Consider the following 112,521-nt stretch of genomic DNA (forward strand, 5'->3'; position numbering starts at 1 on the left):
TAGCGCAGGGTCAGCTGATAGCGCTGCGCCATCATCTGCCAGGGCACCAGATTGGCGTGGTGCTCGGCGGTGGAAAGCACAATCTCATCGCCGGGGCTCAGCGCGCTGCACAGGCTGTTGGCCAGCAGGTTCAGCGCCTCGGTGGCGCCGCGGCAGAAGACGATCTCGCGCGGACTGGCGGCGTTTACGAAAGCCGCGGCCTGCCCGCGCACCCGCTCGATCATCGCCGTCGCACGGCGCGCCAGCCGATGGCTGGATCTGTGGGTGTTGGCGTTGCTGTGCAGATAGAAATCGGCGATCGCGTCTATCACCGGCTGTGGCTTTTGCGTGGTGGCGGCGTTGTCCAGATAGACGAGCCGCCGGTTCTCCGCCTGGGCAAATAGCGGAAACTGCCGTTTGAAAGCGTCTGCGGAAAAACTCATAGGGAAAACAGTGTCTCGGCGTTGCGGCGGGTTTGCGCGGCCACCTGCTCCACGGAGATACCGCGCAGGTCCGCCAGCGCCGCGGCAATTTGCGGCAGATAGGCGGGGCTGTTGCGCGCGCCCTGCCGGCCGCAAATGGGCATATCCGGCGCATCCGACTCCAGTAACAGCGACTCCAGCGGCACGGCGGCGAAGGCGCGTCGCGTCTTCGCCGCGCGCTCGTAGGTGATGGTGCCGCCGGCGCCCAGAGAGAAGCCGAGCCCGATATACTCCCGCGCTATCTCCTCGCTGCCACTGAAGGCGTGGATCACTCCGCCGCGCGGGGGCCGGTACGCCTTCAGCAGACGCAGCATATCGCCGTGGCAGCGGCAGGCGTGCACGATCAGCGGCAATTCCAGCTCACAGGCCAATTCCAGTTGCGCGCGGAAACAGGGCTCCTGCTCTTCCAGCGGGGTGACTATGGCCCCGTCCAGGCCGCACTCGCCGATGGCCACGCAGGGCCCGGCCTGCAGCTGCTCGGCGATATCCCGCTGCAACTGCGCCGGCTCCGTTTCCGATTCGGCCACCCACCAGGGGTGGAGCCCCACCGCCGCGTGCCAGGCGGGCTCTTTTTCCACCAGCGCAAACAGCGCGGGCCAGCGCGCCTTGCAGACGCCGGGAATGATCATGCCTTCCACCCCGGCCTCGCGGCACTGCCGCCAGACCTGCTCGCGGTCGGCATCGAAGGCATCGAAATCGAAATGGCAGTGGCTGTCAAAAAATCGCACTTGTGTATCCCCGCATTTGCCCGCATCTTATCACGATCACACCCTCCCTCCGTTTTGCCGGTCCCGAGGTACCAGTGTTAGAAACCCTGATTCCTTTGATATTGTTTACCTTCTCCACCAGCATCACCCCCGGCCCCAACAACCTGATGATAATGTCGTCCGGTCTGAACTACGGGGTGCAGCGCTCGATCCCACACCTGCTGGGTATCTGCCTCGGCTTTCCGGCAATGATAGTCGCCATAGGCCTGGGGCTCGGCACACTGTTCAGCCGTTTTCCGCTGTTGCACGAAGTGATCCGCTGGGCGGGTATCGCCTATCTGCTCTACCTGGCGTGGATCATCGCCCGCACGCGCGAGATGGGCAGCGCCGATAACAGCCGGCCGTTTACCTTCCTGCAGGCGGTCGCCTTCCAGTGGGTGAATCCCAAGGGCTGGATCATGGCCGTGGGTGCCCTGGCCGCCTTCACCGGCCCCAGCGGCGAAATGTGGAGCGACATAGCGCGTATCGCGCTGACATTTATCGCCGTCGGCGGCCCCTGCATCCTCATCTGGCTGATGTTCGGCGTGGGCCTGAAACGCCTGCTGACCGAGCCCAGACACCTGCGCCGCTTCAATATCACCATGGGTGTGCTGCTGGCCGCGAGCGTGTTGCCGATGCTGCTCGAGCGCGGTGCCGCCGGATAGCGTCCGCGGCAATTGTCCCGCAATGGGCGGGGCGCTTCGGCGGCATGGATTTCGACGAGTTTGCCCTTTTCTCCCCCTTGAATTCTTTTCCGCATTTCCCATATCAGAAATCGTGAGCGGCCCGATCGGGCGCTCACAGCGGACGCCGGTGCGCGGCGCCGCAAGTGTCAATTCATTGTTGTTACCTTGCTTATTGAAGAAGGAGGCAATCGTGAACGCACTCTCCCTCACGCCACTGCTGCGCAATTCCGTCGGCTTCGACCGCTTCAGCGAACTGTTTGAATCGGTACTCAACAGCGACGAAAGCACGGGCGGCTACCCCCCGTACAATATCGAAAAACACGGCGAGGACGACTACCTCATCACCATGGCCGTGGCCGGTTTCCAACAGGAAAACCTCAGCGTCACCGTGCAGAACGACCAGCTCACCATCAAGGGTCGCCTGGAGGAAAAGGCGCGCGACGGCGTGGAGTACCTGCACCGCGGTATCGCCACCCGCACCTTCGAGCGCAGCTTCCGCCTCGCAGACCATATGCGGGTAACCGGTGCGAATATCCGCGACGGCCTGCTCAGTATTCGCCTGGTGCGCGAAATCCCCGAGGAGGCCAAGCCGCGCCGCATCCCGATCAGAACTGCCGCCGACGACACAGTGCAGACCGTCAAGGCGCTGGAATCGGAGGGAGGCGTGAAAGCGGGCTGAAGCACCATGTAGGCCTTCCGTGACCCGCTCTTTTCACACTGGCATGTCAACTGCAGAAATCATTGTTGGAGGTCATTGTGGATATCAAAAAAATTGCCCCCTGGAACTGGTTCAAGGACGAGGAGAATTCGCACAGCGGCAACCTGCCCGTGAGCCGCGGGGAGTCGCAGTCCCAATTTCCGCAGGCGCCGCTGGCGCAGCTGCACGAGGAACTGGACCGCTTTTTCGACCGGGTACTGCGCACCTTGGGTACCGACACACCGCTGGCCGGCCGCAGCCCGCTGTTGAGACCGGAGGTCGATATTTCAGCGACGGATGCCGCCTACAGCATCACCGTCGAGGCGCCGGGTGTCGACGAAGACAACCTCCATCTGGAGCTCGTGGACAACACCCTCACCATTCGCGGTGAGAAGAAATTGCAGTCGGAGAGCCGGGATGCGGATTTCTATCGTATAGAGCGCCGCTACGGCGCCTTCCAGCGCGTCTTGTCTCTGCCGGAGGATGCCGACCGGGACAAGATAGACGCCCGCTTCAGAAACGGCGTGCTGACTATCACCCTGCCGCGCAGGGCGCTGCCAAAGTCCCGCGGCAGGGTGATCGATATCCGCAAGGTCGCCTGATCCACAGATGGAAAGCAATGAATCACAGAGGAGTATTCCGGAGGTCAATATGGAAATCTGCCGCGCTATTTCCTTTTTGTTCTGCCTGTTGTCCGCACCGGCCGTGGCGATGCCGGCACCGGAAATCCAGTACAGCGGCGAGCTGCGCTATGTGTCCGGCGGCGTCGGTATAGACGAGCGGCGCGCCCTGGAACGCATCGCCCGGGGATTCGATATCAAAGTGGTGCTGAGTACGGATTCCGGCCACCTGCTCGGCGGCGGGCAGATCAAGGTCAGGGATTCCCACGGCAACCTGGTGTTGAACACCGTCAGCGACGGCCCGGTATTCCTGCTCGACGTGCCGGCGGGCAGCTACACCATTGAGGCCGCCGTCGGCGACCGGGTCCAGGGTATGCGTTTCGAGGCCAATGGCGGCGCCGAACCGCAACCGGCCTACCTGACCTGGAATATCGACGACTCCTATCGTCACTTTACCGCTCTGAACCCCGAAGCCAGCGCGGCTTTCTAAGCCGCACCGGCATTTACTTTGCCACCCTCCGGCGCCCCCCACCGGAGGGTTTTTTTATGCTTTCGGTCGATCATCTCCCCGCATTTCGCCCACTCAGAGCGGCGGTTGGCCGCCGCGGGCAAGCTCCAGCTCGACGCGGAAACTTTTCACCATCTGCCGCATAAACAGGCGCGGGAAGAACCGGTACAGGTAGGCGCCGAACAGGGTCCTGTCGCGCGGAAACAGGCGCTCTTGGCCCCGCTCCAGCGCGGTGACGATTCTACCGGCCATCCAGTCGGCACTGCGCACCCGGCCGATAGTGCTCTGTTTATGCGCCGCGCGGCCGCCGTCTCCCGCCAATGCATTGGCCTCGATATTGGTGGCGACGAAACTCGGGTAGACCATCAACACCCGGATGCCCTCATCGCGCACCTCCTCGCGGAAGGTCTCGAAATACTGGTGCAGCGCGCTCTTGGCCGCACAGTAGCCGGCGCGCCCCAGCACCGGCATCCAGCCGGCCATGGAGCTGATATTGACCACGCAGCCGGAGGCGGCGCGCAGTGGCGCCAGCAGTCCCTGAGTCAGCTCCACCGGCGCGTGGTAGTCCACCGCCATCACTCGGCGGATCACGGCGCTGCTGGTCTGCGTGGACAAGCTGCGGTGTGTGATGCCGGCGTTGTTCACCAGCAGATCCACACGCGGGTAGCGCCGCCGCAGCTGCCCGGCCAGCGCCGCGACCTCCTGTTCGCAGGACAGGTCGGCGGCGAAGGCCTCGGCCTCAATGCCGAGCCCGCGCAGCCGCCGGACCCGTTCGTCCAGGGCCCGCGCGGAAATATCCACCAGGGCGAAACGCCCCGGGCGCGCGGCAGCCAACGCCTCGACTATGGCCCAACCGAGGCCACCGGCGGCGCCGGTGACCACGTATACCTTGTCCCCACCGTTCACGCCGTGCTCTCCGCGGCTTCCGCTTCCGGTTCGATACCGAGGGCTTCGCGCGCGAAGTAGTCAAAAGCTTCGGCGGAAGTCTTCTCCGGCACGAATCCCAGCTCTTCCTTAAGGCGGCGGTTCAGCAGCACCGGCCGGTATTGCAGAAACATCACCTGCCTGGGATGCCTGTCGCTCAGGCGCAGCGCGTAGCCGATCCCCAGCAGCAGCTTGACCAGCCACACCGGCGGCCTGCGCAACGGCTTACCCAGCCGGCGCGCTATCTGCTCCGGCGTGAGGGCGCCGTCGCCGGCCAGATTGTAGATGCCGCTGGCATTGCGCTGCAGGCCGAACTGGATGGCGCGCACCACGTCCCGGTCCCAGATAAACACAAAGGGCGAATTGTGACCGCCCGGATCCAGTATCGCCCTGCCGGAAAACAGTCCGGCAATCTTGTTACTGGTGGTGGCGCCGACTACGGAACAGGGTCGGAAGATCAGCTGTTGCAGGCGCGGGTACTGCTTGCGATAGGCGGCCAGCATCTCCTCCACCAGGCGCTTGTTGTCGGAATAGCCAAACTCCCGGTTGCCGCGCAGCGGGTGGTGTTCCTCCAGCCACTCGGGATTGTCGGCGTGGTAGCCGTAGGCGGCGCCGCTGCTGGTGACGGTGATATGTTCGACCCCCGCGTAGATACAGGCCTTGAGCACGTTCTCGGTGCCCAGGACATCGATGCGGTATTCCGCCTCGCGGTCGCGACTCGCGGCGACCACCGAGGCGAGGTGCACCAGGTGCGTGATGGATTCGGCGCGCAGCAGTTCTCCCAGGGCCGGGTCACAGATATCCATCGCAAATATCGGAAAGGCCGCCGGCCGCGGGCGGATATCCACCCCCACTACAGGCATTTCCCTCGCCAGCAGTTCCCCCAGCTGGTGCCCGACGTATCCGGCCGCGCCGGTAATCAATACCCGTTTCTTTGTCATCGCTATCGTCTTGCTATTGTCAGGACTGCTGACTTCGCGGCAGAGCGCCTCGCAGCCCCCATTTTTGCTCGCGAAAATTCCAGTAACCGGCCAGGCCGAGGCCTGCCACCAGATGCCAGACACCCCAGAAGCCCGCCACGACGAGCATTTCCCCGGCGGACGGATAAAAGGTAAACAGAATGGCCAGCGCCAGGCCGGAATTCTGAATCCCCACTTCCATGGTGACCGCGCGGCGCTCCGCCAGCGGCAGGCGCATCAGACGGCCGCTGCAATGGCCGATCGCAAACGCCAGTGCATTGTGTGCGACGACCAGCAGCAGAACGGCACCGGCGACCTGCAGCGCCGTGTGCCAGTGTTTGCTCAGGGAGACAGCCACAAACAGCAGGAACACCAGCAGCGATCCGCTGCGGAAGAAGGGCTCGCTGCGCCGGGCGAATTCCGCAAAACGCGCCCCCACCGTCATGCCCGCGACCATCGGCAGCGCCAGCACCAGCACTACCAGCAGAACCATGTTTTCCGCCGGCAGTGCTATCGCCTGCAACAGTTCCCGCGTATAGGGGTTCAGGCCGCCGTAGAGGGCAAAGTTGAACGGTGTCATCACCACCGCGATAAGGCTCGACACCGCGGTCATACTGACCGAAGTGGCCACACTGGCCCGGCCTATCCAGGTCATCACATTGGAGAAGGTGCCGCCGGGGCAGCAGGAGACGAGAATCATGCCCAGCGCCAGGCCCGCATCGATCTGCAGCCACCAGGTCACCAGGCCGGTTGCGGCGGGCAGCAACAGAAACTGGGCCACCAGCCCCGTGACCGGCGCCAGCGGTCGACGCAGCACTGCGGCGAAGTCCGCCGGGCGCAGCCCCAGGGACACGCCGAACATCATCAGCGCCAGAATCGCGTTCAGCGCCAGCAGCGCCGCCGGCGACATCTGGAAACTGTGTGCCACCGACTCCGGCAGGTTGCTTTCCACTAGGCTGCTCCCGCGCTTTGGGTCAAAGCGGCAGTATCCCGCGGTGCCAGATCACGCCGCAAGTCCGCAGTGTGACCGCGCAGTGCCTTCAGGTAGGTGTCCTTGTGCACATAGTAGGCCATGCGCTCGAGCTGCAGATAGCGCATACCGCCGTCCGCGCGCCGCGCCGCGCGCTCGCGCTTGATGGCCTGGAAACGGCGCGCGGACTCGGCGCCCAGGGAGAGCTGGCGGATATACAACGCCACCAGCTCCGCCTGCTTGTTGCGCCCCTCCCAGCCGAGACCGGCGGCCTCGACCATCCCCATCAGGAAGAGGTTGTCGTACTCCGGGTGGAAAACGTTCAGGTACAGGCGCGGCGCATAGCCGACCCAGTTCAGGTGCCCGGTGTCGATAAACGGATAGTGCAGCTTGTAGCCGGTGGCGAGCAGCAGCATATCGTAATCGCCGCTGCGGCCGTCCTTGAAAGTCACGGTGTTGCCGTCGATGGCCGCGATATCCCCCCGCGGCCGGATATCACCGTGGCCGATATGGTGCAGTATCAGCGAGTTGATCACCGGGTGGGATTCGAACATCCTGTAGTCCGGCTCCGGCAGGCCGTACTGGCTGGGGCGGCCGAGTATAAACCGGCTCAGCGCCGCACTGACGCGCTGCTGGATAAAGCGTGGCAGTTTGATCCGGCCACCCACGGCGTCGGTGGGCCTGCCGCCGATAAACTTGGGCAGGAAATAGTAGCCGCGGCGCAGGCTGATATCGACGCTCGCGGCCCTGTGCACCGCATCCACGGCGATATCCGCCCCGCTGTTGCCGCAGCCCACCAGCAGTACCCGCTTGCCATCGAAGATGGCCGGGTCCCGGTAGTCCGCGGAGTGCAGCAGCTCGCCGGCGAATTCGCCCGGCAGCTGCGGCAGATTCGGGTGGTGCAGCGTGCCGTTCGCAATCAGCAGACCGCCGAAGGTGCGCGTCTGTTCCCGCCCCGCCCCCTCCCCGCTGACGACGCGGGTGGTAATGCGCCAGTCGCCGCCATCGCGCTCACAGCGCACCACCTCGGTATTGAACTCGTAGCGCTCGTACAGACCGAACTGTTTCGCGTAGGCGCGGAAGTAATCGCGCAGTTCGCTGTGATGCGGAAACTGCGCCACATGGTCCGGCATCGGAAACTCCGCGAACTCGGTCATTTTCTTTGACGAGATCAGATGTGCCGACTCGTACATGGTGCTGGTCGGGCTGTCGATGTCCCAGAGACCGCCCACATCACTGTGGATCTCGAAGCCGACACAGGGGATGCCGTATTTGCACAGGTTGCGCACTGTACACAGGCCCATCGGACCCGCACCGATTACCGCATAGGGTTTCATTGTTATTCTCCCGCCGGCTGCTTCGCCGCGCTCTGTCCCTTTGAAAGCAATATACCGTGACAAGAACACAGCGGATCGTCATAATCGGGCGCTCATTGGTTAATTGCGGACAGAGATAGTGAAACCCGCAGACTGTAGAAGCGTCACCCTCAGTTACACACGAGCTATTGCGGCAGCCCTGAACAGCCTGGGGCTCTCCATGCCGGAGAGCGCCGCGCGTATATTGTCCGGGATAGACGACAAGCAGCGAGTCCCGATGGGCGTGCAGGAACAGCTGTGGCTGGCGCTGGCGGAGGCCCATCCCGATCCGCTGCTGGGGGTGAAGCTGGGCCGCGCCATGCACAGCAGCCAGATGGGACTGGTCGGCTATCTGCTGATGACCCAGAAGACCATCGGCGCCGCCATAGAACAGCTGCTGATCTACCACCCGCTGGTGGGCGAAGGCGGCCAGTTCGAACTGCGCCGCGGCGCCCACCACGTCGACCTCTGCTACCAACCCAACTACCTGCGCTGCGCCCAGTTGCGCGTGGAGACGGTCCTGTCCGCCTGCCTGGCGCAGGCGCGCGCGATGAGCAGCCAGCCCTTCCGCGCCCAGAGTCTGCTACTCGCCTACCCGACCCCCTCACTGGCGCTACAGCAGCAATATCAGCAGCTGCTGCAGACTCCGGTGCAATTCAACGCGCCGGTCTCCGCCATCCGCTTCCGCCCCCAGGACCTGGAAATACCGCTGGTGGCGGCCGACCGGCAGGTGATGGCGCGCCTGAAACCGGAGGCGGACGCCCTGCTGCGCGCCCTGTCCAACAAAAGCCTGCAGCTCCAGGTCACCCACCTGCTTCAGCACGAGCCGCAGCTGACCCGCGAACAGGTGGCCAGCCGCCTGTGTGTCAGCCCCCGCCACCTGGGGCGCAAACTGAGGGAGGAGAACGCCAGCTTCCGTGCGATCCAGGACGAGGTGCGCAGCCAGTACGCGCGCCGCTGGCTGCGCGACGGGGACATGAACAACGCGGAGATAGCCGCCGCCCTCGGCTACTGCGACGAGAGCGCCTTCGGCAAAGCCTTCCGGCGCTGGACCGGAGCATCGCCCAAGGCGTACAAGAAAGGGGAATGTTGAGCGGCGGGCGAAAACCGCCCCGACCGGAAAGCGGCGACGGTACCCTCAACCGACAGGTGCAGCCTCGCGCAGGAATCGGCGCAGGGCCGGCAGCAGCGGCGCCAGGGATTTGTATTTCGCCTCCTCCGGCGACAGGCGCTCGAGCGCGCGGCGCAGGGCACCGACGGCGCCCGGCAGCGGCAGCAGATCCCGCAGCGGGTTGATCATCACCCGAATGGTAAAGGCGACCGCGCCGGTTTGCGGCAGGCGCCGCAGCGACTGGCGCTCGACGCGCAGATAGAGGCTGTCGTCCACAGCCGCGGACGCGCCGCGCTGCATCAGCTCGGCGGAATTGACCACCGTCCAGTTGCTGCGCCACACCGGATAGTCCGGCAGCAGGTGGTCGAAGAAACGCGCCACCCGCGATGAAAGCTTGTCGCGGAAACCGGGCACCGGGCCGTGAATCGCATCCAGCGGGCGGCCGATCTTTTCCTCCAGGCGCCAGTAGCTGGGTGCCGCCAGCGACGCGGCCGTGAGTTCGTAGCCGTGCGCCCCCGGTTGCAGCAGGCACAGGTCGTCGGCCACCCACAGGCTCGCATGCCACAGGGGTTCGCCAGCGTCCGCCAGCGGCCAGCACAGGGAGGCGCCAGGGACCCGCCAGTGCAGGCGGCTGGCGTCGGCAAAATAGGCCCGGTGGTGTCGGCGCAGGTGCCGCAACAGCAGATGATGCAGCTCCCGCTGCGCCTCAACGGAGCGCGGCAGTTGCGCGAAAACCCGGTCGCCGAGCTGGCGGCGTGCGCGCAATTTGTTGTGAAAGTAGTTTGGCAGCCTGGCGCAGGGCTGAATCCAGCAATGGGGCTCCAGGCGCTGCAGGCCCATATGCACCATCTCCGCCGATTGCAGAAATGGCAGGATCATCGCGCCGCCCTCCTGTGCGTAGCGGCGCCCGGAGTCCGGGATAGTGGCGGCCATCTGGGATATTCTCACAGGCGCGGCCGGGGCCGCGCCCGCAGGAGGCGTCTTAGCGCGCCGCGGTCTGCTCGGCCGTGGCCGCGCGCAGTGCGGCCAGATCCTCCAGCCAGACGATGTCCTGCACCGCGACCTGGCGGCCGGTCGCGTTGGACAGCGCCGCGCTCAGCTGCTGCAGATCGTCGCCCTCGGCGGCCAGGCTGTCGATTGGCAGCTGCAGCCAGACCTGGCCCTGCTGGTCGATCACCTTCAGCGCCTTGTCGCTGTCGATACCGCTCACATGGCGATCGATCGCGGAGGAGCCGCCCGGCGGCAGGTAAATGGTGCCGTTGGTGAAGTCGACGGCAAAGGCCACTATACCAGGCAGTATGCCGAACAGCAGGGCGGCCCCATCGAGGATCACGACAACCGGATCCACCCGGCCGCCGGCCTGCCCCTTGCGCTCCGGATACAGGAAATAGCCACAGGCGCTCAGATTCATCGCCATCACCAACAGGCAACTGGCGGCGACGCCGCGTTTAACGCTTCTTTTCATAATCGATCTCTTCCAAAGGCTCGAACCGGCGGGATGGCCCCACAGCAGGTCGGTTAGCTTACCGAATCCACCAGCGCGCCGGAAGTGGCGCCAGTTGTCGCAACTGTGGCACGGGTCGCAAAGCCGGAATCCCCGCCCGAGCGCTTTCCCGGCGGACTCGGGCGCCACAGGTCAAAAGTTAACCAATGCTGCGCCAATCGCCGCGGAGACTTCCCACAAGCCCACCCCCACTGCCTAAACTTTGATCAGCACCAGTTGCGAGTTGTAAGGGAGATGTACGCAATTTCTGAAGGTGCGCGGTTTCGCACTTGTGATCGGGCCGGGCAGTGAGCAGTCGCCAGGGGTCGGACACCGGAAATTTCAGGGAGCAGTAGTCGCAGCAGGTGCCGCCAGGGAACGGCTAAAGCACGGTATCGGAATCGATACCGTGCTTTTTTATTGTCTGCCGGTTTCCCCGGGCCCGGACTGAAATCTTATTCCATCCGCTGTATCCTGCCCGCCATCGAGTGAGAGGCTGACGGTCGGAGCTTGCGTTGCGCGCACCGGCATACGCAACCACCCCCGCTCGGCGCCAACCACTGCCAACGCCCGCCGGCCGCTGAAAATCGTTTTGCAACAGCCGGCTAAAACTGAATAAACAACTGGAGTCCACTCATGTATATCACCAGCGCCTTTGACAGCGGCAATATCGAAGTCGTCAACGCCGACAGCCGCCCGGTGGAACTGGCGATCCGCCAGGACAACAATTCCGATTTCTACCAGTGGTTCCACTTCCGCCTGGAGGGCGAAGTGGGCGAGAGCTACCCCCTGCGCATCGTCAACGCCGGCAAGGCCGCCTATCCCGAAGGCTGGGAGAACTACCGCGTCTGCGCCTCCTACGACCGCCAGAACTGGTTCCGTATCGGCGCCGAGTACGACGGCAAGACCCTGGACTTCACCGTGGAACTGGATCAGCCCAGCATCTACCTGGCCTACTTCGCGCCCTTCTCCTGGGAGCGCCACCTGGATCTGCTGGCCTGGGCACAGAGCAACGACCGCGTACAGCTCGAATCCCTCGGCAAAACCCTCGACGGCCGCGATATGACCCTGTTGACCGTGGGCGATGCCGAGGCCGCCAAGCACCGGGTGTGGATGATCGCGCGCCAGCACCCGGGGGAAACCATGGCGGAGTGGTTTGTGGAGGGATTTCTGGAAGCCCTGCTCGACGACGCCAATCCGGCGGCCCAGAGTCTGCTCGCCGACACCGTCTTCTACATAGTGCCGAACATGAACCCGGACGGCAGCGTGCGCGGCCACCTGCGCACCAACGCCGCCGGCGCCAACCTGAACCGCGAGTGGCTGAACCCGAGCATGGAGAAGAGCCCGGAGGTCTACCTGGTGCGGGAGAAGATGCTGGCGGTTGGCGGCGATATCTTCCTCGATATCCACGGCGATGAGGCCCTGCCCTACAACTTTGTCGCCGCCTGCGAAGGTATTCCCGGCTACGACGAGCGCCACGCCAAGCTGGAGGAGACCTTCAAACGCGCCTTCGCGGCGGTCAGCCCGGACTTCCAGACCGAGCGCGGCTACGACCTGGACAAGCCCGGCGAGGCCAATATGACCATCGGCACCAACTGGTGCGGCCACCAGTTCCGCACCCTGGCGCTGACCCTGGAGATGCCGTTCAAGGACAACGACAATCTGCCGGATCCTATCGAGGGCTGGTCCCCGGCGCGCTGCCAGCAACTGGCGCGGGATATCCTCTTCCCGATTCGCGAGACGCTGAAACTCCTCTGACAATATCGCCCGCGTGTGCGGCCCGTGACCGCGATCAACAGAGGCAATTTCCCTGCCCGGATCGCGGTCGCGAAGCTCCCCCGAGAAGCGATGCAACAACAAAAATTACTGCGGCAGACGTAATATTCAGCACAGAATGCTTCGGCGGCTGTCGCGCTTTTTGTTAATTTAACGTTTCAGAATAAGAGCCACAGGAAGAATCTATGCGTATTCCCTCTCTCTGGCGCCGCCTGGGTCTGGCGGTTGCCGTCAGCGGCGCCCTGACCGCGTGCGGTGAAAAAAACGCCACCCCCGAACAGGAAAATGCCGCCGGGCCTGCGGCCCAAACCGAACAGCAGGCACAGCAACAGGACAGCGCGACGCCCGCCAAACCGCAATTGAGCGAAACGGAACAGGCCCAGGTGGACGCCATGGCCGCGGACCTGCACAAGCATGTAAAAGTGCTGGCCTCCGATGAATTCGAAGGCCGCGCGCCCGCCACCAAGGGCGAGGAGCTGACCGTCAATTACCTGGCGGAGCAGTTCAAGGCCGCCGGCCTGGAGCCGGGCGCACTGGACGCCGACGGCAAGCCCAGCTGGTTCCAGCAGGTGCCGGTGGTGGAAATGCAGATAGAGACCACACCGCTGGAAATCAAAGGCGAGAACTTCGACAAGAGGCTGCAGCCGCTCACCGACATGGTGGCCTTCACCCAGCGCCAGACGGAATCCGCCGCACTGGAAGACAGCGAGCTGGTATTCGTCGGCTACGGCATAGTCGCGCCGGAAAACGACTGGAACGACTACGCGGGCCTGGACATGGCGGGCAAGACCGCAGTGATCCTGGTCAACGACCCCGGCTACGCCACTCAGGACAAGGCGCTGTTTAACGGCAACGCCATGACCTACTACGGCCGCTGGAGCTACAAGTTCGAGGAAGCCGCCCGCCAGGGCGCGGCCGGCGCCATCATCATTCACGAAACCGGCGCCGCCGGCTATCCGTGGGAGGTGGTCAGCGGCAGCTGGTCCGGCGCCCAGATCAGCCTGGCCGCAGAAGACAAGAACGCAGACCGCGTCGCGGTGGAAGCCTGGATCACCAACGATGCGGCGCGCGAGGTGTTCGAGGCCGCCGGTCTGGACCTGGCGAAAGAAATGCAGGCGGCCAAGACCCGCGGCTTCAAGCCCAAGTCCCTGGGCCTGACCGCCAGCGTCGAGCTGAAAAACACGCTGCGCAGCTCCAATTCCCGCAACGTGGTGGCCAAGCTGCCCGGCAGGAAGTACCCGGACGAGGCGATCATCTACACCGCGCACTGGGATCACCTCGGGGTCAACCCGAACGCCGAGGGCGAGGACCAGATCTTCAATGGCGCCGTGGACAATGCCACCGGTACCGCCGGCCTGCTGGCCATCGCGCGCCAGGCTGCGCAGATGCCGCAACGCCCGGACCGCTCACTGGTGTTCGTCGCGGTGACCGCGGAGGAATCCGGACTGCTCGGCTCCAAGTACTACGCGGAAAACCCGGTAGTGCCGCTGGAGAAGACCGTCGCCGGCATCAACTTCGACGCCATGGGCGTGCTCGGCCCGATGCGCGATGTGATCGTGGTCGGCTACGGCAACAGCGAGCTGGAAAAACTGCTGGAGAAGGCGGCCGAGAAACAGGGCCGCTACCTGGCACCGGAGGATCACCCGGAGCGCGGCTACTTCTACCGCTCGGACCACTTCAGCCTGGCGAAGAAGGGCGTGCCGATGCTGTACTTCGACTCCGGCAGCGACAGCTTTGAACACGGGCGCGAGTGGGCCAAGAAGAAGGGCGAGGAATACAACGCCCACGTCTACCACAAGCCCGCCGACGAGTACGATCCCGAGTGGAACCTGAAAGGCGCGGCCATGGACCTGTTGCTGGGCCTGCAGCTGGGTCTGGAACTGGCCAACAGCCGCGACTGGCCGAACTGGTATCAGGGCAATGAATTCCGCGCGATCCGCGACGCCAGCGCCGAAGCCCGGAAGTAGACGCAATGGTAGGGGCGAACCCGGTGTTCGCCCGAGCGGGCCAACGGCCCGCTTTGCCGGGCCGCCGCTCGGCGCTCCCAAACCACTACGGTGAAGGCAGGCTTACCGCCTTCCCCGCATTTCCTTTCACAGGGCCACCAGGGTTTCGAAACCGCCCCAGAACATCCGCTTGCCGTCGAACGGCAGCTTTTGGGGATCCATCATGTCCGCGAGGCGCGGATCCTTCATGACCTTCTCATTGATTGCATCCCGCTTCTCACGGGACTCGTAGACAATCCACGCAAAGACCACGATTTCCCCCTCCTCGAGCTTTACGCTCTGTGGAAAGGAAGTCACCTCCCCCGCTTTGACATCATCGGCGACACATTCGATATATTCCAGCGCACCGTGCTCCTTCCACACCTCACCGGCCCGCTGCGCCATCTTGCGGTAGGCCTCCAGATTTTTCTTCGGTAGCGGCAGTACAAAGCCGTCCACATAACGCGCCATCGTCAATCTCCTCTTCGGTGTTCGGGGATTCGTCAGGATTGCATCGCTTTGAACTCGGCGGCGGCCTCCTGCACGTCCTCGGGGAAGTCGTCGAACTCCTGCACCTGGCGCAGCTCGATAATCTCGTTGTCCGATGCCGGGCAGCGCTTGGCCCACTCGATCGCCTCCTCCTTGGACGCGACGTCGATCATCCAAAATCCGCCCAGCACCTCGTTGGTTTCCACACAAGCGCCGTCGGTCACCGTCGCTCTGCCGCCGGAAAAGGACACCCGCGCGCCGGCGGACAGCGGATGCAGCCCCTCCAGGCTGACCAGCACGCCGGCCTCCTGCAGCTCCGCGTTGTACTTCATCATCGCCTCTACCGCCTTGGCGTCCGGCATGGCACCGGGGTCAGCCTTCTCGTAGCCCTTGGGAATCATCAACATCATAAAGCGCATATCGGCACCCCTTTTCACAAATGAACTATTTCGGCGCTTGAATTCAGCCGCGACCGGCCGCCTTACCTACTGGTCGGCAGACACCGGGTCCTTTCGACAGCTTTGAGACAATTTTTTTTATAGCCCGCCCGAGCGTCGATTGCGCAACAAAAAAGCCCCGCCGTTACCGGCGGGGCTTTCAGTCACTATGTATGGGGACGGGAGAGAAATCAGGCGCTGACGGCGGCCTCTATCTTCTTCAATTCCTCGTCGCGCAGTTCGCGGCGCAGTATCTTGCCGACATTGGTCTTCGGCAGATCGTCGCGGAACTCGATCTGCTTCGGCACCTTGTAGGCGGTCATATTCTCGCGACAGAAGGCGATGACCTCCTCCTCGGTCAGGGACGCATCCGCCTTTACGACGAAGAGTTTCACCGATTCGCCGCTCTTGTCGTCGGGCACACCGATAGCCGCGGCTTCGGCCACCTTGTCGTGCGCGCTGACCACATCCTCGATTTCATTCGGATATACGTTGAAGCCGGAGACGATGATCATGTCTTTCTTGCGGTCGACGATCTTGATATAGCCGTCGTCCTGAATCACGGCCATATCCCCGGTGCGCAGCCAGCCCTCGCTGTCCAGGGTTTCCGCGGTGGCCTCGGGGCGCTGCCAGTAGCCCTTCATCACCTGCGGGCCGCGCACGCAGAGCTCGCCCGGGGAGTTGTTCGGCAGGTCGTTGCCGTTTTCGTCGATAACCTTCACCTCGGTTCCCGGTACCGGTACGCCGACGGTACCCAGTTGCACCGCGTCGGCCGGGTTGAAGGACACCACCGGAGAGGTCTCGGTCATGCCGTAGCCCTCGGTGATCACGCAGCCGGTCATCTCCTCCCAGCGCTTGGCGGTGTCGCGGGTCAGGGCCATACCACCGGAGGCGGTGGTGTGCAGCTTGCTGAAATCCAGCTCGGCAAATTCCGGGTTGCGCATCAGGCCGTTGAACAGGGTGTTCAGGCCGCAGAAACCGGTGAAACGCACGCCTTTCAGGGTTTTCACGAAGGCCGGGATATCGCGCGGATTCGGTATCAGCAGCGAGTGGTTGCCGGTGGCAAAGAGGCACATGCAGTGAATGGTGAAGGCGTAGATATGGTACAGCGGCAGCGGCGCCACATAGAGCTCCTCGCCCTCCTTCATGGAATCGCCCAGCGCCTCGCGCACCTGCTCCATATTGGCGACCAGGTTGCGGTTGGTCAGCATCGCCCCCTTGGCGACGCCGGTGGTGCCGCCGGTGTACTGCAGCACCGCGATATCTTCCGGCGCGCGCTGCACGTCCCGGTGGGGCTGCTTGGCGCCCAGGGCCATGGCGTCGCGGAAATTCACCTGGTTGGCGAAGGAGAACTCCGGCACCATCTTCTTGATGTATTTGGCGACACTGTTGATCAGGGTGCGCTTCAGCGGGCTGTGCAGATCGGCGATCTCAGTCACTATCACCTTCTTGACGCCGGTTTCGGGCACGACCGAGGAGGCGGTGTCGGCGATATTCGCCAGCACCACCAGCGCCTTGGCGCCGGAATCGTTCAGCTGGTGCTTGAGTTCGCGCTGGGTGTACAGCGGGTTGGTGTTCACCACCACCAGGCCGGCGCGCAGGGCGCCGAATACGACCACCGGGTATTGCAGGACATTGGGCAGCTGTACCGCGATACGGTCGCCGGGCTCCAGATCGGTGTGGTTCTGCAGGTAGGACGCGAATCTGGCGCTGAGCCTATCGATATCGCCGATGGAGAGCGTCTGTCCGAGGCAGGTAAAGGCCGGCCGGTCACTGAATTTGGTCCAGGCGCTTGTGAATACGTCGAGAATGCTGCGATCGATGTCCAACTGTCTTCTCCCAGTCCTAATTGTTGTTGTCGCTTGTCCACATCTTCCGTTCTTATAGACGAATTCCGCCATGAGCAGGGGATTGCGGACATTTATTTATTGTTTGTAGTCTTTTCTGCCGGCTGGAAAGGACGGGATGACTCCCTCTTTCCGTCTTATTCAGTGTTCCGCAGGAAAAAGGTCCGCCAGAGAGGCGGCCATGTCCCTGTCGCCGGAGTAACGAACCTCACCCAGTAAAAAAGCGTGGCGCGCACTTAAACGCCCGTCCAATATAGCACTCAATGTGCCATTTGCCATTTCCAAAATGAGCGTCGGGTTTTCCGCCTGCCCGAAGTGGGAGGCAACCCGCGCCGCGCCGGACCCGCCACCCCCGGATTCCGCGGAAAAAGCCAGGAAAAAATCACTGGCGTCCGGTAGCCGGAACTGTACCCGAGCCAATGGGTACGAACAAGCGAGGCGCCCGAGGCGCTCCAGTATCTGTTCCGGCAGCTGCATGAAAATCTCTCGTTATTGAACCCGCGCCGCAACGGGAAACCCGCACTCGGGATTGCCGCTGCTGGCGCACCATAAAAAAACCGCCGGCAAAAGCGGCGGTTTTTTTGGCGGAACAGACATCAGAAAGCGAAGTGTTCCGCGTCCAGCTCCATCAGGTTGTCCGCGCCGCTCTGCATGGCCGCGGCGTGGCTGGCAGTGCGCGGCAGAATGCGGTCGTAGTAGAAGCGCGCGGTGGCCAGCTTGGCGCGGTAGAATTCCGCATCGGCGGCGCCACCGGCCAGCTTGTCATTGGCGACCTTCGCGGCGCGCGCCCACAGATAGGCCTGCACCACATAACCGGAGAACATCAGGTAGTCGACGGAGGCCGCACCGACTTCGTCCGGGTTCTCCATCGCCTTGGCGCCGACGTGCATGGTCAGGTCGCCCCACTGCTTGTTCAGCTCCTGCAGTTTGGTGACGAACGGCGCCAGCGCCTCGTTGTCTATCTCGGCCTGGCAGAACTTGTGCACGATTTTGGTGAACTTGCGCAGCAGCTCGCCCTGGCTCATCAGCACCTTGCGGCCCAGCAGGTCCAGCGCCTGTACGCCGGTGGTGCCCTCGTAGATGGTGGAGATGCGCGCGTCGCGCACATTCTGCTCCATGCCCCACTCGGCGATATAGCCGTGGCCACCGAAGCATTGCAGCCCCAGGTTGGCGGCCTCGTAACCGGTCTCGGTCAGGAACGCCTTGGCGATCGGCGTCAGGAATGCCAGCAGCTCGTCGGCCTCCTTTCTCTCCTCTTCGCTGCCCTTGTGGGTGCGGTCCACCTGCTGCGCACACAGCAGTATCAGCATACGCGCGCCCTCGGCGAAAGCCTTCTGGGTCAGCAGCATGCGGCGCACGTCCGGGTGCACGATAATCGGGTCCGCCGGGCCTTCCGGATTCTTGGGGCCGGACAGGGAGCGCATCTGCAGGCGATCCTTGGCGTAGGCCAGGGACTTCTGGAAGCCCGCCTCCGCATGGGCCAGGCCCTGCAGCGCGGTGCCCAGGCGCGCGGTGTTCATAAAGGTGAACATGCAGTTCAGCCCCTTGTTCGGCGGGCCGATCAGGAAGCCCTTGGCGCCGTCGAAATTCAGCACCGCGGTGGCGTTGCCGTGGATACCCATCTTGTGTTCCAGGGAGCCGCAGGTCACACCGTTGCGCTCACCGACACTGCCGTCTTCACTGGGCAGGAACTTGGGTACGATAAACAGGGAGATGCCCTTGGTGCCGGCGGGGGCATCGGGTAGGCGCGCGAGCACGATATGCACGATATTCTCGGCCATGTCGTGCTCACCGGCAGAGATAAAGATCTTGGTGCCGGTGATGGCGTAGGAGCCGTCTTCGTTGGGCTCGGCCTTGGTGCGCAGTATGCCGAGGTCGGTGCCGCAGTGCGGTTCCGTCAGGCACATGGTGCCGGTCCAGGTGCCCTCCACCAGCTTGGTCAGGTAGACCGCTTTCTGCTCTTCGGTGCCGTGCGCCTCCAGGGTGTTCATGGCGCCGTGGGACAGCCCCGGGTACATGCCCCAGGACCAGTTGGCGGTACCCACCATCTCGCTCAGAATGGTGCCCAGCGAGGGCGGCAGACCCTGACCGCCGTACTCGGGGTCATGGGCCAGCGAGGGCCAGCCCGCCTCCACAAACTGCTGGTAGGCTTCCTTGAAGCCCTCCGGCGTGGTGACCTCGCCGTCATTCCAGGTACAGCCCTGCTGGTCACCGATCTGATTCAGCGGCGCCAGCACGTTTTCGCAAAACTTGGCGCCCTCCTCCAGGATGGCATCGACCAGATCCGGAGTGGCCTCCTCGTAACCAAGGGATGCGTAGTGCTGGTCCCAGTCCAGCAGTTCACGCATCGCGAAGCGCATATCGCGCAGTGGAATCTTGATATCGGTCATCCTGCTACCCTCAATTCACTTTCTGTTGCCCGATGGCCGGAGAACCGGCCGGTCAATTTTGTGACTGTTTTTTACGATTGGTTCATCATAGTAGCAAGACGACGGCGTCCTCTATGGCCAAATCCGTCCAAAGCGGTGACAGATTGGTGCGGGGTGGTCGGTGTGACTGGAGGGACGAACCTTGTTTTCGCCCCGGCCCGGACGAGCAGGCTGTTGTTCAACAGCCTTCTAGCCACCCTTGCGGCTGCGGTATTCGCCGGGGGTGATACCGGTCCACTTCTTGAAGGCGCGGAAGAAGGCGCTGGACTCGTCGAAGCCGAGCATCTCGGCGATCTGCGCATTGGACAGGTCCGGGCAGCTCAAGTAGTGGAAGGCGGCCTCCATGCGGCACTCGTCCTTCAGTTTCTGATAGGAGGTGCCCTCCTGCTGCAGGCGTCGGCGCAGCGTGGTGACCGACATGTTCAACCGCTCCGCCACCACTTCGGCGGCCGGCATCGACTCGCTCACATCGCGGTTCAGGATTGTCTTGACCTTGGTCTTGATACTGTTGGCACTGCCGTCGCTGATCACCAGGTGGTAAGGGGCGGTGCGGATAAAATCCTCCACCGTCTGCGGGTTCTGTACCACCGGGTAGTCCAGGTAGCGGCTGTCGTACTCCAGCGCGTTGACCGGCTGTTCGAACAACAGCTCCCCCGCCTCGCTCTGTGCCAGGGTGCGGAACTCCTCCGGACACGGGAAAGAGAAGTGCAGCCGCGCCAGCGGAATCTCGCGCCCCACCAGCCAGCAGTAGAAACGGTGCCAGACCGCCAGCGTGGTGCGGATAACACCGGGATCCGTCTTCGCGATCAACTGCTCGAACTCGCCCTCGCCGAGGGAGCTGATACCGCGGATCGCCACCCGCTCGCGGCCGCCTTCGGCGGGCTCGAACGCCGGCTTTACCTTGAAACCGCGACAGATCTCCATGAATTCGGCGGACAGGGTGATCGCCTGGCGCACCGTCGCGCAGTTGATCACCGTCAGGCACAGCAGGCGGAAGGAGCCGGAGCGCACGCGCCCGCCGCTCAACATGCCGAACCACTCGTCCTGCACCTGCCACATAACCCTCTGGTACAGGCGGCCGTACTTGAGGGCGGAGAAGGCGGCGGCGCCCTCCAGCTCCCCCTCGCCTATACCCACCGAAGCCAGCAGCTCGCCGCGGTCACAGCCGTGGCGGGCGGCCTCGTCCAGCAGCCGCTCGAGATAGGCAATGGGGATACGGATATCCTCCGCCGGCACCGACATGCGTTACTTGCGCCTGCGCAGCCAGTTCAACAGGGCTCCAAACCCCACCGCCGCGGCGATGATCACCGCGAGTATGACCAGCAACAGCACCAGGTAGGAAGCGACATCCTCCACCGGAAGATCCCAGCTCCATATAGCCGCGGCGATAAAGGCGATGCATGCAAGCACACTGGTAATAAAAGAACGGCGACTCTTTTTGGCCATGGGATTTCAGAGCATCGATTGAAGAAGTGGACACATGGTTTCCACCTTGCGGCGGCGCTACCATTGTAGTGTCGGCGGAATACCGGGCACGCCATTGTATCTGCGTTGCCCACCCCCGACGCGGCGTGGAATCGTGAGGGATAGACCCGCCCCTGTCAACGCCGCAGGAGGTCTAGATGGGCAAACATATGTTGCGACGCGAGGATCGCACCACCATCAGGCACCTTTTCAACTGGCTAGAGTGCCTGTCTGCGATCATCGTCAGCATACTGCTGGGGCTGGCGCTATTTGCCTGATTCTTTAGATCAGCCCGCCCTTCGCCAGGCGCGCGGGGTCCAGCAACACCTTTAACTCCTCTTCGCTGAGATCGGTCATCTCGATTGCGACCTCGAGTACCGGCCTGCCGCTCGCGTAGGCCGCCTTGGCGATCTCCGCCGCTTTTGCGTAGCCGATAACCGGGTTCAGCGCCGTTACCAGAATCGGATTGCGCGACAGCGCCTGTTCGATGCGCGCGCGGTTGACGGTAAAGCCGGCCACGGCCCTGTCCGCCAGCAGACGCGCGGCGCTGCCCAGCAGGCGGATACTGTCCAGCAGTGTGTGCGCCACCAGCGGCAACATGACGTTCAGCTGGAAATTGCCGCTCTGCCCCGCGACGCCGATGGTAGTGTCGTTGCCCATCACCCGCGCGGCCACCATGGCCACGGATTCGGCGATCACCGGGTTGACCTTGCCCGGCATAATGCTGCTGCCCGGTTGCAGCGCCTGCAGCTCGATTTCGCCCAGACCGGCGAACGGACCGCTGTTCATCCAGCGCAGATCGTTGGCAATTTTCATCAGCGCCACCGCCAGCACCCTGAGCTGGCCGGACAGTTCCACGGCGGTATCCTGGCTGGCGATGGCCGCGAAAAAGTTGTCCGCCGGACGGAACTGCTGGGTGCTGTTGGCACTGAGTTTCTGCGCGAACAGCTCGGCGAATCGCGGCGGCGCATTGAGGCCGGTGCCTATCGCGGTACCGCCCTGGGCCAGCTGCGCCAGCCTCGGCAGGGTGGCGCGGATACGCTCGCGGCAGGACTCCACCTGTGCCGCCCAGGCGCCCAACTCCTGCGCCAGGGTCATCGGCACCGCGTCCATCAAATGGGTGCGCCCTGTCTTGACCACATCGCCGACCTCTGCTGCCTTGTCGCACAGCTGGCCGTGCAGGTGGCGCAGCGCCGGCAGCAGGTGATCCCTGGTGGCCAGCAGCGCCGAAACGTGAATCGCACTGGGGATCACGTCGTTGCTGCTCTGGCTCATGTTGACGTGATCGTTGGGGTGGACCTCGAGGCCGCTGTCGCGCGCGGCGATATGGGCCAGCACCTCGTTCACATTCATATTGGAACTGGTGCCGGAACCCGTCTGGTAGATATCCAGCGGAAACTGACTGGCGAACTCCTCTTCGCCGAGGGAATCGCAGGCGGCGACAATGGCCGCCGCCAGCTTGTCGTCGAGCAGACCCAGTTCACGGTTGGCCTGGGCCGCGGATTTTTTTATCAGCACGATCGCGCGGATAAACTCCGTCGGCAAGCGGCTGCCGCTGACCGGAAAATTGTCCAGCGCGCGCTGGGTCTGGGCGCCGTAGAGGGCGTCCGCCGGCACCTGTACTTCGCCGAGGCTGTCTTTTTCAGTGCGATGGCTATCGCTCATCTCGTCCTCACAGGCGGCGCCGGGAAGCCGGCCGCTATTCGACGATAACGGTGATCTTCTCAGACATTACCGGCTTCTTGTGCGGAATATGCAGGTGGTTGCCCAACAGCAGCTGCAGTGTGTGCTTGCCCGGCGGAAGCGTGATCTCCGTCTCGGTCTGGCCGCCGCCAAAATGGACGATATTGTCCGTGGCCGGCAGCGGCTTGGTCATATCCGGCAGCTGGTCCACATCGATCAGCAGATGGTGGTGGCCGGTCTTGTCCCGGTCCACACCCGCCGGCGCCACCCCCATACCGGACAGGCCGAATTTCACGGTAAAGGTCTTGCCGACTTTTTCGCCATCCTGGGGAGAAATAAAGTAGACCTTGGCATCCGCCGGCGCCTCGGAAATCAGCTGCGACTGGGTGTCTTCGCCCGCGTGCAGCAGCGGTGACAACATCAGGGCACTGGCGAGTATCAGAGATCGGTAAGCGGTCATGGGAACTCCTTTCTGGTTTCGGCGCCCACGGGCGCCCAGGCTCGGAAATCTGCGACTCCCAGCTTATCGCCGCAACTGCACAACTCCAAGTCAAATATCGCGCCGGTCCGGAAATTCAATCTCCCAAACCGCAGCAGAAATAGAACATTATAGTCGCCAAAAACGGGAGGCCGGGCGCAGTTTGCGCCCTTCTCAGACGCTGACGCGCCCCTCCTGGGTCCACTCACAGCGCACCTGCATATCGCCGCTGCCGGGTTCGTGGTAGAGACCGGCGGCCTCCCAGGAAAAGGAGTGAATGCCGGAGAGCTCGGTCTCCAGATGCACTGTGGCAGAAACCCAGTACATACTGCGCAGCAGCTCTTCGAACTTCTGGATCCAGTGATTCCACTCGTACTCCACCGCGCGGTAGGAGGCACCAAAATGGATCACATCGGTCTGGTACTGGGACTGTTTCACCTTGATGGTGGGAATGGAAAACATATCGCGGCACAGGAAGGGCCACTCATCGGCACTGGGCAGCGCGAGCACCGCTGCGCGGTTAACACGCCGGCGATCCGCGCCGCCGGCGAGGCTGTTACTGTCTTTGATACAACCGTAGACAATGGATTCCTGATCGCCCTGAAGCACTTGTACCTATCCTTACAGCGGCGCTACTGGATAAAAATTATCCGGCGCGAAAAAATCTCGGTGCTCCACTTTAACGGCGGCGGAAAAATAAAGCCACAACCTGAGTCGCAATTGGATTTTCGGCAGTTTTTTCTGTTCAAAGTATGAGCTGAATTCGCAGGGGCGAACCCTGCGCTCGCCCTTAAGGTGCCTTGAAATATCTCCGACGTTAGTGCGAAGCCCCTGCTGCCGGTGGCTATTTGCGGGACTGTCTGCGGGAGGGATCCCGCAGACAAGCCTACAGGGATGTATTCACGGCGTGTCCCGCAAATAGCCACCGGTAGCAGGGGCACCACTGGGTCCGCTACCGGGATCTGCACCTCGGAATCTCGTCGGGCGAGGGCGAACACAAGGTTCGCCGCTACCGTTGAGCCTCAATACGACCCGATCAGATTTCGATACCGCGCCCGCGCAGCATTTCGAGAAATTCCTCTTCGTCCATCGTCGGAATATCCAGCTCCCGCGCCTTGTTCAGTTTGGAACCGGCGTTGGGGCCGGCGACGACACTGTCGGTCTTCGCGGAAACACTGCCGGCCACCTTGGCGCCGAGGCGCTGCAGATAGTCTTTGGCCTCGCTGCGCGACAGGGTCTCCAGCTTGCCGGTCAGCACCCAGGTCTGCCCGGCGAGGGGCTGCGCTTCACCGCCCCGCTCTTCCGGGGGCCAGTGTACGCCGGCCTGGCGCAACGCCTCTATCTCCTCCTGCGCGTGGGGCTGCTGGAAAAACTCGGCGACGAAGTGCGCCACTACCGGACCCACGTCCTCCACCTCCTGCAGGGCCTCCTCGTCCGCCCGCATCAGCGGTTCCAGGTCGCCGAAGTGGCGCGCCAGGTTGCGCGCGGTGGCCTCACCCACCTCGCGGATGCCCAGCGCGTAGAGGAATTTCGGCAGCGTCGTGTCCTTGCTGCGCTCCAGCGCATCGAGGAGGTTCTGGGCGGATTTCTGCCCCATGCGCGGAAGCTCCACCAGCTGCTCGAGGCGCAGATGGTAGAGGCCGGAAACCGAGTGCAGCAGCCCCCCGTCCACCAGCTGCTCCACCAGCTTGTCGCCGAGGCCGTCGATATCCATCGCCTTGCGCGAGGCGAAGTGCTTGATCGCCTGCTTGCGCTGCGCGCTGCAGATCAGGCCACCGCTGCAGCGGGCCACCGCCTCGCCGGGAATGGATTCCACCGGCGAACCGCACACCGGGCAGTGCTCGGGAAAGATGATATCGCGGGCATCCTTCGGCCGCTTGCTCGCCACCACCGAGACCACCTGCGGAATCACGTCGCCGGCGCGGCGGATCACCACCGTATCGCCGATCTTGACCCCGAGGCGCTCTATCTCGTCGCGGTTGTGCAGGGTCGCGTTGGAGACGGTCACGCCGCCGACAAACACCGGTTCCAGGCGCGCCACCGGCGTCACCGCGCCGGTGCGGCCCACTTGGAACTCCACGTCCTTGAGCAGCGTCATCTCCTCCTGGGCGGGGAACTTGTAGGCCATGGCCCAGCGCGGCGCGCGGGCGACAAACCCGAGGCGCCGCTGCAGGCCCATATCGTTGACCTTGAAGACGATACCGTCGATATCGTAGGCCAGCTCACCACGCTTCTCACCGAGCACGCGGTGGTATTCGATACAGGCCTGGATATCTTTCGCCACCGTCATCTCGCTGTTGATGCGGAAACCCCAGCGGTTCAGCTGCTGCAGGATTTCCGTGTGTTTGCCCGGCAGTTCTGCACCCTCCACCAGGCCGACGCCGTAGGCACAGAGTTCCAGCGGGCGCTGGGCGGTGATGCGCGAATCCAGCTGGCGCAGGCTGCCGGCGGCGGCGTTGCGCGGGTTGACGAAGGTCTTTTCGCCGGCCTCCGCCGCCTTCCGGTTCAGTTCGGCGAAGCCCGCCTTGGGCATATAGATCTCGCCGCGGACTTCGAGGACCGCCGGCACGTCGCCGTCCAGCAGCCGCAGCGGCACGGAGCCGATGGTGCGCACATTCTGTGTGATGTCCTCGCCGGTGGTGCCGTCGCCGCGGGTGGCAGCTCGCTCGAGCACGCCGTCGCGGTACAACAGGCTGACCGCGATGCCGTCCAGCTTCGGCTCGCACGCATACTCCACCGGATCCCGGGTGTTGAGGCGGTCGCGCACGCGGCGGTCAAACTCGAGCAGCTCGTCATCGCTGAAGGCGTTGTCCAGAGACAGCATCGGCACCTCGTGGCGCACTTCGGCGAATGCCTTCAGCGGCTCGGCGCCGACGCGCTGGGTGGGGGAATCCGGGGTGATCAGTGCCGGGTATTCCTTTTCCAGCGCCTGCAGTTCGCGCAGGCGGCGATCGTACTCGGCGTCCGGCAGCTCCGGGTTGTCGAGGACATAGTACTGGTAGTTGGCGCGCTGCAGGATTTCGTGCAGTTCCTCGGCGCGCCGGCGTTTTTCGGCGGGAATATTTTTAGTCATTGTAGTTTTGCAAAAATGGGGAATTCTTGCCTTGGGGTAGGAAATTTTCGCAGGGGCGAACCTAGTGTTCGCCCCTGTCCAAGCGGGCCCCGGCTTCGGGCGAACACAAGGTTCGCCCCTACAAAACGGGGCCGGAGCTACGCCTGTGCCCTGGCCAGGGCCTTGCGGCGCTGGTACTCCATCACGCGCTGGCGGTAGTGCTCCGCGGTCTGGGCGGTGAAGACACTGCGGTTTTCGTCCTTCAGTACACCGCCCAGCAGCTCCGCTATCTGGCGCGAGGTGGCGAGCAGCTGCTCGAACGCCTTGATGGCCTCCCCCTCGATCGGCAGCGCCAGGAACAGGCTCAGGCCGGGGGTGGTAAATTCCTCCATCTGCGCCAGATCGAAGACACCGGGCACCACCATATTGGCGAGACTGAACACCACCGGGCCGTCGGCACCGCCGCCCTGGTGATAGTGGAAGATATCCATTTCACCGAAACGCAGGCCGGCGGCCATCATTGCGCGCAGTATATCGTTGCCCTCGAAGTGATCGCCTTCCGGCGCCATCACATTGATGATCAACACTTCCTCTACCGGGGATTTCTCCCGCGGCTTGTTCGCTGACTTGTTCACCGAAGATCTCTTGTCCTGGCGCGGGGGCTGCCCTTCGCTTTTGTGGACATCCGCCTGTGGCGCACTGGTGGATTCCGCGACCGCGGATTCCGCCACTTCACTCTCTGTTTCGTTCACACTCAAAGCTTCGAGGCTTTCCGCCTCGTTGAGTTCCGGCTCGCGTCTATCTTCTTCGCCGGCGACGGAATCCATCAGCGTGGGCACCTGCTCTTCCAGGTTCAGGGCCACCTGTTCCGGCTCTTTGCGCTGCGGGCTGCTGCCGGCCAGCGGTTTGCGGGAAGACATGAAGCTCTCCTGTACCTGTCGGTTCACCTGCAGCGCGTCTTCCAGTGCGCGCCTCTGCACCACGCGCACCCTGCCGGGCAGCTCCTCCGCAACCTGCCGGCGCCGGGCCTCCTCTTCGGGATCCAGATATTCCTCCGGATTCTCTTTCGGCGACACCCGGCGCGGCGCGGCGAGTATATCCATGTCGTCGTCGCGGTCCCGCCGCATGGCGCGGGACAGCTTGCGCGAGACCTTGACCGATGCGCGATGCTTTGCGATCGCGCGGCGCACGCCGTCCAGCACCGCCAGCAGCAATACCAGCGCGAGGATTGTGATCAGCCAGTTTCCCATTTGAGCGTCTCTCCTTTACGCCTCTTACGCCGATGCCAGTTCGGCCGCCTCTTCCACGTTCACGGAGACCAGGCGCGACACGCCCGGCTCGTGCATGGTCACCCCCAGCAACTGGTCCGCCATCTCCATGGCAATCTTGTTGTGGGTAATATAGATGAACTGCACATGCTCCGACATTTCCTTCACCATGCGCGCATAGCGGCCCACGTTGGCGTCGTCCAGCGGTGCGTCCACCTCGTCCAGCATACAGAAGGGCGCCGGGTTCAGGCGGAAGATCGAGAACACCAGCGCGATGGCGGTGAGCGCCTTCTCACCGCCGGACAGCAGGTGGATGGTGCTGTTGCGCTTGCCCGGCGGGCGCGCCATGATCGCGATGCCGGTGTCGAGCAGATCCTCGCCGGTGAGCTCCAGATAGGCGTGACCGCCGCCGAACACCTTCGGGAACAGCTCCTGCAGGCCCGCGTTGACCTGGTCGAAGGTCTCCTTGAAGCGGGTGCGGGTCTCGCGGTCGATCTTCTTGATGGCGTTTTCCAGGGTTTCCAGCGCCTCGGTCAGATCGCTGTACTGGCGGTCCAGGTAGTTCTTGCGCTCGGATTCCTGCTTGTACTCGTCGATGGCCGCCAGGTTGATCGGGCCCAGGCGCGAGATGCGCGCCGCCACCAGCTCCAGCTCTTCCTGCACCTGGGAGATGGTCAGGTCGCCGGGCAGCTCTTCGAGCAGCTGCTCCACGTCGTGATCGGATTCGCGCAGCTGTTCCACCAGGCCGTTGCGCTGAACTTCCAGTGTCTGCGCGGCCAGGCGCTCCTGCTCCAGCTGCGCGCGCACGCCCTGCAGCGCGGACTCCACCTTGTGGCGCTCCTGCTCCTGCTGGCGCAGGCCGCTCTCGACCTCTTCCAGCTTCTTGCGCGCCTCGGCCAGCTCCGCCTCCACCTCCATGCGCTCGGCCAGCTTCTCCTCCAGTTCCGCCTGGAAATCCTGGGACGGGTCCTGGGTTTCGGCCATCTGCTCCTGCAGCTGCTCGCGGCGGCTGCGCAGCCGCTCCAGCTGCTCGCGCATCACCTGCAGCGTGCGCTCCAGAGACATCATCTGAGTGCGCACCGACTGCTCGCGCATGGCCAGTTCGTGGGCGCGGTCTTTGTCCTCGCGGGCGCGTTGGCGCGCCGCGTCCAGGGCCTCGCGCAGCTCGTCGCGGCGGGCCAGCAGGGTTTCGCGGCGATCGGTGTCGTCGCTCATGGCCTCAACCGCCTCCTGCAGCAGCAGGCGCGCTTCTGACAGGGACTCGCCCTCCAGCTCCAGCTGCTCGCGCACCTCGAGGAGTTCCTGCTCCACGCGGGTGCGGCGCTCGCCCATCTGTTCGGCGCGGGCGCGGCGGGCGGACAGCTGACTGCGCAGCTCCGCCTCGCGGCGACCCAGCTGCTCGGCCTCGTTGCGCGCCTGCTCTATCTCTCGCTCCAGGTCACCGGCCTGCAGGCGCAGCGCCTCGCGCTGTTCCGACAGCGTTTCTATCTGTTCCTCGCAGGCGGCGATGGATTGGGCCAGCTCCTCCAGCTCCTGCTTGCGCGCCAGCACGCCGGCCTCGGCGTCGGTGGCGCGGCTGACCCGCAGCCAGTTGGGGCCGAGCCAGAGGCCGTCTCTGGTGACGATGGACTCGTGGGCCTTCAGCTGCGCGCGGGCCGCCAGGGCCGCAGTCAGATCTTCGGCGGTGTAGATACCGGCCAGGAGACCGCTCAGGGACTCGGGGCCCTCGACCTGATCCGCCAGCGCCGGCAGGCTGCCAGCGGCGGAAGCGGCAACGCTGCTGCCATCGATAAAGACCGCCTGGCCGCTTTCGAGGCCACCGAGGCTTTCACTGAGGCTTTCAAGCCGCTCAATGCAGATAGCCTGCAGCTGGGCGCCGAGCACCGTTTCGACGGCCTTTTCCCAGCCGGCCTTGGCGCTGACCTGGTCCGCCAGGCGCGGCTTGTCGGCCAGGGCCTGCTGCTGCAGCCAGTTCTGCACCGCCTTGCCCTGCCCCAGCGCCGCCTGCTGCAGCGCCTCCAGGGAGGCCTGGCGACCGCGGCTGGTCTGCAGCTGCAGGCGCAGCTGGTCCAGTTCCGCGGCGATATCGCTCTCGCGGCGGCGCAGCTCGGCCAGGGCCTCGCTCTTCTCGGCGACTGTCTCGCGGCGCTCGCCGGCCTGCAGTTCCAGTTCCGCCAGTTGTTCGTTCAGCTGTTCTGTTTCGCCGTCGTCACCGCTATCGGCGAGACCTGCCTGCTCCGCCTGCAACTTGTTGATGCGCTCCTGCAGGCGCTGGCGGGAGGTCTCCAGGTGCTGGATGCGGGACTGCTGCACCTCGGCCTTCTGGCGTGAGCCGGAGGCGCCCTGGTTAAACTGGTCCCACTCGTTCTGCCAGTCGCGCATGGCCTCTTCGGCGGCGAGCAGCGCCTGGGCGGACTCCTCCTCGGCGGCCTGCACCATCTCCAGATCCGGTGTGATCACTTCCAGTTCGGCCTCGAACTGGGCGGCCTTCTCCTGATCCGCCTCCAGATTGGCCTCCGCCTCGCGGAACTCCTGCTCCGTCTGCGCCAGGTCGGACTGCAGGCGGGTGTTGCGCTCGCGGGCGTGGGCGATGCTCTGCTCCAGGCGCGCGATATCCGCGCCTACGGCGTAGAAACGGCCCTGCACCTCGTTGAAGCTGTCGGACAGCTCGTGGTAGCCGACGCGCTTCTGCTCGATATCGGTGTCGCAGCTGACCTGGCGGGTCACCAGTTCCTCGACGGTCAGTTCCAGCTCGGAAATCTGCTGCTGCTTAGCCAGCGCCTGGTCGTTCAGGTCGCGGTACTTGAGCGCCTGCAGGCGGGCCTTGTGGCTGCGCTCCTCCTCCTTGAAGCGGCTGTACTTTTCCGCCGCCGCCGACTGGCGCTGCAGGCGCGCCAGCTGGCGATCCAGTTCGTCGCGGATATCGGTCAGGCGCTCCAGGTTCTCCTTGGTGCGGCGCATGCGGTTTTCGGTGTCGCGGCGGCGCTCCTTGTACTTGGAGATGCCGGCTGCCTCCTCGATATAGACGCGCAGCTCCTCCGGCTTGGCCTCGATCAGCTTGGAGATCATGCCCTGCTCGATGATCGCATAGCTGCGCGGGCCCAGGCCGGTGCCCAGGAACAGGTCGGTCACGTCGCGGCGGCGGCACTTGTCGCCGTTCAGGTAGTAGTTGTTCTGACCGTCGCGGGTCACCTTGCGCTTGACCGAGATCTCGGAGAAAGCGGCGTAGGCGCCGGACAGCTTGCCTTCGGAGTTGTCGAATACCAGCTCGATGGAGGCCTGCCCCACCGGCTTGCGGCCGCTGGAGCCGTTGAAGATCACATCGGTCATCGAGTCGCCGCGCAGGTTCTTCGCGGACGACTCCCCCATTACCCAGCGCACTGCGTCGATGGTGTTGGACTTGCCACAGCCGTTGGGCCCCACCACGGCGCTGAGGTTGGACGGGAAATAGACAGTGGTCGGGTCAACAAAGGATTTGAAACCCGCAAGCTTGATGCACTTCAGACGCATGTATTTGTTAACTCGGTATTTGTTCTATGCCGGCAGACAGCGTGGCTCACCAAACCGCCAATTGTACATGGGGCCGACGGGGGTTTCAGCGGAAATTTCCCAGGCTTTGGGGCCCCAAAGCGCCCGCAGGGTGGGCGCCGCCGATCGACTGGGCCGGAGAGAGGGATGTGCCGGCGCACGGCCGGGCCGGGGCCCGGCGCTCCTGGATTTCTACAGTTCTCGATCGATGGTGATGTCCTGCGGCTCGCCCCACTCCGCCTTCGGCAGCGACTCGATTGTGCCCTGCCAGTCCCCCGGCGCCGGCCGCGCATCGCCGGTTACCGCCAGGCGGGCTACCAGCTGCACCGACTCCACATTGGCAATGGAGCGCCCCGGCATCATCGCGCGGGACTCGTCCAGCACCACCTCCGCCGGCAGCTGGCCGGCGGTCAGGCGCACTATCGCCAGCGGCATGGGGCTATCGGCGCCGCGGGCGTAGATAAACACCGGTGTGGCCGCTTCGGCGGAGACGGATTCCGCCAGGCTCACACGCACGCGGATCGAGGGCCCGGACACGGCTTCACTCGCGGCGGCGGCCTGCACCAGCGGCTCACCGCCGTCCGCCAGCGCGCGCTCGGCCCGCGCCACACCGGCGGCCAGCGCCTGCGCGGCCGCGGAGGCCGGCGACAGCTGGTCCAGCGCCCGCTGCCAGTAGTCCCGCGCCGCCCGGTACTCTTTGCGCTCGAAGGCGGCGATACCGGCCAGGCCCAGCGCGGTGCCGTTGTCCGGCTGCATCTCCAGTACCTGCTCGACCAGCTGGCGCACCTCGGCGGTGATCTTGGAGCCGCTGGCGAAGAACAGCGCCTGGGCGAACTCCGCCTTGATGCCCGCCGCCTGGGGCTCGCGCTCGACCACATAGCGATAGGCATCCACCGCCCCCTCCAGATCGCCGGCCACCATCAGGCGCTGCGCCAGCACATAGCGGCCGGTCAGGTCCTCCGGGTGGGATTGCGCCCGCGCCTGCAGCTGGCGGGTGATACGCGCCTCTACCTCGGGGCCGCTCCCCCCCTGCTGACTGGCGACGATATCCCGGTGCAGTGCCAGATCATCGGCGTGCCCGCTGTAGATGTAGAGCCCGATCGCAACCAGCGGCAGCAGCGCGGCCAGCCCGATCAGCAGGCCGCGCCCGCCGGCGGAAGCCTCGCCGGTGCGGCCGGACTGCTCCGCCTCCAGCAGGTTGCGCGCCAACTCCGTTTCCAGCTGCGCATACTGGCTTTGATCCAGCGCGCCACTCTGCAACGCCGCCTTCAACTCCGCGAGCTGCTCGCGGTACAGGGCCGCCAGCGCCTCGCGCTTGTCCGCCGCCCGCTGCCGCCCGGCGCCGCGCAGCGCCGGCCACAGAATCACAAAAACCAGCGGCAGTAGCAGCAGCGCCAGGCCCATCCAGAGTTCAGTCATCGCTCTTCTTCCCACTGCCGCCAGGCAGGTCCACATCCTCTCCCAGCAGCTGGCGCAGGCGCCGGCGCTCCTCCTCACTCAATTCCGCACCCGCACTGCTCTGGCTGGCACCGGTACCACTGCGCGAGCGCAGCACTATCAGAATCAGCGCCAGCAGGCCTATGGCCGCGAATATTCCCGGCGCCAGCCACAGCGCCAGCGTATTGCGCTGCAACGGGGGGCGGTAGAGCACAAAATCTCCGTAACGGGCCACCATGTAGTCGGTAATTTCCCGATCGGTGAAGCCCTCCTCCAGCAAGCGGCGTATCTCCCGGCGCAGGTCCGTCGCCACCAGCGAGTCGGAACCGGCCAGATTCTGATTCTGACACTTGGGGCAGCGCATCTCCTCGATCAACACCTGATAGCGCGCCTGCAGCTCCGGCGTCGACAACTGCTCCGCCTCCACCGCCGCCCGCGCCGCCAGGGACAGGCACAGGGCGCACAGGAGCGCCGCAATCGGGGCCAACCAGCTTGTCTGTGTCGGGGTTTCTCTCACGATCGTTCGTCCGCCGGAATTTTGCGCGATTATAACAGCGCCACCGCGACCGCCGACAGCTTGATTTGTGGCCGGCGCCGGCGGCACCCGGCAATGCCTCAACCGCTTAACTTATTGAAAGACAAAAATTTTTTCGCGAAAGCGTTGACGGGGCAAAATTTTTCATTAAGATACGCAGCTCCTGACGCGGGGTGGTTAGCTCAGTTGGGAGAGCGACGGCCTTACAAGCCGTAGGTCACAGGTTCGACCCCTGTACCACCCACCACTTCCCTTCACCTGCCAGGCAGGATTATTAAGGGAGGCAAGGAATGCGGACCGGTAGTTCAGTTGGTTAGAATGCCGGCCTGTCACGCCGGAGGTCGCGGGTTCGAGTCCCGTCCGGTCCGCCATATACAAAAAAGGCTCACACGAAAGTGTGGGCCTTTTTTGTATATGTTGGATCGGCGTGCGAGAGCCCCCGTTCGACAAATTCGTCGGGAACGAATTTGGACGCCGCAGCGAAGCGGAGGCGCCCGCAGGGCGAGGGCCAGGACGGCCCGAGTCATTCCCGTCCGGTCCGCCATATACAAAAAAGGCTCACACGAAAGTGTGGGCCTTTTTTGTATATGCTGGATCGGCGTGCGAGAGCCCCCGTTCGACAAATTCGTCGGGAACGAATTTGGACGCCGCAGCGAAGCGGAGGCGCCCGCAGGGCGAGGGCCAGGACCGCCCGAGTCATTCCCGTCCGGTCCGCCATCTACAACAAGGCTCACACTTTGGTGTGAGCCTTGTTGTAGATGGCGGATCGATTGTGCGAGCCTTCGACGGCGACCATCAGAGGGCCTGAAACACCCCACTCGATGAACGGGTTATTTCTGGTCGGCATCCAGCACTCTGAACCCCTCCGCCAGCAGCTGCGCCTTCAGCTGGGGCCACTGATCCTGCGGCAATCTGACCGCGATGGTGACCTTGTCGGCGTACTCGGCATCTTCACAGACTCCCAGATGCCGCTCGGCGAGAAAACGCAGCCGGGATTCCCCGGCAAAGTCGCAGACGACCCGGACCCGCACCAGTGGAACAAAAGGCTTCAGCGCGACGGATTGCAACGCCGCTCCGACGGCGCCGCGGTAGGCGCGCATCAGACCGCCGACACCCAGCTTGGTGCCGCCGAAATAGCGGGTGACTATGGCACCGGCGTTGCCGATCCCCTGCTTCAACAGCAGTTCCAGCATCGGCCGCCCGGCGCTGCCGCCGGGCTCGCCATCGTCGTCAGCCTGCATCACATCCGGGTTGGCGGGGTTGCCGATCACAAGCGCGGTGCAGTGGTGGGAGGCGTCCGGGTATTGGGTACGCACCGCGTCCAGCTGCCGCTGAAAGGCCGCCCTGTCCTGCACCGGCCCCAGCCAGCAGATGAAGCGGCTCTTCTTTTCCTCTGTCTCAGCGACAACGGGAGAGCAGAGAATCTGGTAGCTCACCGGCGAATTCGTCCCAGGGTTGTTCTCGCAGCCTCTCGTACAGGGGCTTGAATTTGGTCTGCCAGACCCGGTTGTCGACAACACTCATATGCTTGCAGCGAATGATGCCCTCTCCGTCAACCAGGAATGTCTCGGGCGCACCCGTGGCACCGAGGTCGAGATACAGGCGCCCCTCCCTGTCGGCGACGCTGAACAGGTAGGGGTCATGCATGGTGTCGAGCCATTTTTTCACTTGCACCGGATCGTCGCGCAGATTGACACCGACAATGGGCACGCCCTCTTCCGCCAGCTTGTTCAGATAGGGGTGCTCGGCGCGGCAGGGCGGACACCAGGTGGCCCAGACGTTGAGCAGGTAGGGTTCGGAAGGCAGGTCGTCCCGCCCCATGCGCCGCTCCTCGTCGAGCACCCTGGGCAGGGAGAATTCTGGTACTGGCTTGCCCAGCAGTGCCGAGGGCAGCTTCTGGGGATTCAGGAAGAGACCGCGCCAGAACAGCAGCGCCAGCGCGGCAAAGATAATCAGCGGCAGAAACAGTTTTAACCTTGCCATCTTCTCGTTGTTTTTCCTTATGCGGCGACCGCGGCGCCGTCGATTGCCACCGCCCGCGCGGCCTTCGCTTTGCGGTAACGCTTATCCGCCACCGCGATACCGCCGCCGGCGGCCATCAGCAGGGCGCCGAGCCAGATCCACACCACGAACGCCTTGTACTGCAATCGCAGGGCCCAGTCGCCGTTGGGCTCGCTCTCGTCCAGCGGCTCGCCGAGGGCCACATAGATATCGCGGAACAGGCCGGAGTCGATGGCCGCCTCGGTCATGGTGTTGCCGCCAGAGAAATAGTTGCGCTTCTGCGGGTGCAGCTCCGCCACCTCGCGGCCATTTTTACTCACATAGACCACACCTTCGACGGCGCGGTAATTGGGCCCGCGGACATTGCGCACGCCTTCGAAGCGGAAATCGTAACCCGCCACCCGGTGACTGTCACCGGCCCCCATACGCAGGTCTTTTTCGACGCTGTACACCGTCGTCAAGGCCACGCCGAGTACGGTAACCGCGAGACCGATATGCGCAACGTGCATGCCGAAATAACTGGCCCGCTGGCGCCTGAGACCGGCGACGAAAGACGTCGCATTGCGGGTACGGGCGTAGATATGCGCTACACTGGCCGCGCTCACCCACACACCGGCAAAAATTCCCAGCACCGCGCCCCAGTGGAAATCACCCAGCGCGAAGGGCAGCACCAGCGCCGCGACGACCGCAACCGCCAGCGGCAGCCCCCAGGCGCGGAGGAGTTTTTCCCAGCGGCTGTCTTTCCAGTTGGCGTGGATGCCCAAGCCGAGCAGCAGGCACAGCAGCGCCATCAGCGGCACGAAGAACAGGTTGAAGAAGGGCGGACCGACACTGATCTTGCCCCAGCCCAGCGCATCGGCCAGCAGCGGGTACAGGGTGCCGGTCAGCACCATGGCCATAATCAGCACCAGCAGAATATTGTTGCCGAGCAGGAAGGTCTCGAGTGAACGGAAAGAGAAAACACTGCCGGCGCTGACCGCCGGCGCGCGCAGCGCAAACAGCAGCAGCGACAGGCCAACCACCAGGGCCAGGAACGCGAGAATAAAGCCCCCGCGCAGCGGATCCGTGGCGAAGGCGTGTACCGAGGTGAGCACACCGGAGCGCACCAGGAAGGTGCCCAGCAGGCTGAGGCTGAAGGCGAAGATCGCCAGCAGGATGGTCCAGCTCTTGAACAGGCCGCGCTTCTCGGTAACCGCCAGGGAATGCAGCAGTGCGGTGCCCACCAGCCACGGCATAAAGGAGGCGTTTTCCACCGGATCCCAGAACCACCAGCCCCCCCAGCCCAGTTCGTAGTAGGCCCACCAGCTGCCGAGCGCGATACCGAGCGTCAGGAAAGCCCAGGCGACGGCGGTCCAGGGGCGCGCCCAGCGGGCCCAGGCCGCGTCCAGCTGGCCGCCGAGCAGCGCGGCGATGGCGAACGCGAAGGCGACCGAGAAGCCCACATAGCCCATATACAACAGCGGCGGGTGGATGATCATGCCCGGGTCCTGCAGCAGCGGATTCAGGTCGCTACCCTCCAGCGGCGGGAACGGCAGGCTGCGGTCGAACGGGTTGGAGGTGAGCAGGATAAACAGGAAGAAGCCCACCAGCACCAGGCCGAGCACCGACAGCACCCGGGCGACCAGCTCCGCCGGCAGTTGGCGACTGAACAGCGCCACCGCGGCGGCCCAACCGGCCTGGATCAGCAGCCACAGCAGAATGGAACCCTCGTGCCCGCCCCAGACGGCGGTGATCTTGTAGTGCAGCGGCAAGATGCTGTTGGAGTTCTGCGCTACATAACTGACAGTGAAATCGCTCTGCACAAAGGCGATCGTCAGACACAGATAGGCGATAGTGGTAAAGGCCAGCACTCCGAACGCCAGCGGGCGACCGGCTTCCATCCACAGCGGCCGCGCCGCAAAGCTGCCGGCCAGGGGTACCGCGGACAGCGCCAGCGACAGCAGCAGCCCGCAAATCAGGGCGAAGTGGCCCAGCTCCGGAATCATATTTTGGCCCCGCCTGCGCAGCTGGCCTCGACCTTCATGGATTCGGCCACTTCCGGCGGCGTATAGGATTCGTCGTGCTTGGCCAGCACCTGATCCGCGCGCAGTACGCCGTCGCGCTGCAGCCGCCCGGTGATCACGGCGGCCTCCCCCTCAGCGAAGAGATCCGGCAGTATCTTGTCGAACACCACCTGCAGCTCGGCCTCGCCGTCGGTGATCGCAAAGCGCATATCGAGGCTGTCCGCGGTGCGCTGCACACTGCCCGGCACCACGCAGCCGCCGGCGCGGACGCGCTTTTCGAAAGGCACTTCACCGGCGGCGAAGGCGCTGGGCGCGTAGAAGTAATCCATATTGTTGCGCATCGCGTAGGTGACAAAACCCACCGCGGCGCTGGACAGGGCCACCAGGACAATTACCAGTATCAGGCGCTGCTTGCGTGCTGGGTGCATGGTTCTCGTTCTACTCCGAAATTCCAAGAAAACTTGTACCTGGCCCGGCGAATCCGCTGAACCGCAAAATTTTGCCGGGGCTGCCCCCTCCGCGGGAGAGGGCGAAAGCGGGCTCGGCTACGGCCCCCGCTACAGGGCCCCGGCAGCCGCCTTGCGTTTTTCGACCGCGTTGCGGCGCTGCAGAATACGCTGTTGGCGCAGCAGCTCGCGCCGCAACTGGCGGCGGCGTACGGACGGATACCCGGCCAAGCCGATCAACGCGGCGAAGGTCACGGCGTAGGCAATCCACACATAGATGCCGTGGCCCTGCATCGCCAGAAAATCGGCAAAGCTGGCAAACTGAAACTCCAACTTATCTCTCCTCCTCGAGCGCCTGCCGCACCCACTGGGTGCGCCACTCGCGCTGCAGCACCAGGGCGCGGGTATGGGCTATCAGGGTCCAGGCGTACATGCAGTAGAAACCGACGATCATCGTCAGCAGCGGATAGAACATGCTCGGATCTATGCTGCTGGATTCGGTCAGGCGGAGCGTGGCCGGCTGGTGCAGGGTGAACCACCAGTCCACCGACTTGTAGATGATCGGGATATTCACTGTGCCGACCAGGGCCAGCAGCGCGCAGGCCTTGTCCGCCACCGCCTCGCGCGTGAAGGCGCGGGACAGTGCCATCACGCCGATATACAAAAACAGCAGGATCAGCATCGAGGTGAGGCGCGCATCCCAGACCCAGTAGGTGCCCCAGGTGGGCTTGCCCCAGACGGCGCCCGTAAACAGCGCGATAAAGGTCAGCACAGCGCCGATGGGCGCGGCCGCGCGCATCACCGCAAACGAGAGTTTGATCTTCCAGATCAGGCCGACGGCCCCGCTGATGGCCATGACGTAGTAACCGGCCAGGGCCAGGAAGGCGGCCGGCACATGGATATAGATGATGCGGTAGCTGTTGCCCTGCTTCGCATCCTGTGGCGCGAAGCCGAGCCCCCAGACACTGCCGATGGTCAGCAGCAACACGCTCGCCAGTGCCAGCCACGGCAGCCAGGCGCCGGTTTTCTGGTAAAACCAGCGCGGCGAACCCAAGCGGTGAAACCATTGCCAGGCCAAGGAAACCTCCAAATCAATTATCCAGGCTGATGCGGATTGCACCCGCGGCGGCGAGCGGCGCCAGGGCCGCAGCCGCGGCCAGCAGCGCGGCGAGTATCGCCAGCTGCGCGGCGAAGGCGTAGCCTTCGATGGCCGCCTGCACCGCGCCGGTGCCGAAGATTAACACGGGCACATAGAGCGGCATAACGATCAGCGCCAGCAGCAGGCCGGGGCGGCGCAGCGCGACCGTCAGCCCCGCCCCCACGGCGCCGATCAGGCTCAGGCTGGCGGTGCCCAGCAACAGCGAGACCAACAGACACAGGTAGCCGGTCGCGGGCAGGTTCAGCATCAATCCCAGCAGCGGCGACAGCAGCGCCAGCGGCAGACCGGTGACCAGCCAGTGCACCGCGGTTTTTGCCAGCACGGCAAAGTACAGCGGCTGCGGGGACAGGGCCAGCTGTTCCAGAGTGCCGTCTTCGAAGTCACTGCGCAGCAGGCTCTCCTGGGACAGCAGCGTCGCCAGCAGCGCCATCACCCAGATCATACCCGGCGCCAGCTTGGCCAGCAGATCGGGCTCCGGCCCCACCCCCAGAGGCAGCAGCGCCAGCACGGTGACGAAAAACAGCAGCGGATTGGCGATATCGGCGCGCTTGCGCAGGGCCAGCAGCAGTTCCACCTTCACGAGCGAGGCCATCCCCGGAACTTGGCGCACTTGGCCCGTTGACTGATCGACGCTAGACACTGCCGCCTCCGATAGCGTCCGCACAGCCGTCGAACGCGAACTCCGAATCGCCGACGGCAAATTCGGCCAGGTCGATGCGCCGCAGACCCGCCAGGGCCACCGGCTGGTGGGAGGTAAACAGAATGCCGCCGCCGCGCTCCAGGTGCTCGGCCATACGCGCCTGCAGGCGGGCCACACCGGCCACATCCAGCGCCGCCAGCGGCTCGTCGAGTATCCACAGCGGCGGCGCGCCGGGCAGGAACAGCCGCGCCAGCGCCACGCGCCGATTCTGGCCGGCGGAGAGCTGCTGGCACAGGGTGTCTTCAAAGCCATACAGGTCGAGCTTTTCCAGCGCGCGCGCGGCCGCTGCCCGGCTGGCGCCGTACCAGGCCAGGTTTTCCAGCGGCGTCAGCCCGCCACGCACGCCGGCCTGGTGACCGATATACAAAAGAGAGTCTCGAAACTGAGGCAGGGCCTGGGGAAAGGGGCGGCCGCCCCACAGGATATCGCCGTCGTAGTCGCCGGCGCTGCCGATCAGGGTGCGCAGCAGCGTGGTCTTGCCGGCGCCGTTGGCGCCCTCTATCTGCACCGCGTCACCGGCGCCGACGGCGAAATCGAGCCCCGCAAACAGGCGCCGCCCGTCCCTTTGGCAGGACAGGTCGCGCACTTGCAGCAGCACTTGGGACTCGGGGGTCGCGGGCATGGAGGTGAACAACACGGCTTTGACGAAAATCTGAGCGGCATTATACCGGCACTGGCGCCAATTGCATGGAAATCGACTGCCCGGCGGGACAGGCGCCATTGGCCTCCGGTCGCGCCTCTGCTATTTTGGGCGTCCAAGAAGCGGCATCTGCCGCCCGCCCCGGGGATAGGGGCGGTACTCTGCGGTCGATATCAACGATAACAAAGCCGATATGCACCGGGCCCGCCCCCGGAACATGTCGTTCGGACGCACAACAAGGACGCATTGCAATGACAAACCTCGCCCTGGACGCCGCGCGCTGGCTCGATGCCGGTGCACTGACCCGCGAAGACACCCTGATCCGGCAGCAGCCCTTCCCCTTTTTCGTTGCCAGGCGACTGCTGGCCGAGGAGCCGATGCCGCAGCTGCTGGAGGATTTTCCGCGACTGAAGGGCGCCGGCTACCTGCCCTATGAGAAAACCCAGTGCGGCGATGCGATCAACCACCTGATCGAACACCTGGTGGAGCCGGCATTCGCCGACGCGATCGGCAACAACCTGGGTATCGAGCGCCTCTCCCGCTACCCCACCTACATCTCCATCAGCCGCTCGCTGAAGAAACGCCACGGCAATATCCATACCGACGGCAAATCGAAGGTGGCCACCGCACTGCTGTACCTGAACCCCGAGTGGACCCTGGACGGCAACGGCTGCCTGCGTTTTCTGAACCGCATCGACGACTACGAAGACATGGTGGTGCCGGAAATAAAACCCGCCTACGGCACCCTGGTCGCGTTCAAGCGCGCGGACAACTCTTTTCACGGACACCTGCCGTTTGAGGGACAGCGCCTGGTGATCCAGATCGCGTGGCTGGTGAGCGCCGAGGACAAAGCGCGCAAGGCCAGGCGCGGCAGGCTGTCCCACACGCTGAAAAAACTGCAGGGCTGGCTGGGGCGCAAGTTCGGCCGCGCGCAAGGGGATACGGCGCAACCGCGCTAGGGTGGCGGCGGGACCGCCCCCGCCTTTTCAGGGGCCCGCTAGCGGGCGCTGGCCGCGCGGGCCTGTCTCCGGCCCGCGGCGCCTTCGCCCCAGTTCAACACCGCCCGCACGCGGCTGCTGCCGGGTTGCAACTGCAGCTTGCGACAGATGGAGCGCAACAGCGGCAGGCCGCGCCCGGAATAGGCGTTGCCACTGCCGAAATGTTCAGGCAGGCCCGGGCCGCTGTCCTCCACCACCACTTCGAGTAGACCCCGGCCGCCGCGGTCTCGACAGCGCAGCGCTATGCGGATCCAGCCCTCACGCAGCTGGTTGCGGCCATACTGCAGCTGGCGGTAGTAGTCGGCGAAACCGCTATCCGTCCCCTTCAGGGCGCTATCGAGCTGCAGCAGGCCGTGCTCGAGGGCATTGCGGAACAGCTCGCCGAGCACAATCGTCAAGGGGTCGCGAAAGCTCCCCGCGCCGGGCACCTGCGCCAGTACACTGTGTAACAGCGGCAGCGGATCCGCATCGCGCAACTCCTCCGGTCCCAGGGTAAAGTTGATCGACCAGTCACCGAGCCCCATCGCGCTCTCTGTGGACGGGCTGTTCAGCGCCCAGGCACCACCCTGCCAGGGCGCGGCCCGGTCCAACGCCACCTCCACCAGCGACAGGTCATCTTGCCGGCCGGCGCTGAAGCGGTTCACCGACGACAGAACGTAATCGAAATGCCGCCCCTCCGGCAGTTCCGCCGACAGCGCCTGCAGCAGGCGCTGTTCGCCGAACAGCTCACCGCGCGGATTGCGCGCCTCGTGGATGCCGTCGCTCCACAGAAAAAGGCGATCCCCCCAATCCACCGGGATATGTACTATCGCGTCCTCGATCGAAGCGGGGTCCAGCACCCCCAGCGGCAGGTAGCGGGATTCCAGCAGGCGCAGGGCCCCGCTGCGGTGGCGGATACAGACGCGGGGCATACCGCCGTTGAACAGACGGATATGCCGCTTGTGCGGATCCAGCTCAAACATCACCGCGCAGCAGAACATATCCGCCGGCAGCACATGGTGCAGCTTGGCGTTCAGCTCGCGCAGTATGTGGCTGAGGGAGAAGCCCTTGGGCACCATCGAGTAAAAAATCGCGGTGAGCGGCACCGCCCCCACCGCCGCGGCCAGACCGTGCCCGGTGAAATCGCCCAGCAACAGCATCAGCTTGCCACCGGGACCATAGGCGGCCGCCAGCACGTCCCCGGCCAGCACCGCGCCGGGAGAGAGGTGGTAGCGGATCGCGTCCGTCTGCCCGAGACAGCCCTCGTGCCCCATATTGTCGAAGATCTGCCGCGCGCTCGCCTGTTCCTGCAGCAGGTCCGCGTGGTGCCGGCGTATCCGGTTGCGCTGCGCCAGCAGGCTGCGGCTGAAGTCACACAGGCGCTGCAGCGCGGCCAGTTTCAGTGCCACCAGATCGGGATCGTAGGGTTCCAGCAGGATATCGTCGCAGCCGGCCCGCAGGCTGCCGGGGGAGGCGGAGTCCCGCGCGGACATAACAAAGAGTATCGGCACCGGTTCCAGACCGGCCCGGGCGCGCAGCTGCCGCAGGTCGTCGGCAGTTGCCGCCCGGGCCGCCAGCGGCCCGAATATCACCACCCGGGGACTCAGGGCCGGATAGTCGCTCAGGGCCGCGGCGGCACTCTGCGACAAGTGAACCTGAACATCGCCCGGCCCCACCCCGTCTCGGGAGCAGTTCCCCAGCAACCGGCACAGCCGCGACGCCTCCCCGGTGTCGCCCTCAATCACCAGTATCGGGAATCGGCCGGCCGCCATCAGCGCACGGTGAAAATCTTGTCGAAGTTGGATATCGCGAGAATATTGCCCACGTGTTCGTTGGCGTTCAGCAGCTCGACGCGGATATGCGTCGAATCCCCGGCGCTCCCCAGGCAGTGGTCGCGCAACAGCAGCAACATCCCCAGGGCCGCGCTGTCGAGGTGCAGGGTTTCCGAGAGATCGATGCAGTAGTGCTTGGGGGAGGATGGAAGGTTTTGGTAGGCGCGCTGAAAGTCCCGGTGCACGTTAAAGTCGAAGTTTCCGGCCACCCGTATCGTCAGCGCATCGCCGTTGCTCGAAAGCTCCGAGGAGACCCGCCCCGTATTTTGTTCAGCTGCCACCATTGCGAATATCCCTTTCGTTGAGTTTCAGCACAGTTCAGCGGTACGCCCCGATCCACTGCACTGCCGCCCGGAAAAGTCGCACTGACCAACGAAAAGACCTGATTCGATCGGCCCCGCACGACCTTCGACCTGGGCGCAGCACCCGCGCGCCCCAAACCCAGTCCACCGCGCCCCTGTACAGAACAGGCCGGGGCGGACACAGGCCGGTTACCGGTTTAAAACACAGAGGCATAGTACCCCGAACGAGCCACAAACGCAGCCTCAACGGAGCAGGGGCAGAGCACGCCGCCCAGAGCCAAAAAAGGCGCCGATTAGGCGCCTTTTAGAGTACCGGTTTAAAGGTCGAAGTCGTAATCCATTAGCTCGCGCCTGAGACGCATTTCCTCCAACTTGTCCTCGACCCTCCTGCGGGCATCGCGGGGAGGGGTAGAGGTGGCCTGTTTCAGTACCTCATTTGCGATTTGAGGGATGTCGTCAATATCAAAATCGATGTAATTTTCGCTAACGTTGCCGCTCATACGAAACTCCACAATCTCGATCTGCGAACGCAGAAACACCCTTGTTGTTTTTGTTGTTCCGTCGCAGATTAGCCAGCACTGCCGACCCCGGTCAAGCAAAATTTTGCCCGCGGAAACAAGTTTTTTGCCGCCGCTCCGGACCCCCGGAGTGGCGCGCAAAAACTTCCCTCAAAACCCGGATCGGTGGTGCAAAATTACCGCCGAATCGCGACCGGATTGCGACAGTTTTTCGACAGAATGGTGAAAGTGAAACGGCGGGAATAGAGGTAACCCGCCGCGCCGGTGTTACCGGCGGTGACAGCGCCGAAGGAGCGGCCGCGCCTGCGCCCTTCCCCAGAAACCACTCCCCCGGCCGGAGCGGGAACGCGCGGCATGACAGCGGGGCACGCAGCCGTTAGAATAGCCGCCTTTCCGGCCACAGGCGGTTGAAAACCGCCGCCTCAGGCCTCCGCCCCCGTCGGTTAACAGGATAAACCACGGACCTCCTAAGTCCGGACTGGTGGTTCGAGTCCACCCGGGGGCGCCAATCCGGCCACCGTCGATCAGGCCAGGGCGGCGTACATCAACAGAACCGCAAACAGCCCCACCAGTATTACGCTACCCCAGAACACACGCACCGAGCGCTCTATCTGGCGCTGACTGGCCCCAACTTTCCGCCTGCTCTTTTTCATAGCCTACAAGCCCTCCTTACCTGTAAACGCAGCGGCCGCAGAGCGCCCCCCCTACTCGCCATCTCTGAATATCGCCACGCGCGCCGGCTGGCGGGAACTGCGGCTGGCCCGGTACATGCCTTTGGTATTGAAAACCATCGCGATATTGCCAGCCGCATCCAGCACTATGACGCCACCGGTACCGCCGACCGGAGTCAGTTCCCGGTTGATCACCTCGTCCGCCGCCTCGGCCACCGACTCGCCCAGATACTGCACCCGCGCGCAGATATCCGCGGCCACGTTGTAGCGGATAAAGTACTCGCCGTGGCCGGTGGCGGAAACGGCGCAGGAATCGTTGTCGGCAAAGGTGCCGGCGCCAATCACCGGGGAGTCGCCGATACGGCCGTAGCGCTTGGCGGTCATGCCGCCGGTGGAGGTGCCGGCGGCGATATTGCCCTGCCGATCCAGGGCCACGGCGCCGACGGTGCCCATCCTGAAAGGCGCGGGCAGCCGGCCCACGGCGGCCTGGTAGTCCTTATCCTGCTTTTGCTCTTCTTTCAGCTTCTCTTTTGCCTTCTGCAACTGCTCGAAGCGCTGCTCTGAATCGAACAGCTTGTTGTCCACCAGCGGCACTCCGCGCGACTGCGCGAAGGTCTCGGCGCCCTCGCCGGCGAGCATCACGAAAGGCGAATCCTCCATGACCATGCGCGCCAGCTCGATCGGGTTCTCTATACGCTTGACACCCGCGACCGCACCGGCTTCGCGGGTCTCGCCGTCCATAATGGAGGCATCCAGCTCGTGGTGTCCGTCGTAGGTATAGACGGCGCCCCTGCCGGCGTTGAACAGAGGCGAGTCCTCCAGCACGGTGATCGCCGCGACCACCGCGTCCAGGCTGCTGCCGCCCTTTTCCAGCACCGCGTAGCCCTTGTCCAGGGCCTCGCTCAGCTTGTCCCGATAGGCCTTCTCCCGCGCCGGGGTCATCTTGCTCTTTTCGATGGTACCGGCGCCGCCGTGGATGGCGATGGCGATGGGACGCTCGGCGTGCAGCGTCGGGCTGTAAGCCAGGAGTAAGGCGGCGACTATGCGCAGGACTTTGTGGATCATCGTGAATGCCATTTCCGATCGAGTGGTCAGAGCCGGCATTTATTAGCATGTTGTGCTGCCCGGGGGAAGGGAGGACCGCAGCGGTCCAGTGTTTTTGGCCACTACCGCAGACACTGCAAGCAGCGAAGCGCGAAACGCAAAAAGCCCCCTGTGAATCTGCGACTGACAGGGCTTCTCGCCTGATAGGGTGGAGAGGGAAGGATTGACTCAAAACACACCTGAACGTGTTTTGACCCTACGGGCTCGGCGCGAGGCACCTCGGTCCCAACTCGCTGGCGCGGGTTGGTCAAACCCTGGCGAGGCTTCTCACCCTCCCGCATCGCGGTTAAACAAAAAAGCCCGGCATGAGCCGGGCTTTTTTGTTTAATGGCGGTGAGGGAGGGATTCGAACCCTCGATGCCTTTCGACATACACACTTTCCAGGCGTGCTCCTTCGACCACTCGGACACCTCACCGAAACTGATTGTCGCGTTCTCTGCTGGCTTTTTTTCGAGCTGCCAGTCCGCACGCCTGCGTGCTCGTTACGCCCTGAGGGCGCGCTCTTCGCTTCGACATCGATCGGGGACCTCGCCGAAGCAAATTTTTAGCTAAATCAGGAACATAGCTCCCGTTCAGCGAGCGCGCACTTTACAGAAACAGAGACCCCAGCGCAACCCTTATTGAGGATTCCACTCGGCAAAATAGTCCTCCACGGCCAGCTCCGGGGCCTGGCGCGGGGGTTTCTGGGGGGTGCCGCAGTAGATGAAACCGTCGATGCGCTCGCTGTCCGAAAGGCCCAACCCCTCGGCCACCAGCGGGCTGTAGGCCAGGGCGCCGGTGCGCCAGTAGGCGCCGACACCCTCGGCGTAGGCGGCGGTGAGCATGGCCTGGACGGCGCCGGCGGTGGACATATGCTGCTCCAGGTGCGGCACCTTCGGGTGTTCCTGCAGGCGGGTGATGGCGACGACGATCAGCGGCGCGCGCAGGGGCATGGCCAGGGTGCGCTCGCGCTGGGCGTCGCTCAGGGAGCCGCCCTCTGCCTGTTCCGCCGCGCGCAGGAACAGCTCGCCCAGGCGGTTGCGCGCCTCGCCCTCCACGGTCAGGAAACGCCAGGGGCGCAGACAGCCGTGGTCGGCCGCGCGCAGGGCCGCGCGAAAGATGTTCTGCCGCTGCTGCTCGCTGGGGGCCGGATCGGTCAACAGGCCGGTTGAGACTCGGTTGTGCAGTGCGGTCAGGGCATCCATGGCTTTCTCCGGTCAGACTTCGGTTGGCGGATTCTACCGCAAGCGGCGGGGGCGGCCTATGCACGCCCCGTAGACGGCGCCCGGCGACAGATATTTCGCATTCTGTACGCTTGAGGAGTACACTTCGCTCCAGCCACCGTTGCTGCAATTCACTTCCCATTAGACCGGGCCAGAACCCGCGGAATTGCCGCGCCGCTTGTTGCTCAATTTCTGCTCAACCGAAAAAAAGATAACCACAGAGATGCAGGACCAGCCTGAGGAGAATACCGGGCGGGAGGTAGATCCCCGCTACCCCCTCTATTTCCGCACACTGATCTGCTTCGCCGCGGCGGGCACGCTGGTGAACGTCGTCAACTGGTCGTCGCCCTGGCAGGTGAACAAGCTGCTGCCCCTGGGTATGGCGGCCCTGCTGCTGCTCTATACCGCCGTCGCCTACCAGATAAGCCGCCGGGCCAGTGCCGGCAGTGCGCGCAAGGTGCGCCGCTGGCTGTCTTTTACCGATGCGACACTGATCGGCGCGGCTATCGCCCTGGCCAATTTCAGCCTGCTGCCGTCGCTGCTGTTCGTGACCATGGTCCAGTTCAACGCGCTGACCGAGGGCGGCGGGCGCCGCTGGTTCGAACACAACACCGGCCTGCTGCTGGGCGTCGGCGCCGGCTACCTGATTCACAAGCCCACGCTGGTGGTCAATGCGGATCTGACGATCAGCGCCGCCAGCCTGATCGGCGTCTTCACCTACTTCTGTGCCTGGGCCTTCTACACCCACAAGCAGATCGCCCACCTGAAGGAGACCAACCGCGCGCTGACCCAGGAGCGGAGTGTGAGCAAAATGCGCACTTACAAGCTGTCCAAATACCTGCCCCAGCGCCTCTGGCGCGCGGTGACCAACGGGCGCGAGGGTGAGTTGGTCACCGAGCGCAAGCTGCTCACGGTGTTCTTCTCCGATATCAAGGATTTCAGCCAGCTGACCGAGGAGCTGGAGGCCGAGACTTTCACTCAGTTGCTGAACAGCTACCTGTCGGAGATGGCCCGCATCGCCGGTCAGTACGGCGGCACCATCGACAAGTTTATCGGCGACGCGGTGATGGTGGTGTTCGGCGATGACGACAGCAAGGGTCCCAAGTCCGACGCGCTGCGCTGCGTGGCCATGGCGCTGGCGATGCGCAAGCGTGTGCGGGAGATGAAGCAGGAGTGGTACAACAAGGGTATATCGCGGCCGCTGCAGGTGCGCATGGGCATCAACACCGGCTACTGCACCGTGGGTATCTTCGGCACCGCGAATTACCAGTCCTACACGGTGATGGGCACCCATGTGAACCTGGCGGCGCGCCTCGAGGGCGCGGCGCAGCCGGGGGAGATACTGATCAGCCACGAGACCTGGGCCATGATCAAGCACACCGTTATGTGCCGCGACAAGGGCCATATCACGGTCAAGGGCTTCAGCACGCCGGTTAAGGTCTACCAGGTCACCGACCTGCGCAAAAACCTCGGCGGCCAGCAGAGCTACCTCGAGGACCACGCGCCCGGCTTCTCCATGCACCTGGATCTGGACAAGATCCGCAATTACGACAAGGACAAGGTGTTGCAGTCGCTGGAGAAGGCGGTCGCGACCCTGAAGCGCAAAGTCATTATCTAGGGAACCTCTGAATAATTCCGCGATACCTCTGGCTTGCAGAGCGGTTCACAATCAAGGCGCGGCTTCGCAGGAATGTCTAGACCTTTCAAGAAGCCGCAACGCAGAGTGTGGATCGCTCTGCAAGCCCCGCAGGGCGGGCCCTGAAGGCTGCAGAGGTATTACGGAATTATTCAGAGGTTCTGCCGCTCACTCCACGCCGCTGGCGAACATGGCCCGGCTGACAACCTCGACATATTCGCGAATCACGCTCTCCCGCGGGTAGCGGATCACCTCGCCGTCGAAACTGATCAGGTAGGTGTCCGTCTGCACCAGCCACAAGACCCGCCCGCTGCGGACATCGTAGAGCCCGGTCTCGACCACGGCCACCTGCGAGGCCGGTGTCTCCCGCTCCACTTGTTTCAATTCGACCACCCGCGCCACCAGCAGTGTGTCGAAGCCCCCCTCCCGGGCCGCCGCGGCCACAGCCTGCACCTCCGGCACTGCGGCGCCGGGCCAGGCCAGGTTCCAGGCGTAGGCGTCGATGCCGCGGCGGCGCAGATGGCGCACCCAGGCGCTCTCGGCGCGGGCGCCGGTTTCGGACACGGGGTTGAAGGGCACCGCGAACACCAGCGTCTTGCCCAGGGCCCGCTCGCCGGGCGCAAGCTCGCTCCAGATATGGTTGACGACAGTAGTCGCGCAGGAACAGGCGGCGAGCAGCAAACTGGCGCACAGGGTCAACCAGGTGGGGATTGCGCTCCCCCCTTCCCTAGAAGGAGAAGCGGCTGGTGATCTGGGTGCGGAAATCCGAGCCTGCGTCTCCATCCTTGTCCTCCCGTGTTCCATACAGCACCTCGACACCGAGCAGCCACTGCGGAAAGGGCGTCCAGGTCAGGTTGGCGCTGCTGTACTGTGTTTTCCTGAAGGCGCCCCCCGGCTGCGCCGCCAGGTTGTCCTGCCGCACTTCGCCATAGGAGGCGACGCTGTAGAGTTTCGGGGTCCACCAGTGCTGGTAGCTGCCGAACCAGCCCAGCGTCTCGATCGCCTGCAGCTTATTCCGTGCCGCGTCGTAGTGCGCATCGGGGGGGCCGTCGTTGAGCAGCCCGCCGAACCCCTCGCCGATCGTCAGTGAAACAGTCGCGAAGTCCTGGCGCAGATTGGCCGGCATATGCACACGGCCGGCCAAGCTCGCGGCCCAGCCGGTCTCCGATACGGTCGAATCGTCGTCGGCAGCGGCGCGCAGGTCCCGCACCAGCAGACTGCCCTGCAAGTTGAAGCTCTCGCCCTGGGCGCTGAGCGCGGCGGCGAAGTCGGGCCAGCGCGATACGGGCTCGGCGCCTTCAAACGCGCGCTTGTCCGGCGCCTCGGCAGCCAGCTTCAGCGCCAGCCCGGGGCACAGCGGCCTGGTCCAGCGCAGCAGCGGATGGCGCGTGCCGAACACCGAATTGGGGCCCTCGAAATCCAGCGTGTTGGGGATCGCGTGGACATTGGTGTAGGTGGACCAGTCCTGTCCCAGCAGCAGGTCGCCGCCGAGCAGGACGTCCGTCACCTCGCCGTAGGCGCGGCGCAGGCGCACCTCCGGTTTGGTGCTGGAGGAATCGCCAAAGAAATCCAGCGAGACAAAGGTGGTCAGCAGGTGCCTGTGACGCGGAGTCCGCGTTTCCACCACCAGCCTCGAGGCCTGCGCGCTGAAGTGGGTCTCGCCGCTCTCCCCCTCAGCCGCGGTCGCCTCACCGGTGACAATCGCGCTGGTGGCGAATTTCGCCGGCGTTGAGATAGCGCCGGTGTCGTGATTGGCGTCCAGCTCGGCAAAGCCGCTGATCTTTATGCGGGTGTCGCTGCCCAGCAGCGGAATGGCGCCGGGCCAGTCGGTCTTTGCATCCGCGATGGCCGTCTCGAGGTCCCCGTAGGCGGGATGGCGATCCGTGTCGCCGGCACGCAGTGGCGGCGCGGCGGTCTGCAGCGCGAGCGCGAGAGTGGCGGTGGCGGCAAATTGCCGCGCGTTAAAAACCATGCCGTTGGCTATGCCCCTTCCCTGGCTGAAGGCGGTCGAATAGAGCGAAAACTCAGGACCCGTCCATACCAAATTCGATGGCGGTACAGGCCAATAAGGTTAGCAGGCCCTGGTTTGCGGACCCGAGCCGCACACCCGGGTTGAAGGAAGCCAGATCGCTTTTTTCAACAAGCTGTCAGTCCGGCGATTGGCCGCCCGGCGCCAGACCGATAAACCCGATCGCGCGCCGCTCCAACCAGGCGTAGAAGGGATTCCAGCGCAGGCGCAACTGCGCAGAGGCACTGATGGCGAGGGCACCGCGCTCGCCGCGCAGCGCCAGATTGCCGAGCTGAATGCCCGGGCCGGGCGCGGACGGAAATCCACCGTAGATGGTGTCATCCGGTGGAAAAGGCAGCGCGACGTGAGACAGGGAATAGACGCCGCTCGGCCACGACAGGCCGAGTGGCACCCTGCCGGCGCTGCGCTGCCCCGCCGGCCAGCGCACCGCGACCGCCTGCGACGACCGGCTGTTGGCATTGGTCACCAGTGTCAGCGCGTAGTGCCTGGGCTCCGCCTTTTGCAGGGCCGCGATCATCCGATCCGGATTCCAGGTCAGGAACTGTTCGATTTTTGCCTGGCGATTGATATCGAACAGCACCAGCTCGTGGCCGCCGAGCGGGAGGAGATTGAACAGATCCCGTACTACCGCCGGGGCCTCGACGGTTGCGTCGATCACCGAGGAAAAGGACAGGATCGGCGGCATCTGATCCAGGCGCTGTTCCGCCGCCAACTCGCCGATCCGGCGCCGAATCTCCCGCGTCAGCCGGTGGGTCAGGGCCGCCGCGTTGATCGCGAAGGAACCGTACTTGAAGGGTTCGTATTCGAGGCGGTGGATACTGTTCCACTGCAGCTTTTCGATCCCCAGCAGCTGGCCCAGGCGCTCCTGCCAGACCGCCAGCGCCGCAACCGGCGAGACACCTATTTCCGGGGAGATAAGCACCAGGCTGCGCACCTTCGGCAGCTCGGGGTCGTCCATGGCCGCCAGCGCGTAGTGGACGGCCAGAGCGGCGCCGTTTGAATAGCCGACGATGTGAATCGGCCTGTCGCGCCCCGATGCCGCCAGGTGTCGCATCGCGAGGCGCACCGCCGCCGCCATATCCTGCCAGGTGACGTCGACCAGGCCCGAGGGCGCGGTGCCGTGGCCCGGAATGCGCAGCCCCAACACAGTGGCACCGGACTCGTGCAAACGCCGCCCCAGGTGGCGGAGGCTGTAGGGTGCATCAGTCAGGCCGTGCAACAGCAGTACCATGGCGCCGGGGTCTTCCGCCTCCAACAGGAAACTCCGGTTCCAGTCCGGCGACCAGCGGTCGGGATCCGCCAGGCTGCCGCGCTGGTAGCGGTTGATACTGCCGGGTCCGGCGGGGCCGGTCTTGCGGTAGACCTCCTCGTCGAGCTGCGCGAACAACCTGTCTTCCAGCGCCAGGTATTCGGGGAAGGTCGAAACGGGGGAGCCTTCGCGGTACTCGGCATCCAGATCCGCCGTATGCCAGACCTGCAGATCCGGCAGGCGCTCGATATAGAGTGCGAATACGACCAGCAGCGTCAGGACGGCGCCGACGGCACAGTGGCACAGGAAGCGCAGAGCCCACATGGCGCGCGGGCTATTCGGCCACCGGTCTGGCTCCCGAGACGATAATGATGCCGGAGAAGATCAGCTTGATACCGAAGAGTATGCCCAGCGCCCAGTCTCCGGCGAATGGAGACTGCATCCACAAAACCACGCCGAGCAGGACCGACACGACGCCGCCCAGTATCAGCCAGGTCTTGCCGGTTTCCGGTTTGGCGCGCCAGCCGGCCAGCAGCTCCGCGGCCCCGTCGAGAATGAAATAGATCGCCAGCAGCAGTATCAGCGTCCTGGCGAGCAGCAGCGGATGGCTCAGCAGTATTACCGCCGCCGCTATGGTCAGCAGGCCGAGCGCGATGCCCGCTATGCCCTTGCCCAGACTGCCGGCGCGAAACGCCCAGATCAGGCGGAGTAGACCGCCGATCAGCACCAGCACGCCGACGACCATCGCGACGGAGAGCCCGGTAATCGCCGGTGTCATCAGTGCCACCGCGCCCAGCGCGATCATCAGGATGCCGAGTGTGGTCATCGCCTTGCCGCCGAAACCCGCATCTCTCATATGCGCCTCCCGCTCAGCCGAAATCAGGGATCATTTCCCTCATTAAAGACCATAGCGGCGCAGGGGGACTACTGGCGCTGGAATCTCGGCGGAAAATTTTTGCCCGCAATACTGCTGCGCAGCGGGTTGATATCCAGCCCGCCGCGGCGGGTGTAGCGGGCGCAGACCGTCAGCTCGGCAAAGTCCGCCAGCCGCTGCAGGTCGCAGAAGATACGCTCCACGCAGTGCTCGTGAAAGTCCTGGTGCTCGCGGAAGGAGACGATATAGGCGAGCAGCGATTCACGATCCAGCGCCGGACCCTTGTATTCGATGCACAGCGTCGCCCAGTCCGGCTGACCGGTTACCGGGCAGTTGCTGCGCAGCAGGTGGCTGTACAGGGTTTCACTGACCTGCCCGCCGCCCTCTTTCAGTTTCAGCAGCGCCGCATCCGGCTGGTATTGGCGGGTCTCGATATCCAGCCCGTCGAGGCAATAGCCCTGCGGCTTCTGCACCGCCAGCGCGGCGTCCTCCACCTCGAACAGGACGACAGACACCTCGGCGCCCGCCGCCGCGCTCAGATCTTTGAACAGTGTCGCGCGCACCGCGTCCAGGGACTCGAACACCGTCTGGTTGAAGGCGTTCAGGTACAGCTTGAACGACTTGGACTCCACCATATTCGGGCTGCTGGCCGGAAAGGTGAATTTGCCCACCGCCACCTGTGGCTTGCCCTTCGGGTTCAGCCAGGAGAGCTCGAAGCCCCACCACTCGTCGCCGCCGAAAAACGGCAGCGCGTCGTCACTGAGCCCCAGCTGCGCGCGGGAAACGCGGCGCGGTATCGGGTGCAGCAACTGCGGGTTATAGGTGGATTCGTAGCGGGTTGCCTTGCCCAGCGGCAGGTCTTGCCAGTCTTCTCGGTTCATACAGACTCCTGGATTCCAGGCCATTTAGTGGCGCAGACGCCTGCCGTGGGTCATCAGGTACAACCCACAGCCAAACAGCAGCGCGATAACCACCAGGACGCCGCCGAAGGCCCAGGCCACATTGATATCGGATACGCCGAGCACGCCGTAGCGGAAGGCGTTGACCATATACAGCACCGGATTCAGCTTCGACAGCCCCTGCCAGAAGGGCGACAGCAGCTCAATGGAATAGAAGACGCCACCGAGATAGGTCAGCGGCGTCAGCACGAACGTCGGAATAATCGAGATATCGTCGAAGCTGTTGGCCAGTATCGCATTGATAAAGCCCGCGAGGGAAAACAGCACCGCGGTCAGGAAAACGATCGCGACGGTGACGCCCAGATGCTCGACACTGAGCGAGGTAAAAAAGAGCGCTATCAGGGTGACGATCAGGCCGACGATCAGCCCGCGCGCGACGCCGCCGAGCACATAGCCGGCCATGATCACCCAGTTGGGCGTCGGCGATACCAGCAGCTCCTCCACACTGCGCTGGAACTTGGCACTGTAGAAGGAGGACACCACATTGGCGTAGGAGTTGGTGATGACCGCCATCATGATCAGCCCCGGCACCACGAACTCCATATAGGAAAAGCCGCCCATCTGACCGATGCGGCTGCCGATCAGGGAGCCGAAGATCACGAAATACAGGGACATGGTGATCACCGGCGGCACCAGCGTCTGCGGCCAGATACGGGTGAAGCGGCGCACCTCGCGGCGCAGTATTGTGGCGAAGGATGTCCAGGTTGCGTTGCCCTTCACTGCTCGTCCTCCGCCTGTTGTTCTTTCGCCAGCAGCGACACGAACAGCTCCTCCAGGCGGTTGGCGCGGTTGCGCATACTGGCGATACGCACGCCCTGCCCGGCCAGCGCCGCAAACAGGTCGGTCAGCGACTGACCTTTTTCCACCGTCACCTCCAGGCTGTGCTCATCGATCAGTTTGCCCTCGAAGCCATGCAGATCCGGGCACTCGCTCAGGGCCTCGCTCGAGTCGAGAATAAAGGTCTCCCGGTTCAGGGTTTTCAGCAGCGACTTGATCGAGGTGTTCTCGACAATCTCCCCCTTGTCGATGATGGCGATATTGCGGCACAGGCTCTCCGCCTCTTCCAGGTAGTGGGTGGTCAGGATAATGGTGGTGCCCTGGCGGTTGATCTCCTCGAGGAAGGTCCACATGGAGCGGCGCAGCTCGATATCCACGCCGGCGGTGGGCTCGTCGAGAATCAACAGCCTGGGCTCGTGAATCAGCGCGCGGGCGATCATCAGGCGGCGCTTCATGCCGCCGGACAACATGCGCGCCTGGGTGCCGCGCTTGTCCCACAGGCCCAACTGCTTCAGGTACTTCTCCGTGCGCTCCTCGGCCAGCTTGCGCGGCATGCCGTAGAAGCCGCCCTGGGTGACAACGATATCGTAGACCTTCTCGAACTGGCTGAAATTGAATTCCTGCGGCACCACGCCCAGCATCCGCTTGGCCGCGGGGAAATCCTCGTCGATATCGACACCGAAGATCGACACGCGGCCGGCGGTCTTGCGCACCAGCGAGCAGATGATACCGATGGTGGTGGACTTGCCGGCGCCGTTGGGGCCCAGCAGCGCAAAGAAGTCCCCCGGCTGCACCGCGAAACTGATGCCCTTCAGGGCCCGGAAGCCGTTGTCGTAGGTTTTCTCGAGATTTTGGATGGAGAGCGCGGCGGTCATGACTGCCTCCTGAAACTGAGGGCGCTATTCAACGCGCTCGGGCGGTATATTTCAACCGGACTGAGCGCGGCCCCCGCAGGAACCTGCTTGCAGGCGAAGGCTACGGAGCGCGGATCCTTTCGCCTGCAAGCAGGCTCCTGCCGGCGACCGCAGCGTGTCCGGAGGACTAACCCGGTATTCGCCCGACCGGCTCCTGTGAATTGCGCGCAAAAAAAAGCCGCTCTAGTGAGCGGCTTTTTTAATTGGAGCGGGAAACCGGGCTCGAACCGGCGACCTCAACCTTGGCAAGGTTGCGCTCTACCAACTGAGCTATTCCCGCCTAAACTGTTCTGGCGCCAGTGTCGCACATGGCACCAAATTCCATCACTGTAAGCGCACTCTTCATTCTGCGCTCTTCCGGTCGCCAATCTCAGATTGACGCCGTTCGGCGGCGCGCTTCGCCGAGCGAAGCAGACACTTGCCTCACCCAACTGGGCTATTCCCGCCTTTCCTGTACGCCCGGCAGCTCGAGAGCTGCCGGGCCGTGTTGGCATCCCCAAGGGGAGTCGAACCCCTGTTACCGCCGTGAAAGGGCGGTGTCCTAGGCCTCTAGACGATGGGGACAGAAAACTTGCACTTGGCCCCTCGGTTTAAAACCAGGGCAACCAATGCTGCCACACTGTCTGTGGCATCGCCAGTGGAAATCTCCCCTGGCAACTCTCTGTAGTGATAGATCACTACAGAGAGTAGAAAACTTGGAGCGGGAAACCGGGTTCGAACCGGCGACCTCAACCTTGGCAAGGTTGCGCTCTACCAACTGAGCTATTCCCGCAGTGGCGTCCCCTAGGGGAGTCGAACCCCTGTTACCGCCGTGAAAGGGCGGTGTCCTAGGCCTCTAGACGAAGGGGACCCCGGACTCACTTCTGTTCACTTCAAGCGTCTCGACCCTTTTGGCTGTCGCCTTAAAGATCAGCTCTGCGTCAGAAGTGGGGCGCATTCTATGTAGCACCCGGGGGGCTGTCAACACCCGCGTCGAAACTTTTTTTGTATTTTTTTCTTTTGTAGTCAGGCACTTACCGAAACCCTGTGTCTGCGGGGCGCCGGCCCCGCCGCCACCCTACTCCGCCGCCGCCCGCGCCTTCAGCTCGGACAGGAAACTGCGGATACGCTTGCCGTTGGCCCCGAGGTCGCTCTGGCCAACCCGCGAGCTGGAGCGGACATCCACCCGCACCTGCCCGTTCTCGTCCCGCACCCGCACCACCACATCGTCGGTGAAGCCGAGCAGCGGCGTCCTGTCCACCGCCTCCAGATGGCCGCGGCGCGGATCCACCGCCACCAGGCGCCAGCCGAGATCCTCGGCCACCTGCGCCGCCAGTTCCGTGGCCCTGTCCACCGACATCTGCAATTCCAGCGGCAGTATGTCCGCGTAGATATCCGCCTCCCGCTGCAGCTTGGCCACGGCCTCACCGGCGTATTCCGCACTGTTGTCGTCCGCATCGCGCAGGGACAGCACCGCCCGGTAGGCCGGCGGGTCCTTCGTATCGGTGGTGATGTCGTGGATGCGCGGAACCTCGAAGTTGCTCTTGCCCACGGTCAGCAGCGGCACCGCCACCGGCAACAGCCCCAGCACCGCGGCCCAGAGGGCGTTGCGGCGGCTCTGCGCGTGCCTTTTCACCAGCCCCCAGATAAACACCAGCATCGCGAGCAGCGCCACGCCGAGGGCCGCCAGACCGGCGTACCTGAATACCTGGAATACCGGCTTGAAGTGCACCAGCTCCAGCCGCAGCGCCAGGCCGGCGCAGAATATGATACCCAGCAGCAGCCATTGCGCGCGCAACAGCCAGCGGCTCCAGTGTCTCTGTCTCACGACTCTCCCCCCTTCCCTCTCTTTTTCGACTCGGTATCCAGTTTAATCGACAGCGAGTTGACGCAGTAACGCAATCCCGTTTCCGTCGGGCCATCGGGAAAAACGTGCCCCAGATGACAGTGGCATTTGGCACAGACTATCTCGGTGCGCCGCATGCCGAGACTGTCGTCCGGCCGCTCCTCGACGGCCCCCGCCCGCGCCTCGGCGTCGAAACTGGGCCAGCCGCAGTGGGCTTCGAATTTGGCATCCGAGTCAAACAGCACCTCGCCGCAGCAGCGGCAGCGGTAGACACCGTCCTCGAACACATTCCAGTACTCGCCGCTAAAGGGGCGCTCGGTACCCGCTTCGCGGCAAACGTGAAATTCTTCCGGTGTCAGCTTGTCGCGCCAGTAGTTATCGTCTTTTTCTTTTGACATACTCTGATCCTATTCCACCCAGTTCCTGTAGGAGCGGCCGTTGGCCGCGATAGGACCGCAGAAATCTCCGATATCCATCGCGGCCACCGGCCGCTCCTACAAAGTAGTGCCCCCAGGACCACCATCATGAAGGACATTCTCAAGTCGGAAAAGCTGCACGGCGTCTGTTACGAAATCCGCGGCCCGGTGATGGAGCAGGCCTATCGCATGGAGGAGGAAGGCCATCGCATCCTCAAGCTGAATATCGGCAACCCGGCCCCCTTCGGCTTCGACGCCCCGGACGAGATTATCCAGGATGTGATCCACAATCTGGCCCAGGCCCAGGGCTATGTGGAGTCCAAGGGGCTGTTCGCCGCGCGCAAGGCCATTATGCAGGAGAGCCAGACCCTCGGCATCGAGGGCGTGGAGATAGACGATATCTACCTCGGCAACGGCGTCTCCGAACTCATCACCATGGCCACCCAGGCACTGCTGAACAACGGCGACGAACTGCTGCTGCCGATGCCCAACTACCCGCTGTGGATGGCGGCCACCAACCTGACCGGCGCCCACCCGGTACTCTACCGCTGCGACGAGGCATCCGGCTGGCTGCCGGATATCGACGACATCAAGGCCAAGATCACCCCGCGCACCCGCGGCATAGTGGTGATCAACCCGAACAACCCCACCGGTGCCGTCTATCCGCGCGCGCTGCTGGAAGAAATTGTAGAAGTTGCCCGCAGCCACGATCTGGTGATTTTCGCCGACGAGATCTACAGCAAGATCCTCTACGACGACGCCGAGTTCACGCCGATGGCGAAACTGGCCGGGGACCTGCTCTGCCTGAGCTTCAACGGCCTGTCCAAATCCTACCGCCTGGCGGGCTTCCGCTCCGGCTGGATGATCGTCAGCGGCGCCAAGCAGCGCGCCAAAGGCTTTATCGAGGGCATGGATATACTGTCGTCGATGCGCCTGTGCGGCAATGTGCCGGCGATGTTCGCCGTACAGACGGCGCTCGGCGGCTACCAGAGCATCAAAGACCTGGTACTGCCCGGCGGCCGCCTGCGCGAGCAGCGGGACCTGGCCTACCAGATGCTGAACGACATTCCCGGCGTCAGCTGCGTCAAACCCCAGGGCGCCATCTACCTGTTCCCGAAACTGTGCCTGGACCGGCACAAGATCCACAACGACGAACAGCTGGTGCTGGACTTCCTGCGCCAGGAAAAAATCCTGCTGGTGCACGGACGGGGCTTCCACTGGGATGCGCCGGACCATCTGCGCATCGTCTTCCTGCCCCGCACCGACGACCTCAGCCACGCGATTGAGCGGCTCGGACACTTTCTGGAGCGCTACTCGCAGTAATGCTGGACGATCTGCATATTCACGATTTCTACCGCGACGCCGGCAGAATACTGCTGGCGCTGTTCAACCAGTTTCCCCTGCCCGCGACCGTCTACGTGGAGGATATCGCCGGGCCCGACACCCCGGATGAATTCGGCCTGCACTCGCCGCGACACCTGGCCTGTCTCGGCGCCATGAGCTGGCTGAAGCAGAGCGGCTATATCCACTTCTCGCAGCTGGTGCGCCAGGAGGCGGTGGAAGAGGCGGTGTTGAGTCACCGCGGTTTCCTGTTGCTGGTGAACAAAAACGGGGATGGACAGAGCAATGCGCAGCTGCTGGACCAGGCGGTGCGCCACGGCTCCTCGGCGCAGCTGCAGGCCTTGATGGAGCGCTTGATGCGGGAGTTTGCCACGCTGTAGGGCGCGCGCGGCACAACTCGGAAACCAGTGTGAGCGGCCGGTGGCCGCGATCGATGTCACGGGTTGGCGGAAAGTCCGATCGCGGCCATGGGCCGCTCCTACAGGGGGGCGCTATCGGCGGAAGCGGACGTGCAGCATCTTCAGCGCCGCGTCCGGGTCACTGTCCGGAAAATCCGGATTCTGTGGCAGCCGCGCCACCACCCGGTAGCGGCTGTCCGCCCCCTCGATCAACTGGCGGAAATGCGCCTCGCCGTGACGCGGCGAGTTCATCACCATCAGCAGCTCCGCCTCCGCCGCCAGGCAGCCCGGCAGCAGCTGCAGAAGTCTGCCGTAATCTTCACTGACATCGAAGCTGCCCTTCTGCCGCGTGGGCGGATCCACGACCGCCAGTTGGAAGGGGCCGCGGCGGTCGAAGCGGTTGAATTCCCGCAGCGCGTCCAGCTGCAGAAACTTGATACCCTTCAGCGGCAGCTGGTTGAAGGTGTGGTTCTCGCGACCGCGGTTCAGCACGCCGCGGTTCACATCAATATTCACCACTTCCAGCTCTCCGGCGGCGCGGGCGACGGCGGAGAAGGCGCAGGTAAACGCGAACAGGTTCAGCAGTTTCAGATTCTCGGTATCGGCGTGGGCCCTGACCTGGGCTTCCAGCCAGCGGCGCCCCGGCTCTATATCGAGAAAGAAGCCGACATTCTGCCGCTCGAAGGTCAGCGGAAACTTCAGTTCGCCGCGGCGCGCCAGCGGCGCCGCCACCGGCTGGCCGCAGTGCCAGGTTACCGGCGCGCCGCGCTGGTAGCGCCGCTGCGCGGCCACGCCCAGATAGCCGAAAGGCTCGGCCAGCTGCCACAGTTGCTCGCACAGCGCCTCTTCACCTTCGTATTCCTCGAAAAAAGTCACCAGCAGCGCCGGGAAAAAGCTGTCCACACAGACCTGTTCCAGTCCCGGGTAGCAGCGGCCGCGGCCGTGGAAGAGGCGCCGGCTGTCCGGGCTCTTTTCCGCCAGTTTTGTTTCCACCTGTTCCAGCAGGGGGCGCCAGTCCTTAGACATTGTTCTTACAGGTCCCCGTTGCTGAGCGGATACAGGATCGCGTCCCGGTAGCCGGTGATCACGCGAATAAACCCGCTCCACTGCTCGTCCAGTGCCGGATCGCCGCTGTCCACCAGCAGCGGGCGGCCGCCGAGCTCGGTGATCTTGGTCTTGGTGGCGACGACGATCAGATTGTCGCGCCCGACCACGCGCAATATTTTGGGCGAGAACTGCTGGTTGCCGCGGCCGATCAGATGCCCCTGGCCGCCGATGGCGGTGAGCACAATTTTTACCGGTCCGCCGTGCGCCTCGATGGCCTTTTCGATTTCCGGCGCGCCGACATCCGCGGCCACCAGTTCGCCATCGCGCAGCAGGTCCACGCCGAGCAGGGTGCCGTCGCAGCCGAGCTCGTTCAGTATCGCCAGGGTCGTGGAGCCCGGGCCGACGATATAGAGGGTGTCGGGATCCAGTTCCTCGACCACGTCGGCGGCGATATCCGCCACCGCCAGCTCCTCCACCTCGCGCCCGGCGTTTTTGACTGCCTGCAGGAAGTGGCCCTCCTCCGGCACCAGCAGCTCGCCGTAGTAGCGGGTACTGACGCGCCCCTCGCGGAAGGACTTCTCGTCGATATCGCGCACCTCGCGCTGGTGCAGGTCGACCAGCTGCCCGGCCATCAGCCGCCGCAGTACCTCGCCGCCCGCCCTGGGGGAAATGGCGAAGCAGGCGGAGTGCATCTTCACTCCGGCGGGAATCCCCAGCACCGGAAAGTCGTCGCCGAGGGCGTTGACCATATTGCGCGCGGTGCCGTCGCCGCCGACGAACACGATCAGGTCGGCGCCGGCATCGCGGATCGCCGCGGCCGCCCTTTCCGTATCCGCCGGCGTCGAGGGGGCGGATTCCGCCGCGCCGACCACCTGGACGCGAAAGTCCAGCCGCGCGGCGGTGTCCGCGCCCATATCGCCGGCAAAACAGAGTATCTCCAGCTGCGCCGCAAACGGCTTCAGCGCCTCCAGCGCGATGGCCGCGCGCCTGTGGGACTGCGGCTCTATACCGGCCTCCAGGGCCCGCTGCACCGTGTCGGCGCCGTCGCTGCCCTTCAGGCCCGCCGGGCCGCCGACACCGGCCCAGGGATTGATGATGAGTCCAAGTTTTTTGATGTTCACTGCAACCCCAATACTTTCAGTTGCCGCCGCTGCAATTCACTCAGTTCGGCATCGATTCGATAGTGGGAGAATTCAAGCCGCTCGGGGTATTCCCGGCGCAGCCGGTCGAAGGCCTTGTTCATGGGCTCATCGCCCTTTGCCGCCGCGCGCAGGCGGCAGTCGTCTTGGCGCGGATCGTAGATCTGCAGCAGCAGCTCTGCCATTGCCGAAAAGCCTGTAGGAGCCGCCGTTGGCCGCGACAGGGAGCGGGGCTTCGACGGGCCTCCATCGCGGCCAGCGGCCGCTCCTGCAGGAAGATCCAACGCCCTGGATACGGCCTCGCGGATCATGCGCGTGCCCGCCAGCTTGCCGTCCAGGCTGTAGCCGGCGATATGCGGCGTGCCGATATCCACCAGCTCCAGCAATTCGGTGTCTATATCCGGTTCGTTTTCCCACACGTCCAGCACAGTGGTGAAACGCCTGCGCTCGCGCAGCAGATCCAGCAGGGCGCGGTTGTCCACCACCGCGCCGCGACCGGCGCTGATCAACACGGCGCCGCCCCTTATCTGCGCCAGCTGCTCTGCGCCGATCATATGCAGACTGGGATGCGGGCCGCCGCTGACCAGCGGCGCGTGCAGGCAGATCACATCCTGCTGCAACACCCTGTCCAGGTCCGCCGCGTCCGGGTTGTGCGGCAGCCAGGGATCGTAGACGGCGCAGGGAATATCCAGCGCGTGCAGCCGCCGCTGCAGCAGGCCGCCGACATTGCCGCAGCCGACGATACCGAAACTGCGCCCGCACCAGTCCACCCCCAGCGCCGCCAGGGCACAGAAGACATACTCCACCACCGAGTTGGCGTTGCAGCCGGGCGCGGCGCTCCAGGGAATACCCCGGCGCTCCAGCCAGTCGGTATCCAGGTGGTCCGTGCCGATGGTGCAGCTGCCGACGAAACGCACCGGCGTTCCGTCCAGCAGAGACGCGTCCACCCGGGTGACCGAGCGCACCAGCAGGATATCCGCCTGCGCCAGCTGCGCGCGGCTGAGCGTGCGCCCGGGCAGGCGCACCAGCCTACCCAGGTCGCCGAAGTAGTCCTCCAGCGCGGGAATATTCTCGTCGGCGACGATCGTCAGCTCTGTCTTCTTCACACGCTTTCCCCGCTCTGTTCACCCGCTACCGCGGACAGTGTCCGCGCGATTTTGGCCTTGAGGCCGCCGATACCGAACTCGTCCGCCAGCGCCTGGGCCACGGCGATATCCACCGGCTGCGGCTCCAGGTCCCGGAGATCGATGTTCAGCCCGATATTTTCTTCCAGGCTCGCGAGGCGCTTGGCCAGCCGGATCTGATCCGCGTACTCACCGAGGCGCGCGGCGATACCGGCCGCGCCGCGCAGCTTGAGCTCCGCGACCCGCTGCGTCTGCCGCAGCAATGTCTCTATATCTTCAAACTCCGCCAGCAGCCGCGCCGCCGTCTTGGCGCCGATACCTGGCACGCCGGGGATATCGTCACTGCTGTCGCCGACCAGGGCCAGGTAGTCGGCGATCTGCCCCGGGCGCACACCGAACCTGGCCCGAATCGCGGCGGCATCCAGGTGCCGGTCGGCGGCGAAATCCCACAGGCTCGCGGCGCCCCTGTCCAGCAGTTGGCCCAGGTCCTTGTCGCGGCTGACGACAACCGGCGCCTGATCGCGACACAGACGGGTCAGGGTGGCGAGAATGTCGTCCGCCTCAAAGCGCTCGCTGGCGAAACAGGCGATCCCCAGGGCCTCGCCCATCTCCCGGCAGGCGGCCAGTTGAAAGGCCAGCGCCTCGTCCGGCAGCGCGCGACTGCACTTGTAGTCCGGGTAGAGCTGGTTGCGGAAACAGCTGCCCAGGGACTCGTCGAAGGCGCAGGCGATATGGCGGGGCCGCCGCGCGAGCAGGTCGAGCAGGAAGTTGGTAAAGCCGTACACCGCCTCGGTCCCGTAGCCGCTGCGGCTGCTCCAGTTCGGCGGCAGCGCAAAGTAGTAGCGGAAGATATAGACAGAGGCGTCGACCAGGAAGCTGCTCATAGCGGGGGGCTCACGACAGGTCCGCCAGCCGGTAAAGGGACGCATTCAGCGGATCCGGACGCCCGAATTCCCGCGCCAGCGCGCGGGCAAAGGTCCCGGCGCGGGCGTTTACGCCCTCGCGGCAGTAGTCCTGCACCTGCTGCCAGATGGCGCGCTTGAAATCGTCGCTGGGGCCCAGGCCGCTCTCCAGGTTGTCCGCGCTGGCGCGAAAGCGCAGACCACAGGCGCGGGAGAAGATCCACTCCAGTGCCTGGGGCTTCACCTCCACCCGTTCGAACTCGGCCTGCTGCGAGGCCGAGCGCCCGTCCGGCGCATACCAGTAGCCGTAGTCCGGCAGCCTCCGGCGCTCGGCCCCGGCCACGCACCAGTGGGCGGCCTCGTGCAGGGCGCTGGCCGGGTAGTCCAGGGTGAACTCCACCCGGTGATAGCCGAGCCCTCCCCCGGCGCCCCTGCCGTTCGCCGGCCGGTAGTAGGGCTCGGCGAAGCCGCCGCGCAGACGGGTGTTGAAGCCCGCGGGGCTGGCGAAACAGCGGTCGAAGACCGCCACTATACGATCGGCCAGTGGCTCCGCGGTCGGGATTCGGGCCGGTTCGGGGCTGAAGGCAGACAAGGACTTCTCCGGGTACGACAAAGGCGGGGACTATATCAACGCCACCGCCCGGATCAAAGTCGCGGAAAGCCGCCCTCCGGCTACTGGACAGACCTAAGGCGCCAGTTGTATTTCGGCAAATCAGCATATACCTTTAGTGACAGGGACGCCGGAAAGGGGCCCCTGCCCTTTGACCGGATTCCCCCAGGGGGGGATAAGCAGTCAAATGCCCTCCTGTCCCGGTCTTCATTCAGAGATAGGGCACCCGCGGTACGCAACATCTTCTGACTGGAGACGGTATACAACCGGCCCTGCAAGGAGGTGCTCCATGACCGACCACAGTTTCACCAACGTGGTTGACCTCTTCACCGGCGAGCCGATCGAAACTTCTGCGAGCAAGCGCTTTATCCGCCTGTCGCCGGAGCTAGACGGCTTGGAAATGCTCTACTCCAACAGCTCCAGCGGCAATGATCTCTACAGCCTGAAAATTCTGTGCTGGGGCCTCAAAGCAAACGGCGAGGTCGTAGGCCTCGTTCCCTGGTTAAACTCCATCGTGGCCTGTCCGGATATCAAGGATCCTTTAGACGGACGCTTCGAGGGCTACTACGATCCCGGCATCGAGGAAATCTTCCACGAGCCCCCCATCCACAAGATCGTCGAGCTGGAGACTGCGGCGGAATACTTCGAGTATGAGAACAGCAAGGCCGAAGAGGTACTGCAGGAGATTCCGGACACCATCGGCACCCACGCGGTGTTTATGGACGAACAGCGGGAAAACCTGACCCTCACCGAAGTCGTGAGCTGGCGACTGTATGCCAGCGGCGAGATTCACGGCATGCTGATCGATCACGACATAGTGGAGACCACGCCGGTGCTGCCCGGCGACCTGTGCCTCTACCCGGCGCAGGAGTCCAGTGGCTTCCGCTATTTCTTTCAGCACCATATCGCCAACAAGATCAAATCCGAGGATCCGGAGGCGCTGGCGGCCATTGCGGCGCTGGTGACTTCTCCCTGACCACCGGTGCCCTTCCCCAAGGCGTGGGAAGGGCACTGTAACCTGTGTAGGAGCCGGGCACTTATTCGGCCTTCCTGATCCAGTAGATAAATTCGTCGTTCTCCTCGGCGTGTTGCACCAGCTCGTAGCCGAGGAACTGACAAAACTTGGGCACATCCCGCTGGGTGGACGGGTCGGTGGCGATCATCTGCAGGATTTCGCCCGGGGCGACCTTGCGCACCGCGGCGTGCAGCATCATGACGGGCTCCGGGCACAGGAGTCCGCGGGCATCGAGGGTGTGGTCTGACTTCATCGGGCCATTTTGCGCGATTTGCCCGCTGTCGTCATCTGCAACTATGCCCGGCGGGTCGGCCAATTTGCCCCCTTGATCCGGCTCCACCGCGCTAGAATCCACAGAGGTTATGGGTTTATCAAGAGTGAACGATGATTTACGTATTGATTGAGCGGGAAATCGCCCCGGATATGCAGAGCACCTACGAGGAAACGGCGCGCAAGATACTGACCCACGCCTATCGCACCGTCGGGTTTATCGAGGGGCAGACCTTTGTCGAAAAGGGCAATCCGCTGCGCCGTTTCACCCTGTCCAAGTGGCAGTCGGAACTGCACTGGCAGCACTGGTACACCAGCGAGGACCGCCGCGGGCAGATGGCCCTGCTCGCGCCGGTACTGGTGAACGAGGAGCGGATCACCATCCTGGAGACGGCGTAATCACCCCACCATAAACCGCGCCGCCGCGTCCGCCGCCGCGCGCCAATGCTGCTCCCGGGTAAAGCCGCTGGCACGGCGCGGCCTGAAATCGTGATCGCCATCTTCCAGCCACAGAAAACGGAAACTCTCCGGCAGCCCATAGCCGGCCACTTCCTCCGCGGACCCCAGCGGGTCGCGGCTGCCCTGCACAATCAGGGTCGGGCATTGGAGTTCCAGCAGGTGCTCCGTGCGCAGCTTGTCCGGCTTGCCGCGCGGGTGAAACGGATACCCCAGACACACCAGCCCCGCGACCTCGCCGCCGGCGTACTCCCCGGCCAGCAGGCTCGCCACCCTGCCACCCATGGACTTGCCGCCGATATAGAGCGGCAGCCCATCATCGGCACCTGCTGCAGCGGCTATCCGCTCTCGGAAACAGTCCAGCAGCTGCGGCATCGAATTCGGCGGGCGCCGGCCGGCGCCGCTGCGCCGCGCGGCCATATAGGGAAATTCGAACCGGATCACCTCGACACCGCGCTCACACAGACCCGAGGCGAGCGCCTGCATAAAATCGCTGTCCATCGGCGCTCCGGCACCGTGCGCGAACAGAAAGCGCGCCCTGGGCTCGGCGGGGCTGTCCAGCAGCGTCTCAGCCATTGCCCAGCCCATCCTCGGGAATATCCCGCGCCAAGACCAGGTTGACCGACTCCTCACCCGGTTCAAACCAGATCACCACCTCGCCGGACTGCAGCTGGCGGCGCAGGTTTGCCACCTTGTCCGCCAGGCTCAGCTCCCGCTCGCCGTAGTCGGTACCGTCGCGGGTGGCGTACTCCTCCAGCAGGTTTTGCAGTGTATCAGGTTCCAGTTGTTGAAAAGGAACGATCATAAAACCCCCTGACACTCAACGTAGGAGCGGCCCACGCCCGCGATCTGACTCCGGGAAATTCCCGATATCGATCGCGGCCGTGGGCCGCTCCTACGCGTAAATTAAGACTTCGGCTTGCGGAAGCGCAGCGTCATGCGATCGCTCTCGCCGATCGCCAGATATTTCTCCCGCTCCTGGTCGCCGAGACGCAGCACCGGCGGCAGGGTCCAGACACCCTTCGGGTGGTCGGCGGTGTCTTTCGGGTTGGCGTTCACTTCGCTGGATTCCTCCAGCTCGAAGCCGGCCTTCTTCGCCAGTTCGATCACATAGTCCTGAGTCACATAGCCGCTGCGAATCATATCCGCGCGGCTGGTACCCGGCTTGGCCCGGTGCTCGACGACTCCCAGTACGCCGCCCGGCTTCAGGGCCTTGTAGAAGCTGTCGAATGCCTTCTGCTCGAAACCGCCGCTCATCCAGTTGTGCACATTGCGGAAAGTCACCACCGCATCGGCACTGCCGGCGGGCGCCACCTCGCGGCCGCCCGCCGGATCGAATTCCGTCAGCACCACCTCGCCATAGGCCTCCTCATTGGCCGCGAGCTTTGCCTTGAACGCCTTCAGGGAGCGCTGGTAGTAGCCGGACTCGCTGTCCGCCGGAAAGTGGGCCGCGTAGAGTCTGCCCCTGTCTTTCAGGTAGGGGGCGAGAATCTCCGTGTACCAGCCGCCGCCGGGGGTGATTTCCACCACGGTCATATCCGGCTCGATACCGAAAAAGCCGAGCGTCTCCGCCGGGTTGCGGTACTGGTCGCGCGCGGCGTAGGCATTGGTGCGGTGATCGCCTTCGAGCACCGATTTGAGCTCGGCGGCCTGGGCAGAGCCGGCAAAGACCGCAGCACAGGCCAGTGCCGTTATCAATTTCCCAATCTGCATACTTACTCCTCTTTTTTATTACTTATTCAGTTTCGACCGAACGCTGTCGATCTTGTCCTGCAGAGACTGCTCGCGATCCGTGCGGGTTCCCAGCTTGAGGCTGGTGCTGATACGCGGCGCGCCCAGCGCGTGAATCCGCTCGTGGCAGCGCTTGACCGCCGCCATCACGTCATCCCAGTCCCCCTCGATATTGGTGCCGTAGGCGTGCATCCGGTGCTCCAGGCCCGCCTCTTCCAGCACCCGCTGGCACTCGGCGACATACTCGCCAACGGAAACCCCGACCCCGATGGGTATCACACACAAATCCGCGTGCACTTTCATCGACAGACTCCGCAAGTGACCGATCGCTGGCAACGGCTTTACGACCAGCCGATCGCGTTATCAGATACAATGCAGTGTAACCGTCCCCATTGCAGCAAAGGAATACCCCATGCAACAGCACCTCGTTATCTCCCTGATCAGCGATGACCAACCGGGCGTGGTGGAGAAGCTTTCCGCCGTCGTGGCGGAAAACGGCGGCAACTGGGAAGACAGCCGCATGGCGCATTTTGCCGGCAAGTTCGCCGGCATCCTGCGCGTCAGCGTACCCAGCGAATCCTGCCAGGGGCTCAAGAATGCGCTCGCCGCCCTGACCGGAGAGGGGTTCAAACTGGTCGTGGAGGAGGCCCTGGCCGTGGCCGCCGGGCCGCAGCAGACGGTGACGCTGAAGCTGGTGGGCAACGACCGCCCCGGTATAGTGCGCGAAATCTCCCGCGCCCTGGCCGCGCGCCGGATCAACATGGAGCAACTGGAAACCGGCTTCAGCAGCACCCCCTGGAGCGGCGAGCCGCTGTTCACCGCCGAGTGCACCATCAGCGTGGCGGAGGATATGGATCTGGACGGCCTGCGCGACGAGCTGGATGAGATCGCCGACGAACTGGGCGTCGAGATCGACTGCGAGGAGATCGCGCCCTCTGCCTAATTGTGGAATAATCCGCGCCCTCCGATGACGCCGGACGGGACCCGCGCCTAGAGGCGCCAGGCCCTGGCATCGGCGCCCATGGCCCAGGCCGGCCGCGTTTGCGCAGGTTCCATGTTCAAGATCGTCCTCTACCAACCGGAAATCGCCCCCAACACAGGCAATATCATCCGCCTCTGCGCCAACACCGGTGCCGAGCTGCATCTGATAGAGCCGCTGGGCTTTGCGATGGACGACAAGCGCCTGCGCCGCGCCGGGCTGGACTACGGCGAGTACAGCCGCGTGCTGCGCCACCGGGACTGGCAGGCCTTCGTCGACGCGGAGCGGCCGGTGCGGGTGCTGGCGCTCTCCACGAGGGGCCGCCGCAGCCACTCCGATATCGACTACCGCCCCGGAGACGCCATCGTCTTCGGCCCCGAGACCCGCGGCCTGCCGGCGGAGTTCCTCGAGCGGGTCGGCCCGGAACACACACTGCGCATCCCGATGCGCCCGGAGAGCCGCAGCATGAATCTCTCCAATGCGGCGGCAGTGGTCATTTATGAAGCCTGGCGCCAGCTGGACTTTGCCGGCGCCCTGACACAGTAGTATTCGTCCATATGCACGTATCCACGGATTCCCTCGCCCCGATAGGGCTCTTCTACGGCTCCAGCACCTGCTACACCGAAATGGCCGCGGAGAAGATCCGCGCGCGTATCGGCGCCGAGTGGATAGACCTGCACAATGTCGCCGATGGCGATATCGCCCTGGCGGAGCAGTACGACTTTCTGATTTTCGGCATCCCGACCTGGGATTACGGCGAGCTGCAGGAGGACTGGGAAAATGTCTGGGACGACCTGGCGCAGCTGAACCTGCAGGGCAAGACGGTGGCTCTCTACGGGCTCGGCGACCAGGCCGGCTACCCGCAGTGGTTCCAGGACGCCCTCGGCTATCTGCACGCGCAGCTGCTGGCCTGCGGCGCGCGCGCGGTGGGCTACTGGCCGGCGGACGGCTACGAGTTCGAGGAATCCAAGGGCCTGACCGAGGACGGCGCGCACTTCGTCGGCCTGGCGCTGGACGAGGAGAACGAATTCGAGCTCAGCGACGAGCGTATCGACCAGTGGTGCGCGCAGGTGATGCGCGAATTCGGCCTGCAGACCTGAGCCGCCCCCACCGTGAGCGACAGCAGACACCACGCGGATATCGAATGGCGCGACGACGGCCAGCCGCGCTCGCGCGCCTTCGACGACATCTACTTCTCCACCGCCTCCGGGCTCGACGAGAGCCGCTACGTCTTCCTGCAGCAGAACGACCTGCCCCGGCGCTGGGCCGCCCTCGGCGAAGGCGACACCTTCACCATCGGCGAGACCGGCTTCGGCACCGGGCTGAACTTCCTCGCCGCCTGGGCGCTGTGGCGCCAGTGCGCACCGGCGGGCGCGCGCCTGCACTTTATCTCGGTGGAGAAGTATCCGCTGCACCCCGAAGACCTGCAGCGCGCACTGGCGCTGTGGCCGCAGCTGCGACCGCTGGCGGAACAGCTGGCGGCGCAGTATCCGCCGCTGCTGGCAAGCGGCGTACACCGGCTGCACTTCGGCCCCGTCGCCCTGACCCTGGTGATCGGCGAGGCCTGCGCAGCCCTGGGCGCCCTGCGCCTCGGAGATGCGGCGTGCGATCGCCAGGTGGACGCCTGGTTTCTGGACGGCTTCGCACCGTCCAAGAACCCGGCCATGTGGACCCCGGAACTCTTCGCGCATATCGCCGCACTGAGCGGGCGGGAGGCCACCTTCGCAACCTTCACCTGCGCCGGTATCGTCAAGCGCGGCCTGAAGGAGGCCGGATTCGCGCTGGAGAAGGTGCCGGGCTTCGGGCGCAAGCGGGAGATGTTGCGCGGACGGCTGTCGCAGAGCGCGCCCGCCGAGATCGGCGCCACGCCCTGGCACCTGCCGAGGGCGCCATGGGCGCCGCGCATCCGCACAGTCGCGGTCATCGGCGCCGGCGTTTCCGGCGCAACCGCGGCCCGCGCCCTCGCCGAGCGCGGCCTGGAGGTCCACGTCTTCGAACGCGGCCCGCAGCCCGGCGCCGGCGCGTCCGGCAACGACCAGGGCATACTCTACGCCAAGCTGTCCCCCAAACCCGGCCCCAACGGCGATTTCAATCTGCACGCGCTGATGTTCGCACAGCGCTACTACCGCGAATTATGTCCCGATGCCGCGCACTTCTGCGGCCTGCTGCAGCTGGCGCAGAGCGACAGGGAAGCGCAACTGCAGCGACAGATAAACGAGCGCCTCACCCTGCAGCGGGCGGATCGGCTGGCCCGCGCGGCGGATGCCGGCGAAGCCAGCGCCATCGCCGGCCTGCCGCTGCAATTCGGCGGCCTCTATTTTCCGCAGGCCGGCTGGCTGGAGCCGCAGCGGGTCTGCGCCGCACTGTTGGATCACGGCAATATCCACCTGCACAATGCCACCGAGGTCGAGGCCCTGTCCCGGCGGGAAAACGGCTGGCTGCTGCACTGCGTTTCCGCCGGCGAGCCCGCGTCGGGCCAGTTCACCGCCGATGCGGTGGTCATCTGCACCGCCAACGGTATACGCCGTTTCCCGCAGACGGCGCCCCTGCCCCTGCGCCCGATTCGCGGCCAGGTCTCCAGCGCCGCGGCCAGCGGGCGATCGCAAAAACTCAGGACAGCCCTGTGCGGCGAGGGCTATATCACGCCACCGCACGCGGGGCGGCACAGCTTCGGCGCCACCTTCAAGCTGAAGGAAGAGCGCACCGAGATACGCGCGGAGGAGCACCGGGAAAACCTGCACACCCTGGCGGAGCTGTTGCCGGAAATCGCCGCGGATTTCTCCACACAAGCACTCTCGGGCCGCGCCGCCCTGCGCGCGGCCACGCCGGACTACCTGCCGATGGCCGGCCCGGTGCCGGACTGGGATTCACTAGACTCGACCTACGCCGAGCTGCGCAGGAACCGCAAGCGGCTGATCCCGCACCGGGCCGACTACCAGCCGGCACTCTATGTACTGGGCGGCCTCGGCTCGCGCGGTTTCACCTATGCGCCGCTGGCCGCGGAGGTGATCGCGGCGTGGATCTGTGCGGAGGCGATGCCGGTGTCGGCGGAACTGGTCAAGGCGCTGCACCCGGCGCGCTTCGCGATTCGCGATCTGGGCAAGAACCGCCAGGGAACCTCTGAATAATTCCGCGATACCTCTGGCTTGCAGAGCGGTTCACAATCAAGGCGCGGCTTCGCAGGAATATCTAGACCTTTCAAGAAGCCGCAACGCAGAGTGTGAATCGCTCTGTAAGCCCCGCAGGGCGGGGCCTGAAGGCCGCATCTGCGGCGTTGCAGCTCTTGCAAAGGGCTGGGCCATTCGCGGCGAGCTGCGCCTAACAGCTGCAGCCTTCAGGTCCCGCAGAGGCATTGCGGAATTATTCAGAGGTTCCCTAGGGATGGTTATTGGCTCTGCGCCGGCGGCGCCAGCAGGTTGCCGCTGCCGGAGCCGCAGGCCACGATGGACTTCATCGCCGCCTCCACCGTCACATGGGGCAGTATCTCCACGCAGTCCGCCGGGACGTGAAATACAAACCCGGAGGTGGGCACCGGCGCCGTGGGCACATAGACGGTGAAGTCGCCATTGGCGTGTTGCGAGGTCACTATCGCGGTGACCGACAGCGGGTTGTCGGCGCCGTGAATGCGCACCCGCGCCACCGGCCCCGACAGCACCCCGTCGCCGGTGCCGCCGCCGATAAACTGCAGCACCAGGTCCTTGATCGTGTTGTAGCCCGGCGCCAGGCGCCCGAGCCAGTGATCCACATGCCGGTGCAGCCAGCGCCCGACACTGGTCTTGACCAGCAGGCCGATCAGGAAGCAGCCGCCCAGGATCAGCGCTATCACCGCCAGCCGGGCAAGGGTATCCTTGAACTCGGTGTGCGCCTCCAGCCAGGCCACCGCCGGCGCAACCAGCTCGCTGATCTGGCCGAACAGCCACTGGAACAGCAAAATGAATATCGCGATGGGCAGCACCACCGCCAGCCCGCCGAGCAGGGTCAAGGTGACAAAAGTTTTTATTCTGGTCATAGCGTTCTTCTGATGCGGAAACTCACGATTCTACTGTTGATCCTGCTCCCCCTTGCCGCTGCCGCGGGCACCCTGCCGGTCACGCCTTTCTCGGTGCTGGAGGCGCGAAGCCGCCCCGCGGATCACTTTACCCAGGGGCTCTTCTTCGACGGCCAGCGCTGGTGGGAGAGCAGCGGCCTCTACGGGCGCTCCTGGCTGGCGGAGTATAGCGATCCCGGCGCCAATCCCCTAAGGCGCAAGTGGCTGGCTGAGAACCGTTTCGCAGAGGGGCTCACCGTGCTCGGCGACAAGCTCTACCTGCTCACCTACCGCGCCGGCGAACTGCAGGTCTACCGCGCCCGCGACCTGTCGCCGCTGGGTCTGCGCCACTACGCCGGCGAGGGCTGGGGGCTGACCAGCGACGGCGAGCGTTTGATCATGAGCGACGGCAGCGACGAGCTGACTTTCCGCGACCCGGAGACCTTCGCGATCGAGCGGCGCCTGAAGGTGCATGGCGGCGGCGAGCGGTGGACGCGGCTGAACGAGCTGGAATATGCAAACGGGCTGATCTGGGCCAATATCTGGCAGGACACGCGGATTGTCGCCATAGATCCGGCCAGCGGCGAGGTGCGCGGGCAGATCGACCTGAGTGAACTGGCCCCGGATACCCGCCACCCGGATATAGTCGCGAACGGCATCGCCTGGGACCGGGCGCGCAACGGACTCTGGGTAACGGGGAAATACTGGCCGAAACTCTACCTGATCCGGCCCCGGGGACTGGGATTCCAACAGCAATAGTAGGAGCGGCCCATGGCCGCGATCGGACTTTCGGGGCTAGCCGCGGTAGTAATCGATCACCGTCAGGACGCCGCCGCCGCGCACCAGGTCCAGCGCCGGCCCCTTGATCTCCAGGCGGAAACCGTGGCCGCGGCTCTGCAGGCTGACCCCCTCGGGGCCGCCGGCGCCGTCAAACAGCATCGACTGAGCGCCGTCCTCACTCTGCCACTGCACCCCCTCCACCTTGCGCATACCGGGCAGATCCAGCGTCAGTGTGTGCAGATCCCGCGGCAGCGGCTGCAGTTCCACCCGCGCTATACCGGAGGCGGTGGCGAGGGAGACCGCGAGCTGGTTTTCCGGCGCCGGCTGCCAGCCGAGATGGGTGTCGGCCAGGGCGGACTGAACCAGATTCCGCGGCGCACTGGTGGCACACCCGGCGAGCCCCGCCCCTATCACCAGCGGCACCAACAGCAGAGACACCGTTATCGAAGCGCGCATAGCCTTATCCTTGCCTATGTCTGTGGTGCCGCGATTATAGACCTGAGAACTCCGTCACAAAAACAAATAGGCGACATTCGTCTGCATTGTTGCCGACAGCCGCGCCGCCGGATTCGCAGCCCGGCGGCGCAGAAAACCACCGGCCTCCGCACGGATGCCCCCGCGCGGTATACTCCGCGACCATGAACTCCCCACAAGAAATCCTCGAACACGTCTTCGGCTACACCCAGTTCCGCGGCCCACAGGCGCAGGTCATTGACACCCTGATGGCCGGCCGCGACGCCCTGGTGCTGATGCCCACCGGCGGCGGCAAGTCGCTGTGCTACCAGATACCGGCGCTGGCGCGGCCCGGCTGCGGGGTGGTGATATCACCGCTGATCGCGCTGATGCAGGACCAGGTGGAAGCGCTGCAGGCGGCGGGCGTCAACGCCGCCTTTCTGAACTCCTCCCTGCCCTTCGATCAGGCCCAGGCCATTGAGGGCGCGCTGCTGCGCGGCGAACTGGACCTGCTGTACATGGCGCCCGAGCGGCTGCTGCAGCCGCGCACCCTGGACCTGCTCTCCCGGGCCCGGCTTTCGCTGTTCGCGATCGACGAGGCCCACTGCGTGTCCCAGTGGGGCCACGATTTCCGCGCCGACTACCTGCAGCTGAACTGCCTGCACGAGCAGTTCCCCGATGTGCCGCGCATCGCGCTGACCGCCACCGCCGACCAGCGCACCCGCGCCGAAATCGCCCAGCGCCTGGACCTGCAGAATGCCGAACACTTCGTCAGCAGCTTCGACAGGCCCAATATCCAGTACCGCATCGCACAGAAGGACAACCCGCGCCGCCAGCTGCTGCAGTTCCTGCGCGCCGAGCAGCGGGGCAATGCCGGCGTCATCTACTGCCTGTCGCGGGCCAAGGTGGAGAGCACCGCCGAGTGGCTCTGCCAGCAGGGCTTCAACGCCCTGCCCTACCACGCCGGCCTGCCGGCGGCGACCCGCGCCGAGCACCAGCGCCGCTTTTTGCGCGAGGAGGGCGTTATCGTCGTCGCCACCATCGCCTTCGGCATGGGGATCGACAAACCGGACGTGCGCTTCGTCGCCCACCTGGACCTGCCCAAGAGCGTCGAGGCCTACTACCAGGAGACCGGCCGCGCCGGGCGCGACGGCGAGGCCTCCACCGCACTGCTGCTGTACGGCCTGGAGGATGTGGTCAAGCTGTCGCAGATGGCGGAAATGTCCGACGGCAGCGAGGAGCACAAGCGCCAGGAGCGCGCGCGCCTGAACGCGATGCTGGGCCTGTGCGAGATCACCAGCTGCCGCCGCCAGGCGCTGCTGCGCTACTTCGGCGAGGAGCTGCCCGAGCCCTGCGGCAACTGCGACACCTGCCTGGAACCGCCGCAGACCTGGGACGGCACCCAGGCCGCGGCCAAGCTGCTGTCCTGTGTCTACCGCACCGGCCAGCGCTTCGGCGCCGCCCATGTGATCGACGTGCTGCGCGGCTCGGAGAATGAAAAGGTGCGCAAATTCGGCCACGACAAAGTCTCCACCTACGGCATAGGCAAAGACCTGTCCGCCAACGAGTGGCGCGGGGTTGTGCGCCAGCTGGTGGTGCGCGGCTATTTGGAGGTGGAGGGGGAATTCCAGAGCCTGCGCCTGACCGAGGCCTGCCGCCCGCTGCTGCGCGGCGAGGAGACCATCCAATTGCGCAAACTGCCGCCGCGGGCCAGGGCCGCCCGCGGAGAAACCGCCAGCAGCGCGCCGCCGGCGGAGATACTCCCGGCGGACGAGCCGCTGTGGGAGGCGCTGCGCGCCTGCCGCAAGCAGCTGGCGGACGAGCATGGCGTGCCGCCCTATGTGGTCTTCCACGATGCGACACTGCGCGGCATGGTCGCCGCCCGCCCGCAGACCCGCGAGGCGCTGCTGGCGGTATCCGGCGTCGGCGACAGCAAGCTGGAGCGATTCGGGGACGCCTTCCTGGCGGTATTGCGGGACTTAGAAACCGCCAATATCGATTAATATATTTAACACTCGTATCGACCGGCCATTGAGAACACAGCGGGATGCGAAGGGCCCACTGTCGCGAACACTTTGCCGGAGTGTCTGCGAGAGGGACCTCGCAGACAAGCCTACAGGGATGTATCCACGGCGTCTCCGGCGAAGTGTTCGCGACAGTGGCCCGCCCCGACAGCGGGCGCAGCTTCACAACAATAACCGAACAATCATTCAACTATTGTAAATTTTATTAAGCACCCCTAGACTCACCTCACACGACAATAAACCCGATAACAAACCCGACTTCGCACGAGGTGAACCATGGCCGAGATCGACAGCTTCGCCGGTCTGAGCAGCGACGAACTCAACGCCCACTGGATGCCGTTTACCGGCAACCGCCACTTCAAGGCCGCCCCGCGCCTGTTTGTCAGCGCCGAGGGCATGCACTACACGACCGCCGACGGCCGCTCGGTGCTGGACGGCTTCTCCGGCCTCTGGTGTTCCAACGCCGGCCACGGCCGCAAAGAGATCGCCGACGCCGTGGCCCAGCAGCTGACCAGCCTGGACTACTCCCCGGCCTTCCAGTTCGGCCACCCGCTGTCGTTCAGGCTGGCCAAGCGCCTGGCGGATATGGCCCCCGGCGACCTGAACCGCATCTTCTTCTGCGGCTCCGGCTCCGAGGCCGCGGACACCGCACTGAAAATCGCCCGCGCCTACTGGCGCGCCAAAGGGCACCCGGAAAAGATCCGCCTGGTGGGGCGCGCCCAGGGCTACCACGGGGTGAACTTCGGCGGTATCTCCGTCGGCGGCATGGTCGGCAACCGCAAGACCTTCGGCCCGGCCCTGGATGTGGATCACCTGCCCCATACGCTGCTGCCGGAAAACCGCTTCTCCCGCGGCCTGCCGGAACACGGCGGCGAGGCCATGGCCGAGCGGCTGCTGGATATCATCGAGCTGCAGGGTGCAGAGAATATCGCCGCGGTGATGGTGGAGCCCTTCGCCGGTTCCGCCGGCGTGATTCTGCCGCCCAAGGGCTACCTGAAGCGTCTGCGCGAACTGTGCGACCAGCACGATATACTGCTGATCTTCGACGAGGTGATCACCGGTTTCGGCCGCACCGGCGCCGCCTTCGCGGCCGAGGCGTTCGGCGTGCTGCCGGATATCATGACCACCGCCAAGGGCATCACCAACGGCGCCATTCCGCTGGGCGCGGTCTTCGCCCGCGAGGGTATCTACGATGCGTTTATGCAGGGCCCGGAGCATCTCCCGGAGCTGGCCCACGGCTACACCTACTCCGCCCACCCGGTGGCCTGCGCCGCGGCCATGGCGACGCTGGATATCTACGAGCGGGAAAAACTGTTCGAGCGCGTCAAAGAACTGGCACCCAAGTTCGAGCAGGAACTGCACAGCCTGAAGGGCGCCCCCCACGTGATCGATATCCGCAACTACGGCCTGGCCGGCGCGATTCAATTGCAGCCGCGCGACGGCGAACCGAGCAAGCGCGCGATGGAAGTGGTGCTGGAGGCCTACCGGCGCGGTGTACTGCTGCGCTGGACCGGAGATACTATCGCCATCGCGCCGCCGTTTATTGTCGAGCCGGCGCAGATCGAGCAGATAGCGCAGACGCTGAAAGAGATTCTGGGAACTATCCAGTAACCGCCCTGTAGGAGCCCGCTTGCAGGCGAAGGCCCCCGGTGGATGTTCGCCTGCGAGCAGGCTCCTACAAAGAGCACAACGAATTCAATTCAATAATCGGGGCAACCCCCAGCAGAAAATAGTGGGAGCACAACAATGAACACCATAGGCCACCTGATCAACGGAAAAATGATCGCCGGCGGCGGGCGCCAACAGGACGTGATCAACCCGTCCACCAACGAGGTGATCGGCAGGGTTTCCCTGGCCAGTAAAGCCACCGTCGAGGAAGCCATCGCCGCGGCCGAGGCCGCCTACCCCGCCTGGCGCGACCTGCCGCCGATCAAGCGCGCGCGCATTATGTTCCGTTTCAAGGACCTGCTGGAGCAGAACGCGGACAAGATCTGCGAACTGATCACCCGCGAACACGGCAAGGTGCTGAACGATGCGCTGGGCGAGCTGCAGCGCGGTATTGAAAACGTCGAATACGCCTGCGGCGTGCCGGAACTGCTGAAAGGCGAGCACAGCAAAAACGTCGGCCCGGCCATCGACTCCTGGAGCGAGTTCCAGCCCCTGGGCGTGGTCGCCGGTATCACTCCATTCAACTTCCCGGCCATGGTGCCGCTGTGGATGTGGCCGATGGCCGTGGCCTGCGGCAACACCTTTATCCTGAAGCCATCCGAGCGCGATCCCAGCTCCGCGCTGTTTATCGCCGAACTGGGCCTGGAGGCGGGCATTCCGGCCGGTGTGCTGAACGTGGTCAACGGCGATAAGGAGGCCGTGGACACCCTGCTGACCGACAAGCGCATCCAGGCGGTCAGCTTCGTCGGCTCCACACCGATCGCGGAGTATGTCTACAAAACCGGCAACGCCAACGGCAAGCGGGTGCAGGCCTTCGGCGGCGCCAAGAACCACGCGATCATTATGCCGGACGCCGATCTGGACAACGCCGTCAGCGCACTGATGGGCGCCGCCTACGGCTCCTGCGGCGAGCGCTGCATGGCCATCTCCGTCGCCGTCGCCGTCGGCGATGACACCGCCGACGCGCTGATCGAAAAACTGAAGGAGCGTATCGCCGCATTGAAAGTCGGCGACGGCATGGACAACAGCAACGATATGGGCCCGGTGGTCACCCGCGCGCAACTGGAAAAAATCGAGGGCTATATCGCCAAGGGCATCGAGGAAGGCGCGGAGCTGGTGGTCGACGGCCGCGGCCTGAAGGTACCCGGCTTCGAGAACGGCAATTACCTGGGCGCCTGCCTGTTCGACAGAGTCAAGGAAGGCATGGTGATCCACTCGGAGGAAATCTTCGGCCCGGTACTCTGTGTGATGCGCGTGGACAATATGCAAGACGCCATGGATATCATCGACGCCCACGAGTACGGCAACGGCACCTGTATCTTCACCCGCGACGGCGAGGCCGCGCGCTACTTCGCCGATAATATCAAGGTCGGCATGGTCGGTATCAACGTGCCGCTGCCGGTACCGGTGGCCTACCACAGCTTCGGCGGCTGGAAACGCTCCCTGTTCGGCGACCTGCACGCCTACGGTCCAGACTCGGTGCGCTTCTACACCAAGCGCAAGACGATCACCCAGCGCTGGCCTGCCAGCGGCGTGCGCGAAGGGGCGCAGTTCACCTTCCCCAGCAACGGTTAATTCCAACCCGCTGCGGGAGCGGCCTCTGGCCGCTCCCACTCTTTAGGCAACCGGGAGCGATTCTGACTCGGTATCGGTCTGCGACGCCGCCGCGGGGGCGCTGACAGCCACCCTGTTCCGCCCCTGCTGCTTGGCGCGATACAGCGCCGCATCGGCGGCCTCGAACAGCTCCGTGGCCGCACAGAAGTTATCGCCCTCGAAGCTGGCCACGCCAATACTGATAGTCAGTGGCATATCGTTGGGCTCCAGCTCCTGCACTTTTTGCACCAGCCGCTGGGCGATCACGGCCGCCTGCTCTCCCCGGGTACGCGGCAGCAGTATCGCGAACTCCTCGCCCCCGTAACGGCAGGCCAGCACCGGCTTGCGCACCTGTTTCAGGATCAGCTGACCGATGGCGCGAATGGCGAGATCGCCCTGCCGGTGCCCGTAGCGGTCGTTGATCGCCTTGAAGTGATCCAGATCCATCACGAGCAAAGACAGCGGCGTGCCGGAGCGCGCGGCGAAATTGAATTCCCGCGGCAGCTGCTCGTCGAAATAGCGCCGGTTGTAGAGGCGCGACAGCTCGTCGACATAGCCGCGCTTACGGATTTCGTTGACCCGCGCACCGAGCGCGAAGGAAAGCAGGAGCATCTCAATCAGCGCCGCCGCCTGAAACGCATAGTGTGTGACGTTGTTGTGGGGCAGCAGCCCGAAGGTCTTGAGGACGTAGATAACCACGCTGGCAATCAGCGTGCTCCAACCCATCATAAAGAAGCGCGCCGAAACGGAGCCCCTGAGCAGGCTGACGGTACCCATGGCAAACAACAGCACGCAGAAGGTCAATACAAAAAGCGTGAGGGTCGTCACCATCAGCCGATAGCCGGCGAAGGGCGCAATGGCGGTCAGCGGTATCAGCACATATTGCAGGTAGCGCACCAGGCGGTCGATGCGCGGCGCCAGCAGCCGCCCCACGCAGATCTCGCGGGCAAATTGGGCGGCAAACAGCATAGACAGGCCGAGTAACACCAACAGGCTCTGATTGCCCAGCCAGGGATTGCCGGGCCAGATGAACTGAAATGAGATCCCGTTCAGGGTGCCAAAGTAGAGGCCGTAGCTGACGGCGTAGGCCATATAGTAGAGATAGGCCTTGTCCCGCACCGCCATAAACAGAAAAAGGTTGTAGAGCACCAGCACCAGGAAACCGCCATAGTAGATACCGAGCAGCAACTGCTCGACGTTCAGCCGCGGCAGGAAGGCGGTTCCGCTGCTGACGGACAGCCCGATATTGAGCGAGCCCTGGGTCTCATAGCGCAAATAATAGGTGCGCTCGCTCTGCGCGGGCAGGAGCACCGGGAAGACGAAATCCCGCAACGCCAGCGGGCGGCTGGCAAAGGGCAGGCGGTCGCCGGTGGCAACCTTGCGCCAACCGCCGTCTTTGTGCGGCGCCCAGAAATCCAGATAGTCGATCAGCGGGTAGTCCTGCCGTATTACCAGCGGCAGCGGCCTGTCGGTGGGGTTGCGCAGCGTGAAAGTGACCCAGTAGACGGAACGGGTGATACCGAAATTGGCCGATGATGCCGCGACGGGCGCAAACTGCCGCCGGTATTCGGGTTTCTGCACCTGAGTGAATGTCAGCGCCCCGCCCGGATCCTCCAGCAGGCGGAGGTGCCCGGTCAGCGGCGTCGGCGCCTGCCCCGCGGTGACGGGCAGCGGCTCCGCGCTGGCGCCGCCGGCCAGGTACAGGAGCAGTATCCCCCAGAGCGCAAACACACGTTCCATCGCAATCACCCGATCCGGTATTTGTCATTATTCTCGCGAGCGCCACGTCCGAGTGCGGCCCGCTTGGGACGATGGTAACACAGGCGCGGCGGAGCGCACCCCCGGGGCCGGACTCAGGCCCGTGTTACAGGTCGCGCTCCCGGCCGATATCGGCTTCGCTGAACTGCTTGTGGTGGCCGTCACAGAAGGGGCGGTTGCGGGTGTGCTTGCAGCAGCACAGCCAGAAGTCCCCGCTTTTCGGTACGGTGAATTTCAGCGGCTGAAGGCCCGTGTCTTTATGGCTGCCGTCGCAGAAGGGCTGGTTTGCGGAGCGGCCGCAGACGCAGAAGAAGTAGTTCTTCCCCGCTTCCAGGTGCACCCGCACCGGGCTGTTGTTGGCGACTATCGGTGACGTCATCGCATGCGCCGGGAAAAGAGGGCCCGTGGCCCACTGTGGCTAGAAGCCGTTTGTTGAAAAATATCGTCCGGGCTTTTTCAGCCCGGCGGTCAGAACTTGTAGCCGATCCCGAGATTGTATATCCAGGGATCGAACTCCACCTTGGTTCTCGCCGCGTGAATAGCGACGCCGGGGGCGAAGAGACTGGGAGCGGCGAAGTGGAGATCGGTGTCGACTTCCATATCCATATACTGCACCGCCAGATTAACCAGCCAGTTGCTGTCGCGCCCGAACACGACGTCGACCCCGAGCTGCGCGCCCCAGCCCCAGTCATCCTCCATAAACAGCTTGGCTCCACCCAGGGCACCGGCCACCTCGGCCAGATAGTCGTTGGCACTGACGCTGTAATTGACATTGTCGAAATCGGTATAGTGGCCGCCGACACCGACATAGGGCTGTACCCAGGACTCCTTGCACACCGGGAACCAGTTGACCATCAGGGTGCCGGTGCGTCGCTCGACGGATCCTGCGCGGATCTTGGTGACACCGAAGTCATCGATAAACGCGCTCTGCAGGCCGTTCAGATCCAAATCGTGCTCGGACTCGCCGATATACCCCAACTCCACCGAGAAATGGTCCGCCAGCATAAAGCCCAGGGTGATATTCCAGGTGGTGTCCCCGTCGAATTCGTAGCGAAGACCGTCGAAAAATGGGAACAGGCTGCGATCGTAGCGCCACTTGCCGGTATCGTCGTCGGGGTCGATATAGGAGGCGCCGATGCGAACCATGACGGTTCCGGCCTCATAGACGGCCGGCGGCGCTGCAGGCGGCGGTGGCTCGTATCCGCTGGGGCCGGCCGAGACGCCGACGGAAACGGCGGCGACAGAGACCGCCAGTGCCACGGGTGCCAGAATACGCGTCATTTCCATAACTCATCACTCCATTGATGGCGGATATATTCGGAGCAAATTTACCCGCTTCCCGGGAAGGTCCTATATTCCAGTCTAGACGCCACGACCCTCAACTGTAGAAAATTCGACCAATCCCGAAACGCCCCGTGGCACAAGTATTGTGCCGGCGGTATCTGTTGCGGAGCGAAGACAAGACGATTACCGCGGAATCCCACAGGTATTAAAAAAGGCGCCGAAGCGCCTTTTTCCCGATAACGGCTATCAGAACTTGTAGCCGATACCCAGATTCCAAATCCACGGATCCGGCTCCAGATCGGCTCGCACCGCATTTTCGAAGGTGCGGACACCACCGGTGTTGTTCAGCCCCCGGACCGGGTAAAGAAGGGACGAGCTGAAGTCGACATCGTGATACTGGACCGCGGCGTTCGCCAGCCAGTTGCTGTCGCGTCCGAACAGGATGTCGACACCGATCTGGCCAACCCAGCCCCAGGAATCCTTGATCGAGAAGCGGGCCGGGCCTATGGCATCGGCATATTCCTCCAGAAAATCGTTAAACCCCTGCTTCACATTGGTGCTGTCGAATTCCGTATAGCTGGTACCGACGCCGATATAGGGTTGCACCCAGGATTCCGGGCAGACCGGGAACCAGTTGAATGTCAACACACTGGTGGTTCTGTCCAGATTGCTGACCTTGAACTTGTCGGAGAAGGTCTCCCCCATAAAGGTTCTGTCGACCCGGACCTTGTGGTCGTGGTCGGTTTCACCCTGGTAGTTGAATTCGATGCCGAAGTGGTCGGCCGGCATAAACATCGCACTGAATTGCCAGGTCCACTCGTCGGACAGGTCGTAGTCGAAGCGGTCAAACTCGGGGAAAAACTGTGGGTTTATCAGTTTTCCGGAAGTGCTGTCCGGATCGAAATAGCCGCCACCGAGGCGTATCACCGTGGTCCCGGCATGGTACAGCGGTTTCGGTCCGGGGGGCGGCGGGGCATAACCGGAGGGTCCCGCCAGTGCCTGTTGCGCTCCTACCGCGGCCGAAACTGCGAGAGCCAGAGGTGTAAGAATGCGCGTCATTTTCATACGTGATAACTCCATTGATATTCGGCAAATTCAACAGCAATCCACCCAATCATTTTTCAGTCTAGACACGAAAAAACACCACAGTAGAAAAAACACCCGACCATTCCGCTTCCAATTAGAACTTTTGTGTAAAGTTGGCGCAGAAATTTTCGCCCTGTGGCCGACAGAAATTCCCTCACCGGTTGAGTCCGGCGCCGGGGCGAGGGATATAAAGCGGCGCCGTATTCAACCTGCCGCCCAACCGACGCAAACAAGAAAGGGCGCCGAAGCGCCCCGAAGAAAGGTTCTGACAAAGCGATCAGAAAGAGAACTTGTAACCCACCGACAGGTTGAATACCCAGGGGTTGTAGAGGTAGTCGCCGCCGTAGGCCTCCACTACGCGGTTGGGGCTTGACGAGCTGCTGTCCTCCAGGATTTGGAACTCAACATCCGTCTCCGAATCCAGGTAGATGGCCGCCACGTTCACCAGCCAGGCGCTGTCGTGGCCGAAATTCAGGTCGGCGCCGAGCTGCCAGGCGTAGCCCCAGGAATTACCCATGGAGAGCCGGCCTCTCAGACCGAATTCCCGCAGATCATCGCGGGCAACGCCGCGGAAGCTCTCGCCACTGAAATCCGTGTAGTTGATACCGACACCGACATACGGCTGGAACATGCAGGATGGATCCAGCGGATACCAGTTGGCCATGGCCGTGCTCATTTCCGGCGAGAACTTGGTCAGGTTGCGCAGCCGGACGTCATCGTCGAATCCGGAAATCGAGAGGAATCCCTTGCTGTCGCCACCGACATGGTCGTCGCCGTCGATATACATCAGCTCGAAGCCGAAATGATCCATCGGCTTCCAGACGCCGCTGATATTCCAGCCCCACTCATCGTCCGGATCCAGGGTCGAACGGAACCCATCGAAGAAGAAGTGGGATGAATCGGTAAACGTCACCCGATCCGCATTCGGGTGTATATAGGATGCACCCAGGCGGATAATAAATTCCTGCCTCTCGGGGGGCGGCGGGGGCGGAGCATAGCCGGCAGGTCCTGCAGAGGCCACGCTGGAAACTGCAAGTGCCAGCGGTGCCAGCGCGGGGATCAAAATACGCGTCATCTTCATTGGGGTAACTCCATTGATATTCAGCAGATTAAAACAGCAATCAGCCCAATCAATGATCAGTCTAGTCGTGTGAAAGCACCCCTGTAGAAAAAACGACCAAATTTTGACGCCAAAAAAGAACAATCCTGCAATTTAGGCGCGGAAGTATTTCTTGTGGCGGGGAACAGCAACCAATGTGCGCCAATCGAACGAGGTATTTCGCGCAGCTGGCGAGATGGACAGGAAGCCAAGGGGAGTGTTTACGCGCCGCGGCAGCCCGAAGAGAGACGCGACGCGGTGGTGGAACAACTCAGGAAGTGACAATCAGGCGCGAGAAAATACGTTACTTTTTTCCACCGCCGAGACACTCCGGACTCTGCGGCGCCGCCCCCTCCCACTCCTGCGGGCTGTAGGTGTGCAGCGCCAGCGCGTGTATAGGACCGGCCATCTCCTCCGCCAGCACCGCGTAAACCTTCTGGTGCCGCTGCACTTTGCGCAGCTCGGCAAAGGCGTCGCTGACCAGTACCACGCGAAAGTGCATTTCCGACCCGGGCGGCACATTGTGCATATGGCTCTCGCACTGCACCTCTATATGAAGGGGGGCAAATGCCGCTGTCAGTTTCTGTTCAATTTTTTGTGCAAGGGTCATCCAACACCTCGATTAGATTGTCTCTCGTGGTTCCCTAGGCAGTCGCAGCCGCCTTGCGCTTGCGCGCCTCGACGATGGTTTCATAGGCCACGGTGATGCTCTTCATCTGGTCTTCCGCATGGCGCATGAATTCCTCCGGCAGCCCCTTGGAGGCGATCTTGTCCGGGTGGAATTCCGCCGCCTTGCGCCGGTAGGCGAGCTTCAGATCGCGGTCGCTGGTTTCCGGCGTGCAATCGAGCACGGCATAGTGGTGCCTGAGGCTGTCCGCCGACGCCGGCGCGCGGCCATCGAACTCCCCCTGCATCGCCGTGAAAATCGACTCGTGCAGCCCCAGGTCGGCGGGGATGCGGCGCAATATCGCCTCTTCCGCCGCGTGCAATTCGCCATCCGCGTAGGCGACCGCAAACAGCAGGCGGTAAACCATCTCGCGCATGGCCTGGTTGCGCACCAGCTGCCGGTACTGCTGCGCATAGTCGTAGATGCTGTAGTTGTCGCTCTTGGCGTTCTGGAAGATCTTGATCGCCTGTGACCTGTCCTCGGCGCTGAGGCGCAGGTTGTTGCGCATAAAGTCCTCGATCAGCTGGACTTCGGCCCTGGACACCTGCCCGTCCGCCTTGGCCACCTTCGCCAGCATCGAGAACAGCGCAACGATAAAAACCGCCTGCGCCCCCTCGCGGTTCAGGCTCGCCGCCGCGTCGCCGACATGGCGCAAGCCGGAACCGACGGAGCCGCCGATCCAGGCCCCCAGGGCCGCGCCTATGGGGCCCCCAAACATCAAGCCGATACCGGCTCCAATACCCGCGCCCAACCAGGACATAAGTTCCCCTCCGAGCGCCGCTCCGCGCCCCTGCTGTGATAAAAAGCGCGCCTATCATAGCATGCGCACCGCCGCGCCCAGGTACTCCGACGAGCGGGGCCAGATTCCCGCGGCAGATCTCCGCCGCCGGTTCCCCGCGGATATACACGGACCACAATAGTGAGGGGCGTCCGGGGAAATAGTTCCCGCACCGCGGGGCTTCAGAGGGCCTGCGCCAGCCGGTCCAGCCAGCCACCGCCCCGCCAGACCAAAATCAGATTCTCGCTGCAGCAATAGGGGCAATCCACCACTTTCAGGCGCACCGCGCCTATCTCCTCGAGCAGCTCCTCGGGTAGGTAGGCCAGCATCTGGCCGCCCTGTACCAGGCTGCAGAGCACGCCGTAGTCGTTCACCACCACCGCAATCTTGCGCGGCAGCGCGTCCTCGCGCCAGCCGTCGCTGCCGATACCCCGCTCCTCGCCGCAGAAGGGGGAGATGCGCGGCGCGGCAAACGGATACTGCAATATCGTCTCCGCCGTCACCTCCACCGGCCGCGCCTTGCGCCCCGCGACCAGCGGGTGCGACGGCGCCGCCGCCACACGCATGGTGGTGGTGCCCAAGGCGCGCACCGACAGGTCTCCGGGAATCTGCGCCGCCACCGCATCGGTCACCAGGGCGAAATCCACTTCGCCGCGCAGCAGCATCCTGAGCGCCAGCGCCTCGTAGGCGGAGGTCATGGACAGGCGCGCATCGGCCCGCTGCTCCGCCAGCGCCCGCTGTATGCGCCGCGCCCATTCCAGCTGCAGCACCGCCGGCGCCGCCACACGGCACTCGGGCCCGCGGGCGAGGCCGCCGAACTCGGCGCGGGTCTGCCGGGCCATGGCGACGATTTCCGCGGCCCGTTGCTGCAGCCGGCGGCCCGCGTCGTTGAGGCGAATCTGCTTGCCGATACGGTCGAACAGTCGCGTGTCCAGCGCCGTCTCCAGGCGGCGCAGCGACTTGCTCAGGCCCCCGGCGGTGGTATCCAGGCGGTCGGCCGCGCGCTGCAGGTTCTCGGTGGCGGCGATCACCAGGAACTTCTCCAGATCATCTATTTCCATTTTGGAATTACATTCCTGCGACTCAGAATCGATTGGTCACCAATGTATGGCTAGAATTTCGCCATGACAAGATTGACCGATACACATGCTTCGGGAAAAGACATCCGCTTCAAGAAGGCGCTCTACCTGGAAACGCGGGACTCTCAGCAACCATGAGTAAGCGGCTGCTGGCCCTCCAGCATGAAAAACACGAGGGGCCCGGGTATATCGCCGACTGGGCCGCGGAGCGCAATATCGAATTGCTGATCGTCGATCCGCGGCGGGAAATACTCCCCGATGGAGGCTTCGACGGGCTGGTGATTCTCGGCGGCCTGATGGACGTGCGCGACCGCGGCAGGCTGCGGTGGCTCGCCTTGGAGATCGACTGGATCCGCCGCGCGATAAAGACCAATCTGCCGATTCTCGGCATCTGTCTCGGCTCGCAACTGCTGGCCCACGCGCTCGGAGCGGAAGTTATCGAAATGCCGGAGGAGGAACTCGGCTGGTTGCCGGTCACGCCGAAACAGAACTGGTCACTCGGCACCGGGCTTGTGTTCCACGCGCACAGGTATCGCTTTGCGATTCCCGCCGGCGCACAGTGCCTGGCGGAATCCAAACTCTGCCCGCACCAGGCGTTTTCATCCGGCGAGCGTATTCTCGGCCTGCAGTTTCACCTGGAGTGGACGCCGCAGGATATCGCGCGGCTGTTTCCGGAATACTACGCCCGTCACGGGTCGCCGGAAATCTTCCACCTGGCCAGCCGCCGCGCCCTGTTTCAACTGCTCGACAGGCATTTTCGCCCGCTGACCGGTGCGGAACCCCGCCGCCCGGCATCCTCCGCCCTGCTGCGTTTCGCCCAGAAGCTGCAGGGCTGATTCCGAATCTCTTCCGCGGCGCCGCTGCGCACCGGCGCCCCCCTTCCCGGCAGCCGCCCATCCATCCTGTGCCATACTTTTTTGACAGGGCGCTCCCCTGGCCCCTCCTGTCGTGAACTGAGCAGCTGGGAAGTAAAAGTTCATGGATGAGTCCCGCAAGCCCGCAAGCCGCCTCTATTCCCTCAAATTTCTGGTCGTCATCTCGGTCGCCGCGCTGCTGGCGATGACTGCGTATTATGCATCGGCCCGCTCCGCCGATCCGTCCCACTCTGAGGGCGATCCGCTTTCGCGACCGGAAGCGGAGGCCGCCGGCGGCGCGCACGGTGTCGCGCCGAACGGCCCCTGGTTGCCGCGGGTGGAGAAGATCCGCGGCACCCTGGAGGGCAACGGCAGCCCCCTGCGCGGCTACAGGGTTTTTCTTCTGGTCAGCTACGCCGGGCCACTGTCCATCGAGCATATCCTCGGGGCCTCGATCACCGACGCCGCCGGGGAATTCGAGATCCGCTTCAGGCTGCCGCGCAACCGGCAGCCGCGGCGCAACCCGGTTTACTTCATCATTGCGGAAAAACATCCGCGAATGCTCGCCGGCGCGGTCGGTTCCGGTTCAGAGATCCTGAAAAAGGTCGTCATCAACGAGCGTACCACCGTCGCCACCGGCACCGCCTTCGCCCAGTTTATCGACGGGCGCAAAATCCGCGGCAATACCCACGGCATGCTCAACGCGGTGAAGATGGCCGGCAATATGGCCAATCCCGAGAGCGGCGATATCGGCGAGGTGCTGGCGAGAAAACCGAACGGTTCAGAGACATCGACACTGGCCACCTTCAACGCCCTGGCCAACGTCGTCGCCGCCTGTATCGCCGATACCGACAACTGCCGCGCGCTGTTTGCGGCCACCGCCGGCGGCGGCCCCCGGCCGCGCAATGTCCTGCAGGCGGTGGCGAACATCGCCAAATTTCCGGCCTTCCCGAACTACCCGTCCAACGCCGACGACCCGCTGTTCCTACTCTCGCTCCTGTCGCCGATCTACCAGCCGGCCCTGACAGACAGACCCACCAACTGGCTGATATTCCTCAAATTCACCGGCGGATTTTTCTCGCGGCAGGACAGGTTCAACCTGATGAACGGCCCCGGCCATGTGGCCATCGACGGGCGTGGCTTCGGCTGGATCAACGACAACTATGAACCCAGGGCACCGGTGGAAACCGCCTGCACCGGCCTGCGCCTGCTGAAGTTCTTCCCCTGGGGGGAGAAATTTCCGGATACGCCCTACTTCGGCGGCGGGCTCAGCGGTGCGGGTTTCGGTATCTCTGTGGATCCCCACGGCCTGATCTGGGTCGGCAATTTCGGTTTCGAGTCACCGAACTGCGCGGATGGCACTGTACCGCCGGATCCGGCAAAGAAGATTCCGGCCACCCACAACAGCGTGTCGCTGTTCCTGCCGAACGGCCTGCCGCTGTCGCCGGAGAGCGGCTTCACCCGTGGCAATATCTCCTGGCCCCAGGCGACGCTGTCGGATCGCGACGGCAATATCTGGGTCGCCAACTGCGGCAACGACACTGTCACGGTGATTCCCAAAGGCAACCCGCTGCGCGCGCGCAATATCCCGCTGCCCGGCGGCATCGCCGGAGACGACAACGAAATCCCGCTGCTGAAACCCTTCGCGATCGCCATCGATCCCGAGGGGCGCGCCTGGGTCACCGGCAACCAGGCGCAGGAAATCTATATCGTCAGCGCCGACGGCAGTGTGGAAACCGTGGACTCCTCCGCAGTGGACCTGTCCTGGCCGATGGGTATCGCCGGCGACAGCCAGGGCAATATGTGGGTGTCGAGTTCCGACACGGTCAACATCGTCTGCAAGACCCCACTGGATTCACAGAGCGGCAAGATGCCGTCGCTGATCTTCTACCCGGCCGGCGGCGGCACACCGCAGCAGTTCACCAAGGTGGGCGGCCTGAGCGTTCCCTGGGGCAATGCGGTCGACGGCGACGACACCGTGTGGGTATTCAATTTTGGCCACACGCCGATGGAGGACGCGGAGGATGGCTTCCAGTGGCCGGATACCGGTATCTCCCGCTTCTGCGGCGTCGGCAAATGCCCGCCGGGGCATACATTCGGCGACGCCATTTCCCCGGCGACCGGCTACACCAGCGATGCGCTGGAGCGGATCACCGGCGGCGCCGTGGATCCGTCGGGGAATATCTGGCTGGTAAACAACTGGAGAAAGGACGGGCCGCTCTTCTTCCAGACCAACCCCGGCGCCAACTCTTTTGTGATTGTACCGGGCGCGGCCAAGCCGGTGAAAACGCCGCTGCTGGGGCCGCCGCGCTCCTTCGGCAAAGCACACCAGTCGGATCTGTAGGGGCGCCGGATGTAAGGGCCCTGCCACCGAACCTCCTAAATTCCCGGCATCCAACACAAAAAAGGCGAACACAAGGTTCGCCCCTACAAATCTGAATTCCGATAAATCCATCAGCCGCCCATGGCGCGCACCATGGTGATCATCACACCGGCCGCCACCGCCGATCCGATCACGCCGGCCACATTGGGGCCCATCGCGTGCATCAGCAGGAAGTTGTGCGGGTTGGCTTCCAGGCCGACCTTGTTGGATACCCGCGCCGCCATCGGCACCGCGGACACGCCGGCGGAACCGATCAGCGGGTTGATCTTGTGCTTGCTGACCAGGTTCAAAAGCTTCGCCATCAACACACCGGCGGCGGTGCCGATCGCGAAGGCGACGATACCCAGCGCCAGGATGCCGAGGGTCTTCGGATCCAGGAACTTGTCCGCGGCCAGTTTGGAGCCGACGGAAAGACCGAGGAAGATGGTGGTGATATTGATCAGCGCGTTCTGCGCCGTGTCGGACAGGCGCGCGACCACGCCGCACTCGCGCATCAGGTTGCCAAAGCAGAACATCCCCAACAGCGGTGCCGCGTCCGGCAGGAACAGCGCCACCAGGATCAGCAGCAGCAGCGGGAAGGTGATCTTCTCGCGTTTGCTCACATGGCGCAGCTGCACCATCTCGATCCTGCGCTCCGCCTCGGTGGTCAGCGCGCGCATGATCGGCGGCTGGATCAGCGGCACCAGGGCCATATAGGAATAGGCCGCCACCGCGATGGCACCGAGCAGATCCGGGGCCAGCAGGCTGGAGACGTAGATGGCCGTGGGGCCGTCGGCGCCGCCGATAATACCGATGGCGGCGGCGTCGGCGATGGAGAAGTCCATAATACCGGCCACGGAAAGCCCGACCGCGCCGAGCACCGTGGCGAAGATACCGAACTGCGCCGCCGCGCCCAGGAACAGGGTGCGCGGGTTGGCCAGCAGCGGACCGAAATCCGTCATGGCGCCGACGCCCATAAAGATCACCAGCGGCGCGACGCCGGAGGCGATGGCGACGGAATAGAAGTTGTACAGCATGCCGTTGCTGAAGCCGGCGTCCAGTGCGTACTGGGTGGCCTGGGTCTGTACCGCCGCCGGCGCATTGGCCAGGGCCTCCTTCAGCGCGTAGAGATCACTCGCGCTTTCCACCCCCAGAATCTGCGCCATCTGCGCCAGCACTACCGCATCGCCGGAAGCCAGCGCCGTCTCCGCCGCCGACAGCGCCAGGTCGGCGCCGGGAATATTGGCGAGGATGCCGCCGAAGCCGATGGGCACCAACAGCAGCGGCTCAAAGTTTTTGCGGATGGCCAGAAACAGCAACAGCAGGCCGACGACAATCATTGCGAACTGGCCCGACGCCATCTGGTAGGCGCCGGACGACTGCCAAAGATTGAGTAGATTATCCACTTGCGACTCCTGTTCTGGCCTTAGGCGATGGACAGCAGGGCATCGCCCACCGCCACGGAATCGCCCTCTTTGACGGCCACGCCGGTCACGCTGCCGGCGCGGGGCGCGCTGACGGCGGTCTCCATCTTCATCGCCTCGAGCACGACGATGGTCTGGCCCTCGGCCACCTGGTCGCCGGGCTTGACCATGACCTTGAAGATATTGCCGGCCAGCGGCGCCTTGACCGGCTCGCCGCCGCTGGCCGCCGGCGCGGCGCCCGCGGCGGACGGCGCTGCAGTCGGCGCGGCGGCGCCGGATACCGGCGTCACACTGGTGAGTTCGCCGCCGTCGGCGACGGTGACCGTGTAGCGCTTGCCCTCGACGGTGACCGTGTAGACCTCCTCGCCCTTGTCATTCCTGACCGCGCTGCCCTCGTTGCCGGTGGGCACCGGCTCGAAGGCATCCGGATTGCCGCGGTTCTTCAGGAACTTGAGGCCTATCTGCGGGAAGAGCGCATAGGTCAGCACATCGTCTATCTCGCGCTCGCCGCTCTCCAGCGCAATGTTTTCATCGCCGGCCTTCCGCTTCAGCTCCGCGGTCAGCTTGTCCAGCTCCGGCTCCAGCAGATCCGCCGGGCGACAGGTGACCGGCTCGGCACCGTCCAGCACGCGCGCCTGCAGCTCTTTGTTGACCTCCGCCGGCGTCGCGCCGTACTCGCCCTTCAGCACCGCGGCCGTCTCTTTGGAGATGGACTTGTAGCGCTCGCCGGTCAGTACGTTCAGCACCGCCTGGGTGCCGACGATCTGCGAGGTGGGCGTCACCAGCGGAATAAAGCCCAGGTCCTCGCGCACCCGCGGTATCTCCTCCAGCACTTCGTCCAGGCGGTCGCCGGCGCCCTGCTCGCGCAGCTGGTTTTCCATATTGGTCAACATGCCGCCGGGCACCTGGGCCACCAGGATGCGCGAGTCGACGCCCTTGAGTGAACCCTCGAACTTGGCGTACTTCTTGCGCACCTCGCGGAAGTAGGCCGCGATCTCCTCCAGCAGATGGATATCCAGGCCGGTATCCCGCTCGGTGCCCTCGAGGATCGCCACCAGCGCCTCGGTGGGGCTGTGGCCGTAGGTCATGGACATGGATGAGATGGCGGTGTCGACATTGTCGATACCCGCCTCGATACATTTCAGCGCGGTGGCGGTGGAGAGGCCGGTGGTCGCGTGGCACTGCATATGGATCGGGATATCCACCGCGGCCTTCAGGCGCTTGACCAGTTCATAGCCCTCGTAGGGGCGCAGCAGGCCGGCCATATCCTTGATCGCGATGGAGTCGGCACCCATATCCTCTATCTGGCGCCCCAGGTCCACCCACAGATCCATGGTGTGCACCGGGCTCACGGTGTAGGAGATGGTGCCCTGGGCGTGCTTGCCCTGCTTCTTCACCGCCTTCAGCGCCGTCTGCAGGTTGCGCATATCGTTCATCGCGTCGAATACGCGGAAGACGTCCACGCCGTTTTCCGCCGCGCGCTCGACGAATTTTTCCACCACGTCGTCGGCGTAGTGGCGGTAGCCGAGAATATTCTGGCCGCGGAACAGCATCTGCTGCGGCGTGTTCGGCATGGCCTTTTTCAGCTCGCGGATACGCTCCCAGGGATCCTCGCCGAGATAGCGGATACAGGCGTCGAAGGTGGCGCCGCCCCAGGATTCCAGGGACCAGAATCCGACCTTGTCGAGCTTTTCCGCAATCGGCAGCATGTCGTCCAGTCGCATACGGGTCGCAAACAGTGACTGGTGGGCGTCGCGCAGGACTACGTCGGTAATGCCCAGTGGGGATTTGTTAACTAAAGAGTTAACCTCAGTCATGGGTCGTCTCTCTCGGCAAATTGTTGGAGGTTATTCGGCGGTAACGGCGCCCGCTAGCGTCTTTTGCGATGCTGGTCGATGGCCGCTTTTATAATTGCGCGCAGGCGCTCATCGTCGCCGGATGCGGGAGCCGCCGGCTCCGCTTCGGGAAAATTGCGGGTAATAATACGGGACATGATGCCGGTGCCGATCACCAGCAGCAGCAGGAATGTGAAAACAATCCCCATGCCGAACAGCGTGATGTCCAGCCCCTGTTGAAGTAGCGAGTCTTGCACTGTTTATTCCCCTAATTATTCAGGCAATAAAACCGATCATCCTGAACGGTTTTATAAGCGCCCGCAATACGGCGGCGCCGATATACGCTTTTATAGCCGCTATCGCGCTGCAACCGGCCGGCGCCCTATTCGTCTCATTAATTTTCCATAACAGTTTGTTATAACAAATACCGGCGCCCAAAACGGACGCTATTATCAATACAAGTTCCCTTTAAAATCAAATACTTATTAGTTTCAGGCGCAACTGTAACCATCGCGATATCGCGGATATTCCGGCGCCGAAATCCACCGATTCGGCATCGGACCCGCCGCGCCTCCCCGCTGTATTCGCATCCCGATCACTTTTACACCACCGCTGGCGCAAACTGATAGAATACGCGCCCAGATTTCGGCACCGACCAGGATTAGATGACCGCACAGACAGATTCTTCCATTCCCAGGATTTACCAGGCCCCGATGGAGGGAGTGATAGATCACCATGTGCGCGCGCTGCTGTCCGCCATCGGCGGTGTGGATATCTGCGTCACCGAATTCGTGCGCGTCACCCACACCCGGCTGCCGCGCCGCGTCTTCACCCGCCTGTGCCCGGAACTGGAGACGGCGGCCGCCACCGCGAGCGGCACGCCGGTGCGCCTGCAGCTGCTGGGGGGCAACCCCGAGGCCATGGCCTGGAACGCGGCCAGGGCGGTGGAAGCGGGTGCCAAAGCTATCGACCTGAATTTCGGCTGTCCGGCCAAGTCGGTCAACAACAGTGACGGCGGCGCCTGCCTGCTGCAGAGCCCTCAGCGGGTGGAGGCCATCGTCGGCGCCGTGCGCCGGGCCCTGCCGGAGTCTGTTCCGGTTTCGGCGAAGATCCGCCTCGGCTATATGGACAGGTCCAGCTATATGGACAACGCCCGCGCCGCCGAGGCCGGCGGCGCGAGTGAGCTGGCGGTGCACGCGCGCTCCAAGGCGGACGGCTACCGGCCGCCGGCCTACTGGGAATATATCGGCGAGATACGCGAGCGGCTGTCGATCCCGGTGATCGCCAACGGCGATATCTGGACCACGGACGCGTTTGAGCGCTGCCGCGAGGTGACCGGCTGCAGCGCCTTTATGTTCGGCCGCAGCCTGCTGGCGCGCCCGGACCTGGGACTGCAGATCAAGGCGCTCTGCGCCGGGCGCGACTATACGCCGATGCACTGGCGGCAGATTGTCGCGCTGCTGTGGGACTACTACCTGACCACCCGCGAGGCCTACCCGCCCAAATACCTGGGCAACCGTATCAAGCAGTGGCTGGCCTACCTGAAGCTGGCCTTTCCGGAGGCGCAGACCTTCTTCGAGCGCATCAAAAGACTGCGGGAGGCGGAACTGATCGAAGCGGCGTTTGCGCGGGAACTGGCGACGGAAACGCCGGAAACCGAAGCGGCCTGATTCAACGGACGGACCTTCGCCACCAACGCCCCTCCTATACTGATCGGACAGCCATTTGCCTTTTGCAGGCTGTTGAAAAACAGCCTGCCAGTCCGGGCCAGGGACGGCCCGGCCGCAAATCAAGCGCGCAAGTGCTTGATTTGTCGCGGAGGGTTTGCGGACATGCGCCGCAAACTGGGGAAAAAGGCCGGGATGGCCTTTTTCAACAACCTGTAAGTGCGGCTATGCCATGCCTGTCCACAACAGCGAAATCGCCGACAAGTTCGACCGCCTGGCGGACCTGCTGGAAATCGAGGACGCCAACCCCTTTCGCGTACGCGCCTACCGCAACGCCGCGCGCACGGTGCGCGGTTATCCGCGCAGCATGTCCGATCTGCTGGACGACGGCGCGGACCTGACCGAACTGCCGGATATCGGCGACGACCTGGCAAAGAAGATCCAGACCCTGGTGGAGACCGGCGAACTGCCACTGCTGGAGGAGGTGGAGGCGCGCACGCCGCCCGCGCTCAGTGAACTGATGAAGATCGAGGGCCTGGGCCCCAAGCGGGTCCGCGCCCTCTACCTGGAACTCAATATCGAGACACTGGACGACCTGAAGCGAGCCGCGGAGCGTGGCAAAATTCACGAGATCGCCGGCTTCGGCGACAAGAGCGAGGAAAAAATCAAAAAACGTCTGGAAAAATTCTCCGGGGCAAAACCGCGCACCCAATTGATCGAGGCAGAGGATATCGCCAGACCGCTGCTCGAGTATCTGAAGAAGGCCGAGGGCCTCAAGGACATAGTGATCGCCGGCAGCTACCGGCGGCGCAGGGAGACGGTGGGCGACCTGGATATATTGATCACCGCCAAAGGCAGCCACAGCGGCAATAAGCACAGCGCCGCGATTATGGACCACTTTACCGGCTACGACGAGGTGGAGGAAGTGGTCTCCAAGGGGGTGACCCGCTCCACCGTCTACCTGCGCTCGGGCATGCAGGTGGACCTGCGCGTAGTCCCCCAGGCCAGCTTCGGCGCCGCGCAACACTACTTCACCGGCTCCAAAGCGCACAATATCGCAGTGCGCCAAATGGGGGTCAAGAGCGGCTACAAGATCAACGAGTACGGGGTATTCAAGGGCGAAGAGCGCATCGCCGGCAGGACGGAGAAATCCGTCTACGACACTGTGGGTCTGCCCTATATAGAGCCGGAACTGCGGGAAAACCGCGGCGAGCTGGAAGCCGCCAGAAACGGCAAGCTGCCGAAGCTGATCACCCTGGGCGATATTCGCGGCGACCTGCACGCCCACACCAAGGCCAGCGACGGCCACAACTCCCTGAAGGAAATGGCCCGGGCGGCCGCGGCGCTGGGTTACGAATATCTGGCCATTACCGAGCACTCGGAAAGCCTGACCATCGCCTCTGGCCTGGATAAAAAACACCTGCTGGAACACATCCGGAAAATAGACAAATTGAACGAGCGGCTGGACGATATCCTGCTGCTCAAATCCAGCGAGGTGGATATCCTGGAAGACGGCTCGCTCGATTATCCCGACGATCTGCTCAAAGAACTGGATTTCACCGTCTGCGCGATTCATCAGAAGTTCGACCTGTCGAGCAAGAGGCAGACAGAGCGGATACTGCGCGCGATGGACAACCCCTACTTCAATATCCTCGCCCACCCCAGCGGCCGCCTGATCAACAGGCGGGATCCCTACGAAGCGGATCTGGAAAAAATCCTTGAGGCGGCGCAAGAGCGCGGCTGTTTTATGGAGCTGAACGCCCAGCCCCGGCGGCTGGACCTGACCGACGAGGGCTGTATGCTGGCGCGGGAACTCGGGGTAAAGATCTCCATCGCCACCGACGCACACAGCGCCGCCGACCTGCAGAACATGCGCTGGGGCATAGACCAGGCGCGGCGCGGCTGGCTGGAAAAGAAGGACGTGATCAACTGCCTGCCGCTGAAAAAATTATTGGGGCTTCTCAAAAGAAACTAAAGCGGAGGCGGGCCGCTACTCTTCCCCGCCGTGGATAATCTGCTGTATCTCCGCCGCCTCCAGCGTCTCCTTCTCCAGCAGCGCCCCGGCCAGTGCATCCAGTTTGTCGCGATGCTGTTCGAGCAGCGCCCGGACCTCCTTTTCGATACCGCGGATCAGCTCGACGATCTCCTCGTCGATAATCTCCGCCGTGTGCTCGCTGAAATCCTTCTGTTGCGCCATTTCGCGGCCGAGGAAAATATGCTCCTCGCCGCGGCGGAAGGCCACCGGGCCGAGCTTGTCGCTCATACCCCACTGGCTGACCATATGCCGCGCCAGGCGCGTGGCCTGTTTCAGGTCCTCCTCGGCACCGGAGCTGACCTCGTTGAACACCACCTGCTCCGACACCCGCCCGCCGAGCATCACGCCGATACGGTCGCGCAGGTAGCTTTCGCGCAAACTGTGGTGCTCCTCCTCCGGGATCTGCTCTGTGGCACCGAGACTGCGCCCGCGCGGGATGATCGTGGCCTTGTCCAGCGGGTCCGCGTTGGGCAGCAGACTCGCCGCCAGCGCGTGCCCCGCCTCGTGGTAGGCGATGATTTTCTTGTCCTCGTCGCTGATCGCCATCTCGCGCTCGCTGCCCAGCACCACCTTGTCCCGCGCCAGCAACAGACAGGCCATATCCACCGCCGGCTTGTCCTCGCGCCCGGCGAGCAGCGCCGCCTCGTTGATCAGGTTTTCCAGATCGGCGCCGGCGAAGCCGACCGTCAGTGCCGCCAGGCGCTCGAAATCCACATCGTCCGCCAGCGGCACCTCGCGCGAGTGGATCTCCAGTATCGCCCTGCGGGCGTTTTTGTCCGGCAGGTCCAACACTATCTTGCGGTCGAAGCGCCCCGGGCGCAGCAGCGCCGCGTCCAGCACATCGGGGCGGTTGGTGGCGGCCACCACCACCACCGTCTCGTGGGGATCGAAGCCGTCCATCTCGCCGAGGATCTGGTTCAGGGTCTGTTCGCGCTCGTCGTGACCGCCGCCGAGGCCGGTGCCGCGGGCGCGGCCGACGGAATCTATCTCGTCGATAAAGATGATCGACGGCGCCTCCTTCTTGGCGCTGGCGAACATATCCCGCACCCGGGAGGCACCGACACCGACGAACATCTCGATAAATTCCGAGCCGCTGATACTGAAGAAAGGCACATCGCTCTCGCCCGCCAGCGCCTTGGCCAGCAGCGTCTTGCCCGTGCCCGGCGGCCCCATCAGCAATATGCCCTTGGGCACCTTGGCCCCCAGCCTGCGGTAGTGCTCGGGATTCTTCAGATAGCCGGCGATCTCCTGCAGGTCGCGCTTGGCGTTGGCCAGCCCGGCCACGTCGTCGAAGGTCACCTGCGACTCGCCGCGCTCGAAGCGCTTGGCGCGGGAGCGCCCGAAGCCGAAGGCGCCGCCTCCGCCGACGCCGCCCATGCGCTCCTGCATGCGCCGCCCGGCCCAGATAAACAGGCCGATAATCAGTATCCACGGCAGTACGCCGATCAGCACCCGCGTCCACAGGTCCGCCTGCTGCGGCTCGGCCCTGATCTCCACCTGCTTCTCTTCCAGCAGCGGCATCAGTTCCGGATCCTCCACCGGCGGCAGTATCGTGACGAAGCGGTCGGCGCGCGGGTCGCCGGAGACTATCTGCTCCTCCCGGGTCCTGTCGTAGGTTCCGGAGATACGGTCGCCGTGCAGCACCACGCTGGCCACCTGGCCGCTGCGCACCTTTTCCTTGAATTCGGTATAGGAGAGGGTCTGCCGCTGCTGGTCCTGCAGCACGCCGGACCAGTACTGGGCAATCAGGAATACGAGGAATATCCAGATCAGGTACTGGCCCCAGCCGAGTGAAGGCGACGGCCGCTGCGGCCGAGGCAGCTGCGGCCCCTCGTCGTCTGGTTTTTTGTCTTCGCCCTGCTCGTCTGCCATAAGTGTTCACTGTGCCATTGGCGGGAGGCAGCCGTGGGGCGAAGCGCGCAACCGCCCCCCAACCGCAAACCGACTGGGACCAGTATAGTTTCCCGGGTGTGCGTACTAAACGGAGAGCAAGCGCTGCATCATCCAGAAGGCGCCGAGGGAGCCCACCGCGTAGGCGGGCAATAACTGCACCGGTCGCGGCCAGCGCAGCCTCAAGGCACTCAGGCCTCGGGCCAGCAGCAACACGACGGCCACGAAGGCCAACTGGCCGAACTCCACGCCGATGTTGAACGACACAAGCGCGAGGGGAACCGCTGCCGGCGGCAGGCCCGCGGCGGAGAGGGCGCCGGCGAAGCCGAGGCCGTGCAGCAGGCCGAAGGCGAAGGCCGCGACCCAGGGGTGGCGGATGGTGAAGCTGGTGCCGCCGCGGCGGGCGCGGAGGACCTCGAGGCCGAGGAAGAAGATCGACAGCGCGATGGCGGCCTCAATGGGGGGCGCCGGCAGCTGCACATAGCCGAGGGTTGCCGCCGCCAGGGTAATACTGTGGGCGATGGTAAAAGCGGTAACGGTTTTCACCAGCATCCAGCGCCGGCGCACGAGCAGCAGCAGGCCAAACACGAACAGCAGGTGATCCGGCCCGGAAAGTATGTGCGCGAACCCCTGCCGGAGAAAATCGGAGAAGGTGGCCCAGCCGCCGCTCGCCGCCGCGACTTCCACCCAGGGCTGTGAAGGCCTGGCGACCACCATCCAACTGCGGCCGTCGAGCAGGTGAACCCGCACCACCACATCGGTAATACTCAGCTGCAGGCCGGCGAATTCGATGCGCGCGCCGTCGAGGCCCGCGGGGCCGGCGTCGATCCAGCGGCGCTCCAGCAGGGAGTCGCTCAATTCCTGCACCACCGGCTCGCGCAGGTTGCGCACGCGCTCGGGAAAGCGCGGTACCACCAACAGACGCCGCCCCGCCAACACCGGCGTGCGCCACAGCACCGCGTAGCGTCCGGTCGCCGTTTCGCGGATCTCCATATAGGCCGGGCGCGATTCGTGCGCTTGTGCGACTGGAATAGCCGCAAGCAAAACCAACAGGCCGGTGAGCAGCCAGCGGGCGGAGCGACAGAATCGGCTCATGGCGGCGCTCCGCCACCTTGCGTAAGCGCGTCCGTATCGGAAGGCGCAGACGCCGACACCGTATCGCTATTGGGCGGCGCTGGCAGCAGCACCGTGTATTTGGCCCGCATTTCCCGATAGGCCTTCGCCCAGGCCGCTTCCTTCTGAGCGCCGAGCCAGGCGGTCTTTACATCCGGTTCCACCTCCTCAAAGGCCGGCACCCGGCCCGGGATGAGGGAGTCGACGTAGACGAGGTGCCAGCCATAGCCGGACTCAAGCGGTCCCTGCCAGGAGCCGGGCGCAAGCTTGGGGACGGCCACTGCGAACTCCGGCCCGAAGTCCTTGGCCAGCGACTCCGACGTCCGCTCCGCGTAATAATCCTGGAACATGAAACGATCGGCGAGTGATTCGGTGAGCTCTGAGTCCTCGGGCTGGCCAGCCAGTTCGGCGAGGGCCTGCGCCGCGTCGTCGCGTACGCGCGCCCCCCGGCGATCCGGAGAAAAGTACAGATGTCGAAAGCTTACCCGGCTCGGCAGCGCAAACTTGTCGCTATTCTTTGCGTACCAGGTCTTCAGTTCTTCGGTGGTGGGCTCGCGGGCAGCGGCCACGTCCTCCGCCAGGAACTGCATCTTCTGCGCCATGCGACGCTTCACTATCTCGTCATTCTTGTCGAGACCCATCGCCAGCGCCTCGCGGTAGAGGACCTCCTGGCGGATCTTGAACTCCACCAGCTGGGAAAACTCCTCGGGGGTCGGCTGGCGGCGCCACTGCGCGTTGAATAGCAGGTCGAGCTGGCGCAGCTCGTCGAGCGTCAGCACGATCTGGTAAGGCGACTCATCCCCATCGCCGGAATTCAGATAATCGTAGCCGGCGAACAGCGCGGCACCGAGCACCAGGAAGTGCACCAGGGGCTCCCGCAGCAGGCGCCGCGCAGATCGCAGCAAGAACGGGTCACGGCCGGGGCCGCCCGCCCCCACCACAGGCTCCGTCTCGGCGTTCATCCGCTTCCGTGTGTTCGAGGTCACTGGGTCCCACCTCCCGTCTCTGCACTGCGGGCGTCGCATTCGGAGCTGGCGGCGACACCGCAACCCGCTGGCAGCGCAGGCCCGGCGACGGCCGTCAACGGAATGCTACCCGTTGAAACTTTCATTCTCATTTTTTCTGCGGCGCCGGAGGGGCCGGAGGGACAGGCCCGTGTTTCGGTGCCGCCTCGCCCTTGCCCAGCGGGTTCAAAAACTCGACCGGCTTGGGCAGCACCTCGTAATTGGCATAGCCGAACTCGTTGCTCCTTGCCCCGTAGATCGTATCGCCGACCTTGTAGAAGGCGAACTCGAATGGCGCCTGCTGAAGAAAGGTCAGCACCCTGCCATTCTTGATCGAGTAGGCCGAAGACACGCCCTCATAGCCGTTCCGGGCGACGTCGCCAACCTGGCTCGGCTGGGGAACATTCTTGCCGATGTGCCACACAGTTCTTTGCCCGTTCGCGCTGTAACTCACCTTGAATTTCTCACCCGTCACGTTGTTGCGCATCCAGTGAGCCTTGCCGACGATCAGCGCTTCGACCTGCTTCTGGTTCAATTCCGTGGCGCCCTTCCCCTTGAGCTCGGCAACGGTGAGACCCGCCTTGGCTGCCTTGCGGGCCTTGTCCGTGGGCGTATACCAGATGGGTGAACTCCAGGCCCGCTCTTGCACCGTCGGCGGCACTACGTCCGGCGGCGCGATGCCGAGCTGTTTGGCCTGGATGGTCGACCAGCGCGGCGTCGGTATCTCGAGCACGCGCGCGTAGTAGAAGGCGTGCAGGCTCGGATCGAACTCCGGATCGGTCCATACCGTTTTCAGCTCGACCGCCCCCACGGAATTGCTGTAGGTCGCCTTGTCGATGTCCACAGTGCTCACGATCGGCGGGACCTTGCCTGTCCAGCGGTCGGGCTTGCGATCGCCCGACCAGGCCACATCGAAGACCTTTTCGAAACTCTGGCCGTGCTGCGACCAGCCCTTGACGATCTGGATGCGGTCGAGATTACCCGCGGTCGGGTCCTTTACCGCCCACACGACAAAGGTCGGCGCCGCGGCCTTCGCCGACGGCAGGTCGCCACCCATGGGGACGCCGCCCCGATAGGCCGCCTTGACCCAGTCCCGGTGCTTCAACAGGCCCCTGTCGTAATCCCAGCCGCCGAAGAAACGCACCTTGATGTGCGGACCGCTGACCCCGAAGGTCTCCTTCCGGTGCATGGCGTCCCAGATCGAGGCGCGGGTGTTCTCCTCGGCCCATACGCCTGTGAGGCCGCCCGGCTCTTCGTAGCGCACGTCGATGCCTGCGAAGTTGTGGCCGGCCATGCGCGTCTCAATGGTCCCGTCCTCGTGCGCATGCCCGCCAAAGAAGTTCTCCTGGCGATAGGGGCTCGCGGAATTATGCGCATCGGAGCCCCCCGCCATCCCGAATTTATACGGGTTGTAGCCCCGCACGTCCTGCATCGTCAGGCCGTCCTTCAGGGCCTGGCGCGCGTAGCTGCCGACGATCCTGTCGACGCGCCCGGACTCCGGGGGCAGCCCGAGCAGTACATTCCAGACCGCGTAGTTGGCGAACTCGTCATTGGGCGAGAGCAGCGGGTGGGTCTCCGACTGCCCCTTGATCTGCTTCATCTCGATAAGCCGCTCGTTGCGCATACGCGACTCGGCCCAGGCGGCATCGATGGGCCGCCCCAGGCTGTCCACGTCGGTCGGGTACATCCAGCCGTCGGAGAGGTTTGCGTTGTGCGAGATCGCCAACAGCTCGTTGCCCGCCTTGCGCTGCGCGTCCATCCACTTCCACAGGTCCACGGGGTGCCAGGAATCGAGTGCGCTGTACGGCATCTCCGGGACCTTGGCGCAATCGCGGAAGAAGACGTTGCGGTGCATGTTGCGGTTGTCCGGCATCGAGGTCCACTCGTAGGAACAGAAAGCGGTGAACTTGCCGGGCTCGTTGGCCGCGTCGGCGATGTCGTTGTTCTCTTTCCAGACCGTGCCGGCGACCTTCGGCGACATCAACGCCTTGACGGGCGGGCTCGACAGCAGCTTGACGACAGCCAGGAAGGCCCGCTGCTGTTGCTCCTTGCTGTTCGGGTCGGTGATGATCAGGCTCTGGGCCTCGGGCAGCTTGCTGGTGTAGGACCCCGGCGTGTTCGCCTGTTTGGTGACCCCGACATACTCGGAGTGGTCGGTCACACCCATGAAGTCGAGTGGCGTCGTGATTTTGATGTTGTACCCCAGCGGGTGCTTGATGGTCTCGCCCTTCGCGTACTTGTAGGCATCGGCGGGACCCGTGACGCGATTGCCGAATACCCACGCGTCCAGCGACCAGCTGGTGTGGAGGTGCGTCTCGCCGAAGTAGGCGTTGCGCTCGGGATTTGGCTCCTCGGCGAAGGCCACAGCAGTGGCAAATACAGCCCCCAGCAGCAAGGCAGCCCCTGTCAGAACTCTTGTATCGTCGGAAAACATCGCATCCTGTCCTCGCGCAAAGTACCCCGAAGACAGCTTAGTCCAGGGTCCGGGTCTGCGGTTTACCGAAATGGCGCGCGAGGAGATTTGGCCGCCTGACCACCGGAATAGGACAGATCAATAAAGTCCTGTGCATGCGGATTGAAGGCGGAGTTCACCTGGACTTCCGCCCATCGCAATCACTCCGTTACGTGCAGATAGCTGGACTGATCCTTCTTCTGGTACTCGCCCTTGTTGAGTTCGACCAGGTTGGCCGGCCCCTTTTTCAGGATCTCGTAGTTGGCGTGGCCGAACTCATTGCTGCGCGCGCCGTAGTATTTGTCGCCGGATTTGTACACGGCCATGCTGATCGGGGTGCCGCTCAGCTCGGTAATGATCTTGCCGTTTTTGATGCGGTAGGGAGATGCGCCGACCTGGTAGCTGGCGCGGGGCAGGTCGCCGACCACGCTAGGCAGGGTCGCGCCACGCCCCACGTGCAGCACCACGGCGCTGCCTTTGTCGTCGTAGCGCACCTTGATCGGCTCGCCGGTGACCTTGTTCTTCACCCAGATGGACTTGCCGACGATCAGCGCCTTCAGTTCGTCGTCGCTGAGCAGCTTGGCGCCCTTGGCATTGAGGTCTGCCACCGTGAGGCCGGCTTTCGCGCCTTTTCCGCCTCGGCGCGCCGCGGCCGTGGGCGCGTACCAGATGGGCGAACTCCAGGCGCGCTCCTGCTGGGTTGCGGGCACCACATCGGGGGGCGCCATGTTGAGTTGTTTGGCCTGGATGGTGCTCCAGCGCGGCGTGGGTATCTCGAGCACCCGGGCGTAGTAGAAGGCGTGCAGACTGGGGTCGAAATCCGGGTCCGTCCTGTAGTGGTCAAGTTATTTTGGCCACTACAGTGTTCGACGCGCCTACTACTGACGCTGGGCGTCCTCAATGTACAGTTTTTCAAAGCGCTCCCAGTCATAAAGAGCCTCAGGATTGAAATCTTGGCCATCTGGCCACTCAAGATTGCCTCCATCGTTGAGCTTTACTTTATTGAAATAATCTTGATCTAAAAGCTGTTTCATCCAGCCTTTTCCTATTACTGGCTCAAAATTTATCGTTTGAACCTTACCATCTTTGAAAGTTATTTGAATCGTGTATTTTTCGACCAGCTTAAAGCTGGTGATGGTCATAGCGTCTAGATCAGCCATTAGAAACCTCACTGTAATGGTTCAATTTTAAAGAAAGACGGATTACCACTAGGAACATTAAGGCTTGACCAGTTTAGTCTCAGCTTGTCTTTTCTCAACTCAATCCATGCCTCAACAAGTTTCCGCTCTTTTCTTGGGAAGTTTCCTTCCATAAGCTCTGCGGTTTCAATGTTGAAGACCGCCTTATTGCTCCCGTGAGATGCGTGAATATGCGGGTAATGATGTCTGCCGCCTATTTCACGATACATGTAAATGACGATTCCAAGGAAGCGACATAATTCAGGCATAAATTTCTCCTTTTGCAGCCTTTAACATTGATTGAGATAACGCCGTGAACTGTGGCTTTCACCCTTCAGTTCTTCATCAGACATCTGACGGGCTTTGGCACGGTATCGATCGGGGTGCTCGCCAACCGCTAGGCGTGAGCGGAAGGTCGTGAAGTCAGCCATGGTGGTTTTTTTCAGTTTGGAGAAATCCACCAACACGCGCTCTGCGTGAGTAAAAGGGGGGTTTATGTCTGGAAACATGCGGTTCCTCCTTGACTGTTTCCTTGCTATGCCTCTTCAAGCTCTCCTGCTTCAATCAGTGTCCAGAACTGATCTTCATCCAATACCAATACACCTCTGCTTTTCGCTTCAGCCACCTTCGTCGGACCGGCATTTGGCCCTGCACAGAGAAAGGTAAGGTTCTTGGTGACTGTCTTGCGCACCTTCATCCCCTCATCCTTGGCTGCATCTTCCAGGGATTCGCGGATACTTGCAGAGAATCCGGTAAACAGAATTTCCGGTTGCGAATTCGCCGCTCTTTTACTGGTGTAGGCGCTCACCAGCTGTGCCATATCCAGTTCGATTTTGGAACCGACCGAGTCTTCGAGCAGCTCTTCGCCAGCAATGAATTCAACTATCCGGTCAAAGCGGAAGGTGCGGGTATCTCCGGCCCGGTGACACAAGCCGCGGATATACTCGCCGTCGAAATGCCAATCCGTCACCTGGCGGACAGAGATATCTCCCCGGGCATCTTCGTAGACAAAATGGAGAAGGTCGTCTGGCTGGGAAGTTTGAAGCTTTGACGGTGTTGGGGCCGGCCTAGCCGCCGGGCGCTTGATTTCAGAAGCTGATCCCAGGTTAACCAAAATCCCCCACACCAACGGGGCCAGAAAGAAACCGGCCAGGACTAGGCTGCCGACATCAATGCCGCTTTGCCCAGAGGTCAGTCCGACCCCCATGCAGAAGGAGAAAGCTCCAATTGACCCCAGGATTGAAGCAAAGAAGGCTGCGGGGTGCCTTATCCACCACCTGTGCCCCCGGGCCTGCATCAATGCAGCCAGCTTTCTCCAGCCCCATATAAGGACCGTGAACATGACGATAACGGACAGGAAGTCACCCATGTCTCTCTCCCTGGACCTGGCTCAATCGACCTCATCCTGATTTTGCGTTGACACTTGGTCGACACTTCAACGAAAAAGGGCGGTATCAATCTCTTGATACCGCCCTTCGGTGCCTGTAAGTCATTGATTTACAAGGCTTTTATGGCGCGCTCGGGAGGATTCGAACCTCCGACCGCCTGGTTCGTAGCCAGGTACTCTATCCAGCTGAGCTACGAGCGCGTTGTGGATGCGAACTATAGTGAGCTGGCTTGGCGGAGTCAACTCTTTTTTAAGATCTTTTTGAGAAAAAAGCCTTAAAAATCCGCAGGTTACCGAGTCTCCTGGCCACCCGGGGATCGCCGCTGAAGCTCGATAGGGCGCGCATTCTGCCCCGGTCGGAGACGCTTTGCAAGCCCTTTTTTCCACCACGACCCTTTTGCCGCCCAACCACCGGTCACCGGAACCATCGCCCCCGCTCCCAATCAAAACGGGAGGACCCCACCCACTTCAGGACGAAGGCCCCGCGCAACCGTGTCACACACTCTCGATCTGCAGCCTTCCACCGGCCTCGAAGAGGTCCCGTCCCGGCGCCTGGTGCCCGCGCTGCTGATCGCGCTCGCGATACACGCGGTGCTACTGGCCCTCCCCATATCTCTGCGCCCGGCCGCCGACGCCGCGCGCGCTCCGCTGCGCCTCTCTCTGATCCGGACACCGGCGGCACCGGAAAAACCGCAGCCGGCAGAAAAGCGGATCGCCACAAGGCCGGCTCCAGAGCCCGAGGCGCCGCGACCGGAACAGCCGCCCGGGCCCCGGCGACAGCAGGCGCCCGCACCGGACAGGGCAAGCGCGGCGCAACCGCCGAGCGAAAAGCCGGGCACGACCTCGCCCGGCCACCAGCCGGCGCGCATACCGGCCCCGCAAGACGGAGCCAAATCCCCCTCCACCGTGTTCGACCCGAGACTCGCCGAGCGGCTGTCGCGCGAGCGCAACAAGGTGCGCAAGTTTCAGACGCGCGATGCGGAGTTCACCACCGCCAACGGCACCTTTATCCAGAAAGGCGATCACTGCGCGGAAATCAAGAAACTGCTGCCCGGCGATATCGACAGCACTCTCACCCAGCCATTCCGGATCAAATGCACCGAGCGGCGGCGCTCCCGGGAGGATGTGGACAGGCTCGCGCGCAAGTACGGAATTCCCTAAAATCCGCACTCGATCCGGATTGCGAGTTCCGTAGATGACCACTTTTTTCGCGATCATCCTGCTGGCGGCGCTGCTGTGGCTGATCCCGCACTACTACCAGCGCTGGCGCCGCCGCTACCTGCGCGCGAAACCTCTGAGCGATGAACAGCGGCATCTGCTGGAAAATACGCTTCCCCTCTACCGCCACCTGAACGACGCACAGCAAAAAGAGCTGCGGGCCAATATCGCGCTCTTCCTGCACGAAAAAACATTCGTCGGCTGCGAAGGGCTGCAGGTCACGGAGACAATGCGCGTGGCGGTGGCCGCCCACGCCTGCCTGCTGCTTCTCGGCCGCGAAAATCGCTGCTACCCGAACCTGTACACAATACTCCTCTACCCGGATACCTACGTCGCCCCGGAAATCCATCACGACGGCTATATCGAAACCACCGGCCACAGCGCGCGGGAGGGAGAGGCCCACTATCGCGGGCCGGTGGTGTTGTCCTGGGGCGATCTGGAGGACGACCTGCTGCACCCGGAAAACGGGCGCAATGTCGCGCTGCACGAATTTGCGCACAAGATCGATGAGGAAGACGGCTACTACGACGGCCGGCCGCTGTTCGAAAACCCGGGCGAGGGGCGGAACTGGGCCGCGGTGCTTGGGGCCGAGTTCCAGCGCCTGCGCGAAAGACTGCACCAACAGGAGCAGGAGGATGCGGAGCCCGCGGTTCTGGACCTGTACGGTGCCGAATCGCCGGCGGAGTTCTTCGCGGTGGCGACGGAGGCTTTCTTCGTGATTCCCGGCGAGATGCGCGCGGCACACCCGCAGCTGTACCGGGAACTGTGCAACTACTACCGGCTGGACCCGGCCGCGCTGCTGCGCGCGCAGTAACGCCCGGGCCCTGCGCATATCGGGGCGCGGCAGTTTCCCCCGCTCAGTAGTCCCGCTTCCACTGCAGCTCCACGCTGCCGGCGCCGCTCTCCCCTTCGCCGGCAGACTTGATCTCCAGATTCAGGTTGCGGCGCAGCTCTATCTGCATTTCCGCCTGCCAGGGGTTCAGCGGATCGGTGCTGCGCTGCAGCTCTATGTAGATGCGGTTGGTGATGTACTTGCCGAGGCTCAGCGCGTACTGGTCGCCCTCCTCGCCTTCCTCCTGCTCGATATCCAGCGTATCCACGCCGAGCAGCTCGCGGGTCTTGCCCACCGGATCGAAGGCCGAACCGCCACTCTGCAGACTGCGCACCACGCTGACCAGGCGCACCGCCTGCAGCGGCGAGATGTCCGACAGCGACTTGCCGAACAGCAACTGGGCGAAGATCTCATCCTGGGCGGCGGCGGGCGTGGAGCTGAAGGTCACATCCAGATCGTCGCTTTTCCCGGAGAGGGTGCCGGAGATTTCCGCGGTAATTTCACCGTCGCTGTATTCGTGCAGGCCTTTCACATAGATGGCCGCCTCGTTGTTTTCGAACTGTACCTGCCCCTCCTGCAGTTCGAATTTCTTGCCCAGCAGGTCGAAGCTGCCGCGCACAATGCGCAGCTCGCCGGAGGCCCGGGGCCGGGCCGCGGTGCCGCCGATATCCACCTGGCCGCGCAGCTGCGAGTCCAGCCCCAGCCCGCGCACATGGGACTGCTTGTCCAGCACCACGGCGATATCCAGGTCCATCTTCTGCAGCAGCGGCGGCGCCCGCTCCACTTCGGGGCCGTCCACCTCCACTTCCACCACGTCGATCTCCGGCACGCTGCTGCCGATCAGCTGCTCTATCTGCACCGACAGCGGACGCAGGGTCAAGCGGCCGGCCAGGCGCGCGTCCTCGGTGGTTCCGGTCAGGCTCAGGGCGCCGGAGATGGCACCGCGCACGGCCGGGGTGCTGAGCAGGTGGGCCCTGTCCGCGCGCAGTTCAAAATTCATCGCCGGCGGCGCGCCGGCGGCGAAACGGACGGCGCCGCCCAGGTTGACACTGCCGCGCTCGCCGTCCTCGGCGCGGGCTCTCTCGATGCGCCACTCGTCCGGCGTGAGGCGGGCGAGGAAGTCGATACGGCGCAGGCGCGTGCTGCTCGGCCGGTGCTCGTAGTCGCCGTTGTTCAGTTCGATGCGGCCTTTCAGGGCCGGGCGTGCCAGGGTGCCGTCCGCATCGATGGCGAAGGCGAGTTGGCCGCGCATAGCGTGAATCTCCGGGTCGACGAATTCCGCCACCACCGACAGGTCCGCACTGCCGCGGCTGCGCAGTTGCAGCGGCAGCGGCGGCGCCTTCTCGCCGGCGCGGCGCTCGGCAAACAGCTGTTGCAGAATCGGGGCTATGGCCAGGGTGGCGCCCGCGTCGATGGCCTGGCGCGCGCCGTGGTGGGCCGACAGCGACAGCTGCAGGTCCCCGTCCCGGGTCTGCCAGTCGAGCAGCAGGCGCAGCGGCTTGACCTGGATCCGCTCCCGCGCGAGCCCGGGCGCCTCGCTGGTGACCTTCAATTCGCCGGCGAGCTGGGGCCGCTGCGGGCTGCCCGCGGCGGTGGCGCTGAGGGTGATCTCACCCCGCTCGGCGATATCCGCCGGCAGGCCGCCATCCAGATCCGCCAGCTTCGCCCGGCCGCGTATTTCCAGGTCCAGCTGCTCGCGGTTCAGGCTGCCGTGGGCCGACAGCTGGTTGCGCTCGGCCCACAGCAGCTCCACGCCGGCCAGCTCCACCCGCCCGCTGCCATAGCCGATATCCCCCTGCAACTGCCAGGACTCGTTGCGAAAGCGGCCCAGTGCCAGCAGGTTGGCGCTGACCTGCGGATTGGAAAAGGGGCCGGAAAATTCGCCGTCGATACTGATCTGGCCCTCGAGTCCGGGCGGCAGCTGCACGCCGGCCAGCTCCGCCAGGGACAGCGGGATATTGCGCCCCGCCACCTTACCCCTGGCGCGCGCGGCCCTGGGCTCTATCACGCCGTCGACTTCCAGCCAGGCAATGCCCTTGCGCCCGAGGCGCCTGGCCTCGTCGGCGAGCGCGGCGACGCGGCTGTGGTTCTGCAGCGGCTGCGGCTGGCCATCGACCAAGCGCCGCGGTGGAATCAGTGACTGGGGCCCGCTCAGCGGGCTCTGCTGGAATTGGTCCAGCCCGTTGCCCGCCGAAAGCTCCAGGCGCAGCCGCTCGAGGGCGATGTGCTCGAGGTTGCCGGCGGCGCCGCCGCTCAGTGTGTAGCTGTAATCGCGATAGCGGCCGTCGGAGCGGATGCGCGCGTCCAGCTGCGGGTTGGCCCAGGGGCCACTGACACCGACCTGTGCCTCCAGGTCGAGGGCCAGGCCCGCGGCGGCGGCCAGTTCCAGTTCCCGCGCCGGGCGGAAGTCGCGCGCATCCAGTGCCAATTGCAGCTGCAGCGATTCGCCGGCGATATCCAGACTGCCGTCGCCGCTGACGTTCAGGCTGTCGCTCCGCAGCCGCAGCTCGCGCAGTTGCAGCGCCTCCAGGTTGCCCTCCAGCGCGGCGCTCAGGCTGCCGCGCAGATTGCGGAACGCGGGGCTGGCCTCCAGGGTGGCTTTCAGGGCGGGGTTTTTCCACTGCCCCTCGGCGGCGAGCTGCAGCCGCTCGATACGGCCCTGCAGCGCCTCGGGCAGTTCCACCTCCCCGGTGCCGGGCAGAGCCTTGAGCAGGCGGCGGATATCGTCGAGGGTCAGCTGCCGCAGCTCGCCGCGCAAGTCCAGCGCTTCGCCGCCGATATCCACGCTGCCCCCGGCCTCCAGGCGGCTCTGCGCATAGTCCAGCGTGGCGGACTCGATCTGAATCACCCGCCCCCGGGTCTGCACCCTGCCCTGCAGCCGCAGCGGCTCCGCGCGCGCTGCGCCGTTGAAGCGAAAGCGGCTGTCCAGGTCGAGGATGCCGGATACACTCGGCAGCGGCAGCGGCCCGCGCACACTGAGATCGGCGCTGAGCCATCCGCCGACGAGGAAGTCCTGCCAGGGCTGGGAAATGGCCACCGGCAGGCGCTCGAGCTTTATCTCGGCGTCGACGCGCTCCCCGCTGACGCTGCCGGCGATACGGTGGCGGCTGTCGTCCACCTGCAGCGCAATGCCCTCGCTGGACAGGGCCCAGGGCGAGAGCCGGATCTCGGTGCGCCCGGACAGCGCGAAGCGGTGCTGCACCAGCGGCAGGGAAAACGCCTCGATATTCGCCAGCAACCGATTCTCCCCCTGCCGCTGCACGGAAATTCTGCCGCGGGCATCCAGTGCCTGCCCCGCGGGCAGCTGCAGCAGGGCGCCGACAAAACCGCCGGGCTTTTCGCTGGCCGAGAACGACAGCAGGTATCGGCCGGGCGCGACCTCCTCGCCGTTCAACGCGAACTGCATGCCGGCGCCGTTCAGTTCGCGCAGGTCCAGTGCCAGCCGGACAGGCTGCTGTTGCCACAGGATGTGCGCATCGCCACTGACCGCGAGCGGCGGTATCTTCTCCCAGCGGCGATCGATCAGCTGCAGCCGGTCTATGCGCAGGGATCCGAGCCGCAGAGCCGGCAGTGAAAGGGATTCGTCGGCGTCATCTGCCGTTTTTTCCACTGGCGCTTCCGCCAGCAGCGCGTTCAGCACATCGTTATCGAACACCAGTTCGGCCGCTTCGGCGGTTTCGATATCGATGCGCCCGCGCAGCAGCGCGGCGAGATCCAGGTCGAGTACCAGATCCCGCGCCTGGGCCAGGGTATCGCCGCCGTAGTTGACCTGCAGGCGGGAAAAATACCAGGCGCCGAGATGTTCGCTGCCGATCTCTCCGGCCTGAATCTCCAGCGCCGGCAGAAACTTCTGCGCGGCGTAGAGGGCGCCGCGGGTCAGCGTCACCCGCCCCTGTTCGCTGCCGAGCAGATACAGGCCGGCCAGCAGGGTGAGGATCAGCAGGCTGAACAGCAGCGAACCGCGCCCGCTGAAAGAGCGCCAGAGGCTCTTGAATACCACCTCCAGGGCGCGCACGAATCCGACCGCCATCGCGGCGAGCGCTTTCATCAGAAGGCCTGCCCCAGGCTGACGTAGATCTGGTAGCCGTCGTCGATCCCCTCGCGGCGCTCCAGCGGGAAGGCCACGTCGAGGCGCAGCGGTGCGAAGGAAGTGAAATAGCGCACCCCGATTCCCACGCCCCAGAAGAGATCCGAGAACTCGGGTCGCGGATCCGCGTAGGCGTTGCCGCCGTCGACGAAGAGCACACCGCCCCAGGTGTCGCTGAAGCGGAAGCGCCCCTCCACGGAGATTTCACTGAGCCCGCGGCCGCCGATAGCATCCGACAGCCTCGGCGGCTCTCCCGGCGCTTTCGGTGCCAGCAGCACCCGCGGCCCCAGCTCCTGGTAGCCGTAGCCGCGCACCGAGCCGCCGCCACCGGCGTAATAGCGCTCGTCCGCGGGGATCTCCAGGTTGGGGGCGCCGGAAATGACACCGGCCTTGATGCGCAGCGCCAGGGTCGGCTCATAGCGCATCTCCCCGGCCGTCGCGTAGCCGCTCAGCACCAGGGTGTTCTTGGTGAAGGATGCGCCGGAGCCGGCCAGGTCCAGATAGGGCCTGACCTCCAGCGCGGCGGTGGCGCCGCGGCGCGCGTCGAGGGGGTTGTCAGTGGTGTCCAGCTTCAGGCCCAGCGGCACCGACAACAGGCGGTAGTTCTCGCTCCGGTTTCTGCCGGGCACCTCTTCGACCTCTTCGTCCACCTGGCTGAATTTCAACTCGCCGCCGATGCTGGCGGTGCGGTTTTTGCTCAGCTTGCGCGCAAC

106 protein-coding genes, 9 tRNA genes and 1 pseudogene (2 of these 116 cut by a window edge) are annotated in these 112,521 nt (G+C 64.1%); 30 read left to right on the forward strand and 86 right to left on the reverse strand.

The features are described from left to right. Positions 1–422, reverse strand: partial view of an aminotransferase class V-fold PLP-dependent enzyme gene (locus ACXAF3_RS07225; RefSeq protein ID WP_475111623.1) — the beginning only. The gene continues 1,237 nt to the left of window position 1, outside the view; 422 of the gene's 1,659 nt are visible here — the first part of the coding sequence; the start codon lies at positions 420–422; the stop codon falls past the left edge of the window. Further along, complete coding sequence (locus ACXAF3_RS07230; protein WP_475111624.1) at positions 419–1,189, reverse strand: TatD family hydrolase; 771 nt, start codon at positions 1,187–1,189, stop codon at positions 419–421. The genes ACXAF3_RS07225 and ACXAF3_RS07230 overlap by 4 nt, the downstream gene beginning before the upstream one ends. Positions 1,190–1,263: 74 nt before the next feature. Here ACXAF3_RS07230 and ACXAF3_RS07235 point away from each other — a divergent pair, with 74 nt between their 5' ends. From ACXAF3_RS07235 to ACXAF3_RS07250, 4 genes are all read left to right on the forward strand, one after another. Then, positions 1,264–1,872 carry a LysE family translocator gene (locus ACXAF3_RS07235; protein ID WP_475111625.1) on the forward strand — a complete coding sequence of 203 codons (609 nt, stop codon included), beginning with the start codon at positions 1,264–1,266 and terminating at the stop codon, positions 1,870–1,872. A 211-nt stretch (positions 1,873–2,083) separates the two neighbouring features. Continuing rightward, the gene (locus ACXAF3_RS07240) at positions 2,084–2,572 is read left to right on the forward strand and encodes an Hsp20 family protein (RefSeq protein ID WP_475111626.1); all 489 of its coding nucleotides are present in this window, start codon (positions 2,084–2,086) and stop codon (positions 2,570–2,572) included. 77 nt (positions 2,573–2,649) lie between these two features. Continuing rightward, on the forward strand, positions 2,650–3,192 hold the full coding sequence (locus tag ACXAF3_RS07245) for an Hsp20/alpha crystallin family protein (protein ID WP_475111627.1): 543 nt from the start codon (positions 2,650–2,652) through the stop codon (positions 3,190–3,192). 7 nt (positions 3,193–3,199) lie between these two features. Next, the gene (locus tag ACXAF3_RS07250; protein WP_475111628.1) at positions 3,200–3,700 is read left to right on the forward strand and encodes a hypothetical protein; all 501 of its coding nucleotides are present in this window, start codon (positions 3,200–3,202) and stop codon (positions 3,698–3,700) included. 93 nt (positions 3,701–3,793) lie between these two features. Here the strand turns inward: ACXAF3_RS07250 and ACXAF3_RS07255 are convergent, their stop codons facing one another. The 4 genes from ACXAF3_RS07255 to ACXAF3_RS07270 are packed head-to-tail and all read right to left on the reverse strand — an operon-like array spanning position 3,794 to position 7,908. Further along, on the reverse strand, positions 3,794–4,624 hold the full coding sequence (locus ACXAF3_RS07255) for an SDR family NAD(P)-dependent oxidoreductase (RefSeq protein ID WP_475111629.1): 831 nt from the start codon (positions 4,622–4,624) through the stop codon (positions 3,794–3,796). Next, the gene (locus ACXAF3_RS07260; RefSeq protein ID WP_475111630.1) at positions 4,621–5,583 is read right to left on the reverse strand and encodes an SDR family oxidoreductase; all 963 of its coding nucleotides are present in this window, start codon (positions 5,581–5,583) and stop codon (positions 4,621–4,623) included. Before ACXAF3_RS07260 ends, ACXAF3_RS07255 begins: the two co-directional genes overlap by 4 nt. Positions 5,584–5,602: 19 nt before the next feature. Beyond that, on the reverse strand, positions 5,603–6,553 hold the full coding sequence (locus ACXAF3_RS07265; protein ID WP_475111631.1) for a bile acid:sodium symporter family protein: 951 nt from the start codon (positions 6,551–6,553) through the stop codon (positions 5,603–5,605). Then, complete coding sequence (locus tag ACXAF3_RS07270) at positions 6,553–7,908, reverse strand: flavin-containing monooxygenase (protein ID WP_475111632.1); 1,356 nt, start codon at positions 7,906–7,908, stop codon at positions 6,553–6,555. Before ACXAF3_RS07270 ends, ACXAF3_RS07265 begins: the two co-directional genes overlap by 1 nt. Before the next feature lie 118 nt (positions 7,909–8,026). Here ACXAF3_RS07270 and ACXAF3_RS07275 point away from each other — a divergent pair, with 118 nt between their 5' ends. Beyond that, on the forward strand, positions 8,027–9,019 hold the full coding sequence (locus tag ACXAF3_RS07275; protein WP_475111633.1) for an AraC family transcriptional regulator: 993 nt from the start codon (positions 8,027–8,029) through the stop codon (positions 9,017–9,019). Positions 9,020–9,064: 45 nt separating this feature from the next. Here the strand turns inward: ACXAF3_RS07275 and ACXAF3_RS07280 are convergent, their stop codons facing one another. Both ACXAF3_RS07280 and ACXAF3_RS07285 read right to left on the reverse strand, forming a co-directional pair. Next, the gene (locus ACXAF3_RS07280; protein WP_475111634.1) at positions 9,065–9,970 is read right to left on the reverse strand and encodes a heme-dependent oxidative N-demethylase family protein; all 906 of its coding nucleotides are present in this window, start codon (positions 9,968–9,970) and stop codon (positions 9,065–9,067) included. 49 nt (positions 9,971–10,019) lie between these two features. Further along, positions 10,020–10,502: a hypothetical protein gene (locus tag ACXAF3_RS07285; RefSeq protein ID WP_475111635.1), complete on the reverse strand. Its 483-nt coding sequence runs from the start codon at positions 10,500–10,502 to the stop codon at positions 10,020–10,022. A 654-nt stretch (positions 10,503–11,156) separates the two neighbouring features. On the opposite strand from ACXAF3_RS07285, the gene ACXAF3_RS07290 reads away from it, so the two are divergent. Then, a complete protein-coding gene (locus tag ACXAF3_RS07290; protein ID WP_475111636.1) occupies positions 11,157–12,278 on the forward strand; it encodes a M14 family metallopeptidase in 1,122 nt (373 codons plus the stop codon). A 203-nt stretch (positions 12,279–12,481) separates the two neighbouring features. Beyond that, positions 12,482–14,263 (forward strand): M28 family metallopeptidase, encoded by a 1,782-nt coding sequence (locus ACXAF3_RS07295; RefSeq protein ID WP_475111637.1) that lies wholly within the window; start codon positions 12,482–12,484, stop codon positions 14,261–14,263. Between the two features lie 126 nt (positions 14,264–14,389). Here the strand turns inward: ACXAF3_RS07295 and ACXAF3_RS07300 are convergent, their stop codons facing one another. The 15 genes from ACXAF3_RS07300 to ACXAF3_RS07370 form a co-directional block, all read right to left on the reverse strand. Beyond that, positions 14,390–14,752 carry a DUF1428 domain-containing protein gene (locus ACXAF3_RS07300; RefSeq protein ID WP_475111638.1) on the reverse strand — a complete coding sequence of 121 codons (363 nt, stop codon included), beginning with the start codon at positions 14,750–14,752 and terminating at the stop codon, positions 14,390–14,392. A 32-nt stretch (positions 14,753–14,784) separates the two neighbouring features. After that, positions 14,785–15,189 (reverse strand): YciI family protein, encoded by a 405-nt coding sequence (locus ACXAF3_RS07305; protein WP_475111639.1) that lies wholly within the window; start codon positions 15,187–15,189, stop codon positions 14,785–14,787. A gap of 209 nt (positions 15,190–15,398) precedes the next feature. After that, the gene (locus ACXAF3_RS07310) at positions 15,399–17,036 is read right to left on the reverse strand and encodes an AMP-binding protein (protein WP_475111640.1); all 1,638 of its coding nucleotides are present in this window, start codon (positions 17,034–17,036) and stop codon (positions 15,399–15,401) included. Between the two features lie 159 nt (positions 17,037–17,195). Further along, the gene (locus ACXAF3_RS07315; protein WP_475111641.1) at positions 17,196–17,531 is read right to left on the reverse strand and encodes an SCP2 sterol-binding domain-containing protein; all 336 of its coding nucleotides are present in this window, start codon (positions 17,529–17,531) and stop codon (positions 17,196–17,198) included. A gap of 119 nt (positions 17,532–17,650) precedes the next feature. Next, positions 17,651–19,444 carry an acyl-CoA dehydrogenase C-terminal domain-containing protein gene (locus tag ACXAF3_RS07320; RefSeq protein WP_475111642.1) on the reverse strand — a complete coding sequence of 598 codons (1,794 nt, stop codon included), beginning with the start codon at positions 19,442–19,444 and terminating at the stop codon, positions 17,651–17,653. Between the two features lie 228 nt (positions 19,445–19,672). Further along, the gene (locus ACXAF3_RS07325) at positions 19,673–20,725 is read right to left on the reverse strand and encodes an AraC family transcriptional regulator (RefSeq protein WP_475111644.1); all 1,053 of its coding nucleotides are present in this window, start codon (positions 20,723–20,725) and stop codon (positions 19,673–19,675) included. Positions 20,726–20,728: 3 nt separating this feature from the next. Next, the gene (locus ACXAF3_RS07330) at positions 20,729–20,929 is read right to left on the reverse strand and encodes a hypothetical protein (RefSeq protein ID WP_475111645.1); all 201 of its coding nucleotides are present in this window, start codon (positions 20,927–20,929) and stop codon (positions 20,729–20,731) included. 300 nt (positions 20,930–21,229) lie between these two features. Then, entirely contained in the window at positions 21,230–22,612 is a 1,383-nt protein-coding gene (locus ACXAF3_RS07335; RefSeq protein WP_475111646.1) for a class II fumarate hydratase, read from the reverse strand. Between the two features lie 34 nt (positions 22,613–22,646). Continuing rightward, the gene (locus ACXAF3_RS07340) at positions 22,647–23,090 is read right to left on the reverse strand and encodes a DUF4399 domain-containing protein (protein ID WP_475111647.1); all 444 of its coding nucleotides are present in this window, start codon (positions 23,088–23,090) and stop codon (positions 22,647–22,649) included. A 192-nt stretch (positions 23,091–23,282) separates the two neighbouring features. Next, positions 23,283–23,717, reverse strand: coding sequence for a hypothetical protein (locus ACXAF3_RS07345; protein WP_475111648.1), 435 nt, complete (start codon positions 23,715–23,717; stop codon positions 23,283–23,285). A 427-nt stretch (positions 23,718–24,144) separates the two neighbouring features. After that, positions 24,145–26,181, reverse strand: coding sequence for an NAD-dependent DNA ligase LigA (gene ligA / locus ACXAF3_RS07350; RefSeq protein ID WP_475111649.1), 2,037 nt, complete (start codon positions 26,179–26,181; stop codon positions 24,145–24,147). A 137-nt stretch (positions 26,182–26,318) separates the two neighbouring features. Beyond that, a complete protein-coding gene (zipA, locus tag ACXAF3_RS07355; protein WP_475111650.1) occupies positions 26,319–27,410 on the reverse strand; it encodes a cell division protein ZipA in 1,092 nt (363 codons plus the stop codon). Between the two features lie 24 nt (positions 27,411–27,434). Beyond that, a complete protein-coding gene (smc, locus tag ACXAF3_RS07360; protein ID WP_475111651.1) occupies positions 27,435–30,938 on the reverse strand; it encodes a chromosome segregation protein SMC in 3,504 nt (1,167 codons plus the stop codon). Positions 30,939–31,148: 210 nt separating this feature from the next. Further along, positions 31,149–32,375: a c-type cytochrome biogenesis protein CcmI gene (gene ccmI, locus ACXAF3_RS07365; RefSeq protein ID WP_475111652.1), complete on the reverse strand. Its 1,227-nt coding sequence runs from the start codon at positions 32,373–32,375 to the stop codon at positions 31,149–31,151. Next, positions 32,368–32,880, reverse strand: a complete 513-nt coding sequence (locus tag ACXAF3_RS07370; protein WP_475111653.1) for a cytochrome c-type biogenesis protein — start codon at positions 32,878–32,880, stop codon at positions 32,368–32,370. Before ACXAF3_RS07370 ends, ccmI begins: the two co-directional genes overlap by 8 nt. Before the next feature lie 219 nt (positions 32,881–33,099). Here ACXAF3_RS07370 and ACXAF3_RS07375 point away from each other — a divergent pair. Both ACXAF3_RS07375 and ACXAF3_RS07380 read left to right on the forward strand, forming a co-directional pair. Next, a tRNA-Val gene (locus tag ACXAF3_RS07375) sits at positions 33,100–33,175 on the forward strand. A gap of 47 nt (positions 33,176–33,222) precedes the next feature. Further along, positions 33,223–33,299, forward strand: a tRNA-Asp gene (locus ACXAF3_RS07380). 459 nt (positions 33,300–33,758) lie between these two features. On the opposite strand, the gene ACXAF3_RS07385 is transcribed toward ACXAF3_RS07380, so the two are convergent. From ACXAF3_RS07385 to ccmA, 8 genes are all read right to left on the reverse strand, one after another. Beyond that, a complete protein-coding gene (locus ACXAF3_RS07385) occupies positions 33,759–34,364 on the reverse strand; it encodes an IMPACT family protein (protein ID WP_475111654.1) in 606 nt (201 codons plus the stop codon). Further along, positions 34,327–34,911, reverse strand: a complete 585-nt coding sequence (locus ACXAF3_RS07390; protein WP_475111655.1) for a DsbE family thiol:disulfide interchange protein — start codon at positions 34,909–34,911, stop codon at positions 34,327–34,329. Before ACXAF3_RS07390 ends, ACXAF3_RS07385 begins: the two co-directional genes overlap by 38 nt. A 17-nt stretch (positions 34,912–34,928) precedes the next feature. Continuing rightward, positions 34,929–36,914: a heme lyase CcmF/NrfE family subunit gene (locus ACXAF3_RS07395; protein ID WP_475111656.1), complete on the reverse strand. Its 1,986-nt coding sequence runs from the start codon at positions 36,912–36,914 to the stop codon at positions 34,929–34,931. Continuing rightward, positions 36,911–37,360, reverse strand: coding sequence for a cytochrome c maturation protein CcmE (gene ccmE, locus ACXAF3_RS07400; RefSeq protein ID WP_475111657.1), 450 nt, complete (start codon positions 37,358–37,360; stop codon positions 36,911–36,913). The genes ACXAF3_RS07395 and ccmE overlap by 4 nt, the downstream gene beginning before the upstream one ends. Positions 37,361–37,489: 129 nt before the next feature. Further along, positions 37,490–37,711 carry a heme exporter protein CcmD gene (ccmD, locus tag ACXAF3_RS07405; protein ID WP_475111658.1) on the reverse strand — a complete coding sequence of 74 codons (222 nt, stop codon included), beginning with the start codon at positions 37,709–37,711 and terminating at the stop codon, positions 37,490–37,492. A 1-nt stretch (position 37,712) separates the two neighbouring features. After that, positions 37,713–38,456, reverse strand: coding sequence for a heme ABC transporter permease (locus ACXAF3_RS07410; RefSeq protein ID WP_475111659.1), 744 nt, complete (start codon positions 38,454–38,456; stop codon positions 37,713–37,715). A 13-nt stretch (positions 38,457–38,469) separates the two neighbouring features. Then, a complete protein-coding gene (gene ccmB / locus ACXAF3_RS07415) occupies positions 38,470–39,129 on the reverse strand; it encodes a heme exporter protein CcmB (RefSeq protein ID WP_475111660.1) in 660 nt (219 codons plus the stop codon). Between the two features lie 40 nt (positions 39,130–39,169). After that, a complete protein-coding gene (gene ccmA / locus ACXAF3_RS07420; RefSeq protein WP_475111661.1) occupies positions 39,170–39,835 on the reverse strand; it encodes a cytochrome c biogenesis heme-transporting ATPase CcmA in 666 nt (221 codons plus the stop codon). 293 nt (positions 39,836–40,128) lie between these two features. Between ccmA and ACXAF3_RS07425 the strand changes: the two genes are divergently transcribed. Continuing rightward, the gene (locus tag ACXAF3_RS07425; protein ID WP_475111662.1) at positions 40,129–40,836 is read left to right on the forward strand and encodes a 2OG-Fe(II) oxygenase; all 708 of its coding nucleotides are present in this window, start codon (positions 40,129–40,131) and stop codon (positions 40,834–40,836) included. A 38-nt stretch (positions 40,837–40,874) separates the two neighbouring features. Here ACXAF3_RS07425 and ACXAF3_RS07430 read toward each other — a convergent pair whose 3' ends face one another. The 3 genes from ACXAF3_RS07430 to ACXAF3_RS07440 form a co-directional block, all read right to left on the reverse strand. Then, positions 40,875–42,626, reverse strand: a complete 1,752-nt coding sequence (locus ACXAF3_RS07430; RefSeq protein ID WP_475111663.1) for an ATP-binding SpoIIE family protein phosphatase — start codon at positions 42,624–42,626, stop codon at positions 40,875–40,877. Beyond that, positions 42,626–42,970: an STAS domain-containing protein gene (locus tag ACXAF3_RS07435; protein ID WP_475111664.1), complete on the reverse strand. Its 345-nt coding sequence runs from the start codon at positions 42,968–42,970 to the stop codon at positions 42,626–42,628. Before ACXAF3_RS07435 ends, ACXAF3_RS07430 begins: the two co-directional genes overlap by 1 nt. A 335-nt stretch (positions 42,971–43,305) precedes the next feature. Further along, a complete protein-coding gene (locus tag ACXAF3_RS07440; protein WP_475111665.1) occupies positions 43,306–43,647 on the reverse strand; it encodes a PA3496 family putative envelope integrity protein in 342 nt (113 codons plus the stop codon). 291 nt (positions 43,648–43,938) lie between these two features. On the opposite strand from ACXAF3_RS07440, the gene ACXAF3_RS07445 reads away from it, so the two are divergent. Then, positions 43,939–44,014, forward strand: a tRNA-Arg gene (locus tag ACXAF3_RS07445). 16 nt (positions 44,015–44,030) lie between these two features. Here ACXAF3_RS07445 and ACXAF3_RS07450 read toward each other — a convergent pair. From ACXAF3_RS07450 to ACXAF3_RS07465, 4 genes are all read right to left on the reverse strand, one after another. Further along, a complete protein-coding gene (locus ACXAF3_RS07450; protein ID WP_475111666.1) occupies positions 44,031–44,159 on the reverse strand; it encodes a hypothetical protein in 129 nt (42 codons plus the stop codon). A 51-nt stretch (positions 44,160–44,210) separates the two neighbouring features. Beyond that, positions 44,211–45,242 carry an isoaspartyl peptidase/L-asparaginase family protein gene (locus ACXAF3_RS07455; protein WP_475111667.1) on the reverse strand — a complete coding sequence of 344 codons (1,032 nt, stop codon included), beginning with the start codon at positions 45,240–45,242 and terminating at the stop codon, positions 44,211–44,213. A gap of 367 nt (positions 45,243–45,609) precedes the next feature. Then, positions 45,610–45,697 (reverse strand) — tRNA-Ser (locus ACXAF3_RS07460). Between the two features lie 201 nt (positions 45,698–45,898). Further along, positions 45,899–46,465, reverse strand: coding sequence for a nitroreductase family protein (locus tag ACXAF3_RS07465; protein ID WP_475111668.1), 567 nt, complete (start codon positions 46,463–46,465; stop codon positions 45,899–45,901). Between the two features lie 241 nt (positions 46,466–46,706). Here ACXAF3_RS07465 and ACXAF3_RS07470 point away from each other — a divergent pair, with 241 nt between their 5' ends. Next, complete coding sequence (locus ACXAF3_RS07470; RefSeq protein WP_475111669.1) at positions 46,707–48,101, forward strand: adenylate/guanylate cyclase domain-containing protein; 1,395 nt, start codon at positions 46,707–46,709, stop codon at positions 48,099–48,101. A gap of 186 nt (positions 48,102–48,287) precedes the next feature. On the opposite strand, the gene ACXAF3_RS07475 is transcribed toward ACXAF3_RS07470, so the two are convergent. From ACXAF3_RS07475 to msrB, 13 genes are all read right to left on the reverse strand, one after another. Continuing rightward, a complete protein-coding gene (locus ACXAF3_RS07475) occupies positions 48,288–48,818 on the reverse strand; it encodes a hypothetical protein (protein WP_475111670.1) in 531 nt (176 codons plus the stop codon). Positions 48,819–48,846: 28 nt separating this feature from the next. Continuing rightward, positions 48,847–50,091, reverse strand: a complete 1,245-nt coding sequence (locus tag ACXAF3_RS07480; RefSeq protein ID WP_475111671.1) for a DcaP family trimeric outer membrane transporter — start codon at positions 50,089–50,091, stop codon at positions 48,847–48,849. 175 nt (positions 50,092–50,266) lie between these two features. Continuing rightward, the gene (locus tag ACXAF3_RS07485; RefSeq protein ID WP_475111672.1) at positions 50,267–51,721 is read right to left on the reverse strand and encodes an alpha/beta hydrolase; all 1,455 of its coding nucleotides are present in this window, start codon (positions 51,719–51,721) and stop codon (positions 50,267–50,269) included. Between the two features lie 10 nt (positions 51,722–51,731). Continuing rightward, complete coding sequence (locus ACXAF3_RS07490) at positions 51,732–52,253, reverse strand: HdeD family acid-resistance protein (RefSeq protein ID WP_475111673.1); 522 nt, start codon at positions 52,251–52,253, stop codon at positions 51,732–51,734. A gap of 68 nt (positions 52,254–52,321) precedes the next feature. Continuing rightward, positions 52,322–53,152, reverse strand: coding sequence for an NADPH-dependent 7-cyano-7-deazaguanine reductase QueF (gene queF / locus ACXAF3_RS07495; RefSeq protein ID WP_475111674.1), 831 nt, complete (start codon positions 53,150–53,152; stop codon positions 52,322–52,324). 24 nt (positions 53,153–53,176) lie between these two features. Beyond that, the gene (locus tag ACXAF3_RS07500; protein ID WP_475111675.1) at positions 53,177–53,950 is read right to left on the reverse strand and encodes an ABC transporter permease; all 774 of its coding nucleotides are present in this window, start codon (positions 53,948–53,950) and stop codon (positions 53,177–53,179) included. Beyond that, entirely contained in the window at positions 53,947–54,882 is a 936-nt protein-coding gene (locus ACXAF3_RS07505) for an ABC transporter ATP-binding protein (RefSeq protein ID WP_475111676.1), read from the reverse strand. Before ACXAF3_RS07505 ends, ACXAF3_RS07500 begins: the two co-directional genes overlap by 4 nt. A gap of 243 nt (positions 54,883–55,125) precedes the next feature. After that, a tRNA-Gly gene (locus ACXAF3_RS07510) sits at positions 55,126–55,201 on the reverse strand. A 208-nt stretch (positions 55,202–55,409) separates the two neighbouring features. Continuing rightward, positions 55,410–55,485 (reverse strand) — tRNA-Glu (locus ACXAF3_RS07515). 132 nt (positions 55,486–55,617) lie between these two features. Further along, positions 55,618–55,693 (reverse strand) — tRNA-Gly (locus ACXAF3_RS07520). Between the two features lie 2 nt (positions 55,694–55,695). Next, positions 55,696–55,771, reverse strand: a tRNA-Glu gene (locus ACXAF3_RS07525). 207 nt (positions 55,772–55,978) lie between these two features. Further along, positions 55,979–56,728, reverse strand: a complete 750-nt coding sequence (locus ACXAF3_RS07530; protein ID WP_475111677.1) for a DUF1499 domain-containing protein — start codon at positions 56,726–56,728, stop codon at positions 55,979–55,981. Next, complete coding sequence (msrB, locus tag ACXAF3_RS07535; protein WP_475111678.1) at positions 56,725–57,144, reverse strand: peptide-methionine (R)-S-oxide reductase MsrB; 420 nt, start codon at positions 57,142–57,144, stop codon at positions 56,725–56,727. Before msrB ends, ACXAF3_RS07530 begins: the two co-directional genes overlap by 4 nt. 126 nt (positions 57,145–57,270) lie before the next feature. Between msrB and ACXAF3_RS07540 the strand changes: the two genes are divergently transcribed. Then, positions 57,271–58,485 (forward strand): pyridoxal phosphate-dependent aminotransferase, encoded by a 1,215-nt coding sequence (locus ACXAF3_RS07540; protein ID WP_475111679.1) that lies wholly within the window; start codon positions 57,271–57,273, stop codon positions 58,483–58,485. Beyond that, positions 58,485–58,883, forward strand: a complete 399-nt coding sequence (locus ACXAF3_RS07545) for a hypothetical protein (RefSeq protein WP_475111680.1) — start codon at positions 58,485–58,487, stop codon at positions 58,881–58,883. The genes ACXAF3_RS07540 and ACXAF3_RS07545 overlap by 1 nt, the downstream gene beginning before the upstream one ends. Positions 58,884–58,994: 111 nt before the next feature. On the opposite strand, the gene ACXAF3_RS07550 is transcribed toward ACXAF3_RS07545, so the two are convergent. From ACXAF3_RS07550 to ACXAF3_RS07570, 5 genes are read right to left on the reverse strand one after another with little or no spacing between them, the layout of a single operon-like run. Next, positions 58,995–59,927, reverse strand: coding sequence for a class I SAM-dependent methyltransferase (locus ACXAF3_RS07550; protein ID WP_475111681.1), 933 nt, complete (start codon positions 59,925–59,927; stop codon positions 58,995–58,997). A 5-nt stretch (positions 59,928–59,932) separates the two neighbouring features. Continuing rightward, positions 59,933–61,069: an ATP-NAD kinase family protein gene (locus tag ACXAF3_RS07555; protein WP_475111682.1), complete on the reverse strand. Its 1,137-nt coding sequence runs from the start codon at positions 61,067–61,069 to the stop codon at positions 59,933–59,935. Continuing rightward, the gene (locus tag ACXAF3_RS07560; protein WP_475111683.1) at positions 61,066–62,193 is read right to left on the reverse strand and encodes a 4-phosphoerythronate dehydrogenase; all 1,128 of its coding nucleotides are present in this window, start codon (positions 62,191–62,193) and stop codon (positions 61,066–61,068) included. The genes ACXAF3_RS07555 and ACXAF3_RS07560 overlap by 4 nt, the downstream gene beginning before the upstream one ends. Beyond that, positions 62,190–63,095 (reverse strand): 5'-3' exonuclease, encoded by a 906-nt coding sequence (locus ACXAF3_RS07565; RefSeq protein ID WP_475111684.1) that lies wholly within the window; start codon positions 63,093–63,095, stop codon positions 62,190–62,192. The genes ACXAF3_RS07560 and ACXAF3_RS07565 overlap by 4 nt, the downstream gene beginning before the upstream one ends. Before the next feature lie 10 nt (positions 63,096–63,105). Then, positions 63,106–63,705 carry an elongation factor P hydroxylase gene (locus ACXAF3_RS07570; RefSeq protein ID WP_475111685.1) on the reverse strand — a complete coding sequence of 200 codons (600 nt, stop codon included), beginning with the start codon at positions 63,703–63,705 and terminating at the stop codon, positions 63,106–63,108. A 307-nt stretch (positions 63,706–64,012) separates the two neighbouring features. On the opposite strand from ACXAF3_RS07570, the gene ACXAF3_RS07575 reads away from it, so the two are divergent. Beyond that, on the forward strand, positions 64,013–64,699 hold the full coding sequence (locus tag ACXAF3_RS07575) for a hypothetical protein (protein ID WP_475111686.1): 687 nt from the start codon (positions 64,013–64,015) through the stop codon (positions 64,697–64,699). 61 nt (positions 64,700–64,760) lie between these two features. Here the strand turns inward: ACXAF3_RS07575 and tusA are convergent, their stop codons facing one another. Continuing rightward, positions 64,761–64,991 (reverse strand): sulfurtransferase TusA, encoded by a 231-nt coding sequence (tusA, locus tag ACXAF3_RS07580; RefSeq protein WP_475111687.1) that lies wholly within the window; start codon positions 64,989–64,991, stop codon positions 64,761–64,763. A 131-nt stretch (positions 64,992–65,122) separates the two neighbouring features. On the opposite strand from tusA, the gene ACXAF3_RS07585 reads away from it, so the two are divergent. Continuing rightward, the gene (locus tag ACXAF3_RS07585) at positions 65,123–65,407 is read left to right on the forward strand and encodes an antibiotic biosynthesis monooxygenase family protein (protein ID WP_475111688.1); all 285 of its coding nucleotides are present in this window, start codon (positions 65,123–65,125) and stop codon (positions 65,405–65,407) included. Here ACXAF3_RS07585 and ACXAF3_RS07590 read toward each other — a convergent pair whose 3' ends face one another. From ACXAF3_RS07590 to ACXAF3_RS07605, 4 genes are all read right to left on the reverse strand, one after another. After that, positions 65,408–66,040: an alpha/beta family hydrolase gene (locus tag ACXAF3_RS07590; RefSeq protein WP_475111689.1), complete on the reverse strand. Its 633-nt coding sequence runs from the start codon at positions 66,038–66,040 to the stop codon at positions 65,408–65,410. Continuing rightward, complete coding sequence (locus ACXAF3_RS07595) at positions 66,033–66,269, reverse strand: YheU family protein (protein ID WP_475111690.1); 237 nt, start codon at positions 66,267–66,269, stop codon at positions 66,033–66,035. Before ACXAF3_RS07595 ends, ACXAF3_RS07590 begins: the two co-directional genes overlap by 8 nt. Positions 66,270–66,370: 101 nt before the next feature. Then, complete coding sequence (locus ACXAF3_RS07600) at positions 66,371–67,177, reverse strand: class I SAM-dependent methyltransferase (protein WP_475111691.1); 807 nt, start codon at positions 67,175–67,177, stop codon at positions 66,371–66,373. A gap of 18 nt (positions 67,178–67,195) precedes the next feature. After that, positions 67,196–67,498 carry an MTH1187 family thiamine-binding protein gene (locus ACXAF3_RS07605; RefSeq protein ID WP_475111692.1) on the reverse strand — a complete coding sequence of 101 codons (303 nt, stop codon included), beginning with the start codon at positions 67,496–67,498 and terminating at the stop codon, positions 67,196–67,198. 109 nt (positions 67,499–67,607) lie between these two features. Between ACXAF3_RS07605 and ACXAF3_RS07610 the strand changes: the two genes are divergently transcribed. The 4 genes from ACXAF3_RS07610 to mnmC all read left to right on the forward strand — a co-directional run bounded on the left by ACXAF3_RS07610 (position 67,608) and on the right by mnmC (position 71,302). Beyond that, entirely contained in the window at positions 67,608–68,138 is a 531-nt protein-coding gene (locus tag ACXAF3_RS07610) for a glycine cleavage system transcriptional repressor (protein ID WP_475111693.1), read from the forward strand. Positions 68,139–68,249: 111 nt separating this feature from the next. Beyond that, positions 68,250–68,720 (forward strand): tRNA (uridine(34)/cytosine(34)/5-carboxymethylaminomethyluridine(34)-2'-O)-methyltransferase TrmL, encoded by a 471-nt coding sequence (gene trmL / locus ACXAF3_RS07615; RefSeq protein ID WP_475111694.1) that lies wholly within the window; start codon positions 68,250–68,252, stop codon positions 68,718–68,720. Between the two features lie 11 nt (positions 68,721–68,731). Beyond that, a complete protein-coding gene (gene fldB / locus ACXAF3_RS07620; protein ID WP_475111695.1) occupies positions 68,732–69,274 on the forward strand; it encodes a flavodoxin FldB in 543 nt (180 codons plus the stop codon). Between the two features lie 12 nt (positions 69,275–69,286). Further along, positions 69,287–71,302 (forward strand): bifunctional tRNA (5-methylaminomethyl-2-thiouridine)(34)-methyltransferase MnmC2/FAD-dependent 5-carboxymethylaminomethyl-2-thiouridine(34) oxidoreductase MnmC1, encoded by a 2,016-nt coding sequence (mnmC, locus tag ACXAF3_RS07625; protein WP_475111696.1) that lies wholly within the window; start codon positions 69,287–69,289, stop codon positions 71,300–71,302. Between the two features lie 257 nt (positions 71,303–71,559). Here mnmC and ACXAF3_RS07630 read toward each other — a convergent pair whose 3' ends face one another. Further along, positions 71,560–72,183: a DUF502 domain-containing protein gene (locus ACXAF3_RS07630; RefSeq protein ID WP_475111697.1), complete on the reverse strand. Its 624-nt coding sequence runs from the start codon at positions 72,181–72,183 to the stop codon at positions 71,560–71,562. A gap of 12 nt (positions 72,184–72,195) precedes the next feature. Between ACXAF3_RS07630 and ACXAF3_RS07635 the strand changes: the two genes are divergently transcribed. Continuing rightward, positions 72,196–72,960 (forward strand): glutaminyl-peptide cyclotransferase, encoded by a 765-nt coding sequence (locus ACXAF3_RS07635; protein ID WP_475111698.1) that lies wholly within the window; start codon positions 72,196–72,198, stop codon positions 72,958–72,960. 36 nt (positions 72,961–72,996) lie between these two features. On the opposite strand, the gene ACXAF3_RS07640 is transcribed toward ACXAF3_RS07635, so the two are convergent. After that, complete coding sequence (locus ACXAF3_RS07640; protein WP_475111699.1) at positions 72,997–73,437, reverse strand: hypothetical protein; 441 nt, start codon at positions 73,435–73,437, stop codon at positions 72,997–72,999. A 182-nt stretch (positions 73,438–73,619) separates the two neighbouring features. Between ACXAF3_RS07640 and recQ the strand changes: the two genes are divergently transcribed. The 3 genes from recQ (at position 73,620) to ACXAF3_RS07655 (ending at position 78,701) form a co-directional block, all read left to right on the forward strand. Next, positions 73,620–75,437: a DNA helicase RecQ gene (gene recQ / locus ACXAF3_RS07645; RefSeq protein WP_475111700.1), complete on the forward strand. Its 1,818-nt coding sequence runs from the start codon at positions 73,620–73,622 to the stop codon at positions 75,435–75,437. A 297-nt stretch (positions 75,438–75,734) separates the two neighbouring features. Beyond that, a complete protein-coding gene (gene aptA, locus ACXAF3_RS07650) occupies positions 75,735–77,069 on the forward strand; it encodes an omega-aminotransferase AptA (RefSeq protein WP_475111701.1) in 1,335 nt (444 codons plus the stop codon). A 135-nt stretch (positions 77,070–77,204) separates the two neighbouring features. Then, positions 77,205–78,701, forward strand: a complete 1,497-nt coding sequence (locus tag ACXAF3_RS07655; protein ID WP_475111702.1) for a CoA-acylating methylmalonate-semialdehyde dehydrogenase — start codon at positions 77,205–77,207, stop codon at positions 78,699–78,701. A gap of 42 nt (positions 78,702–78,743) precedes the next feature. Here the strand turns inward: ACXAF3_RS07655 and ACXAF3_RS07660 are convergent, their stop codons facing one another. From ACXAF3_RS07660 to ACXAF3_RS07695, 8 genes are all read right to left on the reverse strand, one after another. Continuing rightward, positions 78,744–80,459 (reverse strand): diguanylate cyclase, encoded by a 1,716-nt coding sequence (locus tag ACXAF3_RS07660; RefSeq protein WP_475111703.1) that lies wholly within the window; start codon positions 80,457–80,459, stop codon positions 78,744–78,746. Between the two features lie 124 nt (positions 80,460–80,583). Then, positions 80,584–80,856: a CDGSH iron-sulfur domain-containing protein gene (locus ACXAF3_RS07665; protein WP_475111704.1), complete on the reverse strand. Its 273-nt coding sequence runs from the start codon at positions 80,854–80,856 to the stop codon at positions 80,584–80,586. Between the two features lie 89 nt (positions 80,857–80,945). After that, positions 80,946–81,764 carry an OmpW/AlkL family protein gene (locus ACXAF3_RS07670; RefSeq protein ID WP_475111705.1) on the reverse strand — a complete coding sequence of 273 codons (819 nt, stop codon included), beginning with the start codon at positions 81,762–81,764 and terminating at the stop codon, positions 80,946–80,948. A 243-nt stretch (positions 81,765–82,007) separates the two neighbouring features. Then, a complete protein-coding gene (locus ACXAF3_RS07675; RefSeq protein WP_475111706.1) occupies positions 82,008–82,688 on the reverse strand; it encodes an OmpW/AlkL family protein in 681 nt (226 codons plus the stop codon). A 436-nt stretch (positions 82,689–83,124) separates the two neighbouring features. Then, complete coding sequence (locus ACXAF3_RS07680; RefSeq protein WP_475111707.1) at positions 83,125–83,928, reverse strand: OmpW/AlkL family protein; 804 nt, start codon at positions 83,926–83,928, stop codon at positions 83,125–83,127. 322 nt (positions 83,929–84,250) lie between these two features. Then, positions 84,251–84,556, reverse strand: coding sequence for a BolA family protein (locus ACXAF3_RS07685; protein WP_475111708.1), 306 nt, complete (start codon positions 84,554–84,556; stop codon positions 84,251–84,253). A 34-nt stretch (positions 84,557–84,590) separates the two neighbouring features. Beyond that, complete coding sequence (gene djlA / locus ACXAF3_RS07690; RefSeq protein ID WP_475111709.1) at positions 84,591–85,373, reverse strand: co-chaperone DjlA; 783 nt, start codon at positions 85,371–85,373, stop codon at positions 84,591–84,593. 200 nt (positions 85,374–85,573) lie between these two features. Then, entirely contained in the window at positions 85,574–86,452 is an 879-nt protein-coding gene (locus ACXAF3_RS07695; protein ID WP_475111710.1) for a LysR family transcriptional regulator, read from the reverse strand. 152 nt (positions 86,453–86,604) lie between these two features. Here ACXAF3_RS07695 and ACXAF3_RS07700 point away from each other — a divergent pair, with 152 nt between their 5' ends. Both ACXAF3_RS07700 and ACXAF3_RS07705 read left to right on the forward strand, forming a co-directional pair. Beyond that, positions 86,605–87,306, forward strand: a complete 702-nt coding sequence (locus ACXAF3_RS07700) for a type 1 glutamine amidotransferase (RefSeq protein WP_475111711.1) — start codon at positions 86,605–86,607, stop codon at positions 87,304–87,306. A gap of 142 nt (positions 87,307–87,448) precedes the next feature. After that, positions 87,449–89,668, forward strand: coding sequence for a hypothetical protein (locus tag ACXAF3_RS07705; protein ID WP_475111712.1), 2,220 nt, complete (start codon positions 87,449–87,451; stop codon positions 89,666–89,668). A gap of 110 nt (positions 89,669–89,778) precedes the next feature. On the opposite strand, the gene ACXAF3_RS07710 is transcribed toward ACXAF3_RS07705, so the two are convergent. Genes ACXAF3_RS07710 through ACXAF3_RS07720 form a run of 3 tightly spaced genes read right to left on the reverse strand, consistent with a single transcriptional unit; the run spans position 89,779 to position 93,202 of the window. Continuing rightward, positions 89,779–91,092, reverse strand: a complete 1,314-nt coding sequence (locus ACXAF3_RS07710) for a sodium ion-translocating decarboxylase subunit beta (RefSeq protein WP_475111713.1) — start codon at positions 91,090–91,092, stop codon at positions 89,779–89,781. Between the two features lie 20 nt (positions 91,093–91,112). Next, the gene (gene oadA, locus ACXAF3_RS07715) at positions 91,113–92,927 is read right to left on the reverse strand and encodes a sodium-extruding oxaloacetate decarboxylase subunit alpha (protein ID WP_475111714.1); all 1,815 of its coding nucleotides are present in this window, start codon (positions 92,925–92,927) and stop codon (positions 91,113–91,115) included. Positions 92,928–92,980: 53 nt separating this feature from the next. Further along, positions 92,981–93,202 (reverse strand): OadG family protein, encoded by a 222-nt coding sequence (locus ACXAF3_RS07720; RefSeq protein ID WP_475111715.1) that lies wholly within the window; start codon positions 93,200–93,202, stop codon positions 92,981–92,983. 408 nt (positions 93,203–93,610) lie between these two features. On the opposite strand from ACXAF3_RS07720, the gene ACXAF3_RS07725 reads away from it, so the two are divergent. Both ACXAF3_RS07725 and polX read left to right on the forward strand, forming a co-directional pair. Further along, a complete protein-coding gene (locus tag ACXAF3_RS07725) occupies positions 93,611–94,615 on the forward strand; it encodes a tRNA dihydrouridine synthase (RefSeq protein ID WP_475111716.1) in 1,005 nt (334 codons plus the stop codon). 229 nt (positions 94,616–94,844) lie between these two features. Further along, on the forward strand, positions 94,845–96,587 hold the full coding sequence (polX, locus tag ACXAF3_RS07730; RefSeq protein ID WP_475111717.1) for a DNA polymerase/3'-5' exonuclease PolX: 1,743 nt from the start codon (positions 94,845–94,847) through the stop codon (positions 96,585–96,587). A gap of 15 nt (positions 96,588–96,602) precedes the next feature. Here the strand turns inward: polX and ftsH are convergent, their stop codons facing one another. The 10 genes and pseudogenes from ftsH to ACXAF3_RS07780 form a co-directional block, all read right to left on the reverse strand. Continuing rightward, positions 96,603–98,519 (reverse strand): ATP-dependent zinc metalloprotease FtsH, encoded by a 1,917-nt coding sequence (ftsH, locus tag ACXAF3_RS07735; RefSeq protein ID WP_475111718.1) that lies wholly within the window; start codon positions 98,517–98,519, stop codon positions 96,603–96,605. Positions 98,520–98,624: 105 nt separating this feature from the next. Next, on the reverse strand, positions 98,625–99,632 hold the full coding sequence (locus ACXAF3_RS07740; protein ID WP_475111719.1) for a HupE/UreJ family protein: 1,008 nt from the start codon (positions 99,630–99,632) through the stop codon (positions 98,625–98,627). Further along, positions 99,629–100,612: a peptidyl-prolyl cis-trans isomerase gene (locus ACXAF3_RS07745; protein WP_475111720.1), complete on the reverse strand. Its 984-nt coding sequence runs from the start codon at positions 100,610–100,612 to the stop codon at positions 99,629–99,631. Before ACXAF3_RS07745 ends, ACXAF3_RS07740 begins: the two co-directional genes overlap by 4 nt. Positions 100,613–100,763: 151 nt before the next feature. After that, positions 100,764–103,088 carry a DUF3604 domain-containing protein gene (locus ACXAF3_RS07750; RefSeq protein WP_475111721.1) on the reverse strand — a complete coding sequence of 775 codons (2,325 nt, stop codon included), beginning with the start codon at positions 103,086–103,088 and terminating at the stop codon, positions 100,764–100,766. Between the two features lie 179 nt (positions 103,089–103,267). Then, positions 103,268–103,927, reverse strand: a pseudogene (locus tag ACXAF3_RS07755) (DUF3604 domain-containing protein); the annotation flags it as partial. A gap of 57 nt (positions 103,928–103,984) precedes the next feature. After that, positions 103,985–104,266 carry a DUF2442 domain-containing protein gene (locus tag ACXAF3_RS07760; RefSeq protein ID WP_475111722.1) on the reverse strand — a complete coding sequence of 94 codons (282 nt, stop codon included), beginning with the start codon at positions 104,264–104,266 and terminating at the stop codon, positions 103,985–103,987. 8 nt (positions 104,267–104,274) lie between these two features. Further along, positions 104,275–104,553: a DUF4160 domain-containing protein gene (locus ACXAF3_RS07765; protein ID WP_475111723.1), complete on the reverse strand. Its 279-nt coding sequence runs from the start codon at positions 104,551–104,553 to the stop codon at positions 104,275–104,277. Positions 104,554–104,574: 21 nt separating this feature from the next. Continuing rightward, positions 104,575–104,793, reverse strand: a complete 219-nt coding sequence (locus ACXAF3_RS07770) for a hypothetical protein (protein ID WP_475111724.1) — start codon at positions 104,791–104,793, stop codon at positions 104,575–104,577. Positions 104,794–104,819: 26 nt separating this feature from the next. Next, positions 104,820–105,653, reverse strand: coding sequence for a BRCT domain-containing protein (locus ACXAF3_RS07775; protein ID WP_475111725.1), 834 nt, complete (start codon positions 105,651–105,653; stop codon positions 104,820–104,822). A gap of 142 nt (positions 105,654–105,795) precedes the next feature. After that, positions 105,796–105,872, reverse strand: a tRNA-Arg gene (locus ACXAF3_RS07780). Between the two features lie 291 nt (positions 105,873–106,163). On the opposite strand from ACXAF3_RS07780, the gene ACXAF3_RS07785 reads away from it, so the two are divergent. Further along, a complete protein-coding gene (locus ACXAF3_RS07785) occupies positions 106,164–106,832 on the forward strand; it encodes a hypothetical protein (RefSeq protein ID WP_475111726.1) in 669 nt (222 codons plus the stop codon). Positions 106,833–106,866: 34 nt separating this feature from the next. Beyond that, a complete protein-coding gene (locus ACXAF3_RS07790) occupies positions 106,867–107,703 on the forward strand; it encodes a M90 family metallopeptidase (RefSeq protein ID WP_475111727.1) in 837 nt (278 codons plus the stop codon). A 43-nt stretch (positions 107,704–107,746) separates the two neighbouring features. Here ACXAF3_RS07790 and ACXAF3_RS07795 read toward each other — a convergent pair whose 3' ends face one another. Continuing rightward, on the reverse strand, positions 107,747–111,769 hold the full coding sequence (locus ACXAF3_RS07795; RefSeq protein WP_475111728.1) for a translocation/assembly module TamB domain-containing protein: 4,023 nt from the start codon (positions 111,767–111,769) through the stop codon (positions 107,747–107,749). Beyond that, positions 111,769–112,521: the end of an autotransporter assembly complex protein TamA gene (locus ACXAF3_RS07800; protein WP_475111729.1), read on the reverse strand. Its footprint extends 1,050 nt past the window's final position; the window shows 753 of its 1,803 coding nt (coding positions 1,051–1,803); the start codon falls outside the window, past its right edge; it ends in the stop codon at positions 111,769–111,771. Before ACXAF3_RS07800 ends, ACXAF3_RS07795 begins: the two co-directional genes overlap by 1 nt.

It is taken from the genome of Microbulbifer sp. ABF4_143 (assembly GCF_056160225.1).

What these genes read in the sequence shown, in the direction of transcription:
- ftsH (WP_475111718.1), bottom strand. Translation starts at nt 98,519, where the DNA reads ATGGCAGACGAGCAGGGCGAAGACAAAAAACCAGACGACGAGGGGCCG.
- oadA (WP_475111714.1), bottom strand. Translation starts at nt 92,927, where the DNA reads ATGACTGAGGTTAACTCTTTAGTTAACAAATCCCCACTGGGCATTACC.
- ACXAF3_RS07595 (WP_475111690.1), bottom strand. Translation starts at nt 66,269, where the DNA reads ATGATCGTTCCTTTTCAACAACTGGAACCTGATACACTGCAAAACCTG.
- ACXAF3_RS07725 (WP_475111716.1), top strand. Translation starts at nt 93,611, where the DNA reads ATGACCGCACAGACAGATTCTTCCATTCCCAGGATTTACCAGGCCCCG.
- ACXAF3_RS07605 (WP_475111692.1), bottom strand. Translation starts at nt 67,498, where the DNA reads ATGAAAGTGCACGCGGATTTGTGTGTGATACCCATCGGGGTCGGGGTT.
- ACXAF3_RS07685 (WP_475111708.1), bottom strand. Translation starts at nt 84,556, where the DNA reads ATGACCCTTGCACAAAAAATTGAACAGAAACTGACAGCGGCATTTGCC.
- ACXAF3_RS07565 (WP_475111684.1), bottom strand. Translation starts at nt 63,095, where the DNA reads ATGAGCAGCTTCCTGGTCGACGCCTCTGTCTATATCTTCCGCTACTAC.
- ACXAF3_RS07485 (WP_475111672.1), bottom strand. Translation starts at nt 51,721, where the DNA reads ATGTGGGCTCTGCGCTTCCTGTGCCACTGTGCCGTCGGCGCCGTCCTG.
- ccmE (WP_475111657.1), bottom strand. Translation starts at nt 37,360, where the DNA reads ATGCACCCAGCACGCAAGCAGCGCCTGATACTGGTAATTGTCCTGGTG.
- ACXAF3_RS07315 (WP_475111641.1), bottom strand. Translation starts at nt 17,531, where the DNA reads ATGCAGCTGCCGGAACAGATACTGGAGCGCCTCGGGCGCCTCGCTTGT.
- ccmB (WP_475111660.1), bottom strand. Translation starts at nt 39,129, where the DNA reads ATGGCCTCGCTCGTGAAGGTGGAACTGCTGCTGGCCCTGCGCAAGCGC.
- ACXAF3_RS07505 (WP_475111676.1), bottom strand. Translation starts at nt 54,882, where the DNA reads ATGACCGCCGCGCTCTCCATCCAAAATCTCGAGAAAACCTACGACAAC.
- msrB (WP_475111678.1), bottom strand. Translation starts at nt 57,144, where the DNA reads ATGTCAAAAGAAAAAGACGATAACTACTGGCGCGACAAGCTGACACCG.
- smc (WP_475111651.1), bottom strand. Translation starts at nt 30,938, where the DNA reads ATGCGTCTGAAGTGCATCAAGCTTGCGGGTTTCAAATCCTTTGTTGAC.
- ACXAF3_RS07760 (WP_475111722.1), bottom strand. Translation starts at nt 104,266, where the DNA reads ATGGCTGATCTAGACGCTATGACCATCACCAGCTTTAAGCTGGTCGAA.
- ACXAF3_RS07590 (WP_475111689.1), bottom strand. Translation starts at nt 66,040, where the DNA reads ATGGCTGAGACGCTGCTGGACAGCCCCGCCGAGCCCAGGGCGCGCTTT.
- ACXAF3_RS07655 (WP_475111702.1), top strand. Translation starts at nt 77,205, where the DNA reads ATGAACACCATAGGCCACCTGATCAACGGAAAAATGATCGCCGGCGGC.
- ACXAF3_RS07705 (WP_475111712.1), top strand. Translation starts at nt 87,449, where the DNA reads ATGGATGAGTCCCGCAAGCCCGCAAGCCGCCTCTATTCCCTCAAATTT.
- ACXAF3_RS07285 (WP_475111635.1), bottom strand. Translation starts at nt 10,502, where the DNA reads ATGAAAAGAAGCGTTAAACGCGGCGTCGCCGCCAGTTGCCTGTTGGTG.
- ACXAF3_RS07320 (WP_475111642.1), bottom strand. Translation starts at nt 19,444, where the DNA reads ATGACCGATATCAAGATTCCACTGCGCGATATGCGCTTCGCGATGCGT.
- trmL (WP_475111694.1), top strand. Translation starts at nt 68,250, where the DNA reads ATGTTCAAGATCGTCCTCTACCAACCGGAAATCGCCCCCAACACAGGC.
- ACXAF3_RS07335 (WP_475111646.1), bottom strand. Translation starts at nt 22,612, where the DNA reads ATGAGCGATAGCCATCGCACTGAAAAAGACAGCCTCGGCGAAGTACAG.
- recQ (WP_475111700.1), top strand. Translation starts at nt 73,620, where the DNA reads ATGAACTCCCCACAAGAAATCCTCGAACACGTCTTCGGCTACACCCAG.
- ACXAF3_RS07575 (WP_475111686.1), top strand. Translation starts at nt 64,013, where the DNA reads ATGACCGACCACAGTTTCACCAACGTGGTTGACCTCTTCACCGGCGAG.
- ACXAF3_RS07395 (WP_475111656.1), bottom strand. Translation starts at nt 36,914, where the DNA reads ATGATTCCGGAGCTGGGCCACTTCGCCCTGATTTGCGGGCTGCTGCTG.
- ACXAF3_RS07425 (WP_475111662.1), top strand. Translation starts at nt 40,129, where the DNA reads ATGACAAACCTCGCCCTGGACGCCGCGCGCTGGCTCGATGCCGGTGCA.
- ACXAF3_RS07435 (WP_475111664.1), bottom strand. Translation starts at nt 42,970, where the DNA reads ATGGTGGCAGCTGAACAAAATACGGGGCGGGTCTCCTCGGAGCTTTCG.
- ACXAF3_RS07670 (WP_475111705.1), bottom strand. Translation starts at nt 81,764, where the DNA reads ATGGAAATGACGCGTATTCTGGCACCCGTGGCACTGGCGGTCTCTGTC.
- fldB (WP_475111695.1), top strand. Translation starts at nt 68,732, where the DNA reads ATGCACGTATCCACGGATTCCCTCGCCCCGATAGGGCTCTTCTACGGC.
- ACXAF3_RS07295 (WP_475111637.1), top strand. Translation starts at nt 12,482, where the DNA reads ATGCGTATTCCCTCTCTCTGGCGCCGCCTGGGTCTGGCGGTTGCCGTC.
- queF (WP_475111674.1), bottom strand. Translation starts at nt 53,152, where the DNA reads ATGAACCGAGAAGACTGGCAAGACCTGCCGCTGGGCAAGGCAACCCGC.
- ACXAF3_RS07630 (WP_475111697.1), bottom strand. Translation starts at nt 72,183, where the DNA reads ATGACCAGAATAAAAACTTTTGTCACCTTGACCCTGCTCGGCGGGCTG.
- ACXAF3_RS07775 (WP_475111725.1), bottom strand. Translation starts at nt 105,653, where the DNA reads ATGGGTGACTTCCTGTCCGTTATCGTCATGTTCACGGTCCTTATATGG.
- ACXAF3_RS07635 (WP_475111698.1), top strand. Translation starts at nt 72,196, where the DNA reads ATGCGGAAACTCACGATTCTACTGTTGATCCTGCTCCCCCTTGCCGCT.
- ACXAF3_RS07480 (WP_475111671.1), bottom strand. Translation starts at nt 50,091, where the DNA reads ATGGTTTTTAACGCGCGGCAATTTGCCGCCACCGCCACTCTCGCGCTC.
- polX (WP_475111717.1), top strand. Translation starts at nt 94,845, where the DNA reads ATGCCTGTCCACAACAGCGAAATCGCCGACAAGTTCGACCGCCTGGCG.
- ACXAF3_RS07545 (WP_475111680.1), top strand. Translation starts at nt 58,485, where the DNA reads ATGCTGGACGATCTGCATATTCACGATTTCTACCGCGACGCCGGCAGA.
- ACXAF3_RS07695 (WP_475111710.1), bottom strand. Translation starts at nt 86,452, where the DNA reads ATGGAAATAGATGATCTGGAGAAGTTCCTGGTGATCGCCGCCACCGAG.
- ACXAF3_RS07305 (WP_475111639.1), bottom strand. Translation starts at nt 15,189, where the DNA reads ATGCGCTTTATGATGTTGATGATTCCCAAGGGCTACGAGAAGGCTGAC.
- aptA (WP_475111701.1), top strand. Translation starts at nt 75,735, where the DNA reads ATGGCCGAGATCGACAGCTTCGCCGGTCTGAGCAGCGACGAACTCAAC.
- ACXAF3_RS07550 (WP_475111681.1), bottom strand. Translation starts at nt 59,927, where the DNA reads ATGTCTAAGGACTGGCGCCCCCTGCTGGAACAGGTGGAAACAAAACTG.
- ACXAF3_RS07745 (WP_475111720.1), bottom strand. Translation starts at nt 100,612, where the DNA reads ATGAACGCCGAGACGGAGCCTGTGGTGGGGGCGGGCGGCCCCGGCCGT.
- ACXAF3_RS07700 (WP_475111711.1), top strand. Translation starts at nt 86,605, where the DNA reads ATGAGTAAGCGGCTGCTGGCCCTCCAGCATGAAAAACACGAGGGGCCC.
- ACXAF3_RS07325 (WP_475111644.1), bottom strand. Translation starts at nt 20,725, where the DNA reads ATGTCGGTGCCGGCGGAGGATATCCGTATCCCCATTGCCTATCTCGAG.
- ACXAF3_RS07470 (WP_475111669.1), top strand. Translation starts at nt 46,707, where the DNA reads ATGCAGGACCAGCCTGAGGAGAATACCGGGCGGGAGGTAGATCCCCGC.
- ACXAF3_RS07600 (WP_475111691.1), bottom strand. Translation starts at nt 67,177, where the DNA reads ATGCAGATTGGGAAATTGATAACGGCACTGGCCTGTGCTGCGGTCTTT.
- ACXAF3_RS07740 (WP_475111719.1), bottom strand. Translation starts at nt 99,632, where the DNA reads ATGAGCCGATTCTGTCGCTCCGCCCGCTGGCTGCTCACCGGCCTGTTG.
- ACXAF3_RS07765 (WP_475111723.1), bottom strand. Translation starts at nt 104,553, where the DNA reads ATGCCTGAATTATGTCGCTTCCTTGGAATCGTCATTTACATGTATCGT.
- ACXAF3_RS07455 (WP_475111667.1), bottom strand. Translation starts at nt 45,242, where the DNA reads ATGATCCACAAAGTCCTGCGCATAGTCGCCGCCTTACTCCTGGCTTAC.
- ACXAF3_RS07430 (WP_475111663.1), bottom strand. Translation starts at nt 42,626, where the DNA reads ATGGCGGCCGGCCGATTCCCGATACTGGTGATTGAGGGCGACACCGGG.
- ACXAF3_RS07790 (WP_475111727.1), top strand. Translation starts at nt 106,867, where the DNA reads ATGACCACTTTTTTCGCGATCATCCTGCTGGCGGCGCTGCTGTGGCTG.
- ACXAF3_RS07640 (WP_475111699.1), bottom strand. Translation starts at nt 73,437, where the DNA reads ATGCGCGCTTCGATAACGGTGTCTCTGCTGTTGGTGCCGCTGGTGATA.
- ACXAF3_RS07340 (WP_475111647.1), bottom strand. Translation starts at nt 23,090, where the DNA reads ATGACCGCTTACCGATCTCTGATACTCGCCAGTGCCCTGATGTTGTCA.
- ACXAF3_RS07795 (WP_475111728.1), bottom strand. Translation starts at nt 111,769, where the DNA reads ATGAAAGCGCTCGCCGCGATGGCGGTCGGATTCGTGCGCGCCCTGGAG.
- ACXAF3_RS07280 (WP_475111634.1), bottom strand. Translation starts at nt 9,970, where the DNA reads ATGGCCGCCACTATCCCGGACTCCGGGCGCCGCTACGCACAGGAGGGC.
- ACXAF3_RS07330 (WP_475111645.1), bottom strand. Translation starts at nt 20,929, where the DNA reads ATGGCCAAAAAGAGTCGCCGTTCTTTTATTACCAGTGTGCTTGCATGC.
- ACXAF3_RS07585 (WP_475111688.1), top strand. Translation starts at nt 65,123, where the DNA reads ATGATTTACGTATTGATTGAGCGGGAAATCGCCCCGGATATGCAGAGC.
- ACXAF3_RS07290 (WP_475111636.1), top strand. Translation starts at nt 11,157, where the DNA reads ATGTATATCACCAGCGCCTTTGACAGCGGCAATATCGAAGTCGTCAAC.
- ACXAF3_RS07665 (WP_475111704.1), bottom strand. Translation starts at nt 80,856, where the DNA reads ATGACGTCACCGATAGTCGCCAACAACAGCCCGGTGCGGGTGCACCTG.
- ACXAF3_RS07270 (WP_475111632.1), bottom strand. Translation starts at nt 7,908, where the DNA reads ATGAAACCCTATGCGGTAATCGGTGCGGGTCCGATGGGCCTGTGTACA.
- ACXAF3_RS07750 (WP_475111721.1), bottom strand. Translation starts at nt 103,088, where the DNA reads ATGTTTTCCGACGATACAAGAGTTCTGACAGGGGCTGCCTTGCTGCTG.
- djlA (WP_475111709.1), bottom strand. Translation starts at nt 85,373, where the DNA reads ATGTCCTGGTTGGGCGCGGGTATTGGAGCCGGTATCGGCTTGATGTTT.
- ACXAF3_RS07465 (WP_475111668.1), bottom strand. Translation starts at nt 46,465, where the DNA reads ATGGATGCCCTGACCGCACTGCACAACCGAGTCTCAACCGGCCTGTTG.
- ACXAF3_RS07260 (WP_475111630.1), bottom strand. Translation starts at nt 5,583, where the DNA reads ATGACAAAGAAACGGGTATTGATTACCGGCGCGGCCGGATACGTCGGG.
- zipA (WP_475111650.1), bottom strand. Translation starts at nt 27,410, where the DNA reads ATGGGAAACTGGCTGATCACAATCCTCGCGCTGGTATTGCTGCTGGCG.
- ACXAF3_RS07540 (WP_475111679.1), top strand. Translation starts at nt 57,271, where the DNA reads ATGAAGGACATTCTCAAGTCGGAAAAGCTGCACGGCGTCTGTTACGAA.
- ACXAF3_RS07250 (WP_475111628.1), top strand. Translation starts at nt 3,200, where the DNA reads ATGGAAAGCAATGAATCACAGAGGAGTATTCCGGAGGTCAATATGGAA.
- ACXAF3_RS07390 (WP_475111655.1), bottom strand. Translation starts at nt 34,911, where the DNA reads ATGGCAAGGTTAAAACTGTTTCTGCCGCTGATTATCTTTGCCGCGCTG.
- ACXAF3_RS07450 (WP_475111666.1), bottom strand. Translation starts at nt 44,159, where the DNA reads ATGAAAAAGAGCAGGCGGAAAGTTGGGGCCAGTCAGCGCCAGATAGAG.
- tusA (WP_475111687.1), bottom strand. Translation starts at nt 64,991, where the DNA reads ATGAAGTCAGACCACACCCTCGATGCCCGCGGACTCCTGTGCCCGGAG.
- ACXAF3_RS07300 (WP_475111638.1), bottom strand. Translation starts at nt 14,752, where the DNA reads ATGGCGCGTTATGTGGACGGCTTTGTACTGCCGCTACCGAAGAAAAAT.
- ligA (WP_475111649.1), bottom strand. Translation starts at nt 26,181, where the DNA reads ATGACTAAAAATATTCCCGCCGAAAAACGCCGGCGCGCCGAGGAACTG.
- ACXAF3_RS07680 (WP_475111707.1), bottom strand. Translation starts at nt 83,928, where the DNA reads ATGAAGATGACGCGTATTTTGATCCCCGCGCTGGCACCGCTGGCACTT.
- ccmI (WP_475111652.1), bottom strand. Translation starts at nt 32,375, where the DNA reads ATGACTGAACTCTGGATGGGCCTGGCGCTGCTGCTACTGCCGCTGGTT.
- ACXAF3_RS07770 (WP_475111724.1), bottom strand. Translation starts at nt 104,793, where the DNA reads ATGTTTCCAGACATAAACCCCCCTTTTACTCACGCAGAGCGCGTGTTG.
- ACXAF3_RS07490 (WP_475111673.1), bottom strand. Translation starts at nt 52,253, where the DNA reads ATGAGAGATGCGGGTTTCGGCGGCAAGGCGATGACCACACTCGGCATC.
- ACXAF3_RS07660 (WP_475111703.1), bottom strand. Translation starts at nt 80,459, where the DNA reads ATGGAACGTGTGTTTGCGCTCTGGGGGATACTGCTCCTGTACCTGGCC.
- ACXAF3_RS07610 (WP_475111693.1), top strand. Translation starts at nt 67,608, where the DNA reads ATGCAACAGCACCTCGTTATCTCCCTGATCAGCGATGACCAACCGGGC.